The 113603-nt window shown below is 73.5% G+C and carries 103 protein-coding genes and 1 pseudogene (2 of these 104 running past the window's edge); 53 read left to right on the top strand and 51 right to left on the bottom strand.

Going from position 1 to position 113603, the window contains the following annotated elements; translation table 11 throughout:
- The 3 genes from E4198_RS01945 to E4198_RS01935 all read right to left on the bottom strand — a co-directional run.
- On the bottom strand, positions 1-898 hold the 5' portion of the coding sequence (locus E4198_RS01945; protein ID WP_136185129.1) for a M1 family metallopeptidase. It extends 566 nt beyond the left edge of the window; only the first 898 of its 1464 coding nucleotides appear in the window; the start codon lies at positions 896-898; its stop codon lies off the left edge, out of view.
- Positions 899-1089: 191 nt separating this feature from the next.
- Positions 1090-2007, bottom strand: coding sequence for an FAD-dependent oxidoreductase (locus E4198_RS01940; protein WP_136181590.1), 918 nt, complete (start codon positions 2005-2007; stop codon positions 1090-1092).
- 14 nt (positions 2008-2021) lie between these two features.
- Positions 2022-3644, bottom strand: coding sequence for an ABC-F family ATP-binding cassette domain-containing protein (locus E4198_RS01935; protein ID WP_136181589.1), 1623 nt, complete (start codon positions 3642-3644; stop codon positions 2022-2024).
- Between the two features lie 312 nt (positions 3645-3956).
- On the opposite strand from E4198_RS01935, the gene pip reads away from it, so the two are divergent.
- Positions 3957-4916 (top strand): prolyl aminopeptidase, encoded by a 960-nt coding sequence (pip, locus tag E4198_RS01930; protein ID WP_136181588.1) that lies wholly within the window; start codon positions 3957-3959, stop codon positions 4914-4916.
- A gap of 49 nt (positions 4917-4965) precedes the next feature.
- Here the strand turns inward: pip and E4198_RS01925 are convergent, their stop codons facing one another.
- From E4198_RS01925 to E4198_RS01915, 3 genes are all read right to left on the bottom strand, one after another.
- On the bottom strand, positions 4966-6153 hold the full coding sequence (locus E4198_RS01925) for an amidohydrolase family protein (protein WP_136181587.1): 1188 nt from the start codon (positions 6151-6153) through the stop codon (positions 4966-4968).
- Positions 6154-6225: 72 nt separating this feature from the next.
- Entirely contained in the window at positions 6226-7410 is a 1185-nt protein-coding gene (locus tag E4198_RS01920; protein ID WP_136181586.1) for an MAB_1171c family putative transporter, read from the bottom strand.
- A 1-nt stretch (position 7411) separates the two neighbouring features.
- Complete coding sequence (locus tag E4198_RS01915; protein ID WP_027762243.1) at positions 7412-7927, bottom strand: hypothetical protein; 516 nt, start codon at positions 7925-7927, stop codon at positions 7412-7414.
- Positions 7928-8103: 176 nt separating this feature from the next.
- Here E4198_RS01915 and E4198_RS01910 point away from each other — a divergent pair, with 176 nt between their 5' ends.
- Complete coding sequence (locus E4198_RS01910) at positions 8104-8676, top strand: DUF2087 domain-containing protein (protein ID WP_136181585.1); 573 nt, start codon at positions 8104-8106, stop codon at positions 8674-8676.
- A gap of 25 nt (positions 8677-8701) precedes the next feature.
- Here the strand turns inward: E4198_RS01910 and E4198_RS01905 are convergent, their stop codons facing one another.
- The gene (locus E4198_RS01905) at positions 8702-9673 is read right to left on the bottom strand and encodes an acyl-ACP desaturase (protein WP_136181584.1); all 972 of its coding nucleotides are present in this window, start codon (positions 9671-9673) and stop codon (positions 8702-8704) included.
- Between the two features lie 117 nt (positions 9674-9790).
- On the opposite strand from E4198_RS01905, the gene E4198_RS01900 reads away from it, so the two are divergent.
- Entirely contained in the window at positions 9791-10183 is a 393-nt protein-coding gene (locus E4198_RS01900; RefSeq protein ID WP_210732764.1) for a gamma-glutamylcyclotransferase family protein, read from the top strand.
- 415 nt (positions 10184-10598) lie between these two features.
- On the opposite strand, the gene E4198_RS01895 is transcribed toward E4198_RS01900, so the two are convergent.
- From E4198_RS01895 to E4198_RS01885, 4 genes are all read right to left on the bottom strand, one after another.
- Positions 10599-12959 (bottom strand): Tex family protein, encoded by a 2361-nt coding sequence (locus E4198_RS01895; protein WP_136181583.1) that lies wholly within the window; start codon positions 12957-12959, stop codon positions 10599-10601.
- A 162-nt stretch (positions 12960-13121) separates the two neighbouring features.
- Positions 13122-13244, bottom strand: a complete 123-nt coding sequence (locus tag E4198_RS25650; protein ID WP_281727954.1) for an LPFR motif small protein — start codon at positions 13242-13244, stop codon at positions 13122-13124.
- A gap of 69 nt (positions 13245-13313) precedes the next feature.
- Entirely contained in the window at positions 13314-14180 is an 867-nt protein-coding gene (locus tag E4198_RS01890) for a hypothetical protein (RefSeq protein WP_136181582.1), read from the bottom strand.
- A 63-nt stretch (positions 14181-14243) separates the two neighbouring features.
- Positions 14244-14987, bottom strand: a complete 744-nt coding sequence (locus tag E4198_RS01885) for an enoyl-CoA hydratase/isomerase family protein (RefSeq protein WP_136181581.1) — start codon at positions 14985-14987, stop codon at positions 14244-14246.
- Between the two features lie 209 nt (positions 14988-15196).
- Here E4198_RS01885 and E4198_RS01880 point away from each other — a divergent pair, with 209 nt between their 5' ends.
- Positions 15197-15706, top strand: a complete 510-nt coding sequence (locus tag E4198_RS01880; RefSeq protein WP_136185127.1) for an ATP-binding protein — start codon at positions 15197-15199, stop codon at positions 15704-15706.
- Positions 15707-15794: 88 nt separating this feature from the next.
- Here the strand turns inward: E4198_RS01880 and idi are convergent, their stop codons facing one another.
- From idi to galE, 3 genes are all read right to left on the bottom strand, one after another.
- Positions 15795-16355, bottom strand: a complete 561-nt coding sequence (idi, locus tag E4198_RS01875) for an isopentenyl-diphosphate Delta-isomerase (protein WP_136181580.1) — start codon at positions 16353-16355, stop codon at positions 15795-15797.
- Between the two features lie 50 nt (positions 16356-16405).
- On the bottom strand, positions 16406-17341 hold the full coding sequence (locus E4198_RS01870) for a cation diffusion facilitator family transporter (RefSeq protein WP_136181579.1): 936 nt from the start codon (positions 17339-17341) through the stop codon (positions 16406-16408).
- 162 nt (positions 17342-17503) lie between these two features.
- Complete coding sequence (galE, locus tag E4198_RS01865) at positions 17504-18487, bottom strand: UDP-glucose 4-epimerase GalE (RefSeq protein WP_136181578.1); 984 nt, start codon at positions 18485-18487, stop codon at positions 17504-17506.
- Between the two features lie 264 nt (positions 18488-18751).
- Here galE and E4198_RS25250 point away from each other — a divergent pair.
- The 8 genes and pseudogenes from E4198_RS25250 to E4198_RS01825 all read left to right on the top strand — a co-directional run.
- Positions 18752-19036, top strand: a pseudogene (locus E4198_RS25250) (CDP-alcohol phosphatidyltransferase family protein); the annotation flags it as partial.
- A 63-nt stretch (positions 19037-19099) separates the two neighbouring features.
- Positions 19100-20911 carry a DUF5941 domain-containing protein gene (locus tag E4198_RS01855; RefSeq protein ID WP_247597510.1) on the top strand — a complete coding sequence of 604 codons (1812 nt, stop codon included), beginning with the start codon at positions 19100-19102 and terminating at the stop codon, positions 20909-20911.
- Positions 20908-21645 carry a phosphocholine cytidylyltransferase family protein gene (locus E4198_RS01850; protein WP_136181577.1) on the top strand — a complete coding sequence of 246 codons (738 nt, stop codon included), beginning with the start codon at positions 20908-20910 and terminating at the stop codon, positions 21643-21645. The genes E4198_RS01855 and E4198_RS01850 overlap by 4 nt, the downstream gene beginning before the upstream one ends.
- Positions 21633-22694, top strand: a complete 1062-nt coding sequence (locus tag E4198_RS01845) for an iron-containing alcohol dehydrogenase family protein (RefSeq protein WP_136181576.1) — start codon at positions 21633-21635, stop codon at positions 22692-22694. Before E4198_RS01850 ends, E4198_RS01845 begins: the two co-directional genes overlap by 13 nt.
- Positions 22672-23451, top strand: coding sequence for a CDP-alcohol phosphatidyltransferase family protein (locus tag E4198_RS01840; RefSeq protein ID WP_078528223.1), 780 nt, complete (start codon positions 22672-22674; stop codon positions 23449-23451). Before E4198_RS01845 ends, E4198_RS01840 begins: the two co-directional genes overlap by 23 nt.
- 56 nt (positions 23452-23507) lie before the next feature.
- The gene (locus E4198_RS01835) at positions 23508-24353 is read left to right on the top strand and encodes a glycosyltransferase (protein ID WP_136185125.1); all 846 of its coding nucleotides are present in this window, start codon (positions 23508-23510) and stop codon (positions 24351-24353) included.
- A gap of 66 nt (positions 24354-24419) precedes the next feature.
- Positions 24420-25364, top strand: coding sequence for an ABC transporter permease (locus E4198_RS01830; RefSeq protein WP_136181575.1), 945 nt, complete (start codon positions 24420-24422; stop codon positions 25362-25364).
- The gene (locus tag E4198_RS01825; RefSeq protein ID WP_136181574.1) at positions 25351-26160 is read left to right on the top strand and encodes an ABC transporter ATP-binding protein; all 810 of its coding nucleotides are present in this window, start codon (positions 25351-25353) and stop codon (positions 26158-26160) included. Before E4198_RS01830 ends, E4198_RS01825 begins: the two co-directional genes overlap by 14 nt.
- Before the next feature lie 64 nt (positions 26161-26224).
- Here the strand turns inward: E4198_RS01825 and E4198_RS01820 are convergent, their stop codons facing one another.
- Entirely contained in the window at positions 26225-28432 is a 2208-nt protein-coding gene (locus E4198_RS01820) for an MMPL family transporter (protein ID WP_136181573.1), read from the bottom strand.
- Between the two features lie 77 nt (positions 28433-28509).
- Between E4198_RS01820 and E4198_RS01815 the strand changes: the two genes are divergently transcribed.
- The 8 genes from E4198_RS01815 to hpnH all read left to right on the top strand — a co-directional run bounded on the left by E4198_RS01815 (position 28510) and on the right by hpnH (position 37537).
- Positions 28510-29181 carry a TetR/AcrR family transcriptional regulator gene (locus E4198_RS01815; RefSeq protein WP_247597509.1) on the top strand — a complete coding sequence of 224 codons (672 nt, stop codon included), beginning with the start codon at positions 28510-28512 and terminating at the stop codon, positions 29179-29181.
- Between the two features lie 131 nt (positions 29182-29312).
- A complete protein-coding gene (hpnC, locus tag E4198_RS01810) occupies positions 29313-30236 on the top strand; it encodes a squalene synthase HpnC (RefSeq protein ID WP_136181572.1) in 924 nt (307 codons plus the stop codon).
- A gap of 37 nt (positions 30237-30273) precedes the next feature.
- Positions 30274-31233 carry a presqualene diphosphate synthase HpnD gene (gene hpnD / locus E4198_RS01805; RefSeq protein WP_136185123.1) on the top strand — a complete coding sequence of 320 codons (960 nt, stop codon included), beginning with the start codon at positions 30274-30276 and terminating at the stop codon, positions 31231-31233.
- Positions 31230-32699, top strand: coding sequence for a hydroxysqualene dehydroxylase HpnE (hpnE, locus tag E4198_RS01800; RefSeq protein WP_136181571.1), 1470 nt, complete (start codon positions 31230-31232; stop codon positions 32697-32699). The genes hpnD and hpnE overlap by 4 nt, the downstream gene beginning before the upstream one ends.
- Before the next feature lie 71 nt (positions 32700-32770).
- Positions 32771-33835: a polyprenyl synthetase family protein gene (locus E4198_RS01795; protein WP_247597842.1), complete on the top strand. Its 1065-nt coding sequence runs from the start codon at positions 32771-32773 to the stop codon at positions 33833-33835.
- A gap of 13 nt (positions 33836-33848) precedes the next feature.
- Positions 33849-35825 carry a squalene--hopene cyclase gene (shc, locus tag E4198_RS01790; protein WP_136181569.1) on the top strand — a complete coding sequence of 659 codons (1977 nt, stop codon included), beginning with the start codon at positions 33849-33851 and terminating at the stop codon, positions 35823-35825.
- A 17-nt stretch (positions 35826-35842) separates the two neighbouring features.
- Positions 35843-36508 (top strand): 1-hydroxy-2-methyl-2-butenyl 4-diphosphate reductase, encoded by a 666-nt coding sequence (locus tag E4198_RS01785; RefSeq protein ID WP_247597508.1) that lies wholly within the window; start codon positions 35843-35845, stop codon positions 36506-36508.
- Positions 36509-36514: 6 nt separating this feature from the next.
- The gene (gene hpnH / locus E4198_RS01780) at positions 36515-37537 is read left to right on the top strand and encodes an adenosyl-hopene transferase HpnH (RefSeq protein WP_027762268.1); all 1023 of its coding nucleotides are present in this window, start codon (positions 36515-36517) and stop codon (positions 37535-37537) included.
- A 21-nt stretch (positions 37538-37558) separates the two neighbouring features.
- Here hpnH and E4198_RS01775 read toward each other — a convergent pair whose 3' ends face one another.
- The gene (locus tag E4198_RS01775; RefSeq protein ID WP_136181568.1) at positions 37559-38353 is read right to left on the bottom strand and encodes a tyrosine-protein phosphatase; all 795 of its coding nucleotides are present in this window, start codon (positions 38351-38353) and stop codon (positions 37559-37561) included.
- A gap of 409 nt (positions 38354-38762) precedes the next feature.
- Between E4198_RS01775 and E4198_RS01770 the strand changes: the two genes are divergently transcribed.
- The 5 genes from E4198_RS01770 to E4198_RS01750 all read left to right on the top strand — a co-directional run bounded on the left by E4198_RS01770 (position 38763) and on the right by E4198_RS01750 (position 43083).
- Complete coding sequence (locus E4198_RS01770; protein ID WP_136181567.1) at positions 38763-39968, top strand: ATP-binding protein; 1206 nt, start codon at positions 38763-38765, stop codon at positions 39966-39968.
- The gene (locus E4198_RS01765; protein ID WP_136181566.1) at positions 39965-40369 is read left to right on the top strand and encodes a roadblock/LC7 domain-containing protein; all 405 of its coding nucleotides are present in this window, start codon (positions 39965-39967) and stop codon (positions 40367-40369) included. The genes E4198_RS01770 and E4198_RS01765 overlap by 4 nt, the downstream gene beginning before the upstream one ends.
- On the top strand, positions 40366-40731 hold the full coding sequence (locus tag E4198_RS01760) for a DUF742 domain-containing protein (RefSeq protein ID WP_136181565.1): 366 nt from the start codon (positions 40366-40368) through the stop codon (positions 40729-40731). The genes E4198_RS01765 and E4198_RS01760 overlap by 4 nt, the downstream gene beginning before the upstream one ends.
- A 125-nt stretch (positions 40732-40856) precedes the next feature.
- Complete coding sequence (locus E4198_RS01755) at positions 40857-42086, top strand: cytochrome P450 (protein WP_136181564.1); 1230 nt, start codon at positions 40857-40859, stop codon at positions 42084-42086.
- A gap of 67 nt (positions 42087-42153) precedes the next feature.
- Complete coding sequence (locus E4198_RS01750; RefSeq protein ID WP_136181563.1) at positions 42154-43083, top strand: alpha/beta hydrolase; 930 nt, start codon at positions 42154-42156, stop codon at positions 43081-43083.
- Between the two features lie 64 nt (positions 43084-43147).
- Here the strand turns inward: E4198_RS01750 and E4198_RS01745 are convergent, their stop codons facing one another.
- From E4198_RS01745 to E4198_RS01735, 3 genes are all read right to left on the bottom strand, one after another.
- Positions 43148-45334, bottom strand: coding sequence for an EAL domain-containing protein (locus E4198_RS01745; protein ID WP_136181562.1), 2187 nt, complete (start codon positions 45332-45334; stop codon positions 43148-43150).
- Complete coding sequence (locus E4198_RS01740; protein ID WP_136181561.1) at positions 45331-46155, bottom strand: SAM-dependent methyltransferase; 825 nt, start codon at positions 46153-46155, stop codon at positions 45331-45333. Before E4198_RS01740 ends, E4198_RS01745 begins: the two co-directional genes overlap by 4 nt.
- 274 nt (positions 46156-46429) lie before the next feature.
- A complete protein-coding gene (locus E4198_RS01735; protein ID WP_136181560.1) occupies positions 46430-47485 on the bottom strand; it encodes a glucose 1-dehydrogenase in 1056 nt (351 codons plus the stop codon).
- A 291-nt stretch (positions 47486-47776) separates the two neighbouring features.
- On the opposite strand from E4198_RS01735, the gene E4198_RS01730 reads away from it, so the two are divergent.
- Together E4198_RS01730 and E4198_RS01725 are read left to right on the top strand one after the other, a co-directional pair.
- Positions 47777-48085, top strand: coding sequence for a DUF6343 family protein (locus tag E4198_RS01730; protein WP_136181559.1), 309 nt, complete (start codon positions 47777-47779; stop codon positions 48083-48085).
- A gap of 109 nt (positions 48086-48194) precedes the next feature.
- Positions 48195-48776 carry a hypothetical protein gene (locus tag E4198_RS01725; protein WP_247597507.1) on the top strand — a complete coding sequence of 194 codons (582 nt, stop codon included), beginning with the start codon at positions 48195-48197 and terminating at the stop codon, positions 48774-48776.
- Between the two features lie 36 nt (positions 48777-48812).
- On the opposite strand, the gene E4198_RS01720 is transcribed toward E4198_RS01725, so the two are convergent.
- From E4198_RS01720 to E4198_RS25120, 3 genes are all read right to left on the bottom strand, one after another.
- Complete coding sequence (locus tag E4198_RS01720; protein ID WP_136181558.1) at positions 48813-50066, bottom strand: transglycosylase family protein; 1254 nt, start codon at positions 50064-50066, stop codon at positions 48813-48815.
- A 97-nt stretch (positions 50067-50163) separates the two neighbouring features.
- On the bottom strand, positions 50164-51570 hold the full coding sequence (locus E4198_RS01715; RefSeq protein WP_136181557.1) for a sulfatase-like hydrolase/transferase: 1407 nt from the start codon (positions 51568-51570) through the stop codon (positions 50164-50166).
- Positions 51567-52547, bottom strand: coding sequence for a DUF6227 family protein (locus E4198_RS25120; protein WP_210732762.1), 981 nt, complete (start codon positions 52545-52547; stop codon positions 51567-51569). The genes E4198_RS01715 and E4198_RS25120 overlap by 4 nt, the downstream gene beginning before the upstream one ends.
- Before the next feature lie 254 nt (positions 52548-52801).
- Here E4198_RS25120 and E4198_RS01705 point away from each other — a divergent pair, with 254 nt between their 5' ends.
- Positions 52802-54250 carry an LCP family protein gene (locus E4198_RS01705; RefSeq protein ID WP_136181556.1) on the top strand — a complete coding sequence of 483 codons (1449 nt, stop codon included), beginning with the start codon at positions 52802-52804 and terminating at the stop codon, positions 54248-54250.
- A gap of 94 nt (positions 54251-54344) precedes the next feature.
- Positions 54345-54929, top strand: coding sequence for a hypothetical protein (locus E4198_RS01700; RefSeq protein WP_136181555.1), 585 nt, complete (start codon positions 54345-54347; stop codon positions 54927-54929).
- Positions 54930-54968: 39 nt separating this feature from the next.
- On the opposite strand, the gene E4198_RS01695 is transcribed toward E4198_RS01700, so the two are convergent.
- Positions 54969-55886: a pseudouridine-5'-phosphate glycosidase gene (locus tag E4198_RS01695; RefSeq protein WP_136181554.1), complete on the bottom strand. Its 918-nt coding sequence runs from the start codon at positions 55884-55886 to the stop codon at positions 54969-54971.
- Between the two features lie 29 nt (positions 55887-55915).
- Between E4198_RS01695 and E4198_RS01690 the strand changes: the two genes are divergently transcribed.
- The gene (locus tag E4198_RS01690; protein ID WP_027762282.1) at positions 55916-56125 is read left to right on the top strand and encodes a DUF2277 domain-containing protein; all 210 of its coding nucleotides are present in this window, start codon (positions 55916-55918) and stop codon (positions 56123-56125) included.
- Positions 56126-56150: 25 nt separating this feature from the next.
- Here E4198_RS01690 and ligD (E4198_RS01685) read toward each other — a convergent pair whose 3' ends face one another.
- Positions 56151-57167 (bottom strand): non-homologous end-joining DNA ligase, encoded by a 1017-nt coding sequence (gene ligD, locus E4198_RS01685; RefSeq protein ID WP_136181553.1) that lies wholly within the window; start codon positions 57165-57167, stop codon positions 56151-56153.
- Positions 57168-57245: 78 nt separating this feature from the next.
- On the opposite strand from ligD (E4198_RS01685), the gene E4198_RS01680 reads away from it, so the two are divergent.
- The 5 genes from E4198_RS01680 (at position 57246) to E4198_RS24745 (ending at position 62133) form a co-directional block, all read left to right on the top strand.
- Positions 57246-58328: an ATP-dependent DNA ligase gene (locus E4198_RS01680; protein WP_136181552.1), complete on the top strand. Its 1083-nt coding sequence runs from the start codon at positions 57246-57248 to the stop codon at positions 58326-58328.
- A 205-nt stretch (positions 58329-58533) separates the two neighbouring features.
- A complete protein-coding gene (locus tag E4198_RS01675; protein ID WP_136181551.1) occupies positions 58534-59022 on the top strand; it encodes an SRPBCC family protein in 489 nt (162 codons plus the stop codon).
- A gap of 209 nt (positions 59023-59231) precedes the next feature.
- Positions 59232-61280: a neutral/alkaline ceramidase gene (locus E4198_RS01670; protein WP_247597841.1), complete on the top strand. Its 2049-nt coding sequence runs from the start codon at positions 59232-59234 to the stop codon at positions 61278-61280.
- A gap of 42 nt (positions 61281-61322) precedes the next feature.
- A complete protein-coding gene (locus E4198_RS01665; protein ID WP_136181549.1) occupies positions 61323-61982 on the top strand; it encodes an alpha-ketoglutarate-dependent dioxygenase AlkB in 660 nt (219 codons plus the stop codon).
- Position 61983: 1 nt separating this feature from the next.
- The gene (locus tag E4198_RS24745; RefSeq protein ID WP_168711348.1) at positions 61984-62133 is read left to right on the top strand and encodes a hypothetical protein; all 150 of its coding nucleotides are present in this window, start codon (positions 61984-61986) and stop codon (positions 62131-62133) included.
- 232 nt (positions 62134-62365) lie between these two features.
- On the opposite strand, the gene E4198_RS01660 is transcribed toward E4198_RS24745, so the two are convergent.
- Positions 62366-62752, bottom strand: a complete 387-nt coding sequence (locus E4198_RS01660; protein WP_027762288.1) for an RNA-binding S4 domain-containing protein — start codon at positions 62750-62752, stop codon at positions 62366-62368.
- Between the two features lie 126 nt (positions 62753-62878).
- On the opposite strand from E4198_RS01660, the gene E4198_RS01655 reads away from it, so the two are divergent.
- From E4198_RS01655 to E4198_RS01635, 5 genes are all read left to right on the top strand, one after another.
- Positions 62879-63211, top strand: a complete 333-nt coding sequence (locus tag E4198_RS01655) for a plasmid stabilization protein (protein WP_136181548.1) — start codon at positions 62879-62881, stop codon at positions 63209-63211.
- Positions 63212-63457: 246 nt separating this feature from the next.
- Positions 63458-64291, top strand: coding sequence for a SigB/SigF/SigG family RNA polymerase sigma factor (locus tag E4198_RS01650; protein ID WP_037788936.1), 834 nt, complete (start codon positions 63458-63460; stop codon positions 64289-64291).
- 52 nt (positions 64292-64343) lie between these two features.
- Positions 64344-65447, top strand: a complete 1104-nt coding sequence (locus tag E4198_RS01645; RefSeq protein WP_136181547.1) for an NAD-dependent epimerase/dehydratase family protein — start codon at positions 64344-64346, stop codon at positions 65445-65447.
- 39 nt (positions 65448-65486) lie between these two features.
- Entirely contained in the window at positions 65487-66143 is a 657-nt protein-coding gene (locus E4198_RS01640; protein ID WP_136181546.1) for a HemK2/MTQ2 family protein methyltransferase, read from the top strand.
- 25 nt (positions 66144-66168) lie between these two features.
- Positions 66169-66450 carry a CDGSH iron-sulfur domain-containing protein gene (locus E4198_RS01635; protein WP_210732761.1) on the top strand — a complete coding sequence of 94 codons (282 nt, stop codon included), beginning with the start codon at positions 66169-66171 and terminating at the stop codon, positions 66448-66450.
- A gap of 10 nt (positions 66451-66460) precedes the next feature.
- Here E4198_RS01635 and E4198_RS01630 read toward each other — a convergent pair whose 3' ends face one another.
- From E4198_RS01630 to ligD (E4198_RS01610), 5 genes are all read right to left on the bottom strand, one after another.
- Positions 66461-67525, bottom strand: coding sequence for an iron-containing redox enzyme family protein (locus tag E4198_RS01630; protein ID WP_136181544.1), 1065 nt, complete (start codon positions 67523-67525; stop codon positions 66461-66463).
- A complete protein-coding gene (locus E4198_RS01625) occupies positions 67522-68748 on the bottom strand; it encodes a glutamate--cysteine ligase (protein WP_210732760.1) in 1227 nt (408 codons plus the stop codon). Before E4198_RS01625 ends, E4198_RS01630 begins: the two co-directional genes overlap by 4 nt.
- A 3-nt stretch (positions 68749-68751) precedes the next feature.
- Positions 68752-69711, bottom strand: coding sequence for a TIGR03557 family F420-dependent LLM class oxidoreductase (locus E4198_RS01620; protein ID WP_136185119.1), 960 nt, complete (start codon positions 69709-69711; stop codon positions 68752-68754).
- Between the two features lie 248 nt (positions 69712-69959).
- Positions 69960-70238 carry a hypothetical protein gene (locus E4198_RS01615; protein WP_136181543.1) on the bottom strand — a complete coding sequence of 93 codons (279 nt, stop codon included), beginning with the start codon at positions 70236-70238 and terminating at the stop codon, positions 69960-69962.
- Between the two features lie 73 nt (positions 70239-70311).
- Entirely contained in the window at positions 70312-71334 is a 1023-nt protein-coding gene (gene ligD / locus E4198_RS01610; RefSeq protein WP_136181542.1) for a non-homologous end-joining DNA ligase, read from the bottom strand.
- A 240-nt stretch (positions 71335-71574) separates the two neighbouring features.
- Between ligD (E4198_RS01610) and E4198_RS01605 the strand changes: the two genes are divergently transcribed.
- Complete coding sequence (locus E4198_RS01605; RefSeq protein WP_136185118.1) at positions 71575-72003, top strand: PGPGW domain-containing protein; 429 nt, start codon at positions 71575-71577, stop codon at positions 72001-72003.
- Positions 72004-72080: 77 nt separating this feature from the next.
- On the opposite strand, the gene E4198_RS01600 is transcribed toward E4198_RS01605, so the two are convergent.
- Together E4198_RS01600 and E4198_RS01595 are read right to left on the bottom strand one after the other, a co-directional pair.
- Positions 72081-72443, bottom strand: coding sequence for a DUF6479 family protein (locus tag E4198_RS01600; RefSeq protein ID WP_027762293.1), 363 nt, complete (start codon positions 72441-72443; stop codon positions 72081-72083).
- A gap of 66 nt (positions 72444-72509) precedes the next feature.
- On the bottom strand, positions 72510-73388 hold the full coding sequence (locus E4198_RS01595; protein WP_136181541.1) for a polysaccharide pyruvyl transferase family protein: 879 nt from the start codon (positions 73386-73388) through the stop codon (positions 72510-72512).
- Positions 73389-73630: 242 nt separating this feature from the next.
- On the opposite strand from E4198_RS01595, the gene E4198_RS24740 reads away from it, so the two are divergent.
- A complete protein-coding gene (locus tag E4198_RS24740) occupies positions 73631-73804 on the top strand; it encodes a hypothetical protein (protein ID WP_168711347.1) in 174 nt (57 codons plus the stop codon).
- Between the two features lie 70 nt (positions 73805-73874).
- Here E4198_RS24740 and E4198_RS01590 read toward each other — a convergent pair whose 3' ends face one another.
- From E4198_RS01590 to E4198_RS01550, 8 genes are all read right to left on the bottom strand, one after another.
- A complete protein-coding gene (locus E4198_RS01590; RefSeq protein WP_136181540.1) occupies positions 73875-74288 on the bottom strand; it encodes a universal stress protein in 414 nt (137 codons plus the stop codon).
- Positions 74285-75844 carry an APC family permease gene (locus E4198_RS01585; protein ID WP_136181539.1) on the bottom strand — a complete coding sequence of 520 codons (1560 nt, stop codon included), beginning with the start codon at positions 75842-75844 and terminating at the stop codon, positions 74285-74287. The genes E4198_RS01590 and E4198_RS01585 overlap by 4 nt, the downstream gene beginning before the upstream one ends.
- Positions 75845-75920: 76 nt before the next feature.
- Positions 75921-77144 carry a saccharopine dehydrogenase C-terminal domain-containing protein gene (locus E4198_RS01580; RefSeq protein ID WP_136181538.1) on the bottom strand — a complete coding sequence of 408 codons (1224 nt, stop codon included), beginning with the start codon at positions 77142-77144 and terminating at the stop codon, positions 75921-75923.
- A 682-nt stretch (positions 77145-77826) separates the two neighbouring features.
- On the bottom strand, positions 77827-78057 hold the full coding sequence (locus tag E4198_RS01570; protein ID WP_136181537.1) for a hypothetical protein: 231 nt from the start codon (positions 78055-78057) through the stop codon (positions 77827-77829).
- 90 nt (positions 78058-78147) lie between these two features.
- The gene (locus tag E4198_RS01565; protein ID WP_136181536.1) at positions 78148-79656 is read right to left on the bottom strand and encodes a cryptochrome/photolyase family protein; all 1509 of its coding nucleotides are present in this window, start codon (positions 79654-79656) and stop codon (positions 78148-78150) included.
- Positions 79653-80942 (bottom strand): NAD(P)/FAD-dependent oxidoreductase, encoded by a 1290-nt coding sequence (locus E4198_RS01560; protein ID WP_136181535.1) that lies wholly within the window; start codon positions 80940-80942, stop codon positions 79653-79655. Before E4198_RS01560 ends, E4198_RS01565 begins: the two co-directional genes overlap by 4 nt.
- A 121-nt stretch (positions 80943-81063) precedes the next feature.
- Positions 81064-82428, bottom strand: a complete 1365-nt coding sequence (locus E4198_RS01555; RefSeq protein WP_136181534.1) for a deoxyribodipyrimidine photo-lyase — start codon at positions 82426-82428, stop codon at positions 81064-81066.
- A 197-nt stretch (positions 82429-82625) separates the two neighbouring features.
- A complete protein-coding gene (locus tag E4198_RS01550; protein ID WP_136181533.1) occupies positions 82626-84707 on the bottom strand; it encodes an MMPL family transporter in 2082 nt (693 codons plus the stop codon).
- A 100-nt stretch (positions 84708-84807) separates the two neighbouring features.
- On the opposite strand from E4198_RS01550, the gene E4198_RS01545 reads away from it, so the two are divergent.
- Entirely contained in the window at positions 84808-85296 is a 489-nt protein-coding gene (locus E4198_RS01545; RefSeq protein ID WP_247597505.1) for a MarR family winged helix-turn-helix transcriptional regulator, read from the top strand.
- Here the strand turns inward: E4198_RS01545 and E4198_RS01540 are convergent.
- Complete coding sequence (locus E4198_RS01540) at positions 85264-86805, bottom strand: SDR family oxidoreductase (RefSeq protein WP_136181532.1); 1542 nt, start codon at positions 86803-86805, stop codon at positions 85264-85266. The two genes, E4198_RS01545 and E4198_RS01540, sit on opposite strands and share 33 nt — an antisense overlap.
- 35 nt (positions 86806-86840) lie before the next feature.
- The gene (locus E4198_RS01535; RefSeq protein WP_136181531.1) at positions 86841-88307 is read right to left on the bottom strand and encodes an MFS transporter; all 1467 of its coding nucleotides are present in this window, start codon (positions 88305-88307) and stop codon (positions 86841-86843) included.
- A 235-nt stretch (positions 88308-88542) separates the two neighbouring features.
- Here E4198_RS01535 and E4198_RS01530 point away from each other — a divergent pair, with 235 nt between their 5' ends.
- The 4 genes from E4198_RS01530 to E4198_RS01515 all read left to right on the top strand — a co-directional run bounded on the left by E4198_RS01530 (position 88543) and on the right by E4198_RS01515 (position 91543).
- Positions 88543-88953, top strand: a complete 411-nt coding sequence (locus E4198_RS01530; protein ID WP_136181530.1) for an OsmC family protein — start codon at positions 88543-88545, stop codon at positions 88951-88953.
- Positions 88954-89060: 107 nt separating this feature from the next.
- On the top strand, positions 89061-89468 hold the full coding sequence (locus tag E4198_RS01525) for a hypothetical protein (protein ID WP_136181529.1): 408 nt from the start codon (positions 89061-89063) through the stop codon (positions 89466-89468).
- Between the two features lie 245 nt (positions 89469-89713).
- Positions 89714-89923, top strand: a complete 210-nt coding sequence (locus E4198_RS01520) for a hypothetical protein (protein WP_136181528.1) — start codon at positions 89714-89716, stop codon at positions 89921-89923.
- A gap of 330 nt (positions 89924-90253) precedes the next feature.
- On the top strand, positions 90254-91543 hold the full coding sequence (locus E4198_RS01515; protein WP_247597504.1) for an ABC transporter substrate-binding protein: 1290 nt from the start codon (positions 90254-90256) through the stop codon (positions 91541-91543).
- Between the two features lie 24 nt (positions 91544-91567).
- Here the strand turns inward: E4198_RS01515 and E4198_RS01510 are convergent, their stop codons facing one another.
- The 6 genes from E4198_RS01510 to E4198_RS01485 form a co-directional block, all read right to left on the bottom strand.
- Positions 91568-91960, bottom strand: coding sequence for a helix-turn-helix transcriptional regulator (locus tag E4198_RS01510; protein WP_136181526.1), 393 nt, complete (start codon positions 91958-91960; stop codon positions 91568-91570).
- Positions 91961-92123: 163 nt separating this feature from the next.
- Positions 92124-92585: a VOC family protein gene (locus tag E4198_RS01505; protein ID WP_136181525.1), complete on the bottom strand. Its 462-nt coding sequence runs from the start codon at positions 92583-92585 to the stop codon at positions 92124-92126.
- Positions 92582-92839, bottom strand: coding sequence for a hypothetical protein (locus E4198_RS01500; RefSeq protein ID WP_210732758.1), 258 nt, complete (start codon positions 92837-92839; stop codon positions 92582-92584). The genes E4198_RS01505 and E4198_RS01500 overlap by 4 nt, the downstream gene beginning before the upstream one ends.
- 108 nt (positions 92840-92947) lie before the next feature.
- Positions 92948-93835 carry a cytochrome c biogenesis protein CcdA gene (locus E4198_RS01495; RefSeq protein WP_136181524.1) on the bottom strand — a complete coding sequence of 296 codons (888 nt, stop codon included), beginning with the start codon at positions 93833-93835 and terminating at the stop codon, positions 92948-92950.
- Between the two features lie 12 nt (positions 93836-93847).
- Positions 93848-94438, bottom strand: a complete 591-nt coding sequence (locus tag E4198_RS01490) for a redoxin domain-containing protein (RefSeq protein WP_136181523.1) — start codon at positions 94436-94438, stop codon at positions 93848-93850.
- A gap of 274 nt (positions 94439-94712) precedes the next feature.
- Entirely contained in the window at positions 94713-95516 is an 804-nt protein-coding gene (locus E4198_RS01485; protein ID WP_247597503.1) for a response regulator transcription factor, read from the bottom strand.
- Positions 95517-95961: 445 nt separating this feature from the next.
- Here E4198_RS01485 and E4198_RS01480 point away from each other — a divergent pair, with 445 nt between their 5' ends.
- On the top strand, positions 95962-96765 hold the full coding sequence (locus tag E4198_RS01480; protein ID WP_136181522.1) for a tryptophan 2,3-dioxygenase family protein: 804 nt from the start codon (positions 95962-95964) through the stop codon (positions 96763-96765).
- Positions 96766-96785: 20 nt separating this feature from the next.
- Here E4198_RS01480 and E4198_RS01475 read toward each other — a convergent pair whose 3' ends face one another.
- Positions 96786-97409, bottom strand: a complete 624-nt coding sequence (locus E4198_RS01475; RefSeq protein WP_136181521.1) for a class I SAM-dependent methyltransferase — start codon at positions 97407-97409, stop codon at positions 96786-96788.
- 68 nt (positions 97410-97477) lie between these two features.
- Positions 97478-98479: an NAD-dependent epimerase/dehydratase family protein gene (locus E4198_RS01470; RefSeq protein ID WP_136181520.1), complete on the bottom strand. Its 1002-nt coding sequence runs from the start codon at positions 98477-98479 to the stop codon at positions 97478-97480.
- Positions 98480-98770: 291 nt separating this feature from the next.
- On the opposite strand from E4198_RS01470, the gene E4198_RS01465 reads away from it, so the two are divergent.
- Positions 98771-105007: a non-ribosomal peptide synthetase gene (locus E4198_RS01465; protein WP_136181519.1), complete on the top strand. Its 6237-nt coding sequence runs from the start codon at positions 98771-98773 to the stop codon at positions 105005-105007.
- Positions 104964-106007 (top strand): AMP-binding protein, encoded by a 1044-nt coding sequence (locus E4198_RS01460; RefSeq protein ID WP_136181518.1) that lies wholly within the window; start codon positions 104964-104966, stop codon positions 106005-106007. The genes E4198_RS01465 and E4198_RS01460 overlap by 44 nt, the downstream gene beginning before the upstream one ends.
- Here E4198_RS01460 and E4198_RS01455 read toward each other — a convergent pair.
- The gene (locus E4198_RS01455) at positions 105985-106842 is read right to left on the bottom strand and encodes a cupin-like domain-containing protein (RefSeq protein ID WP_136181517.1); all 858 of its coding nucleotides are present in this window, start codon (positions 106840-106842) and stop codon (positions 105985-105987) included. The two genes, E4198_RS01460 and E4198_RS01455, sit on opposite strands and share 23 nt — an antisense overlap.
- Positions 106843-107151: 309 nt before the next feature.
- On the opposite strand from E4198_RS01455, the gene E4198_RS01450 reads away from it, so the two are divergent.
- The 3 genes from E4198_RS01450 to E4198_RS01440 all read left to right on the top strand — a co-directional run.
- Positions 107152-108672, top strand: coding sequence for an MFS transporter (locus E4198_RS01450; RefSeq protein WP_136181516.1), 1521 nt, complete (start codon positions 107152-107154; stop codon positions 108670-108672).
- 366 nt (positions 108673-109038) lie between these two features.
- Positions 109039-109470, top strand: coding sequence for an aspartate 1-decarboxylase (gene panD / locus E4198_RS01445; RefSeq protein ID WP_136181515.1), 432 nt, complete (start codon positions 109039-109041; stop codon positions 109468-109470).
- A gap of 105 nt (positions 109471-109575) precedes the next feature.
- Positions 109576-113603, top strand: partial view of a non-ribosomal peptide synthetase/type I polyketide synthase gene (locus E4198_RS01440; RefSeq protein ID WP_136181514.1) — the 5' portion only. Its footprint extends 3766 nt past the window's final position; the window shows 4028 of its 7794 coding nt (coding positions 1-4028); the start codon lies at positions 109576-109578; its stop codon lies beyond the right edge, outside the window.

Here is a 113603-nt window from a genome sequence, read left to right as displayed (position 1 = left end):
CGACCGAGACGTTCGAGCCGTGCTGGAACTTGCGCGGGCTGTAGAACGGCCGGGTCTGCGTCTCCAGGGCGTAGCCGGTGTCGGTGTCGGGCACGTAGCCGCCGATCGCGTGGAACGGGTAGGCGCCGAAGTACCCCTCCAGCCACTCGGTCACCTCGCCGGTGCGCTCGATGCTGGCGCGCGCCGCGCCCTCGTGCGGGCCCAGTTCGCGGCTGTAGGCGTTGAGCACGGGCAGTCCGCCGGCGGTGGTGTCGGTGGTGAGGTCGAACTTTCCCACCGCCAGCGTCGCCAGGTAGGTGGCCTGGGGCTCGGCCGACCGCCAGTTCCAACGGGTCCAGCCGGCCTCGGAGCGCTGCGAGGCGAGCACACCGTTGCTGACCGCCTGGGTGCCGTCCGGGACGGCGACGCTGACGTCGTAGGTGGCCTTGTCGGTCGGGTGGTCGTTGCTGGGGAACCACCACCAGGCGGCCTCCGGCTCGTTGGCCGCCACGCCGCCGTCCGGGGTGCGGTGCCAGGAGGTGAAGCCGTTCACCTCCACCTCCGACGGCGTGCCGGCGTAGCGGACGACGACGGTGGCGCGCTGCCCGTTCGTCAGCGGCCGGTCCGGCGTCACCTCCAGTTCGTGGGCGCCGGTCGCGGCGACGTCCGCGACGCGGCCGTTCACCCGGACCTCGCGGACGTCCAGGGCGAAGTCGAGGTTGAAGCGGGAGAGGTCCTGGGTGGCCTTCACCAGGAGGGTGGCGGTGCCCTTCAGGTGGTCGTTCCGGGGCTGGTAGCGCAGCCGCAGATCGTAGTGCGCGACGTCGTAGCCGCCGTTGCCGTAGTCGGGGTAGTAGGGGTCGCCCACCCCGGGCGCCCCGGGCGTGGGCTCGGCCGCCGACGCCGGGATCGCCAGCATCAGGGTGGCCGCGGCCGCGGCCGCGGCGAGGAAGGTTCTGCGCACGAGTCCTCCAACTCGGTGGGGATTGCGAAGACGTGGAGGTGTCTATCGCTGCTACCCGCGTCATGTCCATGGCGTCTTGGTTTCCGGCGGAGCACCCCGCGGGGCCCGGTCCGGACCGCACGGAGCCTCCCGGGACGGCGCGGGCGTCAGCCGGGTCGGTCCCCGAGGGCCGCGCGCACCAGGTCGGCCGCCTCCCGTGCGGAGCCCCAGGACGCGGTCACTCCCGCCCCGCCGTGGCCGTACTGTTGCACGCACACGCTGCCTCCGGGCAGCTCCTCGCGTTCCAGGCGGACCCCGGCGGCGCGGCACGGGCGCAGGCCCACGCGGTGTTCCAGGACCGGGGCGTCGGCCACCGCGGGATGGACGCGGGCGCAGCGCTCGCGTATCGCCGCGGCCGTCGCCGGGTCCGGGAGCGTCCCCTCGGCGCCCTCCTCCGCCGTACCGCCGAGGATCAACCCGTACGGCTGCGGCAGCAGGTAGGTGGAGTTCGACGCCCCCGGTTCCGACGACACGTGCCAGTCCCGGACGCCGGGATTCTCCACGACGAGCAACTGACCGCGCACCGCGGTCATCGTGGCGTCCCCGGCCAGCTCGCGGGCGCCCAGCCCGGTGCAGTGGACCACCACCGGCGCCTCCTCGCCGGCCTCGGCCAGCGAGGAGACGTCCCGCTCTGCGTACCGCCCGCCGGCGGCCTCCAGGCGTCCTCGCAGATACGGAAGATAGGCCGTCATGTCGACAAGCGGCGTCCGGCACCGCTCGCCGACCAGCGCCGACCAGCGTTCCGGCGTGTCGTCCATGACCATGCGGCCCGGCACGAGCCGGACGCCGGTCTCCGCCGGACGCTCGGCCAGCCAGGACAGGGTGCGGAAGCCGTGCACCGCCCACTCCAGCGCCCGTTCCGCCGGCTCGATCCGGTACGGCCAGCACAGTCCGCCCGCCACCGCGGACGTCGTGCGCTCGGCAGGCTCACGGCTCCAGACCCGGACGCGCACGCCCTCCTCGGCCAGGACGACCGCCGTCGTCAGCCCGATGACGCCGCCTCCGACGACCAGCACTTCTCGCATGCGCGCACGATACGTCACCCCTCCCAGAGTTCCTCGGGATCGACGGTGGCGAGTGCGCCGTCCAGCCGCAGCCACCGGGTCGGCTCGATCGCGTGCAGGAACGGCACATCGTGACCGGCCACGATCAGCGCCCCCTCGTAGGACCGCAGCGCGTCGGTGAGCTGCCGGACGCTCGCCATGTCGAGGTTGTTCGTCGGCTCGTCCAGCATCAGCAGCTGCGGCACCGGCTCGGCGAGCATCACCGCCGCGAGCGTCGCCCTGAAGCGCTCGCCCCCGGACAGCGTGCCCACGACCTGCTCCGCGCGCTTCCCCTTGAACAGGAAGCGGGCCAGCTGCGCCCGGATGCGGTTGTCGGTCGCCCCCGGAGCCAGCCGGGCCACGTTCTGCACCAGGCTCAGCGACTCGTCCAGCAGGTCCAGCCGCTGCGGCAGGTAGCGCAGCGGCACGTGCGTGGTCAGCTCGCCGCCCTCCGGCGGGATCAGCCCGGCGACCGTGCGCAGCAGCGTCGACTTGCCGGCGCCGTTGCGTCCGGTCAGCGCGATCCGCTCCGGGCCGTGCACGTCCAGATGAGCGCGGGCGCCGTACCGCAGCTCGACCTCGCGCGCGGTGAGGACCTGCCGTCCGGCGGGCACGGCCGTGAACGGGAGGTCGACCCGGATCTCGTCGTCGTCACGTACGGCCGCGGACGCCTCGTCCAGCCGCTCCCTGGCCTCCTCCAGTCGCTGCTCGTGCAGGATCCGGTGCTTGCCCGCCGACTCCTGCGCCGAGCGCTTGCGCAGCTTCATCACCGCACGAGGCTCGCGCTTGGTGGCGTACATCTTGTCGCCGTAGCGGACGCGCTTGGCCAGCTTGGTCTGTGCCTCCGCGAGTTCGCGCTTCTGCCGTCGCAGATCGCCCTCGGCGACGCGCACCATACGCTCGGCCGCCTCCTGCTCGGTGGCCACGGCCTCCTCGTACGCCGACAGGTTGCCGCCGTACCAGTGCACCTCGCCGGCCCGCAGGTCGGCGATCTGGTCGACCAGTTCGAGAAGTTCCCGGTCGTGGCTGACCACCACCAGGACGCCGCTCCACGACGCCACCGCGTCGTACAGCCGCCGCCGGCCCTCCCGGTCCAGGTTGTTCGTCGGCTCGTCCAGCAGCAGGACGTCGGGGCGGCGCAGCAGCAGCGCCGCGAGCCGCAGCAGCACCGACTCGCCGCCGGACACCTCGCCGATGGTGCGGTCCAGGGTGATGTGGGTCAGGCCGAGCTGGTCGAGCGTCGCCCGGGCGCGCTCCTCCACGTCCCAGTCGTCGCCGACCGCGGTGAAGTGCGCCTCGCTCGGGTCGCCCGCCTCGATGGCGTGCAGCGCCGCCCGGGTCCCGGCGATGCCCAGCGCCGCGTCGACGCGCAGGCCGGTGTCCAGGGTGAGGTCCTGGGGCAGGTAGCCGACCTCCCCGGCCACTCGCACGCTGCCCTCCTGGGGCGCCAGCTCCCCGGCGACCAGCTTGAGCAGAGTCGACTTCCCGGTGCCGTTGACCCCGATCAGCCCGGTGCGGCCAGGCCCGACGGCCAGTTCGAAGCCGTCCAGCACGGACGTGCCGTCCGGCCACGCGAAGGACAGGCGGGTGCAGGTGATGGATGTGGTGGGTGCAGACATGCGGTTCTCCGGTCGCGTCGTCCTGGAAAGGGGGCAGCGCTGGGAGACACCGGCACCCGCGGAGCAGGCCGCGCGGGAGGAGGAGACCGGCCGGAGGGGGGCCGCTCGCTTCCGAGGTCGCACTCGTGGCACGCACGCCCTACGGCGGTGCACACGGTGTCTCCGACCTCAGACGAGCAACGGCCTCTCCTATCGACGGCAACAGGGCCGAGGAGAACGCTACGGCTCCCGCACGGGCCGAGCAACGGGATTATCCGGTGTCGTCGCGCCTCACGCCGTGCCAGGGTGGGCCGTCGCGACGAGGGAGCGGACATGCGTGAGCTGTATCCGGAGATCGAGCCGTACGAGCACGGCATGCTCGACGCGGGGGACGGCGACCACGTCTACTGGGAGGTGTGCGGCAACCCCGACGGCAGGCCCGCGCTGGTGGTGCACGGCGGGCCCGGATCCGGCTGCCGCCCCCGTCACCGCCGCTACTTCGATCCCGAGCGGTACCGGGTGGTCCTCTTCGACCAGCGGGGCTGCGGGCGCAGCACACCGCACGCCGGGGACCCGTCGACCGGCGTGCGGCACCACACGATCCACCACCTGATCGCCGACATGGAGCTGCTGCGCACACACCTCGGCATCGACCGGTGGCTGCTGGAGGGCGGCTCGTGGGGCTCCACATTGATCCTCGCCTACGCCCAGCGGCACCCGGAGCGGGTCACCGGGATCGTCGTTCCCGCCGTCACCACCACCCGCCGCTCCGAGATCGACTGGCTCTACCGGGGCGTGGGCCGCTTCTTCCCCCGCGAGTGGGAACGCTTCCTCGCCGGGGCCCCCGGGACACCGCCCGACGGCGACGTCGTCGGCGCCTACGCCGCCCTGACGGAGCATCCGGACCCGGCCGTACGAGACCGGGCGGTCCAGGAGTGGTGCGCCTGGGAGGACGCCGTCGTCTCCGGGGAGACGCAGGGCGCCCCCGGTCCGTACGGCGACCGGCCCTCCGCGGACCGCACCGCACTGGTGCGCCTGTGCGCCCACTACTTCTCGCACGGCGCCTGGCTGGAGGAGGGACAACTGCTGCGCGAGGCCCACCGCCTGACCGGCATCCCCGGCGTGCTGATCCACGGCCGGCTCGACCTGGGCAGCCCCCTGGCCACCGCCTGGGAGCTGTCCCGCGCCTGGCCGGACGCGGAACTGCACGTGGTGGAGGACGCGGGTCACCTGGGCGGCGGGACGACCCGCGACATCCTGCTCGCCGCGCTCGACCGGTTCGCCCGGGGCTGACCGGGACGTACGGCCGGACGGACGACTCCGCCTGCCCCGCCCGGCCCGGTCAGCCGCCGTTGACCAGTCGCCCGCCGGCCAGCACAGCCCGCACCTCGCGCAGCGCCTCCAGGTCGGCGAGCGGATCGCCGTCCACCAGCAGAAGGTCCGCGCGGTAGCCGTCCGCGAGGCGCCCGGTGTCGTCGCCCAGCCCGACCGCGGCCGCGGCGTCGGCCGTGGCCATGGCCACCACGCGTGACGGCGGCAGGCCCAGGTGGACGAAGAAACCCAGGCTGGACACCAGGTCGTCGAAGACGGCACCCGGCACGCCCGCGTCGGTTCCGGAGATCAGCCGCACGCCCTGCTCGTGCATCCAGCGCACCCGTGCGAACATCTCCTCCGCCCGTTCCGGTCCGAACCGTTCGGCGAACGCCCGCCAGCCTGGGCTGGCCGCCGGGCACACGGCGATGCCGCGCGCGGCGATGTCCGCGACCACGTCCTCACGGACGTCGAAACCGCCGCGCCCCATCCACGTGCAGTGCTCGACGGTGTCCACGCCCGCCGCCACGGCCGCCGCGATGCCGTCCGCGCCGTGCGCGTGGGCGGCCACGGGCAGGTTGTGCGCACGGGCCTCCTCGACCACCGCCCGCAGCTCCTCCGGGGAGAACTGGGCCTCCCAGATCGCCGGGCCGCCCTTCGTCAGCCCGCCGCCGGTCGCCATCACCTTGATGACGTCGGCGCCGTCCTTCGCGTTGCGCCGCACCGTCTCGCGGATCGCCTCCTCGCCGGAGACCTCGCCGCCGAGGAACCAGCAGTGGCCGCCGGGCACCGTCAGCGGAGCACCGGCCGCGAGGACCCGCGGACCGCTCACGGCCCCGGAGGCGACGGCGTCCCGCAGCCGCAGCGCCAGACCGCCCCGGTCGCCCAGGTCGCGCACCGTCGTCACACCGGTGGCCACCATCCGCCGGGCCCGGTCGGCCATGGCGAGCAGCAGCGCGGTGTCGTCCGCCTCGCGCAGCGACGTCACCGGGTCGGGCCCGGCGTCGAAGCACAGGTGCACGTGGGTGTCGATCAGGCCGGGCAGGAGCGTGCCCTCCGGGCGCGCGAGGCGCACGGCGCCGGCCGACGCCCGGGCCTCGACCTCGGCGCGCGGTCCGGCGGCGACGATGCGGTCGCCGCGGACGAGGACCGCGCCGTCCGGCGTGCGGTCGCCGTCCGGTCCGGAGAGCAACTGTCCTGCCGACACCAGGAATTCCATGGGTGGTACGTCCCCCTTGTCGGGTCGGGTGGGTTCTGTCGGTCCGGGTGAGCGGGGCGCGGGGTCGACGCCTCAGCGGGCGGCGGCGTGGAAGGCGTCGGAGAGGGTGACGAGCTGGCGGGCGTCCCCCTCGAGGGTTTCCTCCGCGGGCATCGGCAGCAGCACGGCCTTCGAGGGCGCGACTCTGGAAGGCGCCGGGGCACCCGCCGCGTGGTCGTGCAGCGCGGCCCGCAGCCGCGCGGCCAGGTCGGCCGCCCAGCTCTCGGACGGTTCCGGGCGTGCCGGGGGAGCGGCGTCCCGCGCGCCTTCCTCTTCGCCGTCGGCGTCCGGACGCGCCAGGTACGGGCTGATCCGCACCAGCCCGTCGCGGCACTCGATGACCCGCCGGTAGTAGCGGCGGTGCACGCCGCGCAGGAGCAGCCGGTCCCCCCAGGGCCGGGTCGGCACCCGGGTCAGCTCGTCCTCCGGGAACGCCTGGTGCAGCGCGGCCCACAGCGGACGCAGCCGGTGGTAGGCCCGCCGGTGCCGCCACCACAGCCGCAGCGCCGCGATGCGGGTCGCCGCGCCCGGGTAGCTCACACCGATCACGAACACGGGCACGGCGATCGACAGCGTGAGGTTGGCGCCGGTCAGCAGCGGCGACTCGTCCGGGCCGCCGGCCCACCGCACCACGACGAACACCTGGCGCACCACGTCGGCCAGCACCATGGCTGCCATCGCCACGGCGGTCAGCCGCAGCCCGGTGGCCAGCGACCCCTGCGAGAGGCGGATGTAGCGGTACGTCCACCACAGGGCCATAGCCAGGGCGTACCCCAGGTACAGACCCGCGGAGAGGTAGAAGCCGGCAACGCCGGCGATCTGCATGTCCGCGGTGTCGTAGGTGCCGCCGCGCGCGCCGGGCGGGGTGGCGGCCATCGACACCGCCGCGAGCCCCGCGGCCAGACCCAGCGGAACCAGTTCCAGGCGGGCCCGTCGCCGGCCGCGCGCCGGGTCGAGGGCGGCCGAGTGCAGGTAGAAGCACATCAGGAAGTACACGCAGCACAGCAGCAGCACGTTCTGCAGCAGCTCCGCCGCCCCCGCGCCCAGGAGCCCGTCCGCCGCCCGGGCGCCCGGCCCGGTGCCGAACGGGAACGCCAGCGCGGCGGACACCAGGCACAGCGTCACCGACCGCAGCGGCAGGTCCGCCGGGGCGCGCGAGAGCTGGTAGCCCTTCCATGCGACGGCCGCCACCAGCAGCACGCCGAGTACAGCAGTCATGTCACAACCACCCCTGCCGGTCGCCCAGCGCCGTCTGCACCCGCTGCAGCGCGGGGTTCTTCGACGCCCGGGGCGTCACGTGGTCCAGCACGGACGCCCACTCCAGGATGATGGTGGCCACCAGTTCGGCCTCCCGCTCGTGCTCCTCGTCGTACGACGTGCGGCGCAGCGCCCGCCGGACCGCCCCCAGGGAGAGGTCGCCGGGCGCCGACCGCCAGAACTCCGGATCGTCGTCGTCGCTGCGGTGGTCCGCCAGGATGTGGCCCACCTCGTGCAGGATGATGTGGTCCTGGTGGGCCTTGCTGGTCTCCTTCTGGTACAGGATGTGGTCCGTGGTGTCCGTGGCCACCCAGAGCCCGAACGGTCCCGGGGCCGGCAGCGCATAGGGCAGAAGCCGGATCGGCCGGCCGCGCTTCTCACCCAGCAGGCGGCACAACTCCTCCACCCGCAGCGGCGGTTGCACCCCCAGTGAGCGCAGTTCGCGCCTGCACCGCCGCCGTAGCTCTCGCTCCTTCACCCCTCGCTCCCCACCCGATCGTGTCTGAGCCCCCGCCGCGAAACTACACCTTCGCCCCCGCGCGGACCACGGGTGGGCGCCCTGAGCTGCGCGTCCGCGGCCCGGAAAATGCTTCGCGGAGTGAGGGGCCGGTGGCGTACGGTCCTGGCGCGAGTGAGAGGTCGAGGGAGGAACGCGTGACGCCGGAGGAGATCGTCGGACTGCTGGCCGAGCCGGGGCGGTTGCGGGTGTTCTCCGCGGTCGTGCTGGGTGCCGGGACGCCGTCCGAGGTGACGGACCGGGCCGGGATCCCGCCGAAGGAGGCGGTGGCGGCGCTGCGGCGTCTCCAGGAGGGCGGGCTCGTGCAGGCCGCCGGCGGACGGCTGGTGGCGCGGGCCGGGCAGTTCAAGGACACCGCCCTGCGGGCCGCCCGGAGCGAGGACTCCGCACGGCCCGGCGTGGACCACGGCTCCGGCGACCCACGCGTCGAGACGCTGCTGCGCACCTTCCTGCGGGACGACGGCGGCCGCATCCGCAGCCTGCCCCGGCAGTTCGGGCGGCGGCGCATCGTGCTGCACCACCTGGCGCGGCGGTCGTTCGAGACGGGCGCCGCCTACCCGGAGCGGGAGGTGAACGCCGTCCTGCGCGGGTGGTGCGAGGGCGCCGGGGTCGACCACGTGACCGTGCGGCGATACCTCGTCGACCACTGCCTGCTGAGCAGGGCGGACGGCGTCTACCGACTGCGGGAGGACGCTCCGGCCGTGCTCTGACCGCTCGGTCACGACCGTTCGCGGGTCAGCGGTTCGCGCGGGCGGCCCTGCGCGCGGCGCGGGCGGCCAGCCGCTCGTCGAACTTCCGCGCTTCGCCGTCCAAGCCGTTCATGAACAGCCCGAGTTCCTCCTGCGCCTTGAGCCCCTCGGGGTCGAGGCCGTCGATGTCCAGCACCTTCAGGAAGCGCAGGACCGGCTGGAGCACGTCGTCGTGGTGGATGCGCAGGTTGTAGATGCCGCCGATCGCCATCTGGGCGGCGGCACGCTCGAATCCCGGCATGCCGTGACCGGGCATCCGGAAGCCGACCACCACGTCGCGCACCGCCTGCATCGTCAGGTCGGGGGCGATCTCGAACGCCGCCTGCAGCAGGTTGCGGTAGAAGACCATGTGCAGGTTCTCGTCCGTGGCGATGCGGGCGAGCATCCGGTCGCACACCGGGTCGCCGGACTGGTGGCCGGTGTTGCGGTGGGATACGCGGGTCGCCAGCTCCTGGAAGGAGACGTAGGCGACGGAGTGGAGCATGCTGTGCCGGTTGTCGGATTCGAAGCCCTCCGACATGTGTGCCATCCGGAAGTTCTCCAGCTGCACCGGATCCACTGCGCGTGAGGTGAGCAGGTAGTCCCGCATCACGATGCCGTGCCGGCCCTCCTCCGCCGTCCAGCGGTGCACCCAGGTGCCCCAGGCGCCGTCCCGCCCGAAGAGGCTGGCGATCTCGTGGTGGTAGGAGGGCAGGTTGTCCTCGGTGAGCAGGTTGACCACGAGCGCGGTCCGGCCGATGTCGGTGACCTTCGACTGCTCCGGCGCCCACGGCTCGCCCTCCAGCGGGCCGTCGAAGTTGCGGCCGTCGCTCCACGGCACGTACTCGTGCGGCATCCAGTCCTTCGCCACCGCCAGGTGCCGGTTCAGCTCCTTCTCCACCACCTCCTCCAGCGCGTAGAGGAGCCGGGCGTCGGTCCAGCCGTCCGTACCGGCGTGCTGTCGGGGGGTGACGGTCACGGATGCTCCTGACGTGCGGGTGCGATTCACCTACGGCTGCGTAGGTTACGAGACCGTAAGTTATTACCGTCGGAACAAGCAAGAGCGGCCCGGTGACCAGGTACTACGCTCGGTTTTGTGGAATCCCGCCTTGCACACGAGGACATGCCGCTGTTCGTCTACGGAACGCTCTGCTTCGAGGAGGTGCTGGGGGCCCTGCTGGGGAGGGTTCCGTGCGCCGAGCCGGCCGCGCTGGCCGGCTGGCGGGCCGCGGCGCTGGCGCGGCGGCCCTACCCGGGGCTGGTGCCCGCGCCAGGCGGCCTCGCGCGGGGGTGCCTGCTGCGGGGGCTGACGCCCGAGGAGTGCGCCGTGCTCGACGCGTTCGAGGGGGCGGAGTACACGATGCGCGCCGTCGCGGTGGACGGGGGGCGTGCGGCCCGCACGTACGTGTGGTGCGGCGGCGACGTGCTCGCCGAGGACTGGGATGCGGAACGCTACGCGGAGCGCGTCATCGCGGCGTACGGCCGCTGAGTTCTGCCCCGCCCCAGTCCCAGCCCCAGCCCTCTGCCCCTGCCCCGCTCGGTGACGCGTCCGTCGGCGACGGCCGGGCGCAGCGGCGGGGCAGGGGGACCGTACCGGGTTCGTGCGTGAACGTGTCCATCACGAGCCATTCGTCCAGCTCGGGGTCGCAGAGGTTCTGCACGCCGAACTGCAGGACCCGCCAGAAGGTGCTCCGGTCCTTCTGGCCGACGTAGACGTCCCCGAGCGCCAGCGGGGAACCACAGGTGGTTCCCGGGTGGCGCCTCCGGCACCACGATCCCGACCCGCCAGTGGTGCACGTACCGGTCCGGCCGGTCCGGGCTCTGCCTCCCCCGTTCGGCGGGGTGAGGGACGCGGCCGGGGCCGTGCACGGGAGCGGTGCCCCCGTGCACGGCCCCGGCGCGCGCTAGCGGAGGCCCGCCCGGCGGAGCGCCTCGGCCATCTCGCTGTTGACCGGTGCGGGGCGCTGGTCGCGGTCCCGTCGGGGACGGCCGCCACTGCCCTGCCGCTGGCGCGGCGCGGAACCCTTGCGCCGGTCGCCCCCGCCCCGGCGCCCTTCGCCGCCCTTCGCCGAGCCCGCGACGGCCTCGTCCTCGAGCCGCAGCGTCAGCGAGATCCGCTTCCGCGGCACGTCAACGTCCAGCACCTTGACCTTCACGATGTCGCCGGGCTTGACCACGTCCCGCGGGTCCTTGACGAAGGAGCGGGACATGGCGGAGACGTGCACCAGACCGTCCTGGTGGACACCCACGTCGACGAAGGCGCCGAACGCCGCGACGTTGGTGACGACGCCCTCCAGCACCATGCCGCTGGCCAGGTCGCCGATCTTCTCCACGCCCTCCTTGAAGCTGGCGGTCCGGAAGGCGGGACGCGGGTCGCGGCCCGGCTTCTCCAGCTCCTTGAGGATGTCGGTCACCGTCGGCAGGCCGAACGCGTCGTCGACGAAGTCGGACGGCTTCAGCGCACGCAGCGCCGTCGCGTTGCCGATCAGGGACGGGACGTCGGTCCCGGCGGTCTTCACCATCGTGCGGACCAGCGGGTACGCCTCGGGGTGCACCGACGAGGCGTCCAGCGGGTCGTCGCCGCCGCGGATGCGGAGGAAGCCCGCGCACTGCTCGAACGCCTTCGGGCCCAGCCGCGCGACGTCCTTGAGGGCCTTGCGGTCGCGGAACGGGCCGTGGGCGTCCCGGTGGGCGACGATGTTCTCGGCGAGGCCGCCGCCGATGCCGGAGACCCGGGAGAGCAGCGGCGCGGAAGCGGTGTTCACGTCCACCCCGACGCCGTTCACGCAGTCCTCGACGACCGCGTCCAGCGAACGCGAGAGCTTCACCTCGGACAGATCGTGCTGGTACTGGCCCACTCCGATCGACTTGGGGTCGATCTTCACGAGTTCGGCCAGCGGGTCCTGGAGGCGCCGGGCGATGGAGACGGCGCCGCGCAGCGAGACGTCCAGCTCCGGCAGCTCCTGCGAGGCGTAGGCGGAGGCGGAGTACACCGACGCGCCGGCTTCGGAGACCATCACCTTGGTCAGCTTCAGCTCCGGCCGCCCGGTGAGGAGTTCGCCGGCCAGCTTGTCCGTCTCGCGGGAGGCGGTGCCGTTGCCGATGGCGATCAGGTCGACGTCGTGCCGCTCCGCCAGCGCCGACAGCCGCTCCAGGGCCTCGTCCCACTTCTTCTGCGGGGCGTGCGGGTAGATCGTGTCGGTGGCGGCGACCTTGCCGGTGGCGTCGACCACGGCGACCTTCACACCTGTACGCAGCCCCGGGTCCAGTCCCATCGTGGCGCGGGTGCCGGCCGGGGCGGCCAGCAGCAGGTCGCGCAGGTTGGCGGCGAAGACCCGCACGGCCTCGTCCTCGGCGGCCGTGCGCAGCCGCAGCCGCAGGTCGATGCCGAGGTGCACCTGGATGCGGGTGCGCCAGGCCCAGCGGACGGTGTCGGCCAGCCAGCCGTCGGCGGGACGGCCCTGGTCGCGGATGCCGAAGCGGTTCGCGATGCTGCGCTCATACGCACCCGGGGTGCCGTCGGCGGGCGCGTCCGCGGGGTTCTCGGGCTGGAGCGCGAGGTCGAGGACCTCCTCCTTCTCGCCGCGCAGCAGTGCCAGTACCCGGTGGGAGGGCAGCTCGGTGAAGTCCTCGGCGAAGTCGAAGTAGTCCTTGAACTTGGCGCCCTGCTCCTCCTTGCCCTCGCGGACGGAGGAGGCGACGCGGCCCTTCTCCCACATGCGTTCGCGTAGTTCGCCGATCAGGTCGGCGTCCTCGCTGAAGCGTTCGGTGAGGATCGCGCGGGCGCCCTCCAGCGCGGCCCCGGCGTCGCCGACGCCCTTCTCGGCGTCCACGAACGCGGCGGCCGCCGCCTGCGGTTCGGTCGAGGGGTCGTTCAGCAGCCCGTCGGCGAGCGGTTCGAGGCCGGCCTCGCGCGCGATCTGCGCCTTGGTCCGGCGCTTGGGCTTGAACGGAAGGTAGATGTCCTCCAAGCGGGCCTTGGACTCGGCCGCCCGGATGCGGGCCTCCAGGGCGTCGTCGAGCTTGCCCTGCGACCGCACGGACTCCAGGATCGCCGCCCGCCGCTCCTCGAGCTCACGCAGGTACCGGAGCCGCTCCTCGAGGGCGCGCAACTGCGCGTCGTCGAGCATTTCGGTGGCTTCCTTGCGGTACCGGGCGATGAAGGGCACCGTCGAACCGCCGTCGAGCAGCTCGACCGCGGCCTTCACCTGCCGCTCCCGTACGCCGAGCTCCTCGGCGATCCTGCCTTCGATGGTGGTCGTCACGTTGATCCGTTCCGCCGTCCCGTTGCTGTTCCCCGCCCGGGGGTTGTCCCGGGTGAGGTACGCATTCTGGCAGGTGCCGCGGCCGGGACGGCGGCCGGACGCGCGCGGACCGCCGGACCGGTACGGGGCCGGTACCGGCGGTCCGCGCGGCGCGGGGGATTCTCAGACCCGGCGGCCACCGCGGGACATGCCGCCGAACAGCCGCGCCACCGCGCGGAAGGGAAGGGTCACGACCGTGGCGATGGCGCCGCCGATCATGCGGAAGATGTCAGCTATTGCACGCATGGCTGTCGGGTCCCCGTCTCGTGCCGGGCCAAACAACGGAGGCCGCGCCGCACCCCGTCGGGCGGCGGGTCAGCCCTTGCCGAACACCTCGCCGGGGAACGCCCCGTTGCCGAGGGCGGTGGCCGTGAAGCCGCCGGCGAGTTCGGTGAGACGGGCGGTGCCCTCGGCGCCCAGCGCGGCGTACGGGCGTCCGTCCAGCCGGTCGGTCTCCGTCTCCAGCAGCTTGCGCAGCGTCAGTCCGGACTCGGTGAGGTCACCCGCCTCGTCGAGGAGCCCGCGGACGCGCAGACGGTCCTGGGCGCCGTGCCAGTCCTGCTCGTTGTAGCCGCGGGTGGTCAGCAGGAACGACGGCACCATGCCCCGTCCGGACGCGGAATGGCTGACCAGGGCTTCCAGCGGGTCGAGTTCGGCGTGCTGGAGCACGGCGACGTGCGCGTCGCCGCGGTGCTCGCGCAGCAGCGTGGCGGCGTGCCAGAGCGCCAGGTGGGCGTCGTCGGGAACGGGCAGGTCGGCGTGCGCGGCGTACAGCGGCCGCCCGGGGCGGGTGCAGCCCTCGGCGGCGCGCAGCGCCAGGTCCGCGGCCTCGCGCATCTGCGGCGAGGCGACGGCGTCGTCGCCCAGCAGCCGCCGCAGCATGGCGTCCACCGCACGCATCCGGGCGGCCAGCACGGTCGACGGTGAGGCGAAGTCCCACACTTCGGGCAGGAAGCGGGAGATCAGGTGGTGGCTGAAGTTGTAGAAGGCGGCCGTCACCGTTCCGGCGGAGACCGCGCCCATGGCGGCGGCGCGTCCGGCGAAGTAGACCGCGCTGGGGTCCTCGATGCCGTACGGCGCCAGCTCCTTGGCCAGATCGGGGGCGAAGTAGACGGCGGAGTGCAACGGGTTCAGCGCGTTGTGGCAGTGGCGGCCGGCTCGGTCGTCGGGTGTCGTCGTCATGCCCGCACGTTACCGATTGGTAATCCCTGGGGGGAAGGGCCGTCCCCCCGAGAACACGCGAGGTCACGTGCTCCAGGTGAAGCGCGGTTCACGGCGCTCCAGGAAGGCGGCGACCCCCTCGGCCGACTCGTCGCTCGTCGCCGCCTCGCGCGACCAGTGGGCGACCCGTTCCCGGCCGACGTGCCCCTCGGCGAACTCCTTGGCGGCGGTCTGGGTCAGCTGGGAGCGGGAGACGAGCAGGCGGGTGTACGCGGTGGTGCGGGTGTCGAGGCCGTCGCCCGGATGCACCTCGTCGACCAGGCCGCAGCGCAGCGCCCGTTCGGCGCCGATCAGCTCGGCGGAGAACAGCAGGTGCTTCGCGGTGGACGGTCCCACCAGGCGGACCAGCCGCTGCGTGGCCGAGGCGGGGTAGACGATGCCCAGCCGTGCCGGGGTGATGCCGAAGAGCGCGTCCGCGGCGGCGAACCGCAGGTCGCAGGCGGCGGCGAGCTGTGCCCCGCCGCCCACGCAGTGACCGCGGACCACGGCGAGGGTCGGCTTGGGGAACGCGGCCAGCGCCTCCTCCGCGGCGAGGGCGAGGTTCCTGCCCTCGTCGGCGGACGTGCGGAGCGTACCGATGTCCGCCCCGGCGCAGAAGGTGCCGTGCGCGCCGGTCAGCACCATCACGCGTACGGCGGCGTCGGCCGCCAGCCGGTCCAGGAGCGGCGGCAGCGCGCGCCACATGGCGGGCGTCATCGCGTTCCGTTTGGCCGGGTGGTCGATGGTGACGGTCGCGACGCCCTCGGCGCACGCGGTGGCCAGCTGCATGAGTCCGATCGTATCCGCCGGGCTGTCAGACATCGTCCGGGCACTGGCGCATTTCCGGTCACGGAAGGCCATGAATCGAAGGTCGAGTGGCACATGTCGTCGATAGGTGACGACTTGCGGTCAGCCGGTCGGTTCGGGGGTGTGAGCTATCAACACTCGATGCAAGAACAGATGCAAGAACACAGCGTGGAGGGAGCGGGGTGCGGCAGATGGACATCCGCGGGAGTGAGCCGCCGGCGGCCGGTGGCGGTGCCCCGGTGGCGACACCGGTGCAGGAGTGCGCCCGGCCGGCGAGCTACGAGGGCACCTGGCGCCTCACCGCTCCCGCGCTCGACTCGTCCGTGCCGCAGCTGCGGCACGCCGTACGTGACCTGGTGCGCCGGCAGCGCGCGCCGGTCACCGACGACATGCTGCAGGGGCTGCTGCTCATCCTCTCCGAGCTGGTCACCAACTCGGTGCGGCACGCGGCGCTGCTCTCCCCGGAGATCGGCGTCGAGGTGTCGCTGGGCTCGGGCTGGGTCCGGATCGCCGTGGAGGACGCACACCCGTACCGGCCCAAGGCGCTGGAGGCCGACCCGGACCAGCAGCACACCGGCGGTCGCGGCCTGCTTCTGGTGAAGACGATCACCGCCGAGGCGGGCGGCCTGTGCGACGTGGAACAGACCGGGGCGGGCGGCAAGGTCGTCTGGGCGGCGTTCCCGCTCCCGCCCGGGGCCTGACCGCCGGGCCCCAGCCCCGGGGCCCGGCGGTCAGGCCCCGCGCGGGAGGCACGCGCCCGCCGGGTGGCGGGCGCGTGCGCGGCCGGGGCTACCAGCCTGCCGCGCCGCCCGTCACCTCGCGGATCGCCGGCCGCGCGGCGTCCAGCACGGTCATGAACCACGCGGAGAAGGTGTCCTCCGCGTGCCGCTTCTCCAGCTCCGCCGGCGTCACGAACGCCGTCTCCGCGATCTCCTCCGCGTCCGGACGCAACCGGTCCCGCACCACCCCGGCGAACAGGTGGTTGAACTCCTTCTCCACCAGCCCCGACGCCGGGTCCGGGTGGTGGTAACGGACCGTGCCGGCCTCCCGCATCGAGAACGGCGCCACGCCCAGTTCCTCGCCCACCCGCCGGGCCGCCGCCGCGAACGGCGGCTCACCCGGATAGGGATGGCCGCAGCAGGTGTTGGACCAGACGCCGGGGGAGTGGTACTTGCCCAGCGCGCGCCGCTGGAGCAGCAGCCGGCCGGTGTCGTCGAGGAGGAAGACGGAGAACGCCCGGTGCAGCCTGCCCGGCGGCACGTGAGCGGAGAGCTTCTCCGCGGTTCCGGTCGTCGCGCCGTCCTCGTCGACCAGTTCGAGCAGAATGGGTGCCGCTGGGCTGTTCGCCATGTTCGTCCTTCTCCAGGTGGTATCCGGCTGCTCGCCCAGTGTGCCGCACCTCAGTGGCACAGCCGCGCTTCGTGCGCCGCATGTCCGTGCGGCTCGAGCTGGAACGTGCAGTGCTCGACGTCGAAGTGCGCCCCCAGGCAGCCCTGCAACTCGTGCAGGACGCGTTCGTGGCCCATCGCGTCCAGCACTTCCTGGCTGACCACGACGTGCGCCGACAGGACGGGCATGCCCGAGGTGATCGTCCACACGTGCAGGTCGTGCAGGTCCTCCACGCCCGGCACCGCCAGGATGTGTGCCCGCACCTCGGCCAGATCCACGTCCTTCGGCGCGGCCTCCAGCAGCACGTCCAGGGCCTCCCGCGCCAGCCGCACCGTCCGCGGGACGATCATCAGCCCGATCAGCAGCGAGGCGATCGGGTCGGCCGCCTCCCAGCCGGTCAGCATCACGGCCACCGCCGAGACGATCACCGCCAGCGAGCCGAGGGCGTCCGCCAGGACCTCCAGGAACGCGCCGCGCACGTTCAGGCTCTCCCGCTGCCCGCGCAGCAGTAGCGCCAGCGACACGCTGTTCGCCACCAGGCCGACCATGCCGAAGACCAGGGTGAGTCCGCCGTCCGTCCCGGCCGGGGTGAGGAAGCGCTGCACCGCCTCGTACAGGATGTAGCCGCCCACGCCGAGCAGCAGCACGCAGTTGGCCAGCGCGGCGAGGATCTCGGCCCGCGCGAAGCCGTAGGTGCGCCGCTCGCTGCTCGGACGGTTCGCGAAGTGGATCGCGAGCAGCGCCATGCCCAGGCCCAGTGCGTCCGTGGCCATGTGGCCCGCGTCCGCCAGCAGGGCGAGTGAGTCGGCGAGGAGGCCGCCGGCGACCTGCACCGCCGCCATGGTCAGGGTGATGCCCAGGGCGATGCGCAGCCGGGTGCGGTGCGCCGCCGAAACGGTGCCTCCCGAGCCCGCCCCGAGCCCGCCGTGATCGTGCCCCGCACCCATGCGCCGCCTCCGTCGCTCGACTCGGAATGTCTGCAGGCGGTCCCCAGTGAACTACGGGCGGGGGGTAGGGGCAACGCGACGCTGAACACCGTTGTCATGTGCTCTGACCTGGCGTTTTCTTCCGTACTCTGGTCTGCCGGAGCAGATCCCCGGGGAGCGCGGTCAGGGGTGGCGCAGGCGCCATCCCTCCCATGCGGAGACGATCATGTCGCGCACGTCGTGCCGGGGCTTCCAGCCCAGCTCCCGCCGGATCAGCTCTGCCGAGGCGACCACGCGAGCCGGGTCGCCCGGACGGCGTGCGACCACCTGCGGGGCCGGCTCGCGCAGACCCGTGACGTCGGCCACCAGGCCGGCGATCTCCTGGACCGAGACACCCGCGCCGGTGCCGATGTTCACGGTCAGATCCTCCGCGCCGGCACCCGCCTCGCCCGCCGCCGCCACGTGCCGGGCGGCGACGACGTGCGCGTCCGCCAGGTCGGCGACGTGCACGTAGTCGCGGACGCAGGTGCCGTCCGGCGTCGGGTAGTCGTCGCCGAAGACCCGGGGCGCCTCGCCGCGGGTGAGGGCCTCGAAGAACATCGGGATGACGTTGCTCACGCCCACGTCCGACAGCTCCGGTGCGGCGGCTCCGGCGACGTTGAAGTAGCGCAGGCACGCCGTCGCGAGCCCGTGCCGGCGGCCCGTGGCGCGTACCAGCCACTCACCGGCCAGCTTGGTCTCCCCGTACGGGTTCATCGGCACGCACGGGGTGTCCTCCGTGACCAGGTCCACGTCCGGCATGCCGTACACCGCTGCCGAGGAGGAGTACACGAACCGGTCCACCCCCGCGGCGACGACCGCCTCCAGCAGCACCGTCAGCCCGTGCAGGTTCTCCCGGTAGTACCGCAGGGGCTGCTCGACCGACTCGCCGACCTGCTTGCGCGCCGCCAGGTGGACCACGCCCCGCACATCGTGGCCGGCGAGCGTCCGGTCCAGCAGGTCCCGGTCCAGGACGGAGCCCTCGATGACCGTAACCTCCGCGGGAAGCCGCTCGGGCAGCCCGCTGGAGAGGTCGTCGAGCACGACGACCCGCTCGCCGGCGGCGCCCAGCGCACGGACGACGTGCGCGCCGATGTAACCCGCGCCACCTGTGATCAACCACGTCATGGCGGCACCCTATCCGCCGGACCGGGCCGGAACCGCCGGGCGCCCCCGCGTCGTCCCTGGTCCGTGGCGCCCCGTCCGGCGCCCGGGCCCTTCCGCCCGGCGCGCGGTGTCCGGCGAACGCGCGATGAACGGCGCACGTCGTTGATCCGATAGCCTCATGGCCGATGCCGCCCCGCCGTGTCCCCGGTGCGGGCGTGCCCTGCCGCTGCCCGGCCGCCCGACGCCCGGCACGGCGACCTGCCGCACGTCAAGGAGTGAGTTCCGCTGCCGACCGCCATCCTCACCGGTCCACCGGTCGACGGGTCGTCACTCGAGGACGGCCTGCGGACGCTGGGCTTCGACGTCCGCACGGCCGCCGACGCCGCCGCCGCCGCGGCCGAGGTCCGGCGGGTCCCGGCCGGTGAGCGCGTCGCGCTGGTCGACGCCCGGTTCGTCGGCCACCTGCAGAGCCTCCGGCTCGCCCTGACCGACCCCCGCTTCCCCGCCGCCGCGGTGCCCGGTGCCCTGACGGCCCAGCCACAGGCCCGGCCGGCACTGCTCCGTGCGCTGGACGGACAGGCCGTGCCCGCGCCCGGGGGCGCGCGGCACGATGGCCTGACCGCCGCCGGCACCGTGGGGACGCCGCACACCGACGGTCTCGCGTCCGCCGGTGCCGGTACGCGCACCGGCACCCTCGACGGCCCCCGTCCGGCCGCGGACGGGGGCCCCGCGATCCCCGCACAGCCAGGAGAAGGACGCGGCCGCGTCCCGGGCCTCGCCGACGGCGCGGACGCCGACGGCGCACCCGCACCCTCCGCCTCTCCGGGCGCGACCGAGCGCGGCATCGGAGCCTCGGAGACGGACGCCCCCGTGGACGACCTGCTCGCGGACGAAGGGGCCGGTGCGGCGCCGTCCCGCGCCGCGTCCCCACCCGCCGAACCCGGCACCGACACCCTCCCGGACGCCCTCGCCGCGGCCCTGGACGCCGGAGGCGCCGCCGTGCAGCGCCCGGCGCTCGGCGTCCTCGTCGCGGAGGTGCCCGACGGGCCGGACGCCCGCCGGGCAGCCGAGGAGGCGGTGGCCGGCGTCGATGAGGAGGCCGTACGGCTGCGGGGCGCGGTGAAGCCGCGAGACGGCTTCTTCACCACGTTTGCGATCAGCCCGTACTCCCGCTACCTGGCACGCTGGTGCGCCCGTCGCGGGCTGACGCCCAACCAGGTCACCACCGCGTCCCTCGTCACCGCCCTGATCGCCGCCGCCTGCGCCGCCACCGGCACCCGCGCCGGGTTCGCCGCGGCCGGGGTGCTGCTGCTCGGTTCGTTCGTACTGGACTGCACCGACGGCCAGCTCGCCCGCTACTCCCTGCAGTACTCCACCCTCGGTGCCTGGCTCGACGCCACCTTCGACCGGGCCAAGGAGTACGCCTACTACGCGGGTCTGGCGCTGGGCGCGGCGCGCGGCGGCGACGACGTGTGGGCGCTCGCGCTGGGGGCCATGGTGCTCCAGACCGTGCGCCACGTCGTGGACTTCTCCTTCACCGAGGCCAACCACGACGCCGCCGCCAACACCAGCCCCACCGCCGCCCTTTCCGGACGCCTGGACCGGGTCGGCTGGACGGTCTGGGCGCGCCGCATGATCGTGCTGCCCATCGGTGAACGCTGGGCGCTGATCGCCGTCCTCACCGCCTTCACCTCGCCGCGCGTGACGCTGACCGTGCTGCTCGCGGGCTGTGCACTGGCAGCCTGCTACACCACCGGCGGGCGCGTACTGCGCTCGGTCACCCGGCGGGCACACCGCACCGACCGCGCGGCCCGCGCGCTGGCCGACCTCGCCGACACCGGTCCGTTGTCCGGGGCCGTCGCCCGCCTGGCCGGCGCCGGTGCCGTGCGCGGTCCGCTGGCGCCGGCGCTCGCCGCGCTGGGCGCCGCGACGGTGACCGGCGCCGCGTTGCGGGCCCCCCTCGGCAGCTGGTGGCCGGTGCTCGCGGCCGCCGGATACGTCGTGCTCGCCGGGCTCGCCGTCGCCGCCCCGCTCAAGGGCGCGCTCGACTGGCTGGTCCCGCCGCTGCTGCGGACCGCCGAATACGCCACCGTGCTCGTGCTCGCCGCCCGGTCCGAGGTGAACGGCGCCCTGCCCGCCGCTTTCGGACTGGTGTCCGCGGTCGCCTACCATCACTACGACACGGTGTACCGCATCCGCGGCGGCACCGGGGCGCCACCGGCCTGGCTGGTGCGCGCGACAGGGGGGCACGAGGGGAGGACGTCGGCGGTCACGGTCGCCGCCGCGCTGCTCCTCGGGGGAACGGGCCAAGGCTTCACACTCGCGCTGACCGCGCTCGCCGTGGTCATCGCCGTGGCGGTGCTCGTCGAGAGCGTCCGCTTCTGGGTGTCCGCCTCTGCGGGCGGAGCACCCGCCGTACACGACGAAACAGGAGAACCCGCATGATCGGCCTCGTGCTGGCCGCCGGCGCCGGAAGGCGTCTGCGCCCCTACACCGACACCCTGCCGAAGGCCCTGGTGCCGGTCGACGGCGACACCACCATCCTCGACCTGACCCTCGGCAACTTCGCCGAGATCGGCCTGACCGAGGTGGCGATCATCGTGGGCTACCGCAAGGAGGCGGTGTACGAGCGCAAGGATGCCCTGGAGCAGAAGTACGGCCTCACGCTCACCCTCATCGACAACGACAAGGCCGAGGAGTGGAACAACGCCTACTCCCTGTGGTGCGGGCGTGACGCCATCAAGCACGACGTGATCCTCGCCAACGGCGACACCGTGCACCCGGTCTCCGTCGAGAAGACCCTGCTCGCCGCGCGCGGCGACGGCCAGAAGATCATCCTCGCCCTCGACACGGTGAAGCAGCTCGCCGAGGAGGAGATGAAGGTCGTCGTCGACCCCGCCAAGGGCGTCCAGAAGATCACCAAGCTGATGGACCCGTCCGAGGCCACTGGCGAGTACATCGGCGTCACCCTCATCGAGGGCTCCGCGGCCGACGAGCTGGCCGACGCCCTGAAGACCACCTTCGAGCGTGACCCCGACCTCTACTACGAGGACGGCTACCAGGAGCTGGTCAACCGCGGCTTCAAGGTCGACGTGGCCCCCATCGGCGACGTGGCCTGGGTCGAGATCGACAACCACGACGACCTCGCCAAGGGCCGGGAGATCGCATGCCGGTACTGACGAGGCTCATCCCCTCGCCAGTCGTCGTCGACATCCGGGCCGGCGCGCTGGACGACCTGGCCGACGTCCTCGCCGACCGGCGGATCTCCGCCATCGGCAAGCTGGCCGTCGCCATCAGCGGCGGTTCCGGGGCCAAGCTGCGCGAGCGGCTGGCACCGGCCCTGCCGGGCGCCACCTGGTACGAGGTGGGCGGCGGCACGCTGGACGACGCGATCAAGCTGGCGGAGGCCATGAAGTCCGGCCACTACGACGCGGTGGTCGGCCTGGGCGGCGGGAAGATCATCGACTGTGCGAAGTTCGCGGCGGCCCGCATCGGCCTGCCGCTCGTCGCGGTCGCCACCAACCTGGCCCACGACGGCCTGTGCTCGCCCGTGGCCACCCTCGACAACGACGCGGGCCGCGGCTCGTACGGCGTGCCCAACCCGATCGCGGTCGTCATCGACCTCGACGTGGTACGCGAGGCGCCCGTGCGGTTCGTGCGCTCCGGCATCGGCGACGCGGTGTCCAACATCTCCTGCATCGCCGACTGGGAGCTGGCCAACCGGGAGACCGGCGAGTCCATCGACGGCCTCGCGGCCGCCATGGCTCGCCAGGCCGGCGAGGCCGTGCTGCGGCACCCCGGCGGTGTGGGCGACGACGACTTCCTCCAGGTGCTCGCCGAGGGCCTGGTGCTCACCGGGATCTCCATGTCGGTCGCGGGCGACAGCCGTCCCGCGTCCGGCGCCTGCCACGAGATCAACCACGCGTTCGACCTCCTCTACCCCAAGCGCGCGGCCAGCCACGGCGAACAGGTCGGCCTGGGCGCGGCGTTCGCCATGCACCTGCGCGGCGCCGAGGAGGACTCCGCGCACATGGCCGAGGTGCTGCGCCGGCACGGCCTGCCGGTGCTGCCGGAGGAGATCGGCTTCAGCGTCGAGGAGTTCGTCCGGGCGGTCGAGTTCGCACCGCAGACCCGTCCGGGCCGCTACACCATCCTCGAGCACCTCGACCTGTCCACCGACCAGATCAAGGACGCGTACGCCGACTATGCCAAGGCCATCGGTAGCTGAACTCCGCCCGGTCGTGCACCCCGAGGGGGTGAAGGACCGGCGCAGCGGTGAGCACTGGGCGGGACGCCTCTACATGCGCGAGGTGTCCCTCCGCGTCGACCGGCACCTGGTCAACACGCGGGTCACGCCCAACCAGCTCACCTACCTGATGACGCTCGCCGGTGTCCTCGCCGCCCCGGCCCTGCTGGTCCCCGGCATAGCCGGGGCGGTGCTGGGCGTGGTGATGGTCCAGCTGTACCTGCTGCTCGACTGCGTGGACGGCGAGATCGCCCGCTGGAAGAAGCAGTACTCGCTCGGCGGCGTCTACCTGGACCGGGTCGGCGCCTACCTCTGCGACGCCGCGGTGCTCGTCGGACTCGGCCTGCGCGCCGCCGACCTGTGGGGCGAGGGCCGGGCCGAGTGGCTGTGGGCGTTCCTCGGCACGCTCGCCGCGCTCGGCGCCGTCCTGATCAAGGCGGAGACCGATCTCGTCGGCGTCGCCCGGCACCAGGCCGGGATGCCGCCGGTGCAGGAGGCGGCGTCCGAGCCGCGGTCGTCCGGCCTGGCACTGGCCCGCAAGGCGGCGGCGGCGCTGAAGTTCCACCGGCTGATCCTCGGCATCGAGGCGTCCCTGCTCATCCTGCTGGTGGCCGTGCTGGACGCCGTGCGCGGCGACCTGTACTTCACCCGGCTCGCGGTGGCGGTGCTGGCGGGCATCGCCCTCCTCCAGACGGTGCTCCACCTGGTGTCCGTCCTCGTCTCGAGCAGGCTCAAGTGAGCGCGCGCGAGAAGGCCCCGGCGGCCGGTGTGACCGTCGGGGCGGTCGTCATCACCATGGGCAACCGCCCCGACGAGCTGCGCGCTCTCCTCGACTCGGTCGCCGCGCAGGAGGGCGCCCCGGTCGAGATCGCGGTGGTCGGTAACGGGGCGCCGCTGCCCGCGTTGCCGGCGGGTGTACGGACGGTCGAGGTTCCGGAAAATCTCGGCATCCCCGGCGGCCGCAACGTCGGCATCGAGGTGTTCGGCCCCGGAGGCCGGGACGTCGACGTGCTGCTGTTCCTGGACGACGACGGTCTGCTCCCCCGCAAGGACACCGCCCAGCTGTGCCGGGAGGCGTTCGCCGCCGACCCGGAGCTGGGCATCGTCAGCTTCCGCATCGCCGACCCGGAGACCGACGTCACCCAGCGCCGCCACGTCCCCCGGCTGCGCGCGTCGGACCCGCTGCGGCCGTCCCGCGTCACCACCTTCCTGGGCGGCGCCAACGCCGTCCGGACCGCCGTGTTCCAGCAGGTGGGCGGCCTGCCGGACGCCTTCTTCTACGCCCACGAGGAGACCGATCTCGCCTGGCGGGCGCAGGACGCGGGCTGGGCCATCGACTACCGGCCGGACATGGTGCTGCACCACCCGACGACGCTGCCCAGTCGGCACGCCGTCTACCACCGCATGGTGGCCCGCAACCGCGTGTGGCTGGCCCGCCGCAATCTCCCCGCCCCGCTGGTGCCCGTCTACCTGGGCGTATGGCTGCTGCTGACGCTGGCCAGACGCCCGTCGCGGCCGGCGCTCAGGGCGTGGCTGGGCGGGTTCAAGGAGGGCTGGACCACCCCGTGCGGGCCGCGCAGGCCCATGAAATGGCGCACCGTGTGGCGCATGACGCGACTGGGCCGACCGCCGGTCATCTGACAAGCTCGGATCTGAGAACATCGGGTCTTCCGAGTCACTGGACAGTGTGAGGACGAAAGTTTCAACGTGAGCGAGACAACGCACGACGGTGCGGTCGCCGTGAACCCCCCGCCATCACCGGACGACGGCCTGTCCCCGGCCGAGCTGGCGGCGAAGTACGGCCTGACGGTCAGCGGCAAGCGGCCCTCCCTGCCGGAGTACGTCCGGCAGCTCTGGGCCCGGCGCCACTTCATCCTCACCTTCTCCCGCGCGAAACTGCACGCGCAGTACAGCCAGGCCAAGCTCGGCCAGCTCTGGCAGGTCACGACGCCCCTGCTGAACGCGGGTGTGTACTTCCTGATCTTCGGGTTGCTGCTCGGTGGCCGGGAGGGAGTGCCGGGCGGCGAGCACAACTACGTGCCGTTCCTCGTCACGGGCGTCTTCGTTTTCACCTTCACGCAGACCTCGGTGCTGAGCGGCGTACGGTCGATCGCCAATAATCTGGGTCTGGTCAGAGCCCTGCACTTTCCACGCGCAGCCCTGCCCATCTCGTTCTCGCTGCAGCAGCTTCAGCAGTTGCTCTACTCGATGATCGTGCTGGGAGTGATCCTGGTCGCCTTCGGTGAGTTCCCCGACTGGTCGTGGTTCTTCATCGTGCCGGTGCTCGTGATGCAGCTCATGTTCAACACCGGGCTCGCCCTGGTCTTCGCAAGGCTCGGCAGCAACACACCCGACCTGGCTCAGCTCATGCCGTTCGTGCTCAGGACGTGGATGTACGCCTCCGGGGTTCTGTTTCCCCTGCATCACATGGTGACGGAGCGCGCGGACGGACCCGAGTGGCTTGCTCAGGTGCTTCAGTACAACCCTGCAGCCCTCTACATGGATCTGATGCGCCGTGCTCTGATCGACGACTACACGATGGCGTACGTGGCGCCGTGGGGCTGGCTTGCCGCCCTGGGCTGGGCGCTGCTGATCGGCGCCTTCGGATTTGTGTTCTTCTGGAAGGCGGAGGAGCGTTATGGCCGTGGCTGAGAAGTCCAGGGAGACGGAATCGTCGGCCCCCGCGCAGTCGCGGGTGCCGACCGTCATCGCCGAAGACCTGCACATCGTCTACCGGGTCAACGGTGCCTCCAAGGGCAAGGGCAGCGCCACCGCGGCGCTGAGCAGGATGCTGCGGCGCGACCCCGACCGGGGGGTCCGCAGGGTGCACGCCGTGCGCGGCGTCAGCTTCACCGCGTACCACGGCGAGGCCATCGGTCTCATCGGCTCCAACGGATCGGGCAAGTCCACCCTGCTCAAGGCCATCGCCGGCCTGATCCCCGCCGAGAGCGGCACGGTCTACAGCGACGGCCAGCCTTCGCTCATCGGCGTGAACGCCGCACTGATGAACGACCTCACCGGCGAGCGGAACGTCATACTCGGCGGGCTCGCGATGGGCATGACCCGCGAGCAGATCCGGGAGCGCTACCAGAGCATCGTCGACTTCTCGGGCATCAACGAGAAGGGCGACTTCATCACGCTGCCGATGCGCACCTACTCCTCCGGCATGTCGGCCCGGCTGCGGTTCTCCATCGCCGCGGCCAAGGAGCACGAGGTGCTGATGATCGACGAAGCGCTGGCCACCGGCGATCCGCGCTTCCGCAAGCGGTCCGAGCGCCGCATCGCGGAGATGCGGAAGAAGGCGGGGACCGTCTTCCTGGTCAGCCACAACAACAAGTCCATCCGGAGCACCTGCGACCGGGTGCTCTGGCTGGAGCACGGCGAGCTGCGGATGGACGGCCCGACCGAGGAAGTCCTCGAGGCGTACCAGGAGTTCAACGGCAAGTAGCCGCACACCCGTCGGGCCCGCGCCCTCCGGTCCTCCGGAGGGCGCGGGCCCGACGCGTGTGCGCTCAGACGCCGGCCGGGGTGCGCTCCCGTTCCGCCGCGGGCGCGGTGCCGCCGCCCTCGTCGAGGCCGACGCGGCCGTGCACCCGGCGCAGCCACCGCGGCGCGTACCAGGCGTGGCGGCCCAGCAGCCGCATCGCGGCGGGGACCAGCACGCCGCGCACCGCGACGGCGTCGATGAGGATCGCCAGGCCGCTGCCGAGCCCGAACATCTGGAGGAAGCTCACCTCCCCGCTGACGAACGCGAAGAAGCTCACGGCCAGCAGTCCGGCGGCCATGGTCACGATGCGCCCGGTCCGGGCGAGACCCCTGGTCACCGCCGTGGTGTCGTCGGCGCCCGCGTCGTGCAGCTCCTTGATCCGGCTGGTCACGAACACCTCGTAGTCCATGGACAGCCCGAAGACGATGCAGAACAGCAGCACCGTCATGGAGGTGTCCATGGGCATCGGTGTGAAGCCGAGCAGGCCCGAAAGGTGGCCGTCCTGGAAGATCCACACCATGGCGCCGATGGCCGCGGTCAGGCTCACCGTGTTGAGGACCAGGGCCCGCAGTGGCTGGACCACGCTCCCGGTGAAGAGGAACAGCAGGACGAGGGTGGTGCCGACCACCATGCCGATCGCGGCAGGCAGCCGGTCGGCGATGGCCTGCTTGGAGTCGACGAGCTGCGCGTCCGGGCCACCGACGAGGGTGCCGACGCCTCCCGGACCGTCGACGGCCCGCACCTCGCGCACCAGGTCCTGCGCCTCGGCGGACTTGGGCTCCAGGGTGCTGACGACGGTCACCCGCTGTGCGTCCGGCCGGGCGAGGGCCTCGGCCGCCCGGCCCGGGGGAGTGGCACGGCCGTCGGTGTAGACGCCGGTGCTCGCCTGCACGCGCGCCACGCCGTCCAGCCGTGACAGTCGCTCGGCGTACGGCGCCAGGTCGCCCGCGGGGGCGGCGCCCTCGGTGACGACCTGGATCGCTCCGGCGTCGTTGCCGGGGAAGCCTTCGGCGACCGCGGTGGAGACCTGCCGGCTCTGCGCCTGCTCCGGGAGGACTCGCTCGTCCGGCGTGCCGAAGGTGGCGCCGAGCAGCGGGCTCGCCGCCAGCAGCAGGACCGCGAGTACCGGCAGCGCGGTCAGCGCGGGGCGCCGCATGACCAGCCCGGCGAGGCGTCCCCACACCGGGGCGTCGGCGCGTCGCACGGTCTTCGCCCAGGGCACCCGTCCCGCGTTGACGCGGTGTCCGAGGACGGCCAGCAGGGCGGGTACGACGATCAGCGCGGAGAGTGCGGCGATCGCCACCACGCCGATGCCCGCATAGGCGAACGAGCGCAGGAAGAACTGCGGGAACAGCATCAGTGCGGACAGCGCCGCGATGACCGTGGCCGCCGAGAAGGCGATCGTGCGCCCGGCCGTGGTGACCGTCGTGCGCAGCGCCGCGGGCACCTCGTCGCCCTCGGCCAGCCGCTCCCGGAACCGGCTGACCAGCAGCAGTCCGTAGTCGATGCCGAGGCCCAGGCCGAGAGCGGTGGTGAGGTTGACCGAGAACACGGAGACGTCGGTGAGCGAGCCGAGCACGTACAACTCGGCGAAGGTGCCGAGGATCGCGATCAGCCCGATGGCCAGCGGCAGCAGTGCCGCGACCACGCTGCCGAAGGCGATGACCAGCAGGATCAGGGTCAGCGGCACAGCGATGGCTTCGGCCAGCGCCAGATCCTCCGAGACCTGGGAGGTGATGTCGTTGTTGAGCGCGGCGAAGCCCCCGGCCTGCACGGTGACCGCGCCGCGGTCGCCGGCCCACTCGTCCGTCACGGTCTTCGCCCGGTCGGCGAGGGTGGTGCTGTCGCCCTCCACGTGGGCGAGGACCAGCGCCCGGTCTCCGTCCCCGGAGGCGAGCGCGGGGTCGGAGGTGGTGAACCAGGAGACGACGCGGGTGACGTGCGGCGCGTCCTGGACGCCCGCGGTGAGCTCGCGTCCGGCGTCCAGGGCGGCGGGGGAGTCGAGGCCGTCCTCGGCCCGGACCAGCAGCACCAGGTTGGTGTCGCCGCCGAACTTCTCCTCGATCACCCGCTGGGCGCGGCTGGAGGGTGCGTCCGGGTCCTCGAACCCACCGCCCTGGAGCTTTCCGAACGCGCCGAAGCCGACGGCTCCCATGGCCACCACCGCGACCAGACCGAGGAGCAGGAGTGCGCGGGCCCGGCGCAGGGCGAGCGCGGCGATGCGATCCAACACGGTGGGATCCCCCTTCATGTTTACGCTGTCAACATCCACTCAAGCAGGCGATGTTTATGCTGTCAACATCGGGCAGGATGGACGACATGGGAGAGACCTCGGGGAAGACCGGCCACCGCGCCGCCTACCACCACGGCGACTTGCGCAACGCGCTCATCGATGCCGCGACCGACCTGGCCCGGGAGGGCGGGCCCGACGCCGTCGTGCTGCGGGCGGCCGCCCGGCGGGTGGGCGTGTCGCCCACCGCCGCCTACCGCCACTTCAACGGTCAGGGCGACCTGCTCTTCGCGGTGAAGGTGTGTGGCCAGCGGCGCCTCGCGGAGTCCATGGCCGCCGCGGGTGAACTCGGTCAGGACGCGACCGGCGACGAGGTGGAGGACGCCGTCCTCGCGATGGGTCGCGGCTACATCTCCTTCGCCCTGCGGGAGCCGGGCCTGTTCCGCTCCGCGTTCTGCGACACGCCCGAGCTGGCGATGGTGCTCAACGAGAGCGGTGTGCCCAGCCCCTCGTCCGGCGAGTGGCAGTTCCGCTCCTTCGAGATGCTGATCGACGTCCTCGACCGGCTCGTCGCCTGCGGTCGGATGCCCGCCCATAGGCGCCCGGGGGCGGAGGTCGCCGCCTGGTCGATGGTGCATGGCCTGTCCGTGCTGCTGCTCGACGGTCCGTTCGCGCAGCTTCCGGACGACCGGCGGGAGGCCGCCGTGGACCGCACGCTGCGTACGCTCCTCGCCGGATTCACCGCTCCCTGAGTGTTGCCGTGTGAGCGGGTGGGAGCCGGGTTCGCGGGCGGGCACCTCCGATGGGCGTGTCCGAAATGGGGCATACCGTAGTGAGGGTGTAGAAACGGACATGTGACGGTTCCGGATCATGGCAGCCCGCGGTGACCGCGCAAGCGGACGCACGGACGCGCGCCGTGCTCGACAAGGCCGCGCACGAGAACTTCCCGGTCGCGCCCCGGATGCTGCCCAAGGCCTGGCGCCGCGACCTGATGGCCGTCTACGGCTACGCCCGGCTGGTGGACGACATCGGCGACGGCGACCTCGCCCCCGGCGGCCACGACGCCGCACTGCTCGGCGTCGGGCCGGAGAGGGCCCACGACCGGCTGGCCCTGCTCGACGCCTTCGAGGCGGACCTGTACCGCGCCCTCCACGCCGCGACGGGCCGCCCGGACACCACGGGCGCGGGACCGCCCCGCCACCCGCTGCTCGCCGCGCTCGTCCCGACCGTACGGGCCCACGCACTCGGTCCCGAGCCCTTCCTCGACCTGATCGAGGCCAACCGGCAGGACCAGAAGGTCCGCCGCTACGAGACCTTCGCGGACCTCGAACGCTACTGCGAACGGTCCGCCAACCCCGTCGGCCGGCTGGTGCTCGCCGTCACCGGCACCGCCACCCCCGAACGCCTCCGCCACTCCGACGCGGTGTGCACCGGCCTGCAGATCGTCGAACACCTCCAGGACGTCGCAGAGGACCTGCGCCGCGACCGTGTCTACCTCCCCGCCCGGGACATGCGGCGCTTCGGGGTCACTGAGACGGACTTGGCCGCTCCCACGGCCGGCGCCCCCTTGCGGGCCCTCATCGCCTTCGAGTGCGAGCGCGGACACCGGCTGCTCGACCAGGGCACCCCGCTGGTCCGCAGCGTCCGCGGCAGGCTCCGCCTGCTGCTCGCCGGCTACGTCGGCGGGGGACGTGCGGCGCTCGCCGCGATCCGGCGCGCCGGCCACGACGTACTGCCCGGACCCCCCGCACCCACCAAGGCCGGCCTGCTGCGCGGCGCGGGTGCGGCCCTGCGAAGAGAGGGGTGACCGAACCACCGTGGTCACAGCCCAGTGCGAACTCCGGCTGTCCCCGCCCGTCCTCGCCGCCTACACGTACTGCGAGGCCGTCACCGGCAGCCAGGCCCGGAACTTCTCCTACGGCATCCGCCTGCTGCCGCCGGGCAAGCGGCGCGCCATGTCAGCCCTCTACGCCTTCTCCCGACGGATCGACGACATCGGCGACGGCCCGCTCGGCGTCGCCGCCAAGGAGGCGCGGCTCGCCGAGGCGCGCGCCGTCCTCACCCGGGTCCGCGGCGGCGGCGTGTCCGAGGACGACACCGACCCGGTCGCCGTCGCCCTCGGACACGCCGCGCGCAGCTACCCCATCCCCCTGGAGGCGCTGGACGAGCTGATCGACGGCGTCCTCATGGACGTGCACGGCCGCCGTTACGAGACCTGGGAGGAACTGCGCGAGTACTGCCGCTGCGTGGCGGGCACCGTGGGGCGGCTCTCGCTCGGGGTCTTCGGCACGGCTGCCGGCCTGGGCGCCGGAGCACGCGGCGGTGCGCGCGAGTCGGCTCGCGCCGCACAGTACGCCGATACGCTCGGCCTCGCCCTCCAGCTCACCAATATCCTCCGCGACGTCCGGGAAGACGCAGGGCGCGGACGCACCTATCTGCCCACCGAGGACCTCGACACCTTCGGCTGCTCCGGCGGCTTCTCAACCGACTCGCCACCCCCCGGCGCCGACTTCGCCGGGCTGATCCATTTCGAGGTGCGACGCGCCCGCACCCTCTTCGACGAGGGGTACACCCTGCTCCCCATGCTCGACCGCCGGTCCGGCGCCTGTGTCGCCGCCATGGCCGGCATCTACCACCGTCTCCTGGACCGCATCGCCCACGACCCGCTCGCTGTGCTCCGCGGCCGCGTCTCCCTGCCCTCCCGCGAGAAGGCCTACGTCGCACTGCGCGGGCTCGTCGGCAGCGACAGCAGACAGGCCGCCCGCAACGCCCGCCGCGCCCTCACCCTGCGGAGCGGTGCATGAGCCGCAGCCCGCACGCGCACCCCGCGGCGGAGCCCGAGCCCCCGCCGGAACGGCGCGCCGTCGTCGTCGGCGGGGGAATCGCCGGCACCACGGCCGCGCTGAGCCTCGCCGACGCCGGACTGCACGTCACGCTGCTGGAGTCCCGACCGCGCCTCGGCGGACTGGCCTTCTCCTTCCGCCGCGACTCGCCGGCCGGCCCGCTCACGGTCGACAACGGCCAGCACGTGCACCTGCGCTGCTGCACCGCCTACCAGTGGTTCCTCGGCCGCATCGGCGGCACGCGCCTCGCTCCCGTCCAGCGGCGGCTGGACGTCCCCGTCCTGGACGCGGCGACCGGCCGACTGGGACGGCTGCACCGCACGGCCCTGCCCGTCCCGCTGCACCTGGCGGCGAGCCTCGCCGGCTACCCGCACCTCTCGCCCGCCGAACGGGTGAGCGCCGCACGCGCGGCACTCGCTCTGCGCAGCCTCGACCCCGCCGACCCCGACCTGGACCGCACCGACTTCGCCTCCTGGCTGCACCGCAGGGGCCAGACACCCCGGGCCGTCGAGGCCCTCTGGGACCTGGTGGGCGTGGCCACCCTCAACGCACGCGCCCCGCACGCCTCCCTCGCGCTCGCCGCGAAGGTCTTCCGCACCGGACTGCTGTCCGCGCCCGGCGCCGCCGACATCGGAGCCGCCCGCGTCCCGCTCGGCGACCTCCACGACACGCTCGCCCGCACCGCCCTGGACCGCGCAGGCGTGGACGTCCGGCTGCGCGCCCGCGTCCGCGACCTCACCCCCGCCGGGCCCCCGCCGGGCCGCCCCGCACCCTGGTGGGTGACCGCCGACAGCGGCCCCGGCCCGTCCGAGGAGTTCACCGCAGGCACCGTCGTCCTCGCCGTGCCGCACCGCGAGGCGTACCGGCTGCTGCCCGACGGTGCCCTGCCCGAAGCACGCCGGCTGCTCTCGCTCGGCGACGCGCCCATCCTCAACGTCCACGTCGTCTACGACCGGCCGGTGCTGCGCCGTCCCTTCTTCGCCGCACTCGGCAGCGACGTCCAATGGGTCTTCGACCGCACCGAGCCCTCCGGCCTCACCGGCCCCGGCCAGTACCTCGCCCTCTCCCAGTCCGCCGCACACGACGACATCGACCGACCCCTGAAGGACCTCCGCGCCCGCTACCTGCCCGCGCTGGAACGCCTGCTGCCCGCCGCACACGGCGCGCGGGTGCGCGACTTCTTCGTCACCCGGGAGCGCACCGCCACCTTCGCGCCCGCTCCCGGCACCGCCCGGCTGCGCCCCGGGAGCCGTACCCGGCTGCCCGGTGTCCAGCTCGCCGGAGCTTGGACCGATACTGGCTGGCCAGCAACCATGGAGAGCGCCGTACGGAGCGGCCTCGCCGCCGCGCGGGCGGCCCTCGACGCAGCAGGCCGCCCGCACGACGCAGATCCATCGCACCGCATCGAGAGAAGGGCCGTGGCATGAGCGCCACCACCGAACGCGCAGAAGAGGCCGCCGCGCCGGCAGACCGGGGGAGCGGCACGGCCGGAGCGGGCCTGCCCGAGGGCCCCAGCGCGGCCGACACCGCCAAGGTCACCGCCCTGCTGGACCGTGGCCGCGCCCTGTCCACGCCCGTGCTGCGCGCCGCCGTCGGCCGGCTCGCCTCCCCGATGGACACCGTCGCCGCCTACCACTTCGGCTGGATCGACGCCCACGGCGACCCCGCCGACGGCGACGGCGGCAAGGCCGTACGTCCCGCCCTGGCGCTGCTCTCCGCCGAGGCCGCCGGCGCCGCCGCCGAGACGGCCCTCCCTGGAGCAGCCGCGGTCGAGCTGGTGCACAACTTCTCGCTGCTGCACGACGACCTGATGGACGGCGACGAGCAGCGCCGCCACCGCGACACCGTGTGGAAGGTGCACGGCCCCGCCCAGGCGATCCTCGTCGGCGATGCTCTGTTCGCCCTGGCCGGCGAAATACTGCTGGAGCTGGGCACCCCCGAGGCGGGCCGCGCCACCCGGCGGCTCACCGAGGCCTCCCGCAAGCTGATCGACGGGCAGGCCCAGGACATCTCCTACGAGCACCGCGAACGGGTCACCGTCGAGGAGTGCCTGGAGATGGAGGGCAACAAGACCGCCGCCCTCCTGGCGTGCGCCACCTCCATCGGGGCCGTGCTCGGCGGCGCCGACGAGGGCACCGCCGACGCCCTGGAGGACTACGGCTTCCACCTCGGTCTGGCCTTCCAGGCCGTCGACGACCTGCTCGGCATCTGGGGCGACACGGCCACCACGGGCAAGAAGGCATGGAGCGACCTGCGGCAGCGCAAGAAGTCGCTGCCGGTCTCCGCCGCCCTCGCCGCGCCCGGCGACGCCGCCTGCCGCCTCGCCGAGCTGATGACGGCCGACGCCAAGAAGAGCCAGGCCGAGTTCGAGGACTTCGACGAGGCCGAGTTCGCCGCCCGCGCCGCCCTCATCGAGGAGGCCGGCGGGCGCGCCTGGACGGAGCAGGAGGCTCGCCGCCAGCACGCCGGGGCGCTGCGGGCCCTGGATCGCGTCGCCATGCCCGGCCACGTGCGAGAGCAGTTCACGGCGCTCGCCGACTTCGTGGTCGTGAGACAACGGTGAGGAAGGAGCAGGTATGACCACCACAGCCGGGAGCGGCAGCGCCGCCGTCCCCGCCGCCACGCTCGGGCAGGTGCACGGCACCCCGCTGCGGAGAACCGCCGAGGACGCCGCCGCCCGCGCCGTCGAGCACCTGCTGGCCCGTCAGGACACGGCGGGCTGGTGGAAGGGCGACCTGGAGACGAACGTCACCATGGACGCCGAGGACCTGCTGCTGCGCGAGTTCCTCGGCGTGCAGGACGCCAAGCTCACGGAGGCGAGTGCCCGCTGGATCCGTTCCCGGCAGCGTGAGGACGGTGCCTGGTCCACCTTCCACGGTGGGCCCGGCGACGTCTCCACCACGGTCGAGGCCTACGTCGCGCTGCGTCTGGCCGGCGACGACCCGGCGGACGCGCACATGGCGCGGGCCTCCGCCTGGGTGCGCGGGCGCGGCGGAGTCGCCACCGCCCGCGTCTTCACCCGCATCTGGCTGGCCCTGTTCGGCTGGTGGCGCTGGGAGGACCTGCCGGAGCTGCCGCCGGAGCTGGTCTACCTGCCCCGCTGGTTCCCGCTCAACATCTACGACTTCGGCTGCTGGGCGCGGCAGACCATCGTGCCGCTCACCGTGGTCTCGGCGCACCGCCCGGTGCGGCCGGCCCCGTTCGCACTGGACGAACTGCACCGCGACCCCGCCCGGCCCTGCCCGCCTCGCGGTCGCACGGCCTCCGCGTTCACCTGGGACGGCGTCTTCCAGCGCCTCGACCGCGCGCTGCACGCCTACCGGGGCGTCGCCCTGCGGCCGCTGCGACGCTCCGCACTGCGGGACGCCGGCCGGTGGATCGTCGAGCGCCAGGAGAACGACGGCTGCTGGGGCGGCATCCAGCCTCCGGCGGTGTACTCCGTCATCGCGCTGCGGCTGCTCGGCTACGACCTGGACCACCCGGTGCTGCGCGCCGGGCTGGAGTCCCTGGACCGCTTCGCTGTGTGGCGGGAGACCCCCGACGGGCCGGTCCGCATGGTCGAGGCCTGCCAGTCACCGGTGTGGGACACCTGCCTGGCCACGCTCGCCCTCTCCGACGCCGGCCTCCCCGCCGACCATCCCGCGCTGCTGAAGGCCGGCGACTGGATGCTGGGCGAGGAGATCACCCGGCCCGGCGACTGGTCCGTGCGCAGACCCGGACTGCCGCCCGGGGGCTGGGCGTTCGAGTTCCACAACGTCACCTACCCCGACCTGGACGACACCGCCGAGGTGGCGCTCGCGCTCCGGCGCCTGCGGCACCCCGACCCGTCACGGATCGACGCCGCCGTCGCCCGTGCCGTGCGCTGGTCGCTGGGCATGCAGTCCCGGAACGGGGCCTGGGGTGCGTTCGACGCCGACAACACCAGCAGCCTCCCCAACCGGCTGCCGTTCTGCGACTTCGGCGAGGTCATCGACCCGCCGTCGGCCGACGTCACCGCGCACGTGGTGGAGATGCTGGCCCACGAGGGCCGTGCCGACGAGCCCGCCACCCGGCGCGCCGTGCGCTGGCTGCTCGCCGAACAGGAGGCGAGCGGAGCCTGGTTCGGCCGCTGGGGCGTCAACCACATCTACGGCACCGGCGCCGTCGTGCCCGCACTCGTCGCGGCCGGCGTCCCCGACGGCCACCCGGCGATCCGACGCTCCGTCGCCTGGCTGGAGAAGGTCCAGAACGACGACGGCGGCTGGGGCGAGGACCTGCGCTCCTACCCCGAGCCCGACTGGGTCGGCCGCGGCGCCTCCACAGCCTCCCAGACCGGCTGGGCGCTGCTGGCCCTGCTCGCCGCCGGCGAACGGGACGGCCAGGCCGCCCGCCGGGGCGTGGAGTGGCTGGCCCGAACGCAGCGGGAGGACGGCTCCTGGGAGGAGCCGTGGTTCACCGGCACCGGCTTCCCCTGGGACTTCTCCATCAACTACCACCTCTACCGGCAGGTGTTCCCGCTGATGGCTCTCGGCCGCTACCTGCACGGCAATCCGGAGCCCCGGGCCGCGGCGTGAACGGGCGGCCCGGTCCCGTGCCCGCCCCGCCGCCCGGGGCGGGCACCCGGCTGCCTGCCGCCGCGCCCCTGCTGGTCGCCTGCGCGCTCGGCGTCGAACGGTTCGCGCTGACCCGCCGCACCGGCACCGCTGTCGGCCCGGGTCCCGTGACGGTGCTCCGCACCGGCATGGGCCCCGCGGCCGCCCGCGGTGCCCTGGCGCGGGCCCTGCGGGACGAGCCGGTACCGGGCGGCACCGCCGTGGTCGCCGCGGGGTTCTGCGCCGGGCTGCTGCCCGGGATGCGCCCCGGCGACCTGGTCCTCGCCGACGAGACCCGCGACGCCGCCGGCCGCACCCCGTGCACCGGAAACACGCCGCTCGCCCGGGCCCTGGCGGAGCTCGGCACCGTCCACACCGGCCCGATCGCCGGATCCGACCACGTCGTGCGCGGGGGGCGGCGCGCCGCGCTGCGCCGTACCGGAGCGGTCGCCGTGGACATGGAGTCCGCCGCGTCCCTGGGCGCCGCCGTCCGTGGCGCCCGGGACCGCCCGGTGACCGCCGTACGGGTGGTGGTGGACGCTCCCGGGCACGAGCTGCTGCGGATCGGGACGCTGCGGGGAGGAATATCGGCATTCCGTGTCCTGTGCACCCTGCTGCCGGCGCTCCTCGCCTGGCACCGATCCCTGCCGCTCTCCCGGAGGTGAGCCGCCATGGCCATGCCGCTCCGTCAGACCGTCCGCATCGGCACCTACCTGGCCCAACAGAAGCTCCGCAGGCGGGACAAGTTCCCGCTGATCGTCGAACTGGAGCCGCTCTACGCCTGCAACCTGGCCTGCGAGGGCTGCGGCAAGATCCAGCATCCGGCGGGCGTGCTCAAGCAGCGCATGCCGGTCGCGCAGGCGGTCGGTGCGGTCCTGGAGTCGGGCGCGCCGATGGTGTCGATCGCGGGCGGCGAGCCGCTGATGCACCCGCAGATCGGCGAGATCGTGCGGCAGCTCGTCGCCCGCCGCAAGTACGTCTTCCTGTGCACCAACGCGATGCTGCTGCGCAAGAAGATGGACCTCTTCACGCCGTCGCCGTACTTCGCGTTCGCGGTGCACATCGACGGGCTCCGTGAGCGCCACGACGCCTCGGTGGCCAAGGAGGGCGTCTTCGACGAGGCGGTGGCCGCGATCAGGGAGGCCCAGCGGCGCGGCTTCCGAGTCACCACCAACTCGACGTTCTTCAACACCGACACCCCGCAGACCGTCGTGGACGTGCTCGACTACCTCAACGACGAGCTGCGGGTCGACGAGATGATGATCTCGCCCGCCTATGCCTACGAGAAGGCACCCGATCAGGACCACTTCCTGGGCGTTGAGCAGACCCGCGCGCTCTTCCGGAAGGCCTTCGCGGGCGGCAACCGCCGCCGCTGGCGGCTCAACCACAGCCCGCTCTTCCTCGACTTCCTGGAAGGCCGGGCCGACTTCCCCTGCACCGCGTGGGCGATCCCCAACTACTCCCTCTTCGGCTGGCAGCGCCCCTGCTACCTGATGAGCGACGGCTATGTGGCCACCTACCGCGAGCTGGTGGAGGAGACCGACTGGGAGGCGTACGGCCGCGGCCGCGACGCGCGGTGCGCCAACTGCATGGCGCACTGCGGGTACGAGCCCACAGCCGTGCTGGCGACGATGGGCTCGCTCAGGGAGTCGCTGCGGGCCGTGCGCGAGACCGTGGGCGGCTCGAAGGCGTGAGAGGCTCGCCGCCCGTCGCGCTCAGTCCTCGAGCAGGCGGGCCCGGAGCCGTTCGCGCGTCCCGTCCGACAGCTTCAGACCCTGCCCGAGGTAGCTCTCGACCCCGCCCCACGTCTCCTCGATGGCGTCGTACGCCGCCGCGAGGTAGGCGGGGCGGGCGTCGAAGAGCGGCGCCAGCAGCTCCATCACCTCGGGCGACAGCCCGCCCTCCGCGCCTTCGGAGCGGTGCACCTTGTAGCGGCGGTGCGGGGAGTTCGACGTGAGGTAGTCCGCCTCTATCGCCTCCCGGTCCACGCCTACCGCGAGCAGCGTCACGGCGACGGAGAGGCCCGCACGGTCCTTGCCCGCGGCGCAGTGCATCAGGGCGGGCAGGCTGTCCTCGGCCATGGCGTGCAGCACTCTGCTGTGCTCGCCCGTCCGGTGCCGGATGATCGACCGGTACGAGGCGGTCATCCGGCCGGCCGCCTGCCCGTCCGAGAGCGCCCGGCGCAGCTGCGCCATGTCCCCGTCCCGCACCATCCGCCAGAACTCCGCGCCCTCCGCCGGGTCCGTCAGCGGAATGTTGACGTTGCGGACGCCCGGCAGCCGGGCGTCCGGCCCCTCCAGGGCCTGGTCGGCCGCGTTGCGGAAGTCGAAGACCGTGTGCAGCCCCAGGCCGCCGAGGAACTCCACGTCCTCCGCGGTCGCGTGCGCGAGATGGCCGCTGCGGAACAGGACGCCCGGACGCACCCGACGCCCCTCGGCGGCCGGCAGTCCGCCCACGTCGCGGAAGTTGCGCACCCCGGTCAGCTTCGGCTCGGCGGACTGCTGCGTCACATGCGCTCCTTGAGGGTATGCCCCGGCCCGGTGGGCGGTCGGCGATGGCTCGATTCCGGCCCTCCCGACGATACGGCACTCGCACAGGGGTTCACGTTCCGTGGCGAGGCATATACCGTACGAGCATGCGTGCCGACTCAGACGTCCCGGGCTTGGGCCGCTGCGCTCCGGACGACTCCTCGGTGTCTCTCCGCCGCCCGGCGGCCGCTGTCCTTCGCTGGGTCAACTCGTGTACACCACACCGGGGTTACGCTCCGCATGCTTCCCCTTTCAGGGTGTCGGGCGTCACTCGATCGGGTCTGGCGAGGGTGGCGAACGGCGCGGAGACGACTCTGTGTGGTCGCGGGGGCGTATAGCGTGACGGTTCTCCGCTGTCCGGCCTTCCCCCGAGCCCCCGAGGACGTTGCCCATGCCTGACCTCGCCGACGCCTTGCGCCCCCTCGTGGAGGCGGCGCTGGTGTGTGCGCTGGTCTTACTGTCCCTGCGGCTGCGGACCCTGCGCCGACTGCGCCGCGAACTGGCGGAGTCCCGCGCGGAGGTACGAGCCGGGCAGGACGAACTGGCCCGGCACCGGGCCCGTGTGCTGCCCGAAGCGCTCGCCGAGGCCCACCAGCAGGCGGAAGAGGCGACACAGGGCCTGCTGCGCTCGGTGGCCCGCACGGTGCAGGGGCTCGCCAACAGCCAGCAGAAGAAGATCACCGACATGCTGCGGCGCCACGACGACCCCGACTTCGTCGAGGACCTGCTCGTCGTCGACCACACCAACGCCCAGATCCTCCGCCGGTCCGCCGGGATCACGGTGGTCTGCGGCTCCTGGCCCGGGCGCCAGCACGACGCCACCCCGCTGGTCGACGTGGTGCGCGGTGCGGTGGGCCGCATCCTGGACTACCGGCGCGTCCGGCTCGTACGGGTGGAGGACGGCAGGGGGGTCGTCGGCCGCGTGGTCGAGGGACTCGTCCTCACGCTCGCCGAACTGCTGGAGAACGCCACCCGTTACTCCAACCCCAGCACGCTGGTGCAGGTGCACCTCCAGCTCACCCACCACGGACTGGCCGTCGTCATCGAGGACGCCGGCATCGGGCTCAACCCGGCCGAGCGGGAACGCGTCGCCCGCGTCCTCGCTCCCGACGGGCCTGCGCCGGACCTGACCGGACTCGGCAACCCGCCGCACTTCGGACTGGTCGTGTGCGCCCTGCTGGCCCGCCGCTACGGCTTCACCGTGCACGTCGACGGGAGCTCCGCCTTCGGCGGCGTCCGGGCCGTGGTGAACCTGCCCAGCGACCTGCTCACCGACGCCGTCCCGCCGCCCGGCCACGACGACGCGGCCGTCCCCGCGGTGGCCCCTGCGGTACCCGCACCGCCGCCGCGGTGCACCGCCCCCGCGGCACCCGCACCGCCCCGGCAGCGCACCGCCCCCGCGGACCCACCCGTCACCGCCGTCGGACTGCCCCGGCGCGTCCCCCGCACCGACGGCGAGGGGCCTCCCGCACCCCCGCCCGGGCCGCCCGCCACGGCGGACCCCGACCTGTCCCCGGCGCCGCTCGGCGGCTTCCTCCGCGGCAGCCGCGCCGCCCGCCACGCACGACCGACCACCGAAGGGAACCCAGAGCCATGACCGACAACCGTGACGCCTGGATGCTCCGCCAGGTACTGGACCAGCCCGGTGTGCTCGATGCGATCCTCGTGTCCGCGGACGGCCTCCTGCGGGCCTTCTCGCCCGGCCTGGACCGGGACGACGCCGAGACCGTCGCCGCCGCCCTGGCCGGCGTGCAGGCGACCAGCCGGGCCACCGCGCGGTTCTGCCGGGCCAAAGAAGACTCCTGGGAGCAGTCCCTGGTGCAGTTCGGCGGCGGCTTCGTGCTCACCGTCCGGGCCGGGGAAGGGATGTTCATGTCCGTCGCCACCGGCGCCGACGCCGACATCGAGGCGGTCGCCTACCGCATGCACCAGGTCGTCGGGCAGATGGGCCGGGAGCTGGTCAGCCCGCCCCGGCAGAGCGTGGGCAGTCCACGGTGAGCCGCCCGCGCCGCCGTGCGGATCTGGTCCGCGCCTACGTCATCACCGGCGGCCGGGCCCGGCCCACCCGCAACACGCACGTGCTGGACGTGGTCACCCTGGTGACGGCGACGCCCGACCGCACCACCGCCGGGCTGGCGCCCGAGCAGCGGGCGGCCGTGGACATGGTGCGCGGCGGCTTCCTCTCGGTCGTCGAACTCGCCAGCCACCTCGGGCAGCCGCTCACCGTGACCCGCGTCCTGCTCGCCGACCTGCTGGACACCGGCCACCTGGTCACCCGGCTGCCCGAGGCCCGGACACCGGAACCCCTCAGCGAGGTGCAGATCCTGGAACGCGTCCTGGCCGGCCTCCACGCCCTCTGAGCCGCCGACAGGCCGCGCCTCCCCGCGTCCGCCGCCCCACCAGCCCCACCGCACGCCGCACCTGGAGCCTCCGTGACGACCTCACACCCCCCGCGGCCGTGCCGCGGACCGGCGGCCGCTGTCCGGTGGCAGTCCCGGCCCTGCACGGCCCCCGCTTCGCCGCCGACCCCGACGCCGCCTACGCGGCGCTCCGCGACCGCGGCCCGGCCCACTGGGTCGAACTCGCCCCCGGTGTCGAAGCCGTGCTGGTCACCGACTACGACGTCGCCCTGTATGTGCTGCGCAGCCCCTGGTTCAGCCGGGACGCCCGCCGCTGGGCCGCCATGGCCGAGGGACGGGTGCCCTTCGACAACCAGGTGGTCCCAATGATGGGTTGGCGGCCCAGCCTGCTCTTCGCCGACGGGGAACGCCATCTGCGGCTGCGCACCTCCGTCGACGACACCCTGGCCCGCGTCAACCCCCACCGGCTGCGTCGCTACGTGCAGCGCAGCGCCGTCGCGCTCATCGACTCCTTCGGCCCGGACGGCGGCGCCGACCTGGTCGGCGGTTACGCGGACCGGATTCCCGTTCTCGTCCTCGCCCAGCTCTTCGGCTGCCCCGACGAGATCGCGACCCGGATGGCCGCCGCCTTCGGCAGCATGATCGACGCCGAACCGGCCGCCGCCCAGCAGGGCAGCGCCGACCTCGCCAACTGCCTCGGCGACCTGGTGGCCGCCAAACGCCGCACCCCGGGCGCCGACGTGACGTCCTGGCTGCTCAACCACTCCGCGGCGCTGAGCGACGAGGAGACCATCCACCAGCTGGTGGCGCTGCTGGGCGCCGGTACCGCCCCGCAGTCCGCGTGGATCTCCACCTCCGTGCTGCTGCTCCTCACCGACGACCGGTTCGGCCACGACCTCACCGGCGGCAGCCTCACCGTCGTCGACGCGCTGAACGAGGTGCTGTGGACCCGGCCGCCGATGTCCAACTACTGCTTCCACTACGCCGTCGCCGAGCAGGTCCTCCGGGACGTCCGCGGCCGCGAGTTCGCGGTGCCGCCCGGCGTGCCGGTGCTGGTCTCGCACGCCGCCGCCAACACCGACCCGGCGGTCGCCGCGCACGGCGCGCTCGCCGCCAACCACTCCCACCTGGCCTTCAGCGCCGGCCCGCACCTGTGTCCCGCGAAGGACATCGCCGGCGTCATCGCCGAGGCCGCGATCGAGACGCTGCTCGACCTGCTGCCCGAGATGGAGCTGGCGCTCCCGCCCGACCGGCTCACCTGGCGTCCCGGGCCGTTCCACCGCAGCCTCGCCACGCTCCCCGTCGTCTTCCCCGGCACCGCTCCCCGCAGATCCCCCAACGTCACGCCCCGATGACCGCGTGGGCGTGATCGCGTACCGTCGCGTCCAGGAGCCGGCCGTCACCGCGCAGGAAGGAGAACGCATGGACGCCACCGTGGACTTCACCCCCGCCACGGACGACACGCCCGTGGCCACGTACACCTGGCTGCCGTCGGCCGGGAGCCCCCGCGCACTCGTGCAGATCGCGCACGGCGCGGCCGAACACGCGGCCCGCTACGACCGGTTCGCCCGCCACCTGACCGACCACGGCTACGCGGTGGTCGCCTCCGACCACCGCGGACACGGCCGCACCGCCGACCACACCGGCGGCCTGGGCGTCGCCGGGCCTGGCGGCTGGCGCGCGGTCGTCGACGACCTGCACACCGTCGGGCGGCGCGCGCGGTCCGCGCTGCCGCCGGACCTGCCGTACGTGCTGCTCGGGCACAGCATGGGCTCCCAGCTGGCCCGCGACTTCGCCCAGGAGTACGGCGCCGACCTGGACGGACTGATGCTGTCCGGCACCTTCCGCTCCCTGCCCGGTTGCGAAACGCAGAACGCGGCCGAACGGCTGCGCGGTGAAGTCGAGGAGCGGGGGCGGGACGCCCTGTCGGACTTCGTCCCGTCGCTGTTCGGCTCCTTCAACGACCCCTACCCGCACCGCACCGGCTTCGAATGGCTCACCCGGGACGAGGCCGAGGTCGACGCGTACGTCGCCGACGCGCGGTGCGGCTTCCCGTTCAGCGCCGGACTGTCCCTGGACTGGGTCCTGGCCGTGCGCCGGATCAACGATCCCGCACGCCTCGCCCGCATCCCCCGCGACCTCCCCGTGCACGTCGCCGTCGGTGACCGCGACCCGTGCCACGGCGGCATGACGCTGGTGTACGAACTGCTGGAGGACTTCCGCTACCTGGGTACACGGGACCTGACCTGGCGGGCGTACCCACAGGCGCGGCACGAGATCCTCAACGAGACCCACCGCGACGAGGTGCAGGCCGACCTGCTGGCCTGGCTGGACGTGCACACCGCCCGCTGAACCGCTCGGCCGGCGCGCACACCCGCGCCGGCCGGGGAAACCCCCGCCGGACCGGGAACACCGCTCAGGCAGTCGCCCAGTGCGCCACGATCTCCTCCGCGGGTGCCGGGCGCGCGTAGTACCAGCCCTGCGCGGTGTCGCAGCCCAGCTCGCGCAGCTGCGCCGCCTGCGCTTCGGTCTCCACGCCCTCCACGGTGACGCGCAGCCCCAGCGCGTGCGCCAGCGACACGATGCCGCCGACGAAGGTCACGTCGACCGGGTCCGCCGGATGCTGCTGGAGTCCCTGGGTGAAGGAGCGGTCCAGTTTCAGCGTCGTCGCCGGCAGCCGCCGCAGGTTGGCCAGGTTGGAGTAGCCGGTGCCGAAGTCGTCCAGAGCGATGTCGACGCCCATCTCGGCGAGCTGCCGCAACGGCTTGAGTTCGTCCTCGTCGGCGCCGATCAGAGCGCTCTCCGTGACCTCCAGGCAGAGCGACGCGGGGGTGAGACCGGCCCGCTCCAGCACGGCCACGGTGTCCTGCACCAGGTCGGGATGATGCAGCTGCCGGGGCGAGAGGTTCACGTTGACCCGGATCGGTTCGCCGTCCGCCGCCCGGCCGCCCAACACCGGGTGGGCACACCAGTCGCACGCCTGCCGCACCGCCTGCTCCAGCACCCAGCGGCCCAACGGCACGATCAGTCCCGTGTGTTCGGCCAGCGGGATGAAACGGTCCGGTCCCAGCAGGCCGTGGACCGGGTGCCGCCAGCGCACCAGCGCCTCGGCACCGGTCAGCCGACTGTCGCTCATCCGTATCAGCGGCTGGTACTCGAGGAAGAACTCGCCGCGCTCCAGCGCACCGGGCAGGTGGTTGGTGAGGCTGTGCCGGTCGATCGCGCGGGCGTCAGAGACCGGGTCGGCGATCTCGTACCGATTGCCGCCCGAGTCCTTGGCCCGGTACATGGTGATGTCCGCGCTGCGCAGCACCTCCGCGGGGCCCAGTTCGCCGCTGCTGCCCTCCACGATGCCGATGCTGGCCCGGACCGACAGGTCGCGGCCGTCAACGGTGATCGGCGTGGCCAGCGCGGCCAGCGCCTGCCGGGCCAGCTCGGTGACCTCCTCGCGGCCGGAGGGGTTGGAGATCAGGGCGACGAACTCGTCCCCGCCGATCCGCCCCACCAGATGGTTGGGCGCCGCCGCACAGGACTGGAGGCGCTCGGCCACCGACACCAGCAACTGGTCGCCGACCGCGTGTCCCAGGCTGTCGTTGACGGCCTTGAACCCGTCGATGTCCAGGTAGAGCAGGCCGAATCTGCCGCTGCGGCTCTCGTTGCCACGCCCCGTCGGTCCCGTGCCGGCCAGCACGCGCTCCAGCCGCTCCGCGAACAGCGTCCGGTTGGGCAGGCCGGTCAGCTCGTCGTGCGTCGCCTCGTACCGCAGCCGCAGGTGCAGCAGGCGCCGTTCGGTGATGTCCTCCATCAGGGCGAGCTGGTAGCGGGGCTCGCCCTCGGCGCCGCGCAGCAGCGAGACGGTGAGGTTCGTCCACAGCACCGTGCCGTCCGGCCGGTGGTACGGCTTCTCCACCCGGAAGTGGTCCCGCTCGCCGCGCACCAGCTCCCGGTGCATGCGCCACACCTCGGGCGCGTCGCTGGGATGCACCCACTCGCTGACGTTCCGCCGCCGCAGCTCCTCCTCGGAGCAGTTGAACATGCGGGCCAGCGCGCCGTTGACGTCGCGGATCCGCCCGTCCATGTCGGCGATGCCGATACCGATGGTGGCGTCCTTGAAGACCGTGCGGAACCGGGTTTCGCTGGTGTGCAGCGCCTCTTCGACGGCTGCCTGAGCGGCCAGCGCCGCCCGGGACAGCGCCTCCTGCTCCGAACGCGTCCGCTCGCGGAGCGCCTTGGCGAACCCGGCGGCGACCGCGTGCTGCAGGCGGGAGCAGCGGGCACGGCCCTCCTCCACCGGCAGCGGGGTGTCCGCGGCGCTGTAGAGTACCAGGTACGACTCCACCACGCCGAGGATCTGCGGCAGTGCGTCCGGGGCGGTGCAGTGCGCCGCCACCAGCGCCTCCCCGACCTCCCGGCCGGGTGAGGGGGTGAAGGGATGCGCGTGCAGCGCATCGCCGAGCCGGACGGCGAGCGGATGGAGGTAGTCCTCGAACTCCGCGCGCGTCATCGAGGTCGCCGTCGCGGGGTAGACAGCACGGCTCCAGATGGTCGCGAAGCGCCGCAGCCCGTCGGCCGCGGTCCCCTTCAGCTGCGGCGCGGGATTCACCCGGCGTGCTCCGGCTTGCGGCCCACCCCGGCGAATCCGCTGAACATCACCGGGTCCTCCTGGTCCGTGGGGGAGTCCGGGCGCCAGCGGGGCATCGCCACCAGGCCCGGCTCCACCAGGTCCCAGCCCTCGAAGAATCGCGCCACGTCCGCCTCGGAGCGCATCAGCAGGGGGGAACCGATACGGCGGTAGACGTTCGACGCGCCCTCCCCGCGGTCCGCGACCTTGTACTCGCCGTCGCCGGACGCGTGGGTGACCGCCAGCATGCTGCCCGGCGGAAGCGCGTCCCGCAGTTCCGCGACCGCCTTCCACGGCTCGTCCCGGTCCTCGATGAAGTGCAGCACCGCGACCAGCAGCAACATCACCGGTCTGTCCAGGTCGAGTAGCCGCTCCACCTCGGGGCTGCGCAGGATGTCGCGCGGCGCACGGAAGTCGGCGGACACCACGTCCGTACGGTCGTTGTCCTGGAGCACCGCCCGGCTGTGCGCTACCGCGACCGGGTCGTTGTCCACGTACACCACCCGCGCCTCGGGGTCCGCCTGCTGGGCGACCTCGTGCACGTTGCCGAAGGTGGGGATGCCGGAGCCGATGTCGAGGAACTGTGTCAGGCCCTGGCTGACGGCGTACCGGATGGCGCGGCGCATGAACGCCCGGTTGGCCTGCATCACCTTCGGCAGCCCCGGCCAGGCCTCGATGGCCTTGCGGCCCGCCTCCCGGTCGACCTCGAAGTTGTGCGAACCGCCCAGGTAGTAGTCGTAGATGCGGGAAACGCTCGGTACGGTCAGGTCTATCCCCTGCGGGGCCCACGCGGGACGTTCCATCAAGGTCTCCAGCTCTTCTTCGGCTCGGCGGTCCGAACTTCAGGCTACTGACCGCGCGGGGCGGGGGCGAGGAATCGACGCCTCAAAGGCTGGATCTTGTCACGAAGTCGAGCAGACCGGATCCCCTGTGGAGGAAACTCCGTGCGAGGCTTGCCCCTTGTGTTCCGTTCTCCCCACTGGAGCGCGCGGCCACGCGCGCCGCGGAAGCCCAGGTTGCGGGGAGGCGCGGCTCTCTGACGCCGCGTCGGTCACACCGACGCGGCATCTGCGGGGATCAGCAGCCGAGTTCGAGCACCGTCTTCACGCCCCCGGGCTCCCGCTCGGCGAAGGCGTCGGCGAAGGAGTCCAGCGGCACCCGCCGCGTGATGAGGCGCTCCAGCCAGTCCCGGTCGCCCCCGGCGAGCGCGGCCGCCGCCTGCCGGAAGTGGTCGCGGTGCGCGTTCACCGAACCGACCACCACCGCGTTGTCCAGCACCAGTTCGGTGTTCAGCTCACCGGCGTCGATGCGCAGCGCGCGGCCGGAGGGGGACAGCCCCGTCAGGCAGAGCACGCCGTACGGGCCCAGCGACCGCATCGCCCCGAACGCCACCGGGGGAGCGCCCGTCGCCTCGATCACCACGTCCGGCCGTACCCGCTCCATCACCGCTGTCACGTCGTCGGTGTGGTACGTCGCCCCCAGCTCCCGGGCCAGCTCGGGCTTCCGCCCCTCCTCGGCGCGGTCCAGCACGTGCACGGCCAGCCCCCGCTGCCGGCCCAGCAGCGCCGCCAGCAGCCCGACCGGCCCGGCGCCCGTCACCAGCACCGACTCCGGGGCGAACCACGAGCGGTCCCCGATGCGCTGCACCTGGTCCCATGCCTTGGCCACCACCGTCGTCGGCTCCAGCAGTGCTCCGACCCGCTCCAGCCCCGGCGACAGCCGCACCGCGTAGGCCGGGTCGACCGTCCAGAGCGTGGAGGCGTAGCCGTCCAGGTCCTTGATGCCGCGTTCGCCGTACCGGCCGTTGCGGCACATGTCCACGAAGCCGTGTGCGCACGCCCCGCAGGGCACCGGGTCCGGCCGGCGCACCATACCCACCACCAGCTCGCCGGGCACGAAGCCCGAGCCCTCGGGCGCCCTGCGGACCTTGCCGAGTGACTCGTGCCCGATGAGCAGCCGGTCCCCACCCGGCGGGGCGCTGCCGTGCGTGCCGGAGACGATCTCCCGGTCGGTGCCGCACACGCCGATAGCGACCCCCTCCACCAGCAGCTCGCCGGGCGCCGGTTCGGGGTCCGGCCGTTCCTCGACGCGGAGGGAGCCCTCCTGGCCGGGTATGACGGTCAGTGCCCGCATGGCGGCTCCACGACGGCGTCGGCAGGTGCTGTCACGACAGCGTGGTACCTCGGCGCGGTCGGATGAAACCGGGCGCTCCCGGGCGCCTCGCCCAGCGGTCCCCGTGCTGTGACACTCCGTGGGTGCGGCGCTCCGCTGGGGCCGCACCCGTGTGTGCCCTCACCGTTCGGGCGCGCGGGTGGACACTGGTCTCAGGAGTGAACGACGCGACGCGGACGCGAGGCGGTGAGGACGGTGCGGCACGGTGAGCGGCGCAGGCGGGACCCCTCCCGGCATGCCACCCGGGCGGCCGTGCCCCGCTCGCGCTCCGGCGCGGTGGGGCGTCGCCGGGAGCGCACCGGGACGGAGCCCGTCACCGCGCGCAGCGCCCTCGGGCTGCGCCTGCTGCTGTCCGCGGTGTTCCTCCCCGTGTTCCTCGCCGCCACCGCCCTGTTCTGGTACTGGACCGCGGTCAGCGGCCCACAGGACGTCCCCGACAGCGGATCGCTGCGCGTGCTGGCCGTCGCCTGCGCGGTGCTGTCCGTGCTGGCGCTGGTGGATCTGGCGGCCGTCCTGCGGCGCCGCCGCCGCGAGCATCCGCGTCTGCCGCCACCCCGCTGACCTGCGCCGCACCGGTCCCACCACCGGGGGCCACCAGCCGGACGCGGCCTCACCACCGGTGCCCCTCCCGCGGCGTTTCCGCCCGGCGGGCACGGGTACCGCGGACGGCATGAACGACCCCGAAACGACCGAGAACGGTGCCCCTGCTGGCGGCCGGACCCCTCCGGAGGGCCGGGCGACGGAGTCCGGGGAGAGGGCCGAGTCGCCCGAATACCGGGAGCAGCGCGTCGTGGACGAGCCGACCGATCCCGGTGCGGCCCCCGAGGACGAGGGCATCCCCGACCTCCAGGACGGCACTCCGGAGGCGCAGCGGGCCGAGGACCCGCAGCAGATGCCCGTGCCCGGTGAACGCCCGGTCGCCGCCGAGAGCTTCGGCACCACTCCCGCCGAGCAACTGGAGGGAGAGCCCCTGGACGACCGCCTCGCCGAGGAGGAACCCGACGTGGGTGTCGGCGGAGCCGACCGGCCCGCCGCGCCCGAGGACTCCACCACCCCCGAGGCCGGTCAGCTCAGCGACGACCCGCTGCCCGGCACACGGCTCGCCAACCAGGACAGCTTCGCCACCGAGTCGGACGCCGAGGGACTGTCGGGCGAGGAGTCAGCGGTCCACGTCTCCGGCGACGACGCGGACGACCTGGGGCTGCGCTTCGACGAGGACGAGCCCGGCGGCGGCCCGCCGCCGCGTGGCTGACCCGCCGGGAGACCCCTGCCCGCCCGGCGTCCCCCCTCAGATGCCGACCCCGCGCCCGCGCAGATAGGCCAGCGGGTCGATGTCGGAGCCGTAGCCCGGGCCGGTGCGCACCTCGAAGTGCAGGTGCGGGCCCGTGGAGTTGCCCGTAGAGCCGGAACGGCCCAGCCGCTGGCCCGCGTTGACGTGCTGCCCGGAGGACACCGAGATCGCCGACAGGTGCGCGTACTGGCTGTAGCGGCCGTCGTCGTGCCGGAGCACCACCTGGTAGCCGTACGCCCCCGCCCATCCCGCGGACACCACGTCGGCGCCGGAGACGGCCCGCACGGTGGTGCCGGTGGGTACGGGGAAGTCGACGCCGGTGTGGTATCCGGAGGACCAGCCGCTGCCCGAGGCCCTGTACGGGGTCCCGGTGTGCGCCCCCGCCACCGGCGACACGGCCTTCGGCGACGCGGCCTTCTCGGCCCTCGGTTCCGGCTTCGGCTTCGGTTCCGCCTCGGGCTCGGGTTTCGGGGCGGGCTTCTCCGCCTGCTTCTGCTGCTTCGGCGCGGGCGTCTCCGCCCGCTGCTCGCGCTGCTCCGGCTTCACCTCGGGCGCGGACGCGGCCCGGTCCTCCAGGCTCAGCCGCTGCCCGGGGAGGATGAGGTCCGGGTCGACTCCGACGACGTCCCGGTTGCGGTCGTAGAGGGCGGGCCAGCCGCCGTCCACCTCGTGCGCGCGGGCGATGGACGACAGACTGTCGCCGCCCACCACCTCGTACGAGGTGGCCTGGCTGCGGCGTTCGGCCCGGGCCGCCGCCGCGCGTTCCGCGCGTTCCGCCCGGGTCCGCGAGGCCTCCGCGGACTCCGCCTTCGTCTGTGGCTCCTCCGCTTCGTTCGTCGTCGCCGCTTCCGCGCCGCCGGTCGGCCGGGCGTCGTCCGCCCCGAGCCCGGCGCGCGGCCCGCAGGTGGGCCATGCCTGTTCCCCCTGCCCCTCCAGCACCTTCTCGGCCACGGCTATCTGCTGGTCCTTCGTGGCCTGGTCGGCGCTGGGCGCGTAGCGGGTGCCGCCGTAGGCCTCCCAGGTGCTCTGGGCGAACTGGAGCCCGCCGAAGTACCCGTTGCCGGTGTCGATGTGCCAGCGGCCGCTGCTCTCGCACTCGGCGACCCGGTCCCAGGTGTCCTCCGCGGCGGCGTGACCGGCGCCGGCGGCCACGAGCGGCAGTGCGAGTCCGGCGCCGCCGGCCGTGACTCTGAGCGAGGTGCGGGAGACGGGGCCGGGCCGGTGGCGGCGGTGGCGTCCACGTGCGGGCATGAGTGTCCTCCCCACGCCGGCGGGGCGGCGTCGGTGTCGCGACGGATGAAGCGGGTGCCGCGGCCCCCGGCGGGGGAGCGGCGTGGCGGGCACCGCGTCACTGGTGCCCGAAGCGCACCCCCTCCCAGGGAAGGCCGGTGACCTCGGGGTCCGCGCGACGCCCCGGGCGTCTGCCGGGCTCGGCCTCCTCGATCACCGGCTCGGCCTCCCCGGCGCGCACGGTCCAGCGCAGCAGCGCCTGCCGCAGCCGGTCGGCGACCTCGCGGTGCGAGGGAAGACCCGCCAGGTTGTCCAGTTCGTACGGGTCGGCGTGCAGGTCGTACAGCTCGGACTCCACGTAGCGGGTGGCCGAGGCGTCGTGCCACGGGTGCGCGTCCGGCGCGGCGACCGCGTACTTCCAGCGCGCGGTCCGCACCGCACGCCCCACCTGCGACTCGCTGATCTGCACGAACACCTCCTCCGGACGGCCCGGGTCGGTGCCGCCCCCGACCAGCGGCAGGAACGACCGTCCCTGCACGGAATCCGGCACCGGCACGCCGCAGGCGTCCAGCAGCGTCGGCATCAGGTCCAGGGTGCTCACCGGGTGGCGGATGAGCCCGCCGCCGTCGAAGCCCGGACCGGTCAGCGCCAGCGGAACCCGTACCGACGCGTCGTGCGCGCTGCGCTTGTACTCGGCGTTCCGGGTGCGGAAGTGGCTGCCGTGGTCAGCCGTGTAGGCGACGATCGTGTCGTCGGCGATGCCCAGGCTGCGCAGGGCGTCCCGCAGCCGGCCGAGGCCCTCGTCGACCCGGGCGATCTGCCCCAGGTAGCCGCCGAGGTGGCGGTGCGGTCCGCCGTACCGGGCGCCGGGGCCGAGTGCGGCCAGGTCCGGTGGCAGCCAGCGGCCGGTGAACCGCTCCGCGTACCCCTCCGGGGCCGGGTAGTCGTCGGTGGCGTTCTGGTGGTGGGGCTCCAGCAGCGAGAGGAACAGCAGGAACGGCCGGTCGTGGTGGTCGGCGAGGAACCGTACGGAGGCGTCGACCAGCGCGTCGGACCGGTAGCCGGGCAGCCGCACCGGTGCGCCGTCGCCGTCGTAGACGACCGTGCGGTGGGCGTCGGAGGTGAATTCCAGAATCTCGCTGGCCAGCCAGCTCTCGTAGCCGGCACGGTACTTCGGCGGCACGGGGCCGTGTCCGGAGGCCTCCGCCGCCAGGTGCCACTTGCCGATGTAGCCGGTGGCGTACCCGGCGTCGCCGAGGCAGCCGGCCAGGGTGGGTAGCGCCGGGTCCAGCGCCAGGCCGTTGCGGAAGACGCCGGTGGCGGTCGGGAACATGCCGGTCTGCAGCGCGGCGCGGGCGGGTGCGCACACCGGCTGCGGGGTGATCGCGTGCTCCACGTGGGTGCCGGTGCGTGCCATCCGGTCGAACACCGGGGTGGCGCCTGCCGGGTTGCCGTGCGCGCCCGTGGTGTCCCAGCGCTGCTGGTCGGTGAGGACGACGACCACGTTCGGCGGGCGGCGGCTCACAGTTCGATGCCCCGTGCCCGTGCGTACCGGCGGGCCGCCCGCTCGGCGTCCGCCTCGTCGGGATAGACCTCGCACACGAGCCCTTCGCCTCCGGTCAGGTTGTGTTCCAGTTCGTACAGGCGGAGTTCGGTGCCGTCCGCCAGCAGGAAGGCGTGTTCGTACAGCGAGCACCACAGGCGCAGGCCGGGAGGGCAGGCGCGCGGCCGTGGCACGTGCACGATGTCGTGGCCGCGGGCGTCGGCCAGCAGCCGGAGCGTCTCCTCACCCGGCCGGTCGGGGTTCTCAGCCCTGCGTAACAGGCGGCGCGCGTGTCCTGGGGAGTCCTCCAGCCACCAGGGTCGGGACCGGGTGACCTCCTCCAGGAGCAGGTCCTCGATGTCGCCGGGGGAGCCGAGGGAGCCCGGGGCGTCCAGAAGGTCGAGGGTGTCGAGGGGGTCGGGGTCGTCCAGCTCGTCGAAGGACTCGGGCCCTGTGGAGTGCGGGCGGAGGGCGTCCGTGCCGAGTGGGGAGGGGCGGTCGTCCCCGGTCCCGGCCGAGCGCGGGCCGGGAACCGGCCCGCCGCCGTGCACGCGCCGCTCGGAGCGGTGCAGGGCGTCCTCGGTCTCGTATATTTCGAACCGCGGGCCCTGTGGCCCGTCGTCGGCGGGGTCCTCCTGGTGGGGTGCGCCCACCTGCCACAGCTCCCACAGGGTCTGGACGCCGCCGTCCGCCAGCAGGAAGGTGTGCCGGGCCCGGCCGCACCGCAGCCCCGCAGGGGGCGCGGTTTCCGTGTCCGGCTCACCGGCTCCGGCGGCCGCACCGGTCGCAGCGGCCCGGCCGGTCTCGTCCCCGCGGCCGGCGTGCGGCGTGTCGATCCGGCACAACACGGCACCGGACAGCCGTTCGAGGACCTCGTCCGAGACGTCGAAGGGGTTCTGTGCGCGCGCCAGCAGCATCCGCAGATGCCCTTCGGGCGGCGCGTCCAGTGTCTCGCCCATGTGCGGAACCTCTCCTGTCCGAAGGCCGCTCCCGGCCCACGTCCGCTTCCCGCGGGCACTCACCGTAGCGTCCCGAACGCGTTCCGGGGGTGTGATTCGCCGGAAACCGGCGTCCTCCGAGGAGAATCCGGCCCGTGCCGTGCAGGCAGATGATCTGACCGGGTGAGGGTGGGGGCGCCACGCCGCGCCGCGCCCGGCCGGCCGCTCGGCGTGCGCCTAGCCTGCGGGCGTCGTCGTCCCGCGGAGGTGTGCCCGTGTCCCTGCTGACGCGTATCCGTGTACGTCGCGCCGTGCTGAGCGCCGTCCTCTGCGGCGGACTGCTGGCCGGTGCCGGGGCGGTGGTGGCCGACGGCGGCAACCGCCTGCCCGTCGCCCTGGCCGTCCCGCGCACCGACGTGTTCGCCGCCGCCGCGTCCCGGCCCGCCGACGGCCCCGGCCTCACCTTCCTTCTGGTCGGCCTCGACAAGCGCGCCGGACTGAGCAAGGCCGAGAAGCGTCGCCTCCACGTCGGGGGCGAGCCCTGCGACTGCACCGACGTCATGATGCTGGTACACGTCTCGGAGGACCGCGAACGCGTCAGCGTGATCAGCATTCCCCGCGACTCCTACGTCTCCTTCGCGCGTCTCGACGACGCCCCTCCGCTCACCGGTACGCCGGTGCCGGCGGCCGGAAAGATCAACGGCGCGTACAAGCTGGGCGGCCCCGAACTGACGGTCCGCACCGTCGAGGAGGCGACCGGCGTCCGTGTCGACCACTACCTGGAGGCCGACTTCCGCAGCTTCGTCGAGGCCGTCGACGGCCTCGGCGGCGCCACCGTGTGCACGGACGAGCCGATGCGTGACATCAACTCCGGTCTCGATCTGCGGCCGGGCACCCACCACCTCGACGGGCGGCGCTCGCTCCAGTACGTGCGCGCCCGCCACATCCCGCCGTCCGGGGACCTGGGCAGGATGCGCCGCCAGCAGCACTTCCTCGCCGAACTGGTCGACACCTTCGCCGACCGGGGCGTGCTCGACGACCCCGTTGCTCTCGCCCGCACCGCCGGGACGCTGCTGACCACGCTCCGGGCCGACGCGGAGCTGACCACCGCACGCCTGCTCGTCCTCGGCCGCGCGCTGCGCGACCTGGACAGCGGGGACACCGCGTTCGCGACTGTGCCCCTCGCCGATTTCGACCACCGCGTGCCGGGCTGGGGCTCGACGCTCGTCTGGGACGAGGACCGCGCGCGCCGGCTCTTCGACGCCGTCCGCGAGGACCGGCCCCTCACGGACGAGAAGGCGTATGCCCTGCCCGCCCCCGGCGTCCCCGTGGCCTGGGCGCCCTCCGGCGTCCCCGTGCGTGTCCAGGGCGGGCCGGCGGTGGAGGGGGAGGCCCGGCGGGTCGCGCGGGCCCTGCGCGGCAACGGGTTCGACGTCCGCGCGCGTGCCTCCGCCGCCGCGGAGGCCCCGGCGCCGGCCGACGCCTCGGCCGGCGTTCCCGGGACGACCGAGATCCGCTTCCGGCCGGCCGACCGGCGCCGGGCCGCTTCGCTGGCGGCGGCCCTGCCGGACGCCGTACTCCGCCCCGTGCGCGGATGGGGCCGCGTGCTGGAGGTGCGCGTGGGCCGGGCCGGAACCCGCGTAGTGCCCGTCGTGCACGACCGCAGCAGCGTCCAGGGCGCCCCGGCGAAGGGTGACACCCTGGACTGTGACGGCAACGGCTGACTTCCGGGAACACGGCAGGCATGCGAGGCGCCGATCGTGGGACCCGGCAGGTCGCGACCGCTCCCCGAACCGGCGACCGGAAGGGGTGGGAGCCATGGCCCCAACGACCCGGATCCGCCTGTGGCGCTGGCGCGCGAACCCGCTCCGGCGCCGCTCCGACCAGGTCGAGGCGTGGGTGCTGCTGCTCGCCCTCGTGGCCGGAGTCGTCGGCGCGGCGCTGGCCACCCTCGTCACCTGGGGCGTCGCGCGCGGCACGGCCGAGGAGCAGCGCACCGAGCGGCTCCGGGTCTCCGCGGTGGTCATGAAGGACGCGGACCCGCAGAGCCGCGAGACCTTCTACAAGGCTCCGGGGGCCGACACCTCGCGGGTACCGGTCCGCTGGACCGCGCCTGACGGTACGGTGCGCAGCGGTTCGGCGGAGGTGCCGGACGGCAGCAGGGCCGGGACCTCGGTGCCGCTGTGGGTGGCGCCCGACGGCAGCCAGACCACGCCACCCGCGGGTGCGGCCATGGCCGCCCTCCAGTCCGGCATCTGCGCGGCGCTCGCCGGCGGCGCGGTCGTCGCCCTCGTCTGCGTCGCACAGGCCACGGTCCGCGGCGGCCTGGACCGACGGCGCGCCCGCCAGTGGGAACGCGAGTGGGCCCGCGTCGAACCCCAGTGGCGCCCCCGCACGCCTTAGCCCCGGCGGTGGGGTGCGGTGTATGAAGGCCCGGGAGGGTCAGGTGTGGGCCGTCGCCGTCCACACGGCCGCGATGCGCGCCGCGAGCCGCGCGTTGCCGCGGACGGCGGCGACATTGGCCTCCAGCGCCGCGCCGTCCGTGTGCCGGACCAGGTGGTCCAGCAGGTACGGCGTGACGTCCTGTCCGGTCACCCGGTCCCGCTCGCACGCCGAGAGCGCCTCCGCCAGCACCCGGTCGTGCAGTTCCGGGTCGAGCTGCTGCTCCTGCGGCACCGGGTTGGCGACGACCAGTGCCGTGCAGGGCCCGCCGAGCGACTCCTGCGCCCGCATGGCGCCGACGACCGTGCGCGCGTCGTGCGCCGTCCAGTCCACCGGCTCGCCGGAACTGGTCAGGTAGAAGCCCGGGAACGTGTCTGTGCCGTAGCCGATGACCGTGATGCCCAGGGTCTCCAGCCGTTGCAGCGTCGTCGGCACGTCGAGGACGGACTTCGCGCCCGCGCACACCACCGTGATCCGTGTCGAGGCGAGCATCCGCAGGTCCGCCGACTCGTCCTGGGTCTGCGTCCACCCGCGGTGCACGCCGCCCAGGCCACCGGTCGCGAAGACCCGGATGCCGACCTTGGAGGCGAGGAACCCGGTGCCGGAGACGGTCGTGGCGCCGCTCGCGCCCTCGGCGATCGCCGGCGCCAGGTCGCGGTGGCCCAGTTTGCGCATCTTCTCGTCGCCCGCGACGCGTTCCAGTTCCGCCTCGTCCAGCCCGACGTGCACGCGCCCGTCGAGCACCGCGACGGTCGCGGGCACGGCTCCGCCGTCGCGCACGAGCTGCTCCAGCTCCCTGGCCACCTCGAGATTGCGCGGGCGCGGCAGGCCGTGCGCGATGATCGTCGACTCCAGAGCGACCACGGGGCGCCCGTGCGCCATCGCGTCCCGCACCTCGTCCGCCAGCAGCAGGGTCATTCCGGCCTCCATCCGTATACGGTCGTCCTATGTGCCGATCTATCAAGACACTCCGTCCCCCGTACGCCGAGTCCGTAACCGAGGACGAGATGCGTGCAGCCGCTTTGCAGTACGTCCGGAAGATCTCCGGCTTCCGCGCGCCCGCCTCGCACAACAGCGACGCATTCGACGCAGCAGTGGACAAAGTGACCGACGCGACGCGTGAGCTGCTCGGTTCCCTCGTGGTGAAGGGCCGCTGAGCCGGGCGACCCGCCGCGTCGGCCCTCAGCCGTCGGGATCGCTCCGTGCCCGGCTGGGCTGCACCCGTTTCGGCTCGCCCGGTGCCTTCGGGTGGTCCGGCGGGTACGGCATGTCGCCCGCGCCCCGGTCCCGCTCGTGCCGGTCGGCCAGCTCCAGCACCGCGTCCAGTCGGCACACGTGCCGTTCCATGTCCGCGTGCACGTCGCCGACCCGCGCGTACCGTTCCGGCATGGTCGCCAGGTCGAAGTCCTCGGGCCGCGCGTCGGCGACCTCGTCCCACTGAAGCGGGGCGGAGACCTGGGCGCGCGGGTGGGGCCGTACGGAGTAGGCGCTGGCGATGGTGCGGTCCCGCGCCGTCTGGTTGTAGTCGACGAAGATCCGCTCGCCGCGCTCCTCCTTCCACCAGTTCATCGTGATCCGCTCCGGGTTCCTCCAGGACAGCTCGCGGCCGATCGCGATCGCCGCCCGCCGCACTGCGGTGAAGGTCCACTCGGGCTCGATGGGTACGAAGACGTGCAGCCCGCGACCGCCGGAGGTCTTGGGCCAGCCGTGCAGGCCCAGCTCCTCCAGCAGCGGACGCAGCTCGCCGGCCGCCCACACCGCGTCCCGGTAGTCCGTGCCGGGCTGCGGGTCGAGGTCGATGCGCAGCTCGTCGGGACGGTCGGTGTCGCCGCGCCGCACCGGCCAGGGGTGGAACGTCAGGCAGCCCAGGTTCGCCGCCCACACCACGGCGGCCTCCTCGGCCGGGCAGATCTCGTCCGCGTGCCGCCCGGAGGGGAAGGAGATGCGCGCGGTGGGAATCCAGTCGGGCATGCCCTTGGGCGCCCGTTTCTGGAAGAACGACTCGCCCGTGACGCCGTCGGGGTGCCGCTGCAGCGTGGTGGGCCGGTCCCGCAGCGCGCGCAGCGCCCCGGCTCCGACGGTCCGGTAGTACGTCGCCACGTCCAGCTTCGTGAAGCCGCGTTCGGGGAAGTACACCTTGCCCGGGTTGGTGATCCGCACCGTGCGTCCGCCGACGTCCAGTTCCTGTGCCTCGCCCATGACAGCACGCTAGAACCCCCGGCGCGTCGGCGCCTGCCGACGCGCACATCCGGGCCCGGCGCGACACAATCGGACAGCATGGACCTTCCGGTGATGCCGCCCGTCAAACCGATGCTCGCCAAGACGGCCGCCCGTATCCCCGAAGGGATGCACTACGAGGCCAAATGGGACGGATTCCGTGCGATCGTCTACCGCGACGGCGACGAGGTGGAGATCGGCAGCCGCACCGCCAAGCCGCTGACCCGCTACTTCCCCGAACTCCTCGACGCGCTGCGCACCCACCTTCCCCGCCGCTGTGTGCTGGACGGCGAGATCGTCATCGCCCGCGGAGGGCGCCTCGACTTCGACGCGCTGCTGGAACGCATCCACCCGGCCGACTCCCGGGTGCGCATGCTGGCCGAGCGCACCCCGGCCTCGTTCGTCGCCTTCGACCTGCTCGCGCTCGGCGACGACGCCCTGCTGGAGACCGAGCTGGCCACGCGGCGGGAACGGCTGGTGCACGCGCTGCGCGACGCCGCGGACCCGGTGCACATCGCCCCGGCGACCCGGGACGTGGACGTGGCCCGGCGGTGGTTCGAACAGTTCGAGGGGGCGGGCCTGGACGGGGTCGTCGCCAAGCGGCCCACCCTGCCCTACCGGCCGGACGAACGCCTGATGGTGAAGGTGAAGCACGAGCGGACGGCCGACTGCGTGCTGGCCGGATTCCGCTACCACAAGAGCGGGCCGGTCGTCGGCTCGCTGCTGCTGGGCCTGTACGACTCCTCCGGCACGCTCCAGCACGTCGGCGTCAGCGCGTCCTTCCCGATGCGCCGGCGTCAGGAGCTGGTCGCCGAACTCGAGCCGCTGCGCATGGAGTCGGCCGCCGGGCACCCGTGGGCCGAGTGGGAACGCGAGGAGGCGCACGCGAGCAGCCGGATGCCGGGCGGGCCGAGCCGCTGGACCGGCACGAAGGACCTCTCCTGGGTGCCGTTGCGGCCGGAACGTGTCCTGGAGGTCGCCTACGACCACATGCAGGGCGACCGCTTCCGGCACACCGCGCGGTTCCGCCGGTGGCGCGAGGACCGCGATCCCGCTTCGTGCACGTACGCGCAACTCGAGGAACCCGTGAACTACGACCTCGCGGAGGTGCTGACGCCCTCCGGGCCGCCCTCCGGCGGGTGACCGCGGTACGAAGTGTGGCTCGAACAGGTGCCGATGGCGCCTGACGGGGTATGCGTACTACAGGGAGAAACCGCAGCGCAGGGCCCGTACCTCACTCGAACGGCTCTGGTCGGCGTGAGCTACGGCGTTCGGGCGAACATGCTGGAGCGAGTAGGCCGTCAGCCCGCAGCCGGTGACCCTGACCAGCGCAGCCGGAGGTGAGACGATGCCGACGTTCTCGGTGACGCAGAGCTTGTCGACAAATCCACCTGAGGTCTTCGCCTTTCTCGCCGACGCACGCAACATGGCCCGTTGGAACTCGGGCGTCGCCGAGGTGGACGACGACGAGGTCTCGCCCGCGCGCAAGGGCGCGCGGTACCGGTACCGGTTTCCGGGCAGGCACCGCTTCCACCAGCTCGAATGCAGCGCCTACCGGGCGCCGTCCCTCATCGGCTTCCGCGGCCAGCGGATGTGGACGCCGCTGGGCATCCAGTCCGTCGGCTACACCTTCCGGGTGCGGCCCGGCGAGGAGGACTCCGAGGACGGCAGCACCCTGGAGATGAAGGTCGACGTGCACCTGTACGGCGGCATGCTGCTGTTGGTGCCCATCGTCGCGCTGGGCTGGCGACGGGATCTCCCCGAGGACATGGAACGGCTGCGCGGCATGCTGGAGCCCGCCGTCGCCGAGCGCGACCACGAGCCGCTGACCTGGTGAACCGTGCGCGGGCGCGCGGGACTTGTTGTCACCGGCGTCGACGGCTGGCATGCTCTCCTCGCCCTTACCGGCAAGTGGACCGGGCGATCCGAGGAGCATCCGTGACCGACGCAGCCCCCCACCGGTACGCACCGCAGCCCTCCGGAGCGGCCGCGCCGCAGAACGAACCCGGTCCGGAGACCGCGAGTCCGGGCAGCAGCCGCAGAGCCTTGCTCCTCGCCTCCACCGCGCTCGCCGGGCTCGCCTCAACCGGCACGGCCGCTCCCGCACGAGCCCGGGCCACCGGAACCCCCGCCGCGCCCCCGCCCTCCGGCGGGGGCTTTCTCGTGGGCCGCGGCGTCGCCGACGCCACCGGTGAGATCGCCGAGGTCGGCATGATGGGCTACGGCCGCATCGACCAGCAGGCCGAGGGTCTGCACACCCGGCTGCGCGCCCGCGCCTTCGTGGTCGCCGACGCCGACGGCGCAGACGGCGGTGAGCGGACCGCGCTGGTGGTCGTGGACGCGCCGATGATCTTCGAGAGCGTGCACCAGGCCGTGCTGCGCCGACTCGCCGCCGACTACGGCGACCTCTACACGCACCGCAACGTGCTCCTCACCGCCACCCACACGCACGCCGGCCCCGGGGGCCACTCGCACCACACGCTCTACAACCTCACCACCCTCGGCTTCCACGAGAAGACCTTCGCCGCGGTCACCGATGGCATCGTCGAGGCCGTGAGGCGGGCCCACCAGGACCTCCAGCCGTCCGCACTCGTCCTCACCCACGACGAGTTGCGCGGCGCGAACGTCAACCGCTCGCGGGAGGCTTTCGATCGCAACGGCGCCGACATCACCGGATACTTCCCCGACGCCGTCGACACCCGGAGCACCCTGCTGCGGGTCGAGCGCGACGGGCGCCTCACCGGCGCGCTCAACTGGTTCCCCACCCACTGCACGAGCATGTCCGGCGACAACCGCCTGATCAGCGCCGACAACAAGGGCTACGCCGCCTACCGCTGGGAGCGGGAGGCCGGCGGCGGCGACTACCTCGCCGACGACGGCCCCGGCCTGGTCACCGCTTTCGCCCAGTCCAATGCCGGCGACATGTCGCCGAACCTCGACCTCACGCCCCCGACGACGCCCGAGGACTTCGCCCGTACCCGCGAGAACGGGCTGCGCCAGTACGAGGCCGCCGCCGGGCAGGCCGGGCGCGCGGGCACCCGGCTCACCGGCGGTGTGGACTCCCGGCTGGTCTACGTGGACCTCTCCGACGTCGAGGTGCGCCCCGAGTTCACCGGCGACGGCCGCACCCACCGGACGTCGAAACCCGCGATCGGCGCCGCCATGATGGCCGGGAGCACCGAGGACGGCCCCGCCTTCCCCGGCTTCGAGGAGGGCGAGAACCCGTTCTGGGACCTCGTCTCCAACACCGTGCTCTACGAGGTCTCGCCCGAACTGCGGCAGGCGCAGGCGCCGAAGGACGTCGTGGTGCCCGTCGGCGCGATGAACGGGCTGCTGCCATGGGTGCAGGAACGCGTCCCGGTGCAGCTGGTGCGCGTCGGCGCGCTGTACCTGATCGGTATCCCCGGCGAGGTCACCATCGGTGCGGGTCTCCGCCTGCGCCGGACCGTCGCCGGCATCACCGGCGCCCGGCTCGACGACGTCCTGGTCGCCGGGTACGCCAACTCCTACCTCCACTACGTCACCACCCCCGAGGAATACGACGCCCAGCAGTACGAAGGCGGCAGCACCCTCTTCGGCCGCTGGCAGCTCCCCGCCCTCCAGCAGGTCGCCGCCGCACTGGCCACGGCGATGCGCGACGGCCGCGACCTCCCGCTCGGGCCGGTGGCCCCCGACATCTCCGACACGGCGCTCTCCCTCCAACCCGGTGTAGTCCTCGACACCCCGCCGCTCGGCCACGCCTTCGGCGACGTGCTCACCGAGCCGGCCGACGGCGTGCGCCCGGGGGAGCGGGCCGAGGCGGTCTTCGCGGGCGCCCACCCGGGCAACGACCTGCACCGTGGCAGCACCTACCTGCGCGTCGAACGGCGCTCGGGCGACGCATGGACCGCCGTCGCGGACGACGGCGACTGGTCGACCACGCTGCGCTGGCGGCGGCAGGGCGTCTCCGCGTCGACTGTCACCGTCACCTGGGACGTCCCGCCGGGGACCGAGCCCGGCACGTACCGCATCCGCTACCACGGCGACGCCAAACCGCTGATCGGCTCGCCGCGCGCCTTCAGCGGCACCACCCGGCCCTTCGTCGTCCGCGCCTGACCGCTGCGTGCCCCGCCGGGCCCGGCGGGGCACCATGGCCGGATGGACAGCCTGTTCCCGCGGTCGCGGGCCGTCGTGGCGCCGGGTGCGGTGCACGTACCCGGCTGGCTGGACGTGCCGGCGCAGCGGGAGCTGGTCGCCGCCTGCCGGGGCTGGGCGCGCGGCCCGGTGCCGTTCCGCCACACCCGGCTGCCGCGCGGCGGCACGATGTCCGTGCAGACCGTCTGCCTGGGCTGGCACTGGCAGCCGTACCGGTACAGCCGCACCGCCGACGACGTGAACGGGCGCCGTGTCGCGGCCTTCCCGGACTGGTTGGGCGACCTGGGGCGCCGCGCCCTCGCCGACGCCTACGGCGACCCGGAGGAGGCCGCCGCGTACGCGCCCGACACCGCCCTGGTCAACTTCTACGACGCGCGCGCCACCATGGGCATGCACCAGGACAAGGACGAACGCTCCGACGCCCCGGTCGTCTCCCTGAGCATCGGCGACGCCTGCGTCTTCCGGTTCGGCAATACGGAGACGCGCACGCGGCCCTACACCGACGTGGAACTCGGGTCGGGTGACCTCTTCGTTTTCGGGGGGCCCGCGCGGTTCGCGTACCACGGTGTGCCCCGCGTGCGGCCCGGCACGGCGGACCCGGCGACGGGCCTGAAGCGCGGTCGGCTCAACCTGACCCTCCGGGTGACCGGTCTCCCCGGCTGACGTGCGGCGGGGTCTCCTCGGCGCGTTCCTTGACGCTGCGCGCCTCGGCCTCGACGTAGCGGCGCGTGCGGGCGCCGCCGTGGAGGCGCACCGGGTGTTCTTGGCAGAACTGGCCGCCGACCTGCTCATCGCCGCCTACGCCCCCACCTGACCCGCGGCGGCCGATCCCGCAGCCCGCGTCGAGGCGTGGCGACCAGCGGCTCGGCGTCCGGACTCGCCTCCTCCCCAGGCGCCCGTCGTCGGGGCCGGGGCATCCGGCGAGGGTGGTCGGACCCGGCCGGGGCGGCCTGGTGCTGTCGCGGCGGGACGGTGTGCGGGGGTGCCGGCCCGCCTTCGGCGGCGGGGGCAGCCGCCGACCCGGCGCCGGGCGGTTGGGCGGTCGGTCAGGGCGCGTCGCGGAGGCCGCGGAGACGTTCGAGTTCGCGGCGGTCCCGCTTGGTGGGGCGCCCCGCGCCCCGGTCGCGGACACCCGCGGCGAGCGCGTCGGCGCGGGGCGGCGGGGGCGGACTCTTGTCGACGTAGCACTCGGCGGCCACCGGAGCGCCGACCCGTTTGCGGACGAGCTGTTTGACCACGACGATGCGCTCGCGCCCGGCGTGGCGGAGGCGCACCTCGTCGCCGGGCCGCACGACCTGTGCCGGCTTGGCCCGGTCGCCGTTGACGCGCACGTGTCCGGCCTTGCACGCGGACGCGGCCAGCGAACGCGTCTTGGTGAGCCGTACGGACCAGATCCAGCTGTCCACCCGCACTGTCGCCTCGTCAGCAGCCATGGCCCGACTCTAGTCAGCCCCGCCGCCCGTACGGCACCCGATCGGCCCAGCCTGCCGCCGGGCGCGGTTTCACCCTTCCCGGCGGAGGTACCCGGGCACGGAACGTCACACCAGAAGGGGGTCATCATGCCCAGTGGATCCAGCCGCAGGCGGGAGCGCCAGTACGAGCACATCAAGGAGGGGGCCGAGAAGCGCGGCACCAGCGAGAAGCGCGCCAAGGAGATCGCGGCGCGCACCGTCAACAAGGAGCGGGCCCGCAGTGGTGAGGCCGAGCAGAAGAGCCGCGTCTCCACGCAGGACCGGCTGTCCGCTCCGGAGCGTGGCGGTAGGCGTTCCGGCAGGCGTCAGGGGCCCGGGGACTTCACCAAGGAGCAGCTCTACGAGGAGGCCAGGCGCCGCAACGTGGAGGGCCGTTCCAGCATGAACAAGCAGGAGCTCAAGCAGGCGCTCGGCAGGTGAAGGGGCCAGGTGTGCAGGTGTTGGGCCAGGCGGGCCCCCGGGAGGCGCTCGGAACCGTGCCGGCTCCGCCCGCGACGTCCGGATCGCGAAGGTCGTGGTGTGCGGGTAGCGTGAAACGCGTGCTTCGGACCTGAAGGCACATCCGCGGGAGGGCACGGCCGAGGGCCGTGAACACCCCGGACGCATCTGGTCCGGCTCCCGCGGTGACCGCTCGAACACGCAGCAGCGAACCGGGAGAGCGCCGCCATGAGCACCACCACCCCCTTCCGCACCAAGCGTGCCCGCCACCCGCACGACGACGCCCCGGACACCCGGGACGCGTTCGTCCGTATCGCCGCGCTGCCGGACGGACCGGAGAAGGAGGAGCTCCGGCAGGACGTCGTCCAGGTCTGGATCCCCATGGCCCACCGCCTCGCCGGGCGCTACCGCAACCGGGGCGAGGCGCTGGAGGACCTCCAGCAGATCGCCGCCCTGGGACTCGTCAAGGCCGTCGCCGGCTACGACCCGGCCCGCGGCACCGCCTTCGAGAGCTACGCCGTGCCCACCATCGTGGGCGAGATCAAGCGTCACTTCCGCGACCACACCTGGGACCTGCACGTGCCACGGCGGGTCCAGCAGCTGCGCACCCAGGTGCGGGCCAGCCGCCGCGAGCTGAACCTCACTCTCGGTGGTCGCTCTCCGACGGTCGCCGAGATCGCCGAGCACAGCCGGCTGAGCGAGGAGGACGTGCTCCTCGGCATGGAGGCGCTGGACTCCTACAGCGCCCTGTCCCTGGACGCGGAGCTGTCGGCCGCGGAGGACGGCTACTCGCTCCAGGACACCCTCGGCGTCTTCGAGGCGGGTTTCGACCTGGTGGTGTACCGCGAGGCGGTGAAACCGCAGCTCTCCCTGCTGCCGGAACGCGAACGCCGCATCCTCTACCTGCGGTTCTTCTGCGACATGACGCAGAGCCGCATCGCCGAGGAACTGGGCATCTCCCAGATGCACGTCTCCCGGCTCATCCACCGCACCTGCGAACGCATACACCAGAAGGTCGACGCCGAACGCCGGAGGGAGCGCACCCCCGCGTCCGCGGGCTGACCGGTGTCCGGCCGGGGGTGGAACCGAGACGGAAAGCGAGGGAGAGCGCCTCATGAACGCGGTCCCAGCCCGTCCCAGCGAGGGGCATACGGTCGTCATCGTCGGCGCGACGGGCAACCTGGGCACCAGCATCGTTCGCGCCGCAGCGGAGGACGAGCGGGTGGCGCAGGTGATCGGCGTCGCCCGCCGGCTCCCGAACTGGAGCCCGCCCAGGACACGGTGGCTGAGCTGCGACATCACCCGCGAGGACGCCGAGCCGGAACTGGCCGAGGTGTTCCGCTCCGCGGACGTCGTGGTCCACCTCGCCTGGCTCTTCCAGCCGACCCACCGACCCGCCCTGACGTGGCGCACCAACGTCCTGGGCGCGATGCGCGTCTTCCGCGCAGCCGCCGAGGTCGGTGTGTCCGGGCTGGTGTACGCCTCGTCCGTGGGCGCGTACTCGCCGCGGCCCGCGCACGATCCGCTGCGCCGGGTGGACGAGTCGTGGCCCACGCACGGCTGGCCCGAGGCCGCGTACACCCGCGAGAAGGCCTACCTGGAGCGCTACCTGGACGCCTACGAGCAGAAGTTCCCGTGGATCCGCGTGGTGCGGATGCGGCCCGCGTTCCTCTTCAAGCAGGAGTCCGCCTCCGAGCAGCGCCGCCTGTTCGCCGGACCGCTGCTGCCGAACCTCCTGGTGCGCAGCGGGAACGTGCCGGTGATACCGGACGTCAGCGGGCTCAGCATGCAGTTCCTGCACACCGACGACGCCGCCGAAGCGTTCCTGGACGCCGTCACCAGCACCGTGCGCGGACCGTACAACCTCGCCTCCGAGCCGGTCATCGACGCGAAGGTATTGGCCCGGACGCTGAACGGGCGCATCGTGCGGATCCCCGCCGGCGCCGTGCGGACGGCGATCCGCGCGGCCTGGCTCACCCGCCTGCTCCCCGCCTCCCCACAGCTCTTCGACGCCGCCCTGCAACTGCCGCTGATGGACTGGGGCCGGGCCCACGAGGACTTCGGCTGGACCCCGCGGCGCACCAGCACGGAGGCGCTGCAGGAGTTCCTCCTGGGCCTGCGCACCAGCAGCGGCATGAACACCCCGCCCCTGACGTCGCGGCTGCCGCGCGGGGGCCGGGCCCGCGAGCTGGCCACCCGCCTCGCGGCCAGGCCCTGAACACCGTTTCGGCGGGGAAGCCGGAGGTACCCGATCCCGGTGTTCTTGCTGAAGCCTCCCGGGGTCTACCGGCCCCAAGGCGACTCCTTCCTCCTGCGAGAGGCGCTGCTCGCCGCGCCGCCACCGGCCGGCGGGCGCGTGCTGGACCTGGGCACGGGTACCGGCATGCTCGCGCTGGCGGCGGCCGGAACGGGAGCGTCGCGGGTGTGGGCGGTGGACAGTTCCTACCGCGCGGTGCTGACCGCCCGGTGCAACGCCCTTCTGCGGGGTCTGCGGGTCCGCGTCACACGCGGCGACCTGCGCCGCCGCCTTCCGGCAGGGCCGTTCGACCTGGTGACGGCGAACCCGCCGTACGTGCCCTGCGCCGACGCGGGCGAGGCGTGCGGCCGGGCGCGGGCGTGGGACGCGGGGCTCGACGGCAGGCGCTACCTGGACCCGCTGTGCCGCCGGGCGCCCGCGTTGCTGGCCCCGGGCGGCAGTCTGCTGCTGGTGCACTCCGTGCTGTGCAGCCTGCCGACGACGGTGCGCCTGCTCCGCGAGGGCGGTCTGGGGGCCTCGGTGGTCGCCCGGCGACGGCAGCCCTTCGGCCCGGTGCTCGGCTCCCGTGCCTCCTGGCTGGAGGAACGCGGCCTCATCGCCCCCGGCCAGACGCAGGAGGAACTGGTGGTGATCCGTGCCCGGCGCGTCGCCGGATGAGCCGGCAGGGACCGACGGCCGGCGGGTGGGCGCCGCGCAACCGGAGAACGGTCCGCCGCCTTCGCGGAGGGACGCCCGCCGGGTCGTCGTCGACCCCGGCGGGCCGGTGCTGGTCGAAGGCCCCGTGGAGATCGAGCTGCCGGACGGTCGCATCGCTCGCTCCGACCGGTTCATGGTCGCCGTGTGCGCCTGCCGCCGCAGCCGCTCCTACCCCTGGTGCGACACCAGCCACCGTAGGCGTACCTCGGAGGCCCGCAGCAGCCGCGGCGGGGCGGCGCCCCGGCATGGCCGGGACGGAGGGGGCTGACCGCGTCGTCTCACCCCGGAGGCCGGCGCAGCGACGACGCGCCGCGTTCCCACGCGCACAGCAGATGCGCCGCCAGGTCGTCCTCCACCAGCGCCGTCGCCTGCATGCCGAGTACCAGGCCACCGGCCAGCGACGGCTCACGGGCCAGCAGGTCCGCCACCACCTCGTGTCGCATCACCTGCTCGTGCACCGCGTCCGCCTCGATGTGCTCGGCGTAGAAGTGCACGCAGGCGGGCGCGGCACCCATCCGATCCAGGGCCCGCACCATGCGGCGGGCGCTCGGCGCCGTGGTGATCTCGGCCGTGGCGAAGTGCCCCACCAGGGCACCGCGCAGACCGCGGTGCAGCCCGAACAGCGACATCATGTTGACCACCGCGAGTGCCTGCGCGGGCACCGCGTGCAGATAGTGCAGGTAGCCGTCGTCCAGCCCGGCACCGGCCATCAGGTCCGCGTAGAGGCGGGAGTGCATCCGGTCGCCGCGCCCGCCGCCGAACTCGTCGAACTCCACGGCGACCAGGCCGGCTTTGGCACGGCCCTCCAGCCGAGGCACGGCCCAGGCGTGCGGGTCGGCTTCCTTCAGATGGTAGATGGAGCGGTGCACCAAGAACTCCCGCATCTGCGTCCAGGTGCCGTGCTCCGCGAGGTGGTGCGAGACGCCGGAGCCGTGCAGCGGCTCCACCAGCAGGGCGTCCAGCTCGGCATCGATCGCGGCCGCGTCCTCGCCGCCCGCGGCGCGACCGCGCAGCGCGTCCAGGAAGAGGCGCTCCAGGCGGGCCCGGAAGCCCAGCAGGCCGGCGTCCCATTCCCAGCCGTCGTCCACACCCCGCCAACCGCGGTAGTGCAGTTCGTACGCCGTCTGCAGGGCCAGGTGCAGGTCTTCGCCGAACGGGTCGGTGTCCGCGCCGGTGGGAGAGGGCCAGTGGCGCACCGTGCCCGGTGGCTGCCGCAGCGCCGCCAGGACGGCGTCCGACAGCGGGCCGCGCGGGTCCGGCAGACCGGCCGGGCCGTCCCGCCGGCTCCGCGCTCCTGCCGTGCCGTTCGCGGTGCTCGCTCCCGTCCTCGAGGTGGCCGTCATGGCGGGTGCTCCTCTCCCCGTGCACCCACCGGGGCGGGCGCGGACGGGTCGGTGTCCTGGTCGTCTGCGGGTGACGGCGCGCCCGCGGCCGGACGCAGAGCGTCCGCGGCCAGCGCGCGCACGGCCGCGGCCGGGTCGTCCGGGCCAGCCGCCCGCTGCCGCTCGGCTCCCGTACCGACGGCCGCCAGCCGGGCCAGGACCTCCTGCACGAGGCCCAGATCGCCGGCCGCCTCCAGGGCGGGCCGTGTCCGGCGCAGCAGCGTCCGCACCATCGACGTGGCGGGCACCGGGATCCCCCGCCACGGGTCCACGGCCGGGCCGCGCAGGCCGTACCGGGCCGCCGACCACACCGCGGCCGCCGCGACCTGCTCACCGACCGCGTGTTCGCCGGCCGTCGGCCGGCCGGCTTCGCGGCCCGCCGTGAGGTCGTCCAGCGCGGTGTGCACCAGTGCGCGCGACAACGCGGCCTGGAGCAGCGCCTCGTCGACGGTGGCCGCCGCGTCGGCCGTGCGGAACTCGACGGTGGGGAATCGCAGCGAGGGCCGGGCGAGCCAGAAAGTCATCTGCGGGTCGGCCAGCACTCCGCAGTCGACCAGGCGCGCGACCTCCGCCTCCTGCGCGGCCGCCGACGGGAACACCGGCGGCACCCCGGAGCCGGGGAAGGCCCGCTGCTCCAGCATGCGCCGACTCGCGTAGCCGGTGTCCCGCCCGTAGCGGTAGGGGGAGTTCACGGATAGCGCGAGCAGGGTGGGCAGCCAGGGACGCAGGTGGTTCACCACGGCCACCGCCGTGTCGCGGTCCGGGATTCCCACGTGCACGTGGCAGCCGCACACCTGGTAGTCGGCCACCACGTCGGCGTAGAGCGCGGTGATCTGTTCGAAACGCTCGCCCCGCGTCGTCGGCACCCGGCCGGTGGAGAGCGGTGGAGTGGCCGACGGCAGCAGCAGCGCACCGCTGGCGTGCGCCGCTCCGGCCAGCGCCCGGCGCCCGTTGGCCAACTGGACGCCCAGTTCGGCGAGTCCGGTGCAGACCCCGGACGCCCCCTCGACCTGGCTGGTCAGCAGTTCCGGCTTGTAGACGGTGCGGTCGTCCGCCGCGCGGTCCTGCTCCGCGCGCTCCAGCACCCGGCCGGCGTACGGCACGGGCGTTCCGTCGGCGGGGTGGACGAGGAGGAACTCCTCTTCCACGCCGAGGGTGCGCACGGGGGTCGGGGTCGCCGTCACGGCCTACTCCGCGAGCCGCGGGAGCACCTTGGTGCGGTAGAAGTCGAAGAAGCCGCGCAGGTCGTGACCGATCTGGTTCACGTGCACCGCCCCGAAGCCGGCGTCCCGGTAGGCGGCGAGCGCCCGCACGTGCTCGTCCGGGTCGTCGCCGAGTGGCATTCCCGAATCGCGTACCTGTGCCTCGGTGACGAGCTGCCCGGCCTGCGCGAAGTGTGCCGGGGTGGGCAGCACCTGCCCCAGTTCGCCGGGCAGGAACATGTTCGCCCACCGTTCCCGCACGGTGGCGGCGGCACGGTCGCGGTCGGTGTCGTAGCAGACCTTGGTGCCGCCGACGGCCGTCTTCTGTCCGCCGCCGCCCCGGCGGAAGCGTGCCACGGCCTCCGCGTCGGGCTCCATGGTGATGAAGCCGTCGCCGATCCGCATTGCCAGCTCCTCCGCCGCCGGCCCGAACGCGGACACGTCGATCGGTACGGCCTGCTCCGGCACGTCGTACAGACGGGCGTTCTCCACCGTGTAGTGCTTGCCGTAGTGGCTGACCTGCGTGCCGGTCATGAGCTGCCGGATGACGCCGACGGCCTCCTCCAGCATCTCCAGTCGGACCGACGCCTCCGGCCACACCGTTCCCAGCACGTGCTCGTTCAGCGCCTCACCGCTGCCGACGCCGAGCCGGAAGCGGTGCTCTCCCAGCAGCACGGCCGACGTGGCCGCCGCCTGCGCCACCACCACCGGATGGGTGCGCACGGTGGGGCAGGTGACTGCCGTCTGCACGGGCAGCGAGGTGACCTCGGCCAGTGCGCCGATCACCGACCAGACGAAGGGGGAGTGGCCCTGCACGTCGGTCCACGGGTGGAAGTGGTCGGAGATCCACAGTGAGGTGAACCCGGCCTGCTCGGCCATTCTGGCCTGTTCCAGCAGCTCCCGCGGCCCGTGGTCCTCGCAGGCAAGGAAGTAGCCGTACGTCATGTCGCGCGCCGGCGCGCTCGCCTCACTCATGGCAGCCGGGTAACCGTGGGCGGGAGCCGGAAAACCGGCTCCCGCCCACGGGACGTCGGGCCGCCGTCAGCCGGTCGGCTCCACCCGGCCGTGCGGGGACAGTCCGCGGCCCCGCCCGCCGAGGGGGCGGAGAGCCGCTGCGGTCGTCGGGCAGAGGCAGGGGCTGCGCAGGACCGGCCCGGTGCGAAATGCCCGGCTGGGGGCTCGGCCCGGCGGCGTCAGGACCGCCCGTCACCCTCGGGCCGGCCGGACTCCCTCGGCGTCCCGCGCGGCGGCGCAGCGCCACCGGAGGAGGGCTCACGCCCTGCCTCCAGCTGCGCCAGCCGTGCCGTCAGGAGGTCCAGTACGGGCGCACGCGACGCGTGTCCGCGTTCGTACGCCAGCAGCCGCTCGAGGTCCGCGGCGGAGAGCGACCGGGCGCGGTGCGCGATGTCGCCGAGGGAGAGGGCGGGGTAGTCCGGCGTGGGAGGACGACCGGACGAGGTCTGGTCGGTCATGCCTGCCGGGTCACCGACGGCGGTGGGCCGAAACCGCCCGGTCGGCCGCCGGTCGCGCCGCGGCCGTCCGTCTTCAGCGGGAGGGGCCCGGCTCCTCGCGCACCACCTCGGACGGGTTCTTGTCGGCGCGCAGACCGACGAACCGCGGGTGCCGCAGCATCCCGTCCCGTGTCCACTCCGTGAACGCCACCTGAGCGACCAGCTCCGGCTCCACCCAGTGCGCCCCGCGCTCGCCCACCGCGTCGGCGAACGGCGAACGCGAACGAGTCAGACCGTCCAGCCGCGCCCGCAGCGATGCCAGTGCCGCCCGGTCCCAGCCGGTGCCGACCTTCCCGGCGTAGCGCAGCCGTCCGTCCGCGTGGTAGCCCAGCAGCAGCGCGCCGAAGCCGACACGACCGCCCGACGGCTCGGTGAATCCGCCCACCACGAACTCCTGGCCCCTGCTGCACTTCAGCTTCAGCCAGTCCGGCGACCGTCGACCCGTCTGGTAGCGGCCCTGCGCGCGCTTGGCGACAAGCCCTTCCCAGCCCCAGCCGCACGCCCGGTCCAGCAGCTCCTGCCCGCCCGCGTTGCGGTGCGGTGTCTGCCGCAGCGGCGGCCCGAAGACGAAAGCCCGTCGCAGCAGCGCCTTCCGCGCGCGCAGCGGCAGCCCGGTGGTGCGCACGCCGTCCAGCGCCAGAAGGTCGAACAGGCAGTACGTCACCTCGACACCGGTCGCACGGGCACGCCGTGGGTCGCTGATCTGCATGCGCCGCTGCAGCCGAGCGAAGTCCGTTCGCCGACCGGTGAACGCGACGATCTCGCCGTCGACGCTGAAGTCCTCGCAGTCCTGCTCTTCCAGGACGTCCACCAGCTCCGGGTACGTACGGTTCATCACCTGGCCGGTGCGGGACAGCAGCCGCACACGGCCGCGCTCGCGCACCGCGAGGGCCCGCACTCCGTCCAGCTTCCGCTCGAAGATCCATCCCGCGCCGAAGTCGCGGCGATCGCTCGGCCGCGCCAGCATGGGAGCGGCGGGCGGTACGCCGTCCGCCAGCGGCGCCAGCAGCCGCCGCTGGTCGGCCGGCAGCAACTCCAGCAGGCCGGTACGGCCCATCGTCCACCTCCCGGTGTGCCCCTCCACTGTGCCCCGGGGCCGGTCGGCCCGCACACGGCCGCGCCGGGCCGGGGCGGCCACCTGCGCAACTGCGGGCGGTGATCATGTGCGACGCCGCGTCGGGCGCACGATGCGGCAGCGGCTACGGTGTACAGCCGAACACGACGGCAGACGGCCGTCGCACGGGGCGACGATGGAGCGAACGAGAACGTGGCGAAAGACGACAACCCGCACCCGCTGATGCGCGGGATACTGGCCCTCCTGGGCGGACTGCTTGTCGCGGTGGGCATCGCGCTGCTGGTGCTGCCGGGACCCGGTCTCCTGCTGGTCTTCGCCGGCATGGTGCTGCTGGCGCGCGCCGTCCCGTCTCTGCACCGGCACGTGGCGCCGGTGCGCGCCCGCGCCATGCAGGCGGCCGAGGACAGCGTCTCCTCGAAGTGGCGGATCGCCGGCTCGGTCGTGGTGGGGCTCGGTCTCCTCGGCGGCGGCGTGGCGTGGGGCCTGCTGGAACGCCTGCCGTTCAGCGGCTGGAGCACCGGGGGAAGCCTGATCGTCTCCGGCATCGTGCTCTTCGTGCTGCTGATCTGGAGCCACCGCCGACTGCGCGCCGAACGCGAGGCGGCGGCCGTCGGCAGCGCACCGGGAACCCAGCCGCCCGCAGGAGCCTAGTGCTGTGGCCGCACGCTGCCGCCGGGCGGCAGCGTGCGGAAGGCCGGGCGCAGGCGGCGAGCCGGGGCGGGGCGACCTCAGGTGTGTCCGGGGCCGCCGCTGTGGAAGCCTCCGCTGCTCCCGGGGTCCCAGCGCCTGCGCTTGACCTCGCCCTCCTCCTCGGACTCCGACACCGTGTAGCCGCTGTCGGAGACCTCGTACGGGTACCTGCGCCGTCCGTCGCGCGGCATCTCCGACGGGCTGGTGCGCCCCTCCTGGTATCCCTTCGGGGCGCCGGGGGCGGGGGTGCCGGCCTCGGAGGCACGCGAGTCGCCGCGTCGGCGCTGCCGCATGCCGATGCCCACCAGCAGGATCAGGGCGCCCACCACGAGCAGCCCGATCACCAGCGGTGCGATGCCGATGAGGTGATCGCGTCCCAGCTCCGCCAGCTGCGCGTCCATGCCCTGTGCGTACATGGCGACCGGGTTCCACGAGTGCGGCGCCTTACGCGCGACGATTCGGGCCGGTCACGGGGATGGATACCGCGCCGGCCGCCGGGCGCGGAAGTCGCGGCCGCGTTCGGCGGCCAGCTCCCGGCCCCGCCCCAGGCACCACGCCCACCAGTGGTCCAGTAGCCGCGGTGTGACGTCCTCCGGGTGCAGCACCGCCGGCCATCGGCACACGCGGGCCTGGGCCGACACTGTCCCGCCGCCGTCGACCGGGTCGACGGCCAGCGCGGGCACGCCGGACCGCAGGGCGAGCACCAGGCCGTGCAGCCGATCCGTGACCACCACGTCGAGGCGTTCCAGCACCGACAGGTACTGCCCGCAGGTCGCGCTGCGCCGCCAGTCGCGGGCGTCCAGCCGCGTGTCGAGTTCCAGGCGTGCGCAGTTCTTGCCGCACATCCACGAGGTGAGCGCCTCCGCCACCGCGTCGTCCCGCACCCCCGTGCCGCACTCCCGGCGCCCTCCGGAGAGGACCACCCCGGCCACCGGCACCGGCTTCTCCGCCGGTGCGGACGCGGCCAGGTCGACGCGGCCGCGGAGGGTCCCCGGCCCGTCCCGGCTCATCACCCGGTGGAAGCCGCTCAGCGCCGGATCGGCCGGGTCCACGGTGGAGACGCCCAGCGCGACCCGGAAGCAGTGCGCGAACCGCTCGTGCAGGGCGGCGATCTGCTCCCCGGCCACCGGTCCGCACACGAACAGCAGGCGGCTGTAGCGCTGCGGGTCGGCGTCGTCCAGTGACACCGCCTGCGAGCGGAGGCCGGGGCTCCACGCCACGTCGTAGGAGGCGCCCGCCAGTTTCAGCCGCGCCTCCACGTGACGCAGTGCCAATACGTCACCCGCGGTGGCCTCGCCCCGGGGGAAGCTGAACCATCCGGTGACCAGCGTCCTTCCGCCGCTCACTGGAGGATCGCCCGAGCCAGGGAGTCGGCTGCGACGGCGGACGGGCCCGGCGCGCGGCGCGGACCGGGGTCCGGGTTCTGCTCGCTCATGGGGGTCGGGTACGCACCTGGCCGCGCCTCAAACGGCCGGGCGCTGTTCCGGCGCCCCCACGCTCATCCGTGGGACGGGGGCGGGAGTCGGGGGAGACGAGGATCACCCGGAGGCACGGAGTCGCGCACCGGCACCTGGGTACTCGCCCCGCCGTGAGCCACGACGAAGATCAGCAGATGACCCCCGACCTGCCCCCGCCCGTCGAAGCGCCCGAGCTGTGGCGCCCGCAGGGCGGGGACGACGACGAGGAGGAGACGGGCACCAGGCCGCCGGACCCGGAGCACGGGCCCGGCGACGACACCGGCACCGGCGAACCTCCGGACTGACCTCCGGACCGGGTGCGCGGGCCCGCCCCTCGGCTGCCCGCCCTGCGTCGGCCGTCCGCTCGTCCCCTCGTCAGCCCGTCGGCACGCAGAGCACCGGCACGTCCGACAGGTGCAGCAGCTTGTGCGGGGTGGAGCCGAGCAGCGCGCCGCGGATCGGGCTCTCGCCCCAGCTCCCCACCACGATGACGCGTGCCCCGTGCCGGTTCGCCGCTTCGATCAGCGCCTGCGCGGGCTTCTCGTCGATGATTTCGACGGCCGTGGGCACGCCTGCCGTCGCCGCGGTCTGCACCGCGTGGTTCAGCGCGGTGCGGCCCGCCTGCCGGAGCGCCTCGTGGTGGGTGCGGTACTCCTCGCCGGTGCCGCCCGGTGCGGCGGCGCCGTACACCAGCACCAGCAGCTCCCCGAAGGCGGCCGACACCTCGATGGCGACCCGCAGTGCCCGTTCCGCACCGGGCGACTCGTCGTATCCCAGCACCACCGTCATCGCGGCGGCTCCTTTCCCCGTCCGGCCCGATGGCCGTGGCCGGTTTCGCGGTGCGGCACCAGCGCCGGGTCCACCACGCCCGGGCGCTCCGCCCAGAACCGTGTCGCCTGCAGCCGCCACACCAGCATCAGCACCACGCCCGCCAGGGCGATGGCGATGCCGATGACCAGCGGCGGTCCGAGACCGAACCAGGACTCGCCGCTGTAGGAGTTCGCCGGGTCGGACATGTCCCTCACCGATTCCACCAGCAGCCACGCGAGCAGCGCGGCGCCGACCAGCGGCCCGACGCCGATCAGCAGCAGATTGCGGACGCTGCGCGTCAGCTCGCGCCGGTAGTACACCGCGCAGGCCACGCCGGTCAGCGCGTAGTAGAAGGCGATCAGCAGCGACAGCGCGGTGAGCGAGTCGAACAGGGCGTTGGCGCTGATCTGGTTGAGCACCAGGTACCAGACGATCGCGATCCCGGCGACCCACCAGGTGCTCACGTCGGGGGTGCGGAAGCGGGGGCTGATGTGTCCGTAGTGCCGGGGGACGGCCTGCCGGCGGGCCATCGACAGCGCGGTGCGCGACGCCGGGATGATCGTCGTCTGGGTGGAGGCGATCGCGGACGTCGACACGGCCAGCAGCAGCACCCAGTCCCAGCCGCCGAGCACCTCGCCGGCCAGCAGAGCGAAGAGGAACTCCTCCTCGGCTGCGTTCTCCGACAGGAACGCCACGCCCGAGTAGGCGACCACCGCGAAGCCCACCGACACATACGTCACCAGCAGCACGATCGTCGACCAGACGCCCGCCTTGCCGGGCGCGCTGACGGAGTCCTCGGTTTCCTCGGTGAGATTGACCGCCGACTCCCAGCCCCAGTAGATGAACACCCCCAGCAGCAGCCCGCCGGTCAGTGCCGCACCGCCCTCACCGAACGGGTTGAGCCACTCGACATCCGGTGTCGTCGAGCCCAGCGTGCCGGTGTCGGCATACACCCGGTAGATCGCGACGACGGCGAACACCAGCAGGAACGCGACCTGCGCGAGGATCAGCACGTTCTGCACCCGTGCGGAGGCCTCGGTGCCGATCACACACACCGCCGTCATCACCAGGATCAGCAGCACGGCCAGCAGCTGCCGCCACAGATCGCTCTCGGCCAGGCTGTCCAGGCCGAAGGCGAGCAACCCGAACGACACCGCCACGTCCGCCAGCGATCCGACGACCAGCACGCCGGTCATCATGATCGCCCAGCCGCCCAGCCAGCCCGCCCACGGGCCCATGGCGCGGGTCACCCAGGAGAACGTGGTGCCGCAGTCCTGGTCGATGCGGTTGAGGAAGTAGAACGCCGACGCGATGAGCAGCATCGGCACGAACGACGCCAGCATCACACCCGGCGCGTAGATGCCCACCAGCGCCACGACCGGACCGATCACCGCCGCGATCGAATAGGCCGGGGAGGTCGAGTTCAGCCCGATGACCAGCGCGTCGACGAAGCCGATCGCGTTGGGTTTCAGGCTCGGACCGCCACCCTCGCCACGCCCGGGCCCGGTCCGTTCGTCCGCGATCCTGTCGGCCATGGTCCCTCGCTCTGTCGTGCGGCGGGGCGGTCGCCTGTCCCGGAGGAATTCTGCCCTCCCGCGTGCCCCGTGAACCTCACTGCTCCCGCATGCCCCAGGGGGAGCCGTACGCGGTGAGCTTGTCCAGGAAGGGGCGCGCGGGCAGTGCCTCGGGTCCCAGGACGCCCGCTCCCGTCCACACCCCCTCGGCCATCAGCTCCAGAGCCACCACGGGGTTGACGGCGGTCTGCCAGACGACGGCCTGCGAGCCGTAGGCGCTCATCGACCACTGGTTGTCGACCACGTGGTAGAGGTACACCTCGCGCGGGCGGCCGTCCCGGACACCCTTCACCCAGGTGCCCGCGCACGTCTTGCCGTGCATGCGGTCACCCAGCGTCGCGGGGTCGGGGAGGCAGGCCGCCACCACGTCGCGCGGCGAGACCCGGGCCGTCCCGCCGCCCTCCGCCGCGACCGTCACCGGCTCGGTGCGGTCCAGGCCGATCAGGTGCAGCGTCCTGAGGGTGTCGATGAACTCCCGGCCCAGCCCGTACTTGAAGGTGACCCGCCGGGCCTTCACCCACCGGGGCACCAGCAGCACTTCCTCGTGCTCCACGTTGACGCATTCGACTTCACCGATCCCCTCGGGGAAGTCGAACACCTCCGGATCGCTGAACGGCGGGGTGGTGAACCAGCCGCGCCCGTCCTCGTAGACCACCGGCGGATTCAGGCACTCCTCGATCGTGGTCCAGATGCTGAACGACGGGGCGAAGTCGTATCCGTCGACGGCGAGGTTCGCGCCGTCCCGCACGCCGATCTCCTCGATCTCGTCGAACAGCTCATCCGCGGCGTAACGGGCGAAGACGTCCGACAGGCCCGGTTCCACCCCCATCCCGACCAGCGCCAGCCGCCCCGCCCGCTCCCACGCGCCGGCCCGTTCGAACTGCGCGTCGCCCAGCTTCACCCCGCACTCCTCGTGCGGACGCTCCGGGTGCGGCCGGGACAGCGACATCGCCATGTCCAGGTAGTGCGCCCCCGCGTCCAGTGCCGCCCCGAAGAGCGGCATGACGAATCGCGGGTCGGTCGCGTTGAGCAGCACGTCGCACCGGTGCCGCTCCAGCAGCGCCCGCACGGCCGCCTCGTCCGAGGCGTCCACGCGCTCCGCGGTGAACCGCCCCCGGGCCTCGCCCAGCGCCTCCACGGCCGCGTCGGCCCGCGCCGGGTCGTAGTCCGCCACCACCATGTGGTCGAAGAAGTCCCGCCGGGCGGCGATACGGGTGATCGCCGTACCCACGCCCCCGGCCCCCACGAGCAGCACCCGCACCTCGGCCTCACCTCTCCCGCCGGCTCGTCCGTCGTCCGGCGCGCTCGCCCGGCCGCCGTCGGCCGGTCCGCTTCCAACGTAGGCGCACCCGGCCGTCCCGTCCTGTTCGGCGGACGATCGACGGAGACCGAGGGGACCAGCCATGGACGTCGCTCACGGGAAGCGTCACAGGCACCGCACGCCCGGTTCCGTCACGGGCGGGCCGCGCCAGCCCGGCCCGGCGCAGGACACGAGCGAGGTCGGCGCCGTAGGCGCCGGTCCCCTCCACCCCGACCGCGGCCACGGTGCCGAAGGAGGACAGTCATGCCGTCAGCTGCCGATATCCCCGACCCGTAGCGGGAAACCCCGGGTCGGCCAGGTGTCGGCCGATCCGGTCGACCACCGCCGCATGGTGGGTCTCACCGTGAGTGTCCACACCGCCTGTGACTTCCAGGTCCTGGTCCGTCATGCTGGTCACTGCCGTCCTTCCGCTGAACCGTTCGGGGCGGCACGCGCTGGCCGGGCGGGCGGGCGGGCGGACAAGACTGTGGCGGGGCTTCTTGACCAGCTCCTATAAGGTCACAAGCGCCCGTCCGGCCGCGTGCGGTGGCTCCTCCGCACGAGCCGACGAATCGCTTAAGAGACAACCGCGAGGCGTCGGTCGGACGGTGAGTCAGACCCGTCGGAGAAGCCACCACCACAGTCAGACGTCCAGGACCGTCCCGGTCGCCGTCGCCGCGTAGCCGGTCAGTTGACGCTCGGCACGCTCCCGCGTGACGGAGGTGCCGGTGACGACGTGGTACCCGTACGCGTCCTCCAGCGCCACCGGGTTGCACGCCGTCTCCTCGGCCGGGCGCGCAGCCGTCACCAGGTGGGCCCGCCGGACCGTCTGGTTCCTGGGCCGTGCGAGGGCCGCCTCCTCGACGGGACCCACGGACGGATGTCGCAGCATCATACGTCCCCGCGAGCCGGAGGCCCCGTCCCCGCCGTGGCCGCGCGCACGCCGGAGAGCGTGAGACCGGCGTCAGGGCGGGCCGTCGCCGCCGTCGTCGGAGCGGAGAAGCTCCTCCAGGTCCGGGAGGCGTTCGAGCCCGCGCACCGGCTGCGCGGTGCGGTGGTTGCGGGCCAGGCGGTCGCGGTGGCGGTGCAGGAAGCGCCAGTAGCCGGCGGTGTACGGGCAGGCGTGTTCCCCGGTGCGGTCGCCCGGCCGGTAGGCGCACGGCCCGCACAGGTCGCTCATCCGGTCGATGTAGGCGCCGCCCGTCGTGTACGGCTTGGTCGTCATCCGCCCGCCGTCGGCGTACTGGGACATGCCGACCACGTTGGGGAGCATCACCCAGTCGTAGCCGTCGACGAAGCAGCGGTGGAACCAGTCGGTGACCTCGGCGGGGTGCCAGCCGCGCTGCAGGGCATGGCTGCCCAGCACCATCAGGCGCGGGATGTGGTGCGTCCAGCCGGTGTCCCGCACCTGGGCGAGCACGGTCGACAGGCAGCGTGCGGTGACCGCGTCCGCGTCCAGTTCCCGGAACCACTCCGGCAGCCCGCGGCGGTGGCGCAGCGCATTGCTGCGCCGGTAACCGGGTCCGAAGTGCCAGTACAGGTGCCACATGTACTCGCGCCAGCCCGCCACCTGGCGGACGTATCCCTCGACGCTGTTCAGCGGCGCGTCGCCCTCGCGCCAGGCCCGTTCGGCGCGTTCGACGCACTCGGCGGGGTCCAGCAGCCCCAGATTGAGCGACGCCGAGAGCAGACTGTGGCTCATCACCGGGTCGGCGGCGAGCATCGCGTCCTCGTGCGCGCCGAACGCGGGCAGCCGGTGCGTGACGAAGCGCCGCAGCGCCGCCAGCGCCTCCCGCCGCGTCGCGGGGAAACGGCGCGGCCCGTCGCGGCCCACGAACGCGACTTCCCCGTCCCGTTCCCAGCGGTCCAGGTCCTGCCGCACCTCTGCGTCGATCCCGTCCTCGCGCGGCCGGTACGGGCGCGGCACGTCCAGGGTCGCGGCGCCCTTCGGCGGTGGTTCCCGGTTGTCGTGGTCCAGGTTCCACCGCCCGCCCGCCGGCTCCCCGCCGTCCATCAGCAGGTCGTGGCTGCGGCGGACACGGCGGTAGAAGTCCTCCATGCGCAGCGCGCGTCCCCCGCGGCCGTCCGCCCAGCCGGCGAACTCCCCGGGCGGCACCAGGAACCCGCGCGGCTCCAGCACCCGCACCCCGCGCAGCCGCTGCACGAACGCGAGGGCGGCGTGCGAGGTGGGATGGCACACGGTCACCTCGCCGCCGGTGCCGACGGCCTCCCGCAGCCCGTCCCGGTAGGTCTCCGCCCGCACGTAGCGCACCCGGTCGCCGAGCTCGGCCGCCCGGTGACGCATCGCGGACAGCACCAGGTGCGCCTTGGCGCGGTGGAAGCGGCGGCGGCGGAAGACCGACCGGGCCTCGATCATCACCAGCGGGGCGTCCGGGTCCGGTCCGTCGGCGCCGGAGCGCAGGAAGTGCGGGCCGAGCTGGTCGCCGAACAGCCAGTGCGGGCGCGGGCTCACCGTCCGTCCTGCCCGGCACCCGCGGCCCGCCCGGCACCGGCGGTCCGGGCGTCCGCGACGACCTCCCGCGCCGCCCGGGCGCCGGACGCCATGGCGCCCTGCACCGACCCCGTGGCGCGGTGGTCGCCGCACACGTAGCGTCCCGGCCCCACCCGGCTCGGGCGGCTCAGCGGCCACGGCGGCACCATCGCGGGCAGCGCCCCCGGCACCGTACGGTCCGCCAGGTGCTCCCAGGCGGAAGTGTCGGTGTCGTACGCGTCGGCGAGGTCGGCACGCACCTCCGCCTCCCGGCCCGGCCGTTCGCCGCCCAGCACCGAGGTGGCGATCAGCGCCCGCCCCTCCGGGGCATAGCCGGCCGCCACCTCGCTCACCACGCAGGAGTTGAGGAACCGGCGGCGGCCGTCGACCAGGAGGGTGGGCTCGCGCAGCGGCGGGACGGGCGCCACGTGGTAATGGGTGGTCACGGTGCGGACCGGCGGGGTGTCGAGGCCGGGCAGCAGGTGTGCGGCGACCTCCCCACCGGTGGCCACCACCACCGCGTCCGCGGCGAGTTCACCGCCGTCGCCGAGCAGCACCCCGTCGTCCGTCAGCCCCGACACCGGGGTGTCCAGCCGCAGGCACTCCTCGGGCAGCCGGCTCGCCAGCTGCGCGGGCACGGCGCCGATGCCGCTCCGCGGCAGGCACAGCGAGCCCCGCAGCATGCTGCGCCACACCAGGTGGAAGAACCGGCTGCTGGTCTCCAGTTCGTCCTCCAGGAACACCCCGGAGAGGAAGGGCCGGAAGAACGTCTCCACGAGTTCGGCGGAGACGCCGGCCTGGGCGAGCGCGGTGACGGTGGTGCGTTCCGGGGCGGTGCGCAGCAGCCCGGCCGGGAGGACGGCGTCGCCCGCGCTGAGCGCGGCGACGGCGAGCAGGTCGCGAGCCGACATCAGCCGGCCCGGCAGCAGGTCGGCGGCGTCCCGCGGCCGCCGGGTGGGGTCGGCGAAGCGGCGCAGTGCGCCGTCCGCGGTGCGGATCAGCGCCCCGGGCGTGAAGGGGCACAGCTGGAGGTCGGCGAGCCGGAGGCGCCGCCGCACCTGAGGGTAGGAGGTGTTGAAGACCTGGAAGCCGTGGTCGACGAGGAAGCCGTCCACCCGGTCGGTGCGCATCCGGCCGCCGACCCGGTCGGCGGCCTCCAGGACCAGCACCGACAGGCCCACGGCCGTCAGGTCCGCTGCGCAGGCCAGTCCGGCGACTCCGGCGCCGACCACGATCACGTCGGTCCGGCTGCTGCGGGATGTCGGCATGGGGATCGCGCCGCCTCTCTCACGAGGGTGAAGCCGTCGGTGGGGTCATGGTCGCCCCGGCGGCCCGTCGCCGCGCGACGACGCGCCCTGGGCGGCGGCAGCGCCGCCCGGCTGCGCGTGGTCACCGGACTCCGCGTGCCCGCAGGAAGCGGTCCAGGCCCTCGCCGAGATCGACGACCGGGTCCGGGTAGTCGATCCCGGCCCGATCGAGGGCGGCCAGCTTCCACGGCGTGTGCACGGCGCCGCCGTCCACGTCCGCCAGCTCCGGCACCCAGCGCCGCACGTACGCGCCGTCGGGGTCGAACCGTTTGGCCTGCGTCAGCGGGTTGAGCACCCGGTTGGGCCGGGTGTCCGTGCCGGTGCCGGCCACCCACTGCCAGTTGAGCTGGTTGTTGGCCATGTCACCGTCCACCAGCAGCTCCAGGAAGTGGCGGGCGCCGACCCGCCAGTCGACGTACAGCGTCTTGGTGAGGAAGCTGCCGGCCAGCAGCCGCCCGCGGTTGTGCATCCAGCCCTCGTGGGCGAGCTGCCGCATCGCCGCGTCCACCACGGGGTAGCCGGTGCGGCCCTCCCGCCAGGCGTCGGCGGCTTGGTCGTCCCGGCGCCACCCGTCGTGACGGGTGCGGTAGTCCTGGCGGGCCGCCTGCGGCCGGGCGGCGAGCACCTGGTGGTGGAAGTCCCGCCAGCAGATCTGCCGCACGAACGCGTCCGCGCCCGCACCGCCGCGTTCCCTGGCCCGGTGCACCAGTTCGGTGGGGGAGAGGGTGCCGAAGTGCAGGTGCGGGGAGAGCCGTGAGGTGGCGTCGCCGACCAGGTCGTCGTGCCGGTCCTCGTACGCGTCGACGCCGTCGGAGAGCCACGTCGCGAACCGTCGCCGGCCCTCCTGCTCACCGCCGCGGGCCAGCCCCGGCGAGACACCGGAGACCGCGGACCGGGCCGGGAGCTCCCCTTCCGGCGCGCCGTCCGGGACCCGCACTCGGCGCGGCGCGCCCAGCGGTCTGCGCGGCGTGACGGTCTCCCAGCGGCGGAAGTAGGGCGTGAAGACCGCGAAGTGGTCGCGGTCCGCCGGGACCACCTCGCCGGGTGCCAGGACCGTGGTCACCGCGTCGTGCACGTGCAGGCGGCGTCCGTCGGACTCCAGCTCCGCGCGCAGCCGGTCCTCCCTCCGGTGCGCGAAGCCGCTCACGTCCGCTGCCACGTGTACGTCCCGGGCCTCCGTCTGCCGCGCGAGCCGGCACACCTCGCCGACCACGTCGCCCCGGCGCACCACCAGGCGGCCGCCGCGTTTCCTCAGGGCCTCGTCGAGGGAGGCGAGGCAGTCGGCGAGGAACGCCCGGCGGTTGGGGGCGTCGAACCCGGCCGCGCGCACGGCATCGTCGAGCACGAACAGGGGCACCGTCTCGTCGGCGCCGTCCAGGGCGGCCCGCAGCGCGGGGTTGTCGTGGACCCGGAGATCGGCGGTGAACAGGGCGATCGACACGGTCACGGGGGCATCACTCCGGTGCGGCTGCTGGCCTGGGGCGGGCGGTACGGGTCCGGTGTACGGGGGCGGGCACGGCCGCTATCGCCCTTTCCCGCCCGGAGCCGGACGCGGATGCGCCCGTCCGGGGAATCCCCCGGACGGGCGCATCCGCGCCTACCGGCACACCGCCGCCCGTGTCGCCTCGGCGGTCCCGTTCCGTGTCAGCGGCGGTGCAGGGCGCTGGGCCACCACAGCACCCGGCCGATGTCCCGCACCAGCGCGGGAACCAGTAGCGACCGCACGACGAGGGTGTCCAGCAGGACGCCGAAAGCCACGATGAACGCGATCTGCACCAGGAACGCCAGCGGGATCACCACCAGCGCGGCGAAGGTGGCGGCCAGCACCACACCGGCCGAGGTGATGACGCCGCCGGTCGCGGTGAGCCCCGTCAGCACCCCTCGTCGGGTGCCGTCGCGCAGCGCCTCCTCCCGCACCCGCGTCATCAGGAAGATGTTGTAGTCCACACCCAGCGCCACCAGGAAAACGAACCCGTACAGCGGCACGGACGCGTCGGTGCCGGTGAAGCCCAGCAGATGCTGGAAGACCAGCGCGGCGACGCCGATGGTGGCGAAGTAGTTCAGCGCCACCGTGCCCACCAGCAGCAGCGGCATCAGCAGGGACCGCAGCAGCAGCGCCAGGATCACCAGGATGATCGCCAGCACCACGGGCGTGATCACCACCCGGTCCCGCTGCGCGGTCTGCTGGGTGTCGTACTGCTGCGCGGTGTACCCGCCGACCAGCGCGTCCGCGCCGTCGACCCCGTGCACGTTCTCCCGGAGCCGCTGCACCGTCTCCTTCGCGGCGTCGCTGTCCGCGGAGTCCGTGAGCGTCGCGTCGATCATCACCCGGCCGTCGACCACCTGCGGCTGCCCGCCGCCGGGCCGGCCGGACTGCGTGACCGGGGCCGCCGCGGAGACGCCCTCGGTGCGGGTGGCCGCACCGGCGACCTCGCGGGCCGCCCCGGCGTCGGCGATGATCACCGCCGGGTTGCCGGAGCCGCCGGGGTAGTGCTCGCTCAGCACCTCCTGCGCCTCGACCGAGGGCGCGTCGTTCACGAAGATCTCGCTCAGCGGCACTCCGTCCGACTTCAGCTGCGGCGCGAACGCGGCGCAGACCAGCAGCAGGACGCCCGTGCCGGCCCAGATGCGACGCGGCGCGCGCTCGACGGCCGCGGCCACCCGGCCCCACACCCCTTCCGAACGGGTGCCCGCCGCGGCCGCCTTCGGCCGCGCCGGCCAGTAGGCGGCCCGTCCCAGCAGGGCCAGCACGGCGGGCAGGAACGTCATGGTGCTGACCACCGCGCACACGATGCCGATCGCACCGACCGGGCCCAGCGCGCTGGTGTTGGCCAGGTCGCTGAGCAGCAGCGCGAGCAGACCGAGCCCCACGGTGGCGGCGCTGGCGACGATCGCGCCCGCCGACCGGCGTACCGCGGTACGCATCGCGGCCAGCCGGTCGCGGTCGGCGCGGGCGGACAGTTCCTCCTTGTAGCGGGCGGCCAGCAGCAGGGCGTAGTCGGTGGCCGCGCCGATGACCAGGATGGAGAGGATGCCCTGCACCTGGCCGTCCACGCGCACCAGATCCCGTTCCGCGAGCTGGTACACGAGCGCGGAGGCGAGGGACAGCGCCAGCACGGAGCTGATGATGACCACGAGCGGCAGCAGCACGCTGCGGTAGACCAGCAGCAGGATCAGCAGCACCACGCCGAGTGCGACCAGGACCAGCAGGCTGTCGATGCCGGCGAACGCGTCCGAGAGGTCGGCCTGCGTCGCGGCCGGCCCGGCGATGTGTGAGGCGGTGCCGGGCACGTCGGCCGCCGCCTCGTGGATTCGGTCGACGGTCTCCCCGAGCTGCTCGCCCAGATCGGAGCGCAGCTGCACGACGCCCTGGAGCGCGGCGCCGTCCTCGGCCGGGATGACCGGCGACGCCTGCCCGGTGACGCCGGGAACGTCGGCGAGCGACCGCAGCGACTCGGCGGCCGCGGCCCGCTGCTCGCCGGAGACGGAGCCGTCGTCGGACGTCCAGACCACGACCGCGGGGATCGTCTGCTCGTCGCGGAAGGCGTCCTGGGCGTTCAGCACCTTCGTCGACTCGGCGCTCTGCGGCAGGAACGTGGACTGGTCGTTGGTGGAGACCTCGCCCAGCTTTCCCGCGTACGGGCCGACGACGCCGCCGAGGCCGAGCCAGGCGACGAGTAGCAGGGCGGGAACGAGCCATCGCAGGGCTCGGGGGGCAGGGGGCATCACAGGTCCTCGGTGGTTCGTCGAACGGTGCCCGGGCCGCCGGAACGAGCCCGCGAGCGCCAAAGTATCTCAATTATTGAGTTAATTTTATCCTGGGGGTGTGCCAGCACCCTCAGCCCCCGGTTCCCCGCCACCCGACCTGCAGGCGTTCGCGGTCCGGCTGCGCCGGATGAACGCCGAGTTCAACCGCATCGCGCAGGAGTTCGCCCGCGCCCACGGCCTGCACCACACCGACGTGCAGGCACTGGTGGCCGTCCTGGACGGCGACGGTGAGGGCGGGGCCCTCACCCCCGGACGGCTGCGGGAACACCTCAACCTCACCTCCGGCGCGGTCAGCGCGTGCCTCAACCGGCTGGAGGCCGCGGGCCACATCCAGCGCGTCCGCGACCCCGACGACGGCCGCGTGGTCCACCTCCACTACGCCGCCGCCGGACGCGCCGTCGCCCGCGCGTACTTCCGCCCCCTCGCCGAGGGCACCGACGCCGCCCGACGCCACTTCACCGACGACGAACTGCGTACCGTGCTGCGTTTCCTGGACGCCATGAGCGACGAGCTGTCAGCGGTACGGAGCACCCCCTCCGACCCCTAGCGGCGGCCCCGCCCCCGGCGGAGCGTCCTTGGCCGCCCGCGCGATGTTGCGCGTCATGCCGCCGAACACCGGCCCGTGGAACGGCGCGATCGCCCACCAGTACGCGTGCCCGGCCAGCCCGCGCGGATGGAACACCGCGCGCTGCGCGTACACCGTCCGGCCCTCCCGGTCCCGCGCCACCCGCAGCTCCAGCCACGCCAGGCCCGGCAGCCGCATCTCCGCGCGCAGTCGCAGCAGCCGGCCCGGCTCGACCTCCTCCACCCGCCAGAAGTCCAACGAGTCGCCGACGCGCAGCCGGTGCGGGTCGCGCCTTCCGCGGCGCAGTCCGACGCCGCCCAGGAACCGGTCCAGCCGGCCGCGCACCGCCCACGCGAGCGGGAACGAGTACCAGCCGTTGTCTCCGCCGATGCCCTCGATCACCCGCCACAGCGCCTCCGGCGAAGCCTCCACCCGCCGGGCCCGCCGGTCGGTGTAAAGGCTTCCGCCCGCCCAGTCCGGGTCGGTGGGCAGCGGATCGCTGGGCGCCCCGGGCACCGATGCCGAGGACCAGCGGGTGGCGACCTCGGCGTCCTTGATGCGCTGCAGCGCCAGACGCAAGGCCCGATCGAAGCCGAGGCGCCCGCCGGGCGGGTCCGGCACGTACCGGCTGAGGTCGTCCTCCCGGCACACCACTTCGTGCCGCAGCGACTCCGCCAGCGGGCGGGCGATCTGCGCCGGCACCGGCGTGACCAGGCCGACCCAGTGGCTGGACAGCCGCGGCGTCAGCACGGGCACCGGCACGATGACCCGCCGCGGCAGCCCGGCCACCTCCGCGTAACGCCGCATCATGTCCCGGTAGGTGAGCACGTCCGGGCCGCCCACGTCGAACCCGCGGCTGACGTCGGCCGGCAGCCGCGCGCAGCCGACCAGGCACCGCAGCACGTCCCGTACGGCGATGGGCTGGATCGGCGTCCGCACCCAGCTCGGGGTGACCATCGCGGGCAGCCGTTCGGTGAGGTACCGCAGCATTTCGAACGACGCCGACCCCGAGCCGATCACCACGGCCGCCCGCAGCACGGCCGTCGGCACCCCCGACTCCAGCAGGATGCGTCCCACCTCCGTCCGCGACCGCAGGTGCGGGGAGAGTTCGCTCTCCGGCACGCCCCGCGGGGTCAGCCCGCCGAGATAGATGATCCGGCGGACCCCGGCCCGCCGCGCCTCGGCCGCGAACACCCGCGCCGCGTGCCGGTCGGTCTCCTCGAAGTCGGGCCCGGTGCCCAACGCGTGCACCAGGTAGTAGGCGACGTCCACGTCCCGCATCGCCGGGCGCACCTGCTCCGCCTGGGTCACGTCGCCCTCCGCCGCCTCGATCCGGCCGGCCCACGGATGGTCGCGCAGTTTGTCCGGCGTCCGGACCAGGCAGCGCACCTCGTGCCCCGCCTCCAGCAGCTCCGGCACCAGCCGCCCGCCGATGTAGCCGCCCGCCCCCGTGACCAGGCAGCGCAGCGGCCCCTCGTTCTCCTCCGACACCCTGACTCCTCCCGTCCACGGTGACTACTCCACCCTCACACTTCGCGCGCCGGCCCGCCGCCGGATGCGGCCGCACGGTGCCGCACGCGCAGGTCCGCCACCGCGACTCCCAGGGCGCACAGCACGAACGCCAGGGACACCGCCACGCTGTACCGGAACGCCGTCGGCCAGTCGTTCCCGGAAGCGGCGAGCCGGGAGAAGAACACGCTGCCGGTGGCCGCGATGCCCGCGGCCGACCCGAGCCGCTGCCCCGTCTGCAGCACGCCGCCCGCGCTGCCGCCCTGCGCCGGCGGCACGGCCGACAGGGTGAGCGTCTGGTTCGGTGCGATCACGGCGCCGCCGCCCAGCCCCGCCAGCAGCAGCGGCGCCGCGAGCGCCCAGCCCGCCGCCCGCCCCGGTACAGCCGACACCGCGACGATCACCAGCGCCAGACCCGCGGCCACCACCGTCAGCGCCGCCACGACCAGCGCCCGGCCGTACCGTGCCACCAGCCGGCCGCTGACCGCGGCCGCGACACCGGAGCCGACCGCAAACGGCACGGTGGTCAGGCCGGCCGCCAGCGCGCTGTAGCCCAACCCCGCCTGGAGGTAGAGGGTGAGGACGAAGAAGATCGACGTGAAGCCCGCGAAGTAGGCCAGCATCAGCACCGACCCGAAGGCGTAGGAACGCAGCCCGAACAGCCTCAGGTCCACCAGCGGCTGCGCCCGGCGGGCGTGCCGCCGCTCCCACAGCACGAAGCAGGCCAGAACGACCCCTGCGGCCGGGAACATCAGCCACGTGCCGGGCCCCGTCCACTGCCGTCCCTGCACCAGCGGGAGCAGCAGCAGCGCCACCCCGGTCCCCAGCAGCACCACCCCGGCCGGGTCCAGGTCCCGCGCGCACGGCCGGATGTGGCGCTCGGGACCGGGCAGCAGCCGCGCGGCCAGCAGCAGTGCCGCCAGGCACACCGGCAGGTTCACGAAGAAGATCCACCGCCAGCCGTGCACGGCGCCGAACAGCTCGATGATCACCCCGCCGAGTACCGGCCCCACCGCCGTCGACAGGCCGATCACCGCCCCGAAGAGCCCGAACGCCCGACCCCGCTCCGCCCCCCGGAACAGCTGCTGGATCAGCGCCGACACCTGCGGGGAGACCAGCCCGCCCGCCAGGCCCTGGAAGAGCCGGGCGAGCACCAGCCACAGCGCGTTCTGCGCCGTGCCGCACAGCACGCTGGCCGCTGCGAACAGCGACAGCCCCGTCATGAACAGCAGCCGCCGCCCCCGCGCGTCGCCCAGCCGCCCCGCCGGGACCAGCAGCAGCCCGAACGACAGGGCGTAACCGGCCACCACCCACTGGATGTCGCCCGCCGTCGCTCCCAGGCCGCGCCGGATCGACGGCAGTGCCACGTTGACGATCGACACGTCCAGCAACGTGATGAACCCGGCCAGCAGGCACACCCCGAGCGCCTTCCAGCGCCGCGGGTCGGGCACGTAGGCGCCGGGGGACGTCTCGGATCCGCTCACCAGATGTCCCTTCCCGACGTCCGTTCGGCCCCGGCGGCCCCGACGCTCCCCGCCCCGACCGGCATGCGGGGTCTCGGAGCTGCGGAGACCGAGGTACCCGCAGGACGGACCTTCACGCGGCCCTCCCGCCCGCGCCGGCCCGCCGCCCCCCTCGGCTCCCGCCGGTCGGGTGGACGTGACGGCCCGACGCGCGAGGCACCCGCGCGGAAGCCGCCGGGACGGGGAGTGTGCGGGCATGCCCTCGCCGGACCGCACCCTCTACACCACCACGGCTCGCTCCAGCCACGGACCGGACCAGGTCCGCATCGACGGCTCCGGGCACAAGACCGTGCCCGTCGTGACCCCGCCCGCGACCGGCTCGCGGACGGCGGACGGCTGGTCGCCGGAGGACCTGTACGCCGCCGCCGTGGCCACCTGTCTTCATCAGGCGATCACCGTGGTCGGTGGTGAACTGCGAGCCGACCTCACCGGCAGCGAGGTGTCCGTCCAGGTCGACCTGGAGCATTCCGGGAACCTGCGCTACGGCCTCACCGCCCGCGTGTCCGTGGACCTCCCGGGCGTGGCCGACGGCACCCGCACCACCCTGCTGGAGGAGGCCATGCGCGTCTTCCCCCTCTCCGCTCACGTCCGCGTCGCCTCGTCGTGAGGCCTCCCGCTGCGCGTGCGGCGTCGCGTTGCCGCCGTGCGCGACCGCCCGGAGACTCGGGAGGGAACCGCGCCGGACGACCGGCGCCCGACGAGAGAGGACCCGGCATGGACGCCGACGCCGCGCCCGTGCGCAAGGCGGCCCTGCTGTGGGCGCTCGGCCGGGTGGGCCTGGGGGTCACGGCGCTGCTCGCGCCCCGCCCGCTGCTCGCTCCCTGGCTCGGGCCCTCGGTCCTCCGCACCACCGCCGAGGTGACCGGGCGGGCCCTCGGCGGCCGCGACCTGGTGCTGGGCACGGGCGCGGCGTGGATGCTCGCCCAGGGCGGCGACGCCCGGCCGTGGGTCCTCGGCTGCGCCGCCGCCGACACCGCCGACGCGGCCGCCACCCTGCTGGCCCGCAGGCGCCTGCCCGTCGCCGGCCGACGGCTGGTCACCGTCGCGGCAGCCGGGTCGGCACTGACCGGCGCCGTCCTCTGTCTCCTGCTGCCACGGGTCAGCGCTTCCCCGCGGGTTTGAGGGAACCGGTGACGAGGCGGTGCGCCGTCACCGGCCCGGCTCCGCGCACCGGCAGGGCGCACGTCGACCGGCACGCCCCCTTCCCCATGCCGTACGCCCGTCCCGAGCCCCCGCGCGCCCTGCGCTCCCGGCGGCGAACAGCCCCGTTCCGGTGAATACCGGGCATAAGCGCCCGACCGGCTCCCTGTCGTCGCTACAACGAGAAGCGGAGCCATCCGCTGCCTCGTGAAGGGAGAACCGGCCAGGTGTTGACGATCAACGTGGCGGTCCTGCTCACCGTCGTCGTCCTTCTGCGGCTGCGCCGCCGCACCGAGCCCCGGACCCGGTTCGACGAGACGTTCGGCGTGGTCCTCGTGCTGGTGCTGGGTGTCCTGCTCGCCCCTACGTCCTTCGGTCAGTGGGTCCTCGACCTCGTCGGGCAGCTGGCCCACGGCATCACCCGGGCCAGCGGGTAGTCCGGTCACCCTCCCACCGTCACCCGGGTCCGGCCCTTACCGTGAAGTACGCCCGCCAGGTGTGCAGGAAATGCGAGAGCCTGGCAATTCCCCCTGGGTTTGCGATTCCGGTCCTCACCGCCCTCCCCATCGGCAGGCCCCGGCACGCATGCTGTGTACGGCCTGTCCAGGGGGTGCCACGCCTGTCGGCTCAGGGAGGACGACATGTCGCCATCAGAGGTAACCGTCGTGACGACCCGTGCGCCGGCGCCCGCGCCCCGCGCCGGGCGGGGGCGGACACGGGGGACACGTCGGCGCCGTTTCCGGCACGCCGGGGCCGGGACGGCCGCCGTGCTCGCCCTCTGCCTCACCGTCGCCTGCGGTGGCGGCGACAGCGGCGACGGCGACGCCGTCACCGAGCTGCCCGACCTGACGGGCAAGACCGTTCAGGTCGCCGCGGTGTGGACCGGCTCTGAGCAGCAGAACTTCAAGAAGGCGCTGAAGGAGTTCGAGGAGCGCACCGGCGCCGAGGTCGAGTTCGTGCCGACCGGCGACAACGTCTCCTCCTTCCTCAGCTCCCGGATCGAGGACGGTGCCCCGCCGGACGTCGCGATGCTCCCGCAGGTCGGCGTCCTCCAGCAGTTCGCCGAGAAGGGCTGGCTGAAACCGGTCGACGACGCCACCTACCGCCAGATGCTGATGAACCTGGAGACGGGCTGGCACGACCTCGGCGCGCACGAAGGCACCACCTACGGCGTTTACTTCAAGGCCGCGAACAAGTCGCTGGTCTGGTACAACACCGCGGCCTTCGAGAAGGCCGGCGCGAGCGAACCGAAGACCTGGAAGGACTTCCTGGACACCGCGCAGCGCCTCGCCGACTCCGGTGTCGATCCCGTCTCCGTCGGCGGCGCCGACGGCTGGACCCTGACCGACTGGTTCGAGAACATCTACCTCTCGCAAGCCGGCCCCGACACGTACGACAGACTCGCCGCCCACGAGATCCCGTGGACGGACCCCTCGGTGGAGAAGGCCCTCACCACCCTCGGCGACCTGTTCGGGGAGGAGCAGCTGCTGGCCGGCGGCAACGACGGCGCACGGGCCACCGCCTTCCCCGAGTCCGTCACCAAGACCTTCGCCGACCTGGATGACCCCGAGGCCGCCATGGTCTACGAGGGCGACTTCGTCGGCGTCAACATCACGAACGACACCGACGCCGAACTCGGCACCGACGCCAAGCTCTTCCCCTTCCCCGCCGTCGGTGGCGGCCAGCCCCCCGTGGTGACCGGCGGCGACGCCGCCGTCGCGCTGAAGCACTCCCCGGGGGCGCACGCCATGATGACCTTCCTCGCCTCCGAGGACGCCGCACGCATCATGGCCGAGCAGGGCGGTTTCCTCTCCCCGAACAAGAGCCTCGACACCGCCACCTACCCCAGCGACCTCCAGCGCGAGATCGCCAAGGCACTCCTCGACGCCGGGAGCACCTTCCGCTTCGACATGTCCGACCAGGCACCCGCGGCCTTCGGCGGCACCAAGGGCGAAGGCGAATGGAAGGCCCTCCAGGACTTCCTCGACAACCCGGACGACGTCGCCGGCGCCATGCTGGCACTGGAGGACTCCGCCGCGAAGGCCTTCGACGACTGATCCGCCGGCCGGCTGCGTGCGGCCTCACGGCTCGTCGTGGCCCCGGCTCCCCGCGCCCTCCGAGCCGTGCCCGGACGGGCGCGGGACGAGCAGCCAGCCCGTCTCCCGTGCCGCCCGTACCGCGTCGGTCTTGTTCCGCGCCCCGAGCCTGCGGATGCCGGGGTTCAGGTAGTTGCGGATCGTCCCGGGCGCCAGGTGCAGCGCGGCCGCCGTCTCGGCCACCGGTGCGCCGGCGGCGGCGTGCCGCAGCGCCTGGAGCTCGCGCCGGGTGATCGGCATCCGCGCCGCGCCGGCCAGCCCCTGCCGCACCTCCTCGGCGGCGTGCCGCCGCCCGCCGGAGTGGGGCGCGGCCTCAGCGACCCGCCGTCCTCCGCGGACCACTGCGGATCCGCCTCCGTCGGCCGACCGTCTGCTCATCGCCTGCGCTCCCCACTGGTGGCCCGGGCACGCCGGTCTGTCCGGGCTCTCACCGGTGCTTCGGAGCCGTAGCCCCTCCGGGCGGATCGCAGTCCGCACGCACGGCGCCGGTCGCAAGCCGTGCCCGCGCCCCCGCTTCCTTGGCCCGCGGGCGGGGGGACCGTCAGTCGAGGCAGAACTCGTTGCCCTCCGGGTCGGTCATCACGATGAAGCCTTCGCTCATCGGGGGAGCGGGTTCATCCCGCCTCACCCGCGCCGCCCCCAGCGCCACGAGCCGCGCGCACTCCGCCTCCAGCGCGGCCATGCGCTCCTCGCCCTGCAGACCCGGTGCGGCACGGACGTCGAGGTGTACACGGTTCTTGGCGACCTTGTCCTCCGGCACCTGCTGGAAGAACAGCCGCGGCCCGCGCCCGTCCGGGGCCTCGACCGCGGACCGGGTGTTGCGCTGGTCCTCCGGCACGCCGATCCGCGCGAGGAAGTCGTCCCACGCCGCCAGCGGGTCGGCCCCCTCGGGCAGTTCGACTCCGGGCGGACCGGGATGGACGTAGCCCAGCGCGTCGCGCCAGAAGGTGGACAGGGCCCGCGGGTCGTGGGCGTCGAAGGCGACCTGGATGTCGCGGCTCATCGGTCGGCTCCGTTCGTCGTGAACGGCGCCGGATCCGGCTCGGGAAAGGCGAAGTCGATGGTGAAGTCCCGGCCGCCTGCCTGCACGGGTGCCATGGAGGTGCCGCGCGGCCGCACGTTCCAGGCGTCGGGCACCGGCGACCAGAAGTACTCCTCGTCGGTGAGTCCCTGCAGCCTGGGGCGCACGTGCTGCGTCCAGTGCCCCTCCCACTGCTCACGCAGCGCAAGGTTCCAGTCGAGTAGGTTCGTGTCCATGCGGCCACCGTGCCACCCCTCGCGGACAGATTTGGTCCGCAGTTCGAGGGTGTTCCGGCAGTCCACCCCGTTGCTCCGGGGTGACGTCGACGGCCGGCCCGCTCCGGCTCAGACCGGGCGCTCGGGCGCCCCGGGCTCGTCCGCGCGGACGCGCCGGCCCGTGCGCCCACGGCGGCGGATCAGCAGCGTTACGAGAAGCAGGAGCGCGACGAGGGCGGCGATCACGGCGGGCCCGGCAGCGTCCAGGGCGTCCGCGAGGGCGCGCTGGACGGCGCCGGCCGTGTCGATCACGGGATCCGCGGTGGCGGGGTCGTCCTGAACACGGAGCTCGTACCAGCCGTAGTGGGCGACGTAGGCGCCGACGAGGAGGAGCAGCGCTCCTCCGAGGCGCGGGGCGATCGCGCCGAGGCGCCGCAGGCGAGGGACAGCCGTGCTGCGGGTGAGAGCGACGGCCAGCGACGCGGCGCCGACCACCAGGCCCATGCCCGCGGCGTAGGCGACGAACAGCACCATGCCGCCGGCGGCCGAGCCGCTGCGGAAGGCCGAGACGACGATCGCGAGGAACGGGGCGATGGTGCAGCCGAGGGAGGCGGTGGCGTACGCCGCACCGAACAGCGCCATCGAGGGAAGGGAGCGCGTCACCTTCGGTGCGCGCTTCAGCTGCGGAGTCATGCCGGGCAGCCGCCGGCCGGCGAGCACCCGGACTCCGGCGGCGGCCAGCAGCGCACCGAAGACGAGGGTGAACCAGGGCAGGTGCTGTTGGACCTGCCCGGCGACGGGCTGGACGGCCAGACCGAACACGCCGAAGAGTGCGGCGAATCCGACGGTCATCGCGGCGGTGGCGGTCAGGGCCCGGCCGACGGCGACGGATCGGCCGGGCGAGTCGTCACCGAGGACGAGCAGGGAGAGGTAGGCGGGGAGCAGAGCGAAGCCGCACGGGTTGACGGCGGCAAGCATGCCGGCGCCGAGCGCGAGCGCGAGGGGAAGGTCGGCCATGGCAGGTGCCGCTCAGCCGGTGAGCCCGGCGACCTTGCCGGCCAGTCCCTCGCCACCCGGCAGGACACCTTCGTAGACGGTCTCGCCGGTCTCGTCGAGCAGGACGTAACGGCTCTGCTCGGTGACGCCGAACCGCTTCCACACCTCGCCCTTCTCGTCGGACAGGTGCGGGAACGATCCGGTGCCTGTGTCGGTGACGAAGCCCTTCATCGCCGTGTTGGAGTCGAGACCGGCGACTCCCACGACGTTGACCTCGTCCCGGTGGTCGGCGGCGACCTCGGCCGTCTCGGCCGCCTGGGCCTTGCACTTGGGGCACCACGGAGCCCAGAACCACAGCACGGTCGGCTTGCCGGCGAGCGTCGTGGCGTCGAAGGGCCTGCCGTCCACGGTGGTCGCGGTGAAGTCGAGCACCTCGGGCACCTCGGAACCGCCGGTTTCCGTGCCGCTCCCCTCGGGGTCCGCGGGCTGCCCGGCGGGGGAGGACGACGCCGACGGGGAGACCGTGCCCGCATCGTCGGCGGTGCCGGAGCCGCTCGAGCCGCACCCGGTCAGGGCGAGCAGGACGGCGGCGACGGAGGCCGGAAGGGCTGTGCGGGCGCGCATGGCGACTCCTGGGGAGAGGGAATGCACACCAGACTAGATCGATCCCCCGGGCGTGGACGAAGCCCTGCCCTTACGGTTCGGTGACGCCCACCGGCCGACCCGCCGCGTCCGGGCGCCGCCGCGATCCGCTCCTGCCCACGTCCCGCGGCACGCTTGCGGAGCCTTCGCCGCACGCCGCGGCCGGGAAGGAGTCCGCACTGCGGGTCGACGCAGCGCTGCTGACCGCCCTCGAGTCCGCCGAGGACGGACGTGGGCCCTCACGACCCTCTGCGTGCTAGGGCTCCGTCGCTGAGGGCTTTCCCGAACGTGGTGGGCGCGGGTGGGACCCGCGCGTCGCGGCCGGCACGATCGCCGCTCCGGAGCCGTGATCGACAGCCGCTTCACGCGAGGGAGCCGAGCAGGTAGCCGCAGGTCGTGTCCCCTGCTCGAGGGTGGACTCCGGACCGCGGCGGTTGGAGCCCGGCCCGTCGACCAGTCCGTCGCGGAGCGCGAGGGCCACCGCCAGTGTCCGATTGGGGCAGTTGAGCTTGGCGATGACGTTGGCGACGTGCCGCTTCGCCCCGTGCGGCGAGATGCGCAGTGCTCGGGCTATCTGCTTGTTGCTGAGCCCCTCGGCGAGAAGGTTCAGGGCCTCCCGCTCGCGCGGCGTGAGGAAATACGGGCGCTCCGCGCGGGGTGACGCGACCGAACCCTCTCGCATGCGGCCCAGCAGCCACCGGGACAGCGTCACCGGCAGCGGCATCTCACCACCTTCGAGGCGACGCAGCGCGTCACCGAGGGCAGGGACGCTCAGTTCGTCGGCGAGGAGGAAACCGTCGGCCGGCACCTCCGACGCGAGCGCCAGCTGCTGTTCGTCCGAGCTCTCCAGCAGCGCGAGCACCAGAGTCCGGCGTTCACGGCAGGCCGACGCCAAGTCCAGGACCTCCTCGGTCGCCGCGCACGGGCAGATGAGCACATCGACCCCCTCCGCGACGAGCCGGTGTCCGGCCCGGAAGGTGTCCGTGAGCACGGTGACGTCAAGGGCGACATCGGTGAGCATCGCCTCGAGCCCGCACCGCACCACCTCGTGCGGATGCACCACGCACACCCGCAGGCCGCGTGCACCAGAGCCGCAGGTGCTCCTCGGCCGCGTCGGCTTCCGGGGCGGCTCCGACCGCGGGCGGGGTATCGCTCCCAGGAGCGACGCCGGGGACGCGGCCCGTGAAGGCTTGTCGTAACCATGCATGACGATCCTCTCCCTCGTGCTCCGGACAATCTGCGCTCGCCGGTGTTCCCCGGCAGAGCCGGGCGGGCGTCGGACGAGAACTGCGGGCGCAGGAACGCACGTGCGCCGGCCCTCGCGTTCGACGGACCTGGGAAGGCCCCGCCGTGCGGGGCGCCCCGCTGCCCGGGTGCCGGAGCGGGACGGGGTGGTCATCCGGGCAGGTCGCCCGACCGGGCGGGAGGCGGTTGTCCCCGGGCCGGTAGCGCTCCGATGCTGAGAGCCGTTCGCCGAACTCGGAGAGACCAGCGAAGGAGCGTCGATGAACGGCTCGAACGCCGGCCCGGAGACCGTGGACTCGCCCAGCAGGTGCCCGGTGGCGGGCCGGACCCCGGCTGAGGACGGGAGCAGCCCGTCCTACGGAGACCTGCTGCGCCTGGACGACCTCCTCGGGCTTCCGCCGAGGTACACCGACCTGCACGACGAGGAACTCTTCTACGTCGCGCACATGGTGTACGAACTGTGGTTCAAGATCGTGCTGGACGAGCTGGAGCGCACCCGCGACGCGCTGTTCGCCGACGACGCTCCAGATGCGCTGTACTCGCTGCGGCGAGTCGGCGTCATCGAGCGGGTGCTCGCGGGGCAGGTCGACGTGCTCCGGACGATCAGCCCGGGTAGCTTCGCGTTGCTTCGGCCGTCGCTGTACCAGGCGAGTGGTATCCAGTCGGTGCAGTTCAGGGAGATCGAGTTCCTTTCCGGGCTCAAGGACAGCCGGTACGTGGAGCGAGGCGACCTCGACGCCGCCGAGCGCACCCGGCTCCGTCGCCGCATGGCCGAACCGACCTTGTACGAGGCATTCCTGACGCTGTGCGAGAAGCGCGGGGAGCCCGACCTCACGGAGCTGTTGCGGGCCGAGACACCGGCCTCCGACGTGCTCGCCGTGGCCGAGGCGCTGCTGGACCACGACGAACTCTTCAGCACGTGGCGAGCCCGGCACGTACTGATGGTGGAACGCGTCATCGGCGCGAAGGCCGGGACAGGAGGGTCCAGCGGTGCGCAGTATCTGCGCTCGACCCTGGAGAAGCGGTTCTTCCCCGAGCTGTGGGAACTGCGTACCCGGCTGTGATCCCACGGCAGACGAGAGAGTCACCTGCGGGTCATCAGGAAGCACGCCATCTTGGAGTCCACCGGTGGTTCGGCGAGCCGCTCGATCGTGAAGTCCTCGCCGAACAGTTCCTGTTCCTCGCCCGGGCGCAGACCGCTGAGTGCCCTGGAGACCCCGGAATAGCGGAACACGGGCAGGTCCTGGTCGCCCTTGCTGTAGAAACACCACAGCACCACCAGCGTCCCCGGGTGCGAATGGCGCCGGATGTTCGCCGCCATGTCCAGGCGGTCCTGCCCGGTGAGGTCGTCGAGTGTGCCGAAGTCGACGATCAGGTCGTAGGTGCCCTCGACGCCGGGGATGCGGGACGACCTCAGGTCGCCGCGCACGAAACGGCACCGGTCCGTCACGCCGGCCGCTGTCGCGGCCTGCCGCGCCTTGCGCAGCGCTATCGGCGTGAAGTCCACGCCCGTCACCTCGAACCCGTGCTCGGCCAGGTAGACCGAGCAGGTGCCGCTGCCGCAGCCCATGTCCAGCACGGTCTTCTGTTCGTCGGGTGAAAGGCGCTTCTCCACCTCGAGCAGTTGCACGAGGTTCTCGCGTACGCCGCCCTCCCAGGGCGCGCCGATCCGGTACAGCACCTGATACATCCATCGTTTGACACTCACGACGTTCTCCTTCTCTGGGGTTCGGATTGATCCGCCGGTACGGCCGGCTCAACGGGTCGGTGGTCGGCTCAGGCGGCACGGGCCGTCCTCCGCCAGCGCGGGTGGTCGGCGTACCAGCGGGCGGTGCCCTGCAGGCCCTCGTCGAGCGGCACACGGGGACGGTGACCCAGGGCTCGCAGCCGTCCGTCGTCCAACGCGGGGTGTCGCCTCCCCGTCCCGGTGGAGGGGCGGTGGCCGACCATGTCCCAGCCGGCGCCGCAGACGTCCAGAAGACGGGCGGTGAGCTGTCGACCGGTCAGTACCGTGCCGCCGCCGACGTGGTGGACCCGGCCTGCTCGGCCGTGTTCCGCCGCGGTCCGGACACCGGCGCAGAGGTCGGTGACGTGCAGCCACTCGCGGGCGTCGTCCTGCCCCTCCTCAGCGGGCACCCGCGAGCCGCTGAGCAGGTGGCCCAGGACACGGGGCACGTACGCGTCGGGCGACTGCCCGCCGCCGTAGGCATCCGGGCCCCGCGCGACCAGTACGGGCAGGCCGTGCGTGCGGTGGCGGTCGAGAGCCAGTAAGTCACCGGCCGCGGTGGCGGCGGCGTGCGGCGTGCCCGGCCGCAGCGGGGCGTTCTCCGGCCACGGAGCTGTGCCGGCCTCGCCGTACACCCCGGAATGCGACACCCGCACGAAGCGTGGCACCCGGGCCCTCACAGCGGCGTCGAGCAGGGCGCGGACCGCGCTCAGGCGGGCGTCGACGGACGTCGGCTCCGGGGTCCCGGGGTGCCCGTCCGTCGTGCCGGCGGTGAAGTCCACGACCAGATCGTGGCCCGGCACGACGGAGGCCAGCAGGCGAGCGTCGCGCGCGTCGCCGCGGACGAACGAGCAGGCCGGGTCGCGCGCCAGCGACTCGGCGCGCACTTTGCCCGAGTGGGAGGCCGCGGTGTCCAGCACCGTCACCCGCGGGCCACGCTCACCCGCCCCGGAACCACCGCTCGGCCCTGCCTCCGCACCCGGCCACGAGAGCAGCCCGCGGACGTAGTGCCAGCCGGCGAATCCGGCTCCTCCCGCGACCAGTACGCGCATCGTTCACCCTCCGGTCCCGCTCTGCGGCCCCGCTGGGGACGCCGCGTCCCGCCGCCGGGACGGGCGGCCGCACCCGACGGGGGCGAGACGGGCACCCGCCCACCTTCGGCCGGCAGGCGAGCAGCAGGCAGCCTCGAACTGCGCGGCAGTCGGGCGACCTTCCCGGGTGCCCGTTCGGTCACCTCACTCGGGTCTGGGAGGGCGTCCCATGCCCGCCCATCCTTCTCTCGGACGCGTACGGCCGCCTCACGTCGCGACCGTCCGAGACCGTCGAGATTGGGGATCAGCGTCATGACTGTCGGCCTCCCGAACGACACGGGGCTCCGCACCAACGGCTTGCTCAACATCCTCCGTGAGCGCGTCGAGGCGGAACCGGACGCGGCGGCGTTCCGTTTCACCGCTTTCGACGAGGGGGACGGGCACGAGCTGCCGCCCGTGGACCTGACCCGGGTGCGGCTCGACACCCGGGCACGCGCCACGGCGGCCGCCCTTCAACACCACGGGGCGGGCGGGCAGCGCGTCCTCGTGCTGCTTCCACCCGGCGAGGACTTCGTCGCCGGCCAGTTCGGTTGCTACTACGCGGGCTCCTGCGTCGTCGCCTGCGCCCCGCCCAAGGGCGCGCCGGACACGGTGCAGGGTGAACGGTTCGTGCAGGTCGGACTCGACGCCGACGTGGCGGCCGTGCTCTGCCACGGCTCACGGACGGACGAACTGCGCGCCGCCTGGCAGGCGGGCGGCGCACCGGACGTCCCCTGGCTGGCCGTGGACGGGCCGCACGCCGACGCGGCGCTGTGGACGCCGCCCGCCACCCGCGACGACGATCTGGCGCTGATGCAGTACACCTCCGGGTCGACCGGGAACCCCAAGGGCGTCATGGTGTCCTACGCCAACCTGCTGGAACAGCTCCGCGTCTTCCGTGACCTGGCCGAACTTCCCGAGGGCGCCGAGGTCGTCACCTGGATGCCCGTCTATCACGCGCTGGGCATCGCGGGCACGGTGACCATGTCGCAGTTCATCGGCGGCCGCTGCACCCTGCTCGCGCCTGAGGACTTCGTCGCCGAACCCTTCCGGTGGCTCAAGGCGATCTCCGACGCCACCGCACCCGTCTTCAGCTGCGGACCGAACTTCGCCTACGACCGATGCGTCGAGCGCGTCACCCGAGAGCAGCGCGAGCAGCTCGACCTCGACCGCTGGCACTCGGCATTCAACGCAGCCGAACGCGTCCAGCGACGCACCGTCGACGCGTTCACCGAGACCTTCGGCCCGCACGGCTTCCGCCCCGAGGCATGGTTCCCCGGCTACGGCCTCACCGAGGTGACCCTCGGCATCTGCGGCCGCCGCGGCGCCGACCCCCTGACGCTCACCGTGGACGCCGCCGCCCTGGAACAGGGCAAGGCCCAGCAGGCCCCCCAAGGGGCCGGCCGCACCCTGGAACTCGTGAGCTGCGGTCCTGCGCACGACCGTCTCCAAATGCTCGTCGTCGACCCCGCGACCCGCGCCGAATGCGGCCCCGGCGAGGTCGGCGAGATATGGGTCCGCGGCGACGTCGTCAACCAGGGCTACTGGCAGCGCCCGGAGCAGACCGAGGAGACCTTCGAAGGACGCCTCGCCGACGGCGGCGGGCCCTACCTGCGCACCGGCGACCTCGCTTTCCGCCACGACGAGGACATCGTCGTGTGCGGACGGCTGAAAGAACTCGTCATCATCCGCGGCCGCAACATCCACCCGCAGGACGTGGAGGCCGCCGCGCGCCGCGCCCACCCCGCGCTCGCCGCCGCCCCCGGCGCGGCGTTCTCCGTGGACGCGGAAGAGGGCGAACGCCTCGTCGTGGTGCAGGGAGTTGAACAGACCGACAGTGGGCCCGACCTGGCCGAGCTGAGTCGCCTCGTCCGCACCCGGATCACCGCCGAACAGGAGGTCGAACCGCACACCGTGCTGTTCGTCCGGCCCGACCTCGTCCCCACCACCGGCAGCGGCAAGATCCGCCGCACCACCTGCCGGCAGTCCTTCCTCGACGGGGAGATCGACGCCCTGCACAGCGACTCCCCGCGCGGCCGACCCGCGCCGACGGACGACGGCACCCGACACGTACCCGAAAAGGCCGGGGAGACCGAACGAGCCGAGGCGGCCGAAGCGCGTGCCGCCGCACCGCTGCGCGACATGGCACTCGCCCTCGCTCCCGAACTGCGCGCCCAGGTCGTCACCGCGGAGGTGCGCCGCCGCATCGGCGCCGCGCTCGCCGTCGCCCCGGACGACGTGCCCGAGGACACTCCGCTGATCGCGCTGGGGCTGGAGTCGCTGCGTATCGTGGAGCTGCGCTACAGCCTTGGCCGTGACTTCGACCTCACCCTTCCCATGGCCGACTTCGTCCGCGGCAGCGTCTCGGACGTGGTCACGCGCATCCTGACCAGCCTGCGCGGGGACGGGGCGGAGGGCATCGATTGGCCCGAACTGGTCTCCGACCCCGCCAACCGGCACGAACCGTTCCCGTTGACCGAGATCCAGCACGGCTATCTCGTCGGCCGCAGCAGCGCCTACGACCTGGGCGGGTCCTCCATCCACCTCTACACCGAGTACGACTGCCCCGACCTGGACGTGCACCGCCTTCGAACCGCCCTCAACGCCCTGGTGAACCGGCAGGAGATGCTCCGTGCCGTCGTCTCCGCCGAGGGGCACCAGCGCATCCTCCCCGACGTGGGGGAGGTGCCCCTCACCGAATACGATCTGCGCGGAGCCGGCGTGGAGGACCTCGACACGCATCTGGAGCGGGTCCGCGACGAACTGGGCCACCAGATCCTGCCGCTGGACCAGTGGCCGATGTTCGACGTCCGCGTCACCTGGATCGGCGACGGCCACGGGGACCGCCGCGCCCGCGTCCACGTCAGCCTGGACCTGCTCGTCGCCGACGTCGCCAGCGTCCGCCTGTTCTTCCTGGAACTCGGCGATCTGTACGCCGACCCGGAGGCCGAACTCCCACCGCTGACCGTGTCGTTCCGCGACTACGTGATCGCCGCGCGCGGTCTGCGCGACACCGAGGCGTACGCCCGGTCGAAGGCCTACTGGCAGGATCGCGTCCACACGCTGCCGCCCAACCCGCAACTGCCCGTCGCCCGCACCGGCCTTCCCCCGGAGGCCCGCCCGGAACGCCGGCGCCGCATCTCCCGGCTCGACGCCGAGCGCTGGGCCCGCGTCAAGGAACGGGCGAGCGCCCGGGGCATCACGCCATCCGCCGTCCAGCTCGCCGCCTACGCCACCGTGCTCGGCGCCTGGAGCCGCACCAGCCACTTCACCATCGACGTGCCGCTGTTCAACCGGCACCCGCTGCATCCCGACATCGACCTGATCATCGGCGACTTCACCTCCGTCACGCTGCTGGAGGTCGACCTGCGGCCCGGCGGCGGCTTCCTCGCCCTCGCGGACCGCATCCAGCACCAGCTCTGGCGCGACCTGGACCACAGGTTCTTCAGCGGCGTCGAGATGATGCGGGAGATCGCCCGCGAGCGCGGCGTGTCCGCCGGGGCCTACGCCGGCATCGTCTTCGCCAGCGCCCGCGAGCAGGGCCGCGACCAGGACTTCAGCCAGGGCGACCTCGGTGCCGACTGGCTCGGCGAGACCGTGCACGCTGTCTCGCAGACCCCTCAGGTACTCCTCGACCACCAGGTGTACGAGGACCGCGGCGCGCTCACCTACAAGTGGGACGCCGTGGAGGCGATGTTCCCGCCCGGCGTCATGGACGACATGTTCGCCGCCTACGACCGCCTGGTCCACGCCCTCGCCGACGACGAGGCCGCCTGGGACGCCGACACGGTCGATGTCCTGCCCGACGCGCACCGCGAGATCGCCGACCGGGCCAACGACACCGCCGGGGACCTGCCCGACGAACTGCTGTGCACCGCCGTCGCCCGGCACGCCGCCGAGCACCCCGAGCACACCGCCGTCATCGCCGGCGGGCGCACCCTCGGCTACGGAGAGCTGTACCAGCACGCCTGCCGGATCGGCCGCACGCTACGCGAGGCCGGCGCCGTCCCCGGCACGCTGGTCGCCGTCGAACTCGGCAAGAGCGTCGAGCAGATCGTCGCGGTCCTCGCCGTCCACCTGTCCGGTGCCGCCTACCTGCCGCTCGACCCCGACCTGCCGGTCGAGCGCCGAAGCAGGCTGCTCACCCACTCGGGCGCCCGCCTGATCCTCACCCCAACCGCCGGAACCTCCCACCCGATCGCGGAGGGAACGACCGAGATTCCCGTCGACCTGGACGACACGACCGGCGACAGCACGCCGCTGCCCACTGTGCAGCGGCCCGACGACCTCGCCTACGTCCTCTACACCTCAGGTTCCACCGGAGAACCCAAAGGCGTCGCCCAGTCCCACCGGGCCGTGCTCAACACCGTCGCCGACTTCGCCGACCGCTCCGCGCTCACTCACCAGGACCGGGCCCTCGCGCTCTCCGCCCTCAGCTTCGATCTCTCGGCCGGAGACCTCTTCGCCGTGCTGCGCAGCGGCGGCGCGCTCGTCCTGCCCGAGCCCGGGGCCGTCAAGGATCCGGCTCGCTGGCTGGAGTTGATGGCCGAGCACGGCGTCACCGTGTGGAACTCCGTGCCTGCCCTGATGCGGATGCTGCTGGAACACCTCGGCAACCCGGACGGCGACGGACAGCCGGCCCACGCGGGCCTGTCGGCGCTGCGCCTGGTCTGGTTCTCCGGCGACTGGATCCCGCTGGACCTGCCCGGGCGCGTGCGCGCGGCCGCACCGCGCGCGCGTGTGGTGGCCTCCGGCGGCCCCACCGAGACCGCCATCTGGTGCGTGGCCCACGACGTCACCGAGGACGACCGGGAGGTGATCCCGTACGGACTGCCGATGCGCAACCACACCATCGACATCCTCGACGACCGCATGCAGCCCTGCCCGCTCTGGGTGACCGGTGAGATGTACATCGGCGGCAGCGGGCTCGCCGACGGCTACTGGCGCGACCACGAGCGCACCGCAGCGTCCTTCGTCGTCCACCCCCGTACCGGACGTCGCCTCTACCGCTCCGGCGACCTCGGCCGGCGGCTCCCCAACGGTGAGATCGAGATACTCGGCCGCGAGGACCACCAGGTGAAGATCCGCGGCCACCGCATCGAACCCGGCGAGATCGAGGCGGCACTGCTGCGCCACGACGCAGTGCGCGCCGCTGCCGTCACCCCCGTCGGCGACACCCCCGAGAGTCTCCGCCTCGCGGCCGTCGTCGTCCCCGCACGCCGTGGCCAAGCGGCGGACCCGTCGCGGGGGGAGCCCGACGGCTCGGACGACGACCTGCATGACCTGGCCCTGGGCGACGTCCTCAGCGACCCGCTGGAACGCCTGGCGTTCAAGGCCCGCCGGCCCGGCCTGCGCACCGACCTCGACGGCATCGCGCACACCCTGCCCGCCCCCGACCGGACAGCCCCGGAAGACGCGCCACCGGTCCGCCGCAGCCGCCGCAACTACGACACCCGCGTACTGCCGCAGTCCACCCTCGGCCGCCTGCTCGAACCGCTGTGCGCCGCCCACGACGGCGGCGGCGCCCTGCCGCGGCACCGTTACGCCTCAGCAGGCGCGCTCTACCCGGTCCAGACGTACCTGCACGTCACCGAGGGGCGCGTGGAGGGACTGCCCGGCGGCACCTATTACCACGACCCCGACGGGCACCGACTGGTGGAGATCCGGCCCGGTGCCGCACTCGACGCCGCCGTCCACGCCCCGGAGAACCGGCAGACTCACCACCGCGCCGCCTTCACCGTCCTCCTCGTCGCCCATCGCGGTGCGGTCGAGCCGCTGTACGGCAAACGGGCCCGCGACTTCACCCTCCTCGAGGCCGGGCTGATGACCCAGCTCCTGGACGACCACGCCACCGCTTGCGGTATCGGGCTCTGCCAGGTCGGCTTCGTCCGGGACACCGCGGAACTACGCGACGCCCTCGCCCTGGACGACTCCGCCGAGATCCTGCACGGCATGCTCGGCGGCGCCCTCACCGACGAGGACGCAGAGCCGACTCCGGCTTCCGGTCCCGAACCGCTCGCCGACGCTTTGCCCCGGCATCTCACCGCTGCTCTGCCCGACTACATGGTCCCCACCACGTTCGTCGAGATCCCCGAACTCCCGCTCACCGCCCGCGGGAAGCTCGACCGGGCCGCGCTGCGGCGGATCGCCGAGGAGGCCGCCGCGCAGCACACCGAGGACGGTCCGGCGGACGGCGGCGCCGAGAACGACACCGAGGCGAGGATCCTCACCGTCTTCCGCGCCGCCCTGAAGGAAGGCACCCGGGTCACCGTCCGGGACCGCTTTTTCGACATGGGCGCGGACTCCATCGTCGTCGTCCGTATCCACCGCATCCTGCAGAGGGAACTCGGCCGCGAGTTCCCTCTGATGACGATGTTCGAGCACCCGACGATCCGCAGCCTCGCCGAGCACTTGACCGGCGCGGCGACCGGCCCCGACATCGTCGACGACGCGTTGGAACGGGCCCGTGCCCGCGCCCGGCACCGTCGGCCCGCCCGCCGCCGCGGCTGAGGGCGGCCCGGTGCACGCCCTCAGCGAAGCCCCGCTGGACCGCGTCCCCGAACTGGCCGCGCGGGCCCACGGCGACCTGCTTCTCGGCAGCGACGTCCGCTGGACCACCGGTGCCGGGCTGGTGGACACCGTGGCGGGCTTCGCCGCGGCGGTGAACCGTCACGCAGGGCGGCTCGCCGCGGCCGGCGTCCGCCCCGGCGACGTGGTCGCCGTACTGCGGCGGAATCACGTCGACCTTCAGGCCCAGCTCTACGGCACGCTCCGCGCGGGCGCTGTGCCGGCGCTGCTCCCCGCGCGGCTGCCGCGCCGGGGGGTCATGCACTGCCTCACCCTGCTCGGCCGCCCGCACCTGCTCCTGGACGTGGAGGGTGTCAACCGCCTCCACGACGCGGAGGACGGGGTGCGCGCCCTGTGCGCCACGGTGCACACCCTCGGCCCGATCGACGATTCGACGGCCGTCTGGGCACCACCCCTCCCCGACGACTGCCCCGGCAGGCTTGCCACGGGGACCGGACACCACCGCGGTGTGATCCTCCACGACCCGAGCAGTGGCCGCCCAAGGCTGCTGCCCGCCGCGGACCTGCGGGCGCGCGCCCGCGCACTCGCGAGACCGTCACCGGAGGGAACCGCGTTCGTTCACCTCGACTTCGGCCGGGCGCACGCCTGCGCCACCGTGCTGGCCGCACTCCAGCAGGGCGGGCCGCTGCTCGCCGTGACCCGCACCGAACGCCCGCTGGTGGACGCTCTGCTGCGGGAACATCGGCCGGTGACGGTGGAGGCGCCCGCCGCCGTCCTCGCCGCCTGGCGACCCCTCGCCTCGGCCCCCACCAGGCCGTTCGCCTCGGTGCGACGGTTCGTCGCCAGCACCGGCCGGCTCGATCCGCCCACGGTGCGTGCCCTGCTCGACGGGTCATCCGCAGCCGACGCGGTGTGCGTGCAGCGAGAGGCCGCCTCGCCGCACGCACACCGCCCGCCGTTCACGACGTACCGGTCGGCCTGAGGAAGTAGGCGACCACCGGATCCCGGTCGCCGCCGGCCCGCAGATGCGCCGCGAACCGATCCTCGTGGGTGCGGTGCGCGAAGTTCCAGGTCAGCGACACGCTGTCGTCCAGCGCGACGGCCGTGTGGTACCAGCCGGCCGGGATGAAGATGGCATCGCCCGGCGCGAGCACCTCGTCGAGCGTGGGTACCGCGTCCTTCCACCGGGGGAAGCGTTTTTCGTCCGGCGCGTCCGGATCGACCACGCCGTCCCCGTCGGACAGCAGCGCGCCCTGGTCCGGGGCGTACATGACGAACCGCTTCCGACCGGTGACCTGGCACAGGCAGGCGTCGCTGGCCCACGGGTCGACGTGCAACCGCGTACGCCCCCCGCGGCCGCACACGAACAGGCCGCGGGCGGGGAAGGGGTCGCGCGAGGCGTCCACCGGCCCGGCCGTGGGCGGGAACACGTAGTCCGTGCGCGGCAGCCAGGACGGCATCGTCCACTCGTCGGCCAGCTCGGTGAACGCCGCGTCCGCCTCCATCATCTGTTCCTCGCTCTGCCGGGTGAACCAGCGCAGATACGGCGGAACGCCCTCCACTGCCGCGCCGGTGTGCTCCTCCACGTACTCGGCGAAGGTGGCCACTTCCTCCAGCGCGAAGAGCGTGTCGAACAGTGTCACCTCGTGCTCCCCGAACCGCCGGGCCAGTTCCTCCAGCGGCCAGGGCGGCGGCTTCCGCCACCCGTCGAGCGCACCGCGCACCACGACCGGCCGTCCCGGCCCGAGGTGGTCGGACAGGAATACCTCCGCATCCAGCGACTCGACGACGTGAGAGGGGGACTGGGAGTAGGTCATGGCGCGCCTCCGTCCGGTTTCCGGGCAGGCCGGGGCGGACCCGGCGGGATGCCGAGTAAGTGTCCGCCGGCCGTTTCCGCGAGCCCGCCCGCGACAGCGTAGGAGCGGGCACGGCCCGGCACCGTGGCCCGGGAGCCGGTCATTTCTCCCGGCCCGTCGGGCACCGCGCGGTACCGCCCGCGCGGTGCCCGACCGGGCACCGCCAACGGCCGCCCGCCCGGCGACTGCACCACGCGCCCACGCCCGCCTAGGGTCGCCGCGGCGCGGTGACGGCCCCGCCACACCCGCATCGAGAGGCAGGCCGGACTCATGGACGGCAGGGGACGGACCTGGGCGTTCGCAGCACTGTGCGCCGCCCAGTTCATGTCGATGCTCGACCTCACCGTGGTCAACCTCGCTCTGCCCAGCATCCGCCGGGACTTCGACGCGGGCGTCTCCGAACTCCAGTGGGTCGTCGGCTCCTACGTCCTCGCCTTCGCCTGCCTGCTGCTGACCGGCGGTTCGCTCGGTGACCGGTTCGGCCGCAAACGGGTCTTCCTGACGGGGCTGGCCGTCTTCACCGCCGGTTCCCTGGTGAGCGGGGCGGCGCCCAACCTCGCCGCGCTCGTCGCCGGCCGGGTGGGTCAGGGGATCGGTGCGGCCCTGTTCGTGCCCGCTACCCTCGCCATCCTCACCCAGCTCTACCCCGAACCCGGCGAACGCGCCCGCGCCATCGGGCTGTGGGCCGGGGTCTCGGCCGTCGCCCTTCCCCTCGGGCCGGTCCTCGGCGGCGTGCTGGTGGACCGGTTCGGCTGGCCCAGCGTGTTCCTGCTCAACGGCCCGGTCGGAGCGGCCGCACTCGCCGCCTCCTGGCGGTCGCTGGCCGAAACCCCCTTGGTGCGGCGCAGGTTCGACCTGCCCGGCCAGCTTCTCGGCATCGGCTGGCTGGGGTGCCTGACGTACACCCTGATCGAGGCCGAGCAGGCGGGCTGGTCCTCCCTGCCCATCGCGGGGCTGCTCGGCGCCGCGGCGCTGCTGCTGCTGGGGTTCCTCACCGCCGAACACCGGGCCGTCCAGCCGATGCTGCCGCTCAGCCTCTTCCGCAACCGTCGCTTCGCCGCATGCAACGCCGTGCTCTTCGCGGGCGCGTTCGGACTGCTCAGTTCGTTCCTTTTCCTGTCGCTCTTCCTCCAGCAGGTACAGGAGTACCCGCCGTTCCAGGCCGGGCTGCGCATGCTGCCACTGCTGCTCCCGGCCGCGGCGGCCGCACCGGTGGCCGGAAGGCTCGCGGCGCGCTACGGCCCGGCCCTCCCCATGACCGTCGGGCAGGCGGCCACCGGGACCGCCCTGCTGGCGCTCACCGCGATCGGCGCCGACACGCCGTACGCCCTGTGGGCATTCGCACTCGTGCCGCTGGGTGCGGGCGTCGGCCTGACCATGACGCCCACCAACGCGGCGCTCATGGGCAGTGTGCCGCCCGAGAAGGCCGGCATCGCCTCCGCCACCTCGATGGTGAGCCAGCAGGTGGGCAACGTCCTCGGCGTGGCCGTGATCGGCGCCGTCGTCGCAGCCGGCTTCTCCAGCGCGCTCACCGAACGCGCCGCGGGACTCGGCCTGTCCGCCGCGAACACCCGGCAACTCGTCCACGACGCGGTGGAAGGCAGCCTCGGCACCGGCCCCTCGGCCGACGGCGCCCGCGGCGAGGCCGTCGACGACTCCTTCACCGCGGGCGTCCACCGAGGGTTCGCCGTGAGCGGGGCCGCCTACCTGACCGGCGCGGCCCTCACCGTGATCTTCGTCGCGGAACCGCGAGGGGCGCGCTCCCGCCGCGAGCGGCTCGCCGCCGAGTGAGCCCTGCCGGGCGGCGCCCCGGCGCGGATCGCGTCGACGGGTCGCTCCGGGCGGAATGCGTACGCCTCGCCTTCGTGTGACGCACCGCAACACCCCGGCCAGCCGTCCCGGCACACCGTCACAGCTCCCGGCACGTCCCCGCCCGTCTCCCCGCACCACCCGCCGCGTGAGGTCCGCACCCCGCAGCGCCGTTCGGCCACCCTCCCGGTACCCGAACGGTCACCCCGCCGGTGCCAGTGCAGCCACGACCGCCGTACCACCTCGCCCGGTGAGCGAACGGACGGGCCGAAGGGGGTGCGACCACCACCCGCGCCCTCGGCATCCTCACGTTGTGGCAGACCCTTCCCAACCTCTCGGGGCGAGACCATGAAGCACCGGACCATGCTCAAGTCCAAGATCCACCGCGCAACCGTCACCCAGGCCGACCTCCACTACGTCGGCTCGCTCACCATCGACACCGACCTCATGAAGGCGGCAGACCTGCTGCCCGGTGAACTCGTCCACGTCGTCGACATCGACAACGGGGCACGCCTGGAGACCTACGTGATCGAGGGCGAGCCGGGAAGCGGCGTCATCGGCATCAACGGCGCGGCCGCCCGGCTCGTCCACACCGGTGACCTCGTCATCATCATCGCCTACGCCCAGGTCACCGACGACGAGGTCGACGGTCACCGGCCGCAGGTGGTGTTCGTCGACGGCGAGAACCGGCAGGTCGGGACGGGCCACGACCCGGCGCAGCCGCAGCCGGAGGACCACCTGCCCACCGGCCACACCCCGAACGGCACACCCGGCACCTGACCCGCGTTCCACCCGTCACCCGCTGCCCTGCCGCACCCGCCCGCCCCCACCGAGAGCACCGCTGCACGGGCGAGGGCGTCGCACACCTCAGGAGGAGCCCCCGGTATGACCCCAAAGCAGAGCAGTGCTCCCCAGGAGCCGGTCGACGACGCGGGCGACATCGCCGTCATCGGCATCGCCTGCCGCTTCCCAGGGGCTCCCGACGCGGGCCGGTTCTGGCACAACCTGCGCAGCGGCGAGGAGTCCGTCAGCTTCTACGACGAGGCCGAGCTCCTGGAGAGGGGCGTGCCGGCCGAACTCGTCGCCGACCCCGCGTACGTGCGCGCCGCGTCCGTCCTGGAGGACCCCGAACTGTTCGACGCCGCCTTCTTCGGCTACAACGCGCGCGACGCGGCCATGATCGACCCGCAGCAGCGCATCCTGCTGGAGACCGCGCACGCCGCGTTGGAGGACGCCGCGTGCGTGCCCGCCGCGTTCCCCGGCTCCGTCGGCGTGTACGCCGGCAGCAGCCTGTCCACCTACCTGATCTCCCACCTGCTCACCGCCGGGCCCGGCTTCGCCGACATCGCGGACGCCACCGAACTTCTCACCACCAACGACAAGGACTACCTCGCCACCCGCATCAGCTACGGCCTGGACCTGGACGGCCCTGCCGTCTCGGTGCAGACCGCGTGCTCGTCCTCGCTGGTGGCCGTCCACCTGGCCGTGCAGGGGCTGCTCGGTCACGAGTGCGACGTCGCCGTCGCCGGCGGCGCGTCAGTACGGCTGCCGCAGGGGACGGGTTACCTGCACCGCCAGGGCATGATCTTCTCGGCTGACGGCCACACCCGGTCGTTCGACGCCGCGGGCAGCGGCACCATGTTCGGCAGCGGCGTCGGTGCCGTGGTGCTCAAACGGCTGTCCGACGCCGTCGCCGACGGCGACCGCGTCGACGCCGTCATCAAGGGCTCTGCCGTCACCAACGACGGATCGGCGAAGGTCGGTTACACCGCGCCCGGGGTCGACGGCCAGTCCCGCGCCATCGCCGGCGCCCTCGGCGTGGGCGGCATCGACCCCCACACCGTGAGCGCGATCGAGGGGCACGGGACCGCCACCCCCATAGGAGACCCCATCGAGGTCACCGCCCTCGCCAGGGTCTACGGCCGCGGCCCCGCCGCGCCCGGCGGCTGCGCGCTGAGTTCCGTGAAGTCCAACGTCGGCCATCTCGCGGAGGCCGCCGGCGTCGCCGGCCTCATCAAGGCGGTTCTCCAGCTCCGCCACAGCGAGCTGGCCCCCAGCCTGCACTTCGACAAGCCCAACCCCGAGCTCGGCCTGGACCGCACGCCATTCCGTGTTGTCACCGAACTGGAGAAATGGCAGACCGACGGCACACCGCGGCGTATCGGCGTCAGTTCCTTCGGCATGGGCGGTACCAACGCCCACGTCGTGCTGGAGGAAGGACCCGCGGCCGCGCCGTCCCGGCCCTTCACCCGCGACCTGTTCCTGCTGCCCCTGTCCGCACGCACCCCCACCGCGCTGGAGTCCGCGACCGACGCTCTGGCCACCGCCCTCGCCGGCCCTGCCGCCGACGACCTGCCGGGCACCGCCACCACACTCCAGCAGGGCCGCACGCCACACGGTCACCGGCGGTTGGTCGTCGCCCGCGACTCCGACGAGGCCCGCGAGGCGCTCCGCACCCGCGACGCCGACCGCGTCGCCACCCACCGCGCCGCCGAGGACCCCCGCGTGGTGTTCCTGTTCTCCGGCCAGGGAAGCCAGCACCCCGGCATGGGGCGGCGGCTGTACGAGCGCGAACCCGTCTTCCGCGAGCACTTCGACGCCTGCGCCGACCTGCTCGCCCCCGAACTCGGCCTCGACCTGCGGGAGATCGTCCACCCCGCCGCCGGCACCGATCCCGCGGAGGCCGCTGCCCGGCTGCGCCGCACCGACCTCGCCCAGCCCGCGCTCTTCGTCCTCGGCCACGCTCTGGCAGAACTGCTCGACAGCGTCGGCGTCACCCCCGACGCCATGATCGGCCACAGCGTCGGCGAGATCCTGGCGGCCTGCCGCTCCGGCGTACTCACCCTGCCGGACGCGCTGCGCCTGGTCACCGTACGTGGACGGCTGATGCAGCAGCTGCCGTCCGGCGGCATGCTGTCCGTGCCGCTGGCCGAGGACGAGGTCTGCCGCCGGCTGCCCGACGGGCTCTCCCTCGCCGCGGTCAACGCCCCCGAACTGTGCGTGGTCTCCGGCCCCGACGACCGGATCCAGGCGTTCGCCGACGTCCTCGCCGCTGACGGCGTCCCCACCCGGCCGCTGCACACCTCGCACGCCTTCCACTCGGCCATGGTCGAGCCCGCCCTCCCGGACTTCCGCACCGCCCTGTCCGGCCTCGACCTCCGGGCCCCCGACACCCCCTACGTCACCAACCGCACCGGCACCTGGGTCACGCCGGAACAGGCGCGGGACCCCGAGCACTGGGCCCGGCACATCCGCGAACCCGTCCGCTTCGGCGAGGGCGTGGACCTGCTGACCGAACCCGGCCCCGCCGTCCTCGTGGAGATCGGACCCGGCTCCACGCTGTGCTCCCTGTCCCGGGAAGCGGCCCGAGGACGCGGCGCGACCACCGTGTCACTGCTGCCCGGACCGGGGGAGGAGGACGACGACGCCCGCCGGTTCACCGAGGGCCTCGGCCGCCTCTGGCTGGCCGGCGCCACCCTCGACTGGGACCGTGTGCAGGGCGGCACCGCCCCCCGCACCGCCCTGCCCACCTACCCCTTCGAACGCCGACGCTACTGGATCGAGCCCGCCGCCCCTGCCGGCGGCCACGACGGCTACCGGGTCCAGGTCCCCGACGGCGACCCGGCGGACGCCCAGGACGCACCCGCCGTGGACGGGGCGTGCGACCCCCGGCCCGCACTCACCACCGAATACGTCGCACCGCGCGACGACCGCGAACGCCAGATCGCCGCGATCTGGCGCGAGCTTCTCGGCGTCGCCCCCGTCGGCGTCCACGACAACTTCATGGAACTCGGCGGCCATTCGCTGCTCGCCGCCCGCGTCGTGGAACGCCTCAAGTCCGTTCTCGGCACCGAGGTCAGGCTGGCCGACCTGCTCGCCGGGCCGACCGTCGCCGGCGTCGCCGCCCTCCTCGGCGGCACACCGCAGGCCGACGGCGCCAGCCCGGACGAGGACCCGGCTCCGGACGACCGGCTGCCCGCCGCCGTACCCGACCCGGACCGGCTGCACGAACCGTTCCCGCTGTCGGAGATGCAGCAGGCACAGTGGATCGGGCGTCTGGACAGCTTCCAGGGCGGCAACATCGCCGCCCACGTCTACTGGGAGGTCGACGTCGACCCCGGCATCGACCTGGACCGGCTGGAGGCCGCCTGGCAGCGCGTCGTCGACCGGCACGACATGCTGCGCGCCGTCATCGACCGGGACGGCACCCAGCGCATCCTCCCGGACACCGGCCCCTACACCGTTGCCCGTCTCGACCTGCGCCAGGCCGGTGCCGAGGACGCCGAGGCACAGCTGACCGCACTGCGGGACACCCTGTCCCACGAGGTCCGGCCCGCCGACACCTGGCCCCTCTTCGACGTCCGGGTAACCCTGCTGCCCGGCGACCGCATCCGGCTTCACCTCAGTTTCGACCTGCTCATCGCCGACATCGGCAGCATCCGCCTGCTGGTGCGCGACTGGCGCCGCTACTACCAGGACCGTGCGGACGAGATCCGGCCGCTGCGCGTCAGCTACCGCGACTACGTTCTCGCCTCCGAGCGCGTCCGCGACACCGCGCTCTACAGCCGCTCCCTGGAGTACTGGCGCGATCGGGTCGCCGCGCTGCCGCCCGGCCCCGCGCTGCCGCTGGCGCTCAACCCCGGCTCACTGACCGACCCCGACTTCACCGCCCGCGACGCGCAGGTCCCCGCCGACCGCTGGCAGGCCTTCCGCAACCGGGCCGCCGCGGCGGGCGTCACTCCCTCCGCCGCCCTGCTGGCCGCCTACGCGGTGGCGCTGGGCACCTGGTCCCGCTCGGCCCGCTTCAGCCTCAACGTCACTGTCATCAACCGGCTGCAGGTGCACGAGGACGTCCGCGACCTGGTCGGCGAGTTCGCGTCCTTCGACCTGCTGCCGGTCGACCTGTCCACCGG

Origin of the sequence: Streptomyces sp. RKND-216 (genome assembly GCF_004795255.1) — a bacterium.
Lineage (GTDB): Bacteria > Actinomycetota > Actinomycetes > Streptomycetales > Streptomycetaceae > Streptomyces > Streptomyces hazeniae.
Note: the sequence above shows the minus strand (reverse complement) of the source record. Positions and strands in the feature narration are given on the sequence as shown.

What these genes read in the sequence shown, in the direction of transcription:
- E4198_RS01940 (WP_136181590.1), bottom strand. Translation starts at nt 2,007, where the DNA reads ATGCGAGAAGTGCTGGTCGTCGGAGGCGGCGTCATCGGGCTGACGACG.
- E4198_RS01935 (WP_136181589.1), bottom strand. Translation starts at nt 3,644, where the DNA reads ATGTCTGCACCCACCACATCCATCACCTGCACCCGCCTGTCCTTCGCG.
- pip (WP_136181588.1), top strand. Translation starts at nt 3,957, where the DNA reads ATGCGTGAGCTGTATCCGGAGATCGAGCCGTACGAGCACGGCATGCTC.
- E4198_RS01925 (WP_136181587.1), bottom strand. Translation starts at nt 6,153, where the DNA reads ATGGAATTCCTGGTGTCGGCAGGACAGTTGCTCTCCGGACCGGACGGC.
- E4198_RS01920 (WP_136181586.1), bottom strand. Translation starts at nt 7,410, where the DNA reads ATGACTGCTGTACTCGGCGTGCTGCTGGTGGCGGCCGTCGCATGGAAG.
- E4198_RS25650 (WP_281727954.1), bottom strand. Translation starts at nt 13,244, where the DNA reads ATGCGTGCAATAGCTGACATCTTCCGCATGATCGGCGGCGCCATCGCC.
- E4198_RS01890 (WP_136181582.1), bottom strand. Translation starts at nt 14,180, where the DNA reads ATGACGACGACACCCGACGACCGAGCCGGCCGCCACTGCCACAACGCG.
- E4198_RS01885 (WP_136181581.1), bottom strand. Translation starts at nt 14,987, where the DNA reads ATGCAGCTGGCCACCGCGTGCGCCGAGGGCGTCGCGACCGTCACCATC.
- E4198_RS01880 (WP_136185127.1), top strand. Translation starts at nt 15,197, where the DNA reads ATGGACATCCGCGGGAGTGAGCCGCCGGCGGCCGGTGGCGGTGCCCCG.
- idi (WP_136181580.1), bottom strand. Translation starts at nt 16,355, where the DNA reads ATGGCGAACAGCCCAGCGGCACCCATTCTGCTCGAACTGGTCGACGAG.
- E4198_RS01870 (WP_136181579.1), bottom strand. Translation starts at nt 17,341, where the DNA reads ATGGGTGCGGGGCACGATCACGGCGGGCTCGGGGCGGGCTCGGGAGGC.
- galE (WP_136181578.1), bottom strand. Translation starts at nt 18,487, where the DNA reads ATGACGTGGTTGATCACAGGTGGCGCGGGTTACATCGGCGCGCACGTC.
- E4198_RS01850 (WP_136181577.1), top strand. Translation starts at nt 20,908, where the DNA reads ATGATCGGCCTCGTGCTGGCCGCCGGCGCCGGAAGGCGTCTGCGCCCC.
- E4198_RS01845 (WP_136181576.1), top strand. Translation starts at nt 21,633, where the DNA reads ATGCCGGTACTGACGAGGCTCATCCCCTCGCCAGTCGTCGTCGACATC.
- E4198_RS01840 (WP_078528223.1), top strand. Translation starts at nt 22,672, where the DNA reads ATGCCAAGGCCATCGGTAGCTGAACTCCGCCCGGTCGTGCACCCCGAG.
- E4198_RS01835 (WP_136185125.1), top strand. Translation starts at nt 23,508, where the DNA reads ATGGGCAACCGCCCCGACGAGCTGCGCGCTCTCCTCGACTCGGTCGCC.
- E4198_RS01825 (WP_136181574.1), top strand. Translation starts at nt 25,351, where the DNA reads ATGGCCGTGGCTGAGAAGTCCAGGGAGACGGAATCGTCGGCCCCCGCG.
- E4198_RS01815 (WP_247597509.1), top strand. Translation starts at nt 28,510, where the DNA reads ATGGACGACATGGGAGAGACCTCGGGGAAGACCGGCCACCGCGCCGCC.
- hpnE (WP_136181571.1), top strand. Translation starts at nt 31,230, where the DNA reads ATGAGCCGCAGCCCGCACGCGCACCCCGCGGCGGAGCCCGAGCCCCCG.
- shc (WP_136181569.1), top strand. Translation starts at nt 33,849, where the DNA reads ATGACCACCACAGCCGGGAGCGGCAGCGCCGCCGTCCCCGCCGCCACG.
- hpnH (WP_027762268.1), top strand. Translation starts at nt 36,515, where the DNA reads ATGGCCATGCCGCTCCGTCAGACCGTCCGCATCGGCACCTACCTGGCC.
- E4198_RS01770 (WP_136181567.1), top strand. Translation starts at nt 38,763, where the DNA reads ATGCCTGACCTCGCCGACGCCTTGCGCCCCCTCGTGGAGGCGGCGCTG.
- E4198_RS01765 (WP_136181566.1), top strand. Translation starts at nt 39,965, where the DNA reads ATGACCGACAACCGTGACGCCTGGATGCTCCGCCAGGTACTGGACCAG.
- E4198_RS01750 (WP_136181563.1), top strand. Translation starts at nt 42,154, where the DNA reads ATGGACGCCACCGTGGACTTCACCCCCGCCACGGACGACACGCCCGTG.
- E4198_RS01740 (WP_136181561.1), bottom strand. Translation starts at nt 46,155, where the DNA reads ATGGAACGTCCCGCGTGGGCCCCGCAGGGGATAGACCTGACCGTACCG.
- E4198_RS01735 (WP_136181560.1), bottom strand. Translation starts at nt 47,485, where the DNA reads ATGCGGGCACTGACCGTCATACCCGGCCAGGAGGGCTCCCTCCGCGTC.
- E4198_RS01725 (WP_247597507.1), top strand. Translation starts at nt 48,195, where the DNA reads ATGAACGACCCCGAAACGACCGAGAACGGTGCCCCTGCTGGCGGCCGG.
- E4198_RS01720 (WP_136181558.1), bottom strand. Translation starts at nt 50,066, where the DNA reads ATGCCCGCACGTGGACGCCACCGCCGCCACCGGCCCGGCCCCGTCTCC.
- E4198_RS25120 (WP_210732762.1), bottom strand. Translation starts at nt 52,547, where the DNA reads ATGGGCGAGACACTGGACGCGCCGCCCGAAGGGCATCTGCGGATGCTG.
- E4198_RS01700 (WP_136181555.1), top strand. Translation starts at nt 54,345, where the DNA reads ATGGCCCCAACGACCCGGATCCGCCTGTGGCGCTGGCGCGCGAACCCG.
- E4198_RS01695 (WP_136181554.1), bottom strand. Translation starts at nt 55,886, where the DNA reads ATGACCCTGCTGCTGGCGGACGAGGTGCGGGACGCGATGGCGCACGGG.
- E4198_RS01690 (WP_027762282.1), top strand. Translation starts at nt 55,916, where the DNA reads ATGTGCCGATCTATCAAGACACTCCGTCCCCCGTACGCCGAGTCCGTA.
- ligD (WP_136181553.1), bottom strand. Translation starts at nt 57,167, where the DNA reads ATGGGCGAGGCACAGGAACTGGACGTCGGCGGACGCACGGTGCGGATC.
- E4198_RS01680 (WP_136181552.1), top strand. Translation starts at nt 57,246, where the DNA reads ATGGACCTTCCGGTGATGCCGCCCGTCAAACCGATGCTCGCCAAGACG.
- E4198_RS01675 (WP_136181551.1), top strand. Translation starts at nt 58,534, where the DNA reads ATGCCGACGTTCTCGGTGACGCAGAGCTTGTCGACAAATCCACCTGAG.
- E4198_RS01665 (WP_136181549.1), top strand. Translation starts at nt 61,323, where the DNA reads ATGGACAGCCTGTTCCCGCGGTCGCGGGCCGTCGTGGCGCCGGGTGCG.
- E4198_RS01660 (WP_027762288.1), bottom strand. Translation starts at nt 62,752, where the DNA reads ATGGCTGCTGACGAGGCGACAGTGCGGGTGGACAGCTGGATCTGGTCC.
- E4198_RS01655 (WP_136181548.1), top strand. Translation starts at nt 62,879, where the DNA reads ATGCCCAGTGGATCCAGCCGCAGGCGGGAGCGCCAGTACGAGCACATC.
- E4198_RS01650 (WP_037788936.1), top strand. Translation starts at nt 63,458, where the DNA reads ATGAGCACCACCACCCCCTTCCGCACCAAGCGTGCCCGCCACCCGCAC.
- E4198_RS01645 (WP_136181547.1), top strand. Translation starts at nt 64,344, where the DNA reads ATGAACGCGGTCCCAGCCCGTCCCAGCGAGGGGCATACGGTCGTCATC.
- E4198_RS01630 (WP_136181544.1), bottom strand. Translation starts at nt 67,525, where the DNA reads ATGACGGCCACCTCGAGGACGGGAGCGAGCACCGCGAACGGCACGGCA.
- E4198_RS01620 (WP_136185119.1), bottom strand. Translation starts at nt 69,711, where the DNA reads ATGACGTACGGCTACTTCCTTGCCTGCGAGGACCACGGGCCGCGGGAG.
- E4198_RS01615 (WP_136181543.1), bottom strand. Translation starts at nt 70,238, where the DNA reads ATGACCGACCAGACCTCGTCCGGTCGTCCTCCCACGCCGGACTACCCC.
- ligD (WP_136181542.1), bottom strand. Translation starts at nt 71,334, where the DNA reads ATGGGCCGTACCGGCCTGCTGGAGTTGCTGCCGGCCGACCAGCGGCGG.
- E4198_RS01605 (WP_136185118.1), top strand. Translation starts at nt 71,575, where the DNA reads ATGCGCGGGATACTGGCCCTCCTGGGCGGACTGCTTGTCGCGGTGGGC.
- E4198_RS01600 (WP_027762293.1), bottom strand. Translation starts at nt 72,443, where the DNA reads ATGGACGCGCAGCTGGCGGAGCTGGGACGCGATCACCTCATCGGCATC.
- E4198_RS01590 (WP_136181540.1), bottom strand. Translation starts at nt 74,288, where the DNA reads ATGACGGTGGTGCTGGGATACGACGAGTCGCCCGGTGCGGAACGGGCA.
- E4198_RS01585 (WP_136181539.1), bottom strand. Translation starts at nt 75,844, where the DNA reads ATGGCCGACAGGATCGCGGACGAACGGACCGGGCCCGGGCGTGGCGAG.
- E4198_RS01560 (WP_136181535.1), bottom strand. Translation starts at nt 80,942, where the DNA reads ATGCCGACATCCCGCAGCAGCCGGACCGACGTGATCGTGGTCGGCGCC.
- E4198_RS01550 (WP_136181533.1), bottom strand. Translation starts at nt 84,707, where the DNA reads ATGCCCCCTGCCCCCCGAGCCCTGCGATGGCTCGTTCCCGCCCTGCTA.
- E4198_RS01530 (WP_136181530.1), top strand. Translation starts at nt 88,543, where the DNA reads ATGCCCTCGCCGGACCGCACCCTCTACACCACCACGGCTCGCTCCAGC.
- E4198_RS01525 (WP_136181529.1), top strand. Translation starts at nt 89,061, where the DNA reads ATGGACGCCGACGCCGCGCCCGTGCGCAAGGCGGCCCTGCTGTGGGCG.
- E4198_RS01510 (WP_136181526.1), bottom strand. Translation starts at nt 91,960, where the DNA reads ATGAGCAGACGGTCGGCCGACGGAGGCGGATCCGCAGTGGTCCGCGGA.
- E4198_RS01505 (WP_136181525.1), bottom strand. Translation starts at nt 92,585, where the DNA reads ATGAGCCGCGACATCCAGGTCGCCTTCGACGCCCACGACCCGCGGGCC.
- E4198_RS01500 (WP_210732758.1), bottom strand. Translation starts at nt 92,839, where the DNA reads ATGGACACGAACCTACTCGACTGGAACCTTGCGCTGCGTGAGCAGTGG.
- E4198_RS01495 (WP_136181524.1), bottom strand. Translation starts at nt 93,835, where the DNA reads ATGGCCGACCTTCCCCTCGCGCTCGCGCTCGGCGCCGGCATGCTTGCC.
- E4198_RS01490 (WP_136181523.1), bottom strand. Translation starts at nt 94,438, where the DNA reads ATGCGCGCCCGCACAGCCCTTCCGGCCTCCGTCGCCGCCGTCCTGCTC.
- E4198_RS01480 (WP_136181522.1), top strand. Translation starts at nt 95,962, where the DNA reads ATGAACGGCTCGAACGCCGGCCCGGAGACCGTGGACTCGCCCAGCAGG.
- E4198_RS01470 (WP_136181520.1), bottom strand. Translation starts at nt 98,479, where the DNA reads ATGCGCGTACTGGTCGCGGGAGGAGCCGGATTCGCCGGCTGGCACTAC.
- E4198_RS01465 (WP_136181519.1), top strand. Translation starts at nt 98,771, where the DNA reads ATGACTGTCGGCCTCCCGAACGACACGGGGCTCCGCACCAACGGCTTG.
- E4198_RS01455 (WP_136181517.1), bottom strand. Translation starts at nt 106,842, where the DNA reads ATGACCTACTCCCAGTCCCCCTCTCACGTCGTCGAGTCGCTGGATGCG.
- E4198_RS01450 (WP_136181516.1), top strand. Translation starts at nt 107,152, where the DNA reads ATGGACGGCAGGGGACGGACCTGGGCGTTCGCAGCACTGTGCGCCGCC.
- panD (WP_136181515.1), top strand. Translation starts at nt 109,039, where the DNA reads ATGAAGCACCGGACCATGCTCAAGTCCAAGATCCACCGCGCAACCGTC.